General features: G+C 68.9%; 68 protein-coding genes (1 of these 68 running past the window's edge). 26 read left to right on the top strand and 42 right to left on the bottom strand.

Annotated features, from left to right (window positions below; all coding sequences use genetic code 11):
• Window positions 1-162: 162 nt before the first annotated feature.
• The 8 genes from IBX18_RS00630 to IBX18_RS00595 form a co-directional block, all read right to left on the bottom strand.
• A complete protein-coding gene (locus IBX18_RS00630) occupies window positions 163-1,407 on the bottom strand; it encodes a TetR/AcrR family transcriptional regulator (protein WP_194831880.1) in 1,245 nt (414 codons plus the stop codon).
• 209 nt (window positions 1,408-1,616) lie between these two features.
• Window positions 1,617-2,957 carry a cytochrome P450 gene (locus tag IBX18_RS00625; protein ID WP_194831879.1) on the bottom strand — a complete coding sequence of 447 codons (1,341 nt, stop codon included), beginning with the start codon at window positions 2,955-2,957 and terminating at the stop codon, window positions 1,617-1,619.
• A 123-nt stretch (window positions 2,958-3,080) separates the two neighbouring features.
• Window positions 3,081-5,030, bottom strand: a complete 1,950-nt coding sequence (locus IBX18_RS00620) for an acetoacetate--CoA ligase (protein ID WP_194831878.1) — start codon at window positions 5,028-5,030, stop codon at window positions 3,081-3,083.
• A gap of 29 nt (window positions 5,031-5,059) precedes the next feature.
• Entirely contained in the window at window positions 5,060-5,872 is an 813-nt protein-coding gene (locus IBX18_RS00615; RefSeq protein WP_194831877.1) for a CoA ester lyase, read from the bottom strand.
• Window positions 5,869-6,327 carry a MaoC family dehydratase gene (locus IBX18_RS00610; protein ID WP_228540343.1) on the bottom strand — a complete coding sequence of 153 codons (459 nt, stop codon included), beginning with the start codon at window positions 6,325-6,327 and terminating at the stop codon, window positions 5,869-5,871. Before IBX18_RS00610 ends, IBX18_RS00615 begins: the two co-directional genes overlap by 4 nt.
• A 41-nt stretch (window positions 6,328-6,368) precedes the next feature.
• Window positions 6,369-7,529: an acyl-CoA dehydrogenase family protein gene (locus tag IBX18_RS00605; protein ID WP_194831875.1), complete on the bottom strand. Its 1,161-nt coding sequence runs from the start codon at window positions 7,527-7,529 to the stop codon at window positions 6,369-6,371.
• The gene (locus IBX18_RS00600) at window positions 7,526-9,613 is read right to left on the bottom strand and encodes an acetyl/propionyl/methylcrotonyl-CoA carboxylase subunit alpha (protein WP_194831874.1); all 2,088 of its coding nucleotides are present in this window, start codon (window positions 9,611-9,613) and stop codon (window positions 7,526-7,528) included. Before IBX18_RS00600 ends, IBX18_RS00605 begins: the two co-directional genes overlap by 4 nt.
• 5 nt (window positions 9,614-9,618) lie before the next feature.
• A complete protein-coding gene (locus IBX18_RS00595) occupies window positions 9,619-11,217 on the bottom strand; it encodes a carboxyl transferase domain-containing protein (RefSeq protein WP_194831873.1) in 1,599 nt (532 codons plus the stop codon).
• A 143-nt stretch (window positions 11,218-11,360) separates the two neighbouring features.
• Between IBX18_RS00595 and IBX18_RS00590 the strand changes: the two genes are divergently transcribed.
• The gene (locus IBX18_RS00590) at window positions 11,361-11,954 is read left to right on the top strand and encodes a TetR/AcrR family transcriptional regulator (RefSeq protein WP_194831872.1); all 594 of its coding nucleotides are present in this window, start codon (window positions 11,361-11,363) and stop codon (window positions 11,952-11,954) included.
• Between the two features lie 8 nt (window positions 11,955-11,962).
• On the opposite strand, the gene IBX18_RS00585 is transcribed toward IBX18_RS00590, so the two are convergent.
• Both IBX18_RS00585 and IBX18_RS00580 read right to left on the bottom strand, forming a co-directional pair.
• Window positions 11,963-12,709, bottom strand: coding sequence for a 3-hydroxybutyrate dehydrogenase (locus IBX18_RS00585; protein ID WP_194831871.1), 747 nt, complete (start codon window positions 12,707-12,709; stop codon window positions 11,963-11,965).
• A complete protein-coding gene (locus tag IBX18_RS00580) occupies window positions 12,706-14,094 on the bottom strand; it encodes an MFS transporter (RefSeq protein WP_228540239.1) in 1,389 nt (462 codons plus the stop codon). The genes IBX18_RS00585 and IBX18_RS00580 overlap by 4 nt, the downstream gene beginning before the upstream one ends.
• Before the next feature lie 140 nt (window positions 14,095-14,234).
• Here IBX18_RS00580 and IBX18_RS00575 point away from each other — a divergent pair, with 140 nt between their 5' ends.
• Window positions 14,235-15,161 (top strand): LysR family transcriptional regulator, encoded by a 927-nt coding sequence (locus tag IBX18_RS00575; RefSeq protein WP_194831870.1) that lies wholly within the window; start codon window positions 14,235-14,237, stop codon window positions 15,159-15,161.
• On the opposite strand, the gene IBX18_RS00570 is transcribed toward IBX18_RS00575, so the two are convergent.
• The 3 genes from IBX18_RS00570 to IBX18_RS00560 all read right to left on the bottom strand — a co-directional run bounded on the left by IBX18_RS00570 (window position 15,141) and on the right by IBX18_RS00560 (window position 17,480).
• Window positions 15,141-15,539 (bottom strand): hypothetical protein, encoded by a 399-nt coding sequence (locus IBX18_RS00570; protein WP_194831869.1) that lies wholly within the window; start codon window positions 15,537-15,539, stop codon window positions 15,141-15,143. The two genes, IBX18_RS00575 and IBX18_RS00570, sit on opposite strands and share 21 nt — an antisense overlap.
• A gap of 107 nt (window positions 15,540-15,646) precedes the next feature.
• A complete protein-coding gene (locus IBX18_RS00565; RefSeq protein ID WP_194831868.1) occupies window positions 15,647-16,390 on the bottom strand; it encodes an ABC transporter ATP-binding protein in 744 nt (247 codons plus the stop codon).
• A gap of 31 nt (window positions 16,391-16,421) precedes the next feature.
• The gene (locus IBX18_RS00560) at window positions 16,422-17,480 is read right to left on the bottom strand and encodes an ABC transporter permease (RefSeq protein ID WP_194831867.1); all 1,059 of its coding nucleotides are present in this window, start codon (window positions 17,478-17,480) and stop codon (window positions 16,422-16,424) included.
• Between the two features lie 130 nt (window positions 17,481-17,610).
• Here IBX18_RS00560 and IBX18_RS00555 point away from each other — a divergent pair, with 130 nt between their 5' ends.
• The 6 genes from IBX18_RS00555 (at window position 17,611) to IBX18_RS00530 (ending at window position 65,509) form a co-directional block, all read left to right on the top strand.
• Window positions 17,611-18,807 carry a sensor histidine kinase gene (locus IBX18_RS00555; RefSeq protein ID WP_194831866.1) on the top strand — a complete coding sequence of 399 codons (1,197 nt, stop codon included), beginning with the start codon at window positions 17,611-17,613 and terminating at the stop codon, window positions 18,805-18,807.
• A complete protein-coding gene (locus IBX18_RS00550) occupies window positions 18,804-19,421 on the top strand; it encodes a response regulator (protein ID WP_194831865.1) in 618 nt (205 codons plus the stop codon). The genes IBX18_RS00555 and IBX18_RS00550 overlap by 4 nt, the downstream gene beginning before the upstream one ends.
• Window positions 19,422-19,482: 61 nt before the next feature.
• A complete protein-coding gene (locus tag IBX18_RS00545; RefSeq protein ID WP_194831864.1) occupies window positions 19,483-19,908 on the top strand; it encodes a PPOX class F420-dependent oxidoreductase in 426 nt (141 codons plus the stop codon).
• A gap of 29 nt (window positions 19,909-19,937) precedes the next feature.
• Complete coding sequence (gene cobM, locus IBX18_RS00540; protein ID WP_194831863.1) at window positions 19,938-20,687, top strand: precorrin-4 C(11)-methyltransferase; 750 nt, start codon at window positions 19,938-19,940, stop codon at window positions 20,685-20,687.
• 377 nt (window positions 20,688-21,064) lie between these two features.
• A complete protein-coding gene (locus IBX18_RS00535; RefSeq protein ID WP_194831862.1) occupies window positions 21,065-64,795 on the top strand; it encodes a non-ribosomal peptide synthase/polyketide synthase in 43,731 nt (14,576 codons plus the stop codon).
• A gap of 150 nt (window positions 64,796-64,945) precedes the next feature.
• The gene (locus IBX18_RS00530; protein WP_228540238.1) at window positions 64,946-65,509 is read left to right on the top strand and encodes a Uma2 family endonuclease; all 564 of its coding nucleotides are present in this window, start codon (window positions 64,946-64,948) and stop codon (window positions 65,507-65,509) included.
• Between the two features lie 16 nt (window positions 65,510-65,525).
• On the opposite strand, the gene IBX18_RS00525 is transcribed toward IBX18_RS00530, so the two are convergent.
• Genes IBX18_RS00525 through IBX18_RS00515 form a run of 3 tightly spaced genes read right to left on the bottom strand, consistent with a single transcriptional unit; the run spans window position 65,526 to window position 67,182 of the window.
• On the bottom strand, window positions 65,526-66,146 hold the full coding sequence (locus IBX18_RS00525) for a YHS domain-containing protein (RefSeq protein ID WP_194831860.1): 621 nt from the start codon (window positions 66,144-66,146) through the stop codon (window positions 65,526-65,528).
• Window positions 66,143-66,625 carry an anthrone oxygenase family protein gene (locus tag IBX18_RS00520; protein ID WP_228540237.1) on the bottom strand — a complete coding sequence of 161 codons (483 nt, stop codon included), beginning with the start codon at window positions 66,623-66,625 and terminating at the stop codon, window positions 66,143-66,145. Before IBX18_RS00520 ends, IBX18_RS00525 begins: the two co-directional genes overlap by 4 nt.
• Window positions 66,622-67,182, bottom strand: a complete 561-nt coding sequence (locus tag IBX18_RS00515) for a peroxiredoxin-like family protein (protein ID WP_194831858.1) — start codon at window positions 67,180-67,182, stop codon at window positions 66,622-66,624. The genes IBX18_RS00520 and IBX18_RS00515 overlap by 4 nt, the downstream gene beginning before the upstream one ends.
• A gap of 72 nt (window positions 67,183-67,254) precedes the next feature.
• On the opposite strand from IBX18_RS00515, the gene IBX18_RS00510 reads away from it, so the two are divergent.
• Window positions 67,255-67,878, top strand: a complete 624-nt coding sequence (locus IBX18_RS00510) for a TetR/AcrR family transcriptional regulator (RefSeq protein ID WP_194831857.1) — start codon at window positions 67,255-67,257, stop codon at window positions 67,876-67,878.
• Here IBX18_RS00510 and asnB read toward each other — a convergent pair.
• Window positions 67,875-69,713, bottom strand: coding sequence for an asparagine synthase (glutamine-hydrolyzing) (asnB, locus tag IBX18_RS00505; RefSeq protein WP_194831856.1), 1,839 nt, complete (start codon window positions 69,711-69,713; stop codon window positions 67,875-67,877). The two genes, IBX18_RS00510 and asnB, sit on opposite strands and share 4 nt — an antisense overlap.
• A gap of 71 nt (window positions 69,714-69,784) precedes the next feature.
• Between asnB and IBX18_RS00500 the strand changes: the two genes are divergently transcribed.
• Entirely contained in the window at window positions 69,785-70,393 is a 609-nt protein-coding gene (locus tag IBX18_RS00500; RefSeq protein ID WP_194831855.1) for a TetR/AcrR family transcriptional regulator, read from the top strand.
• A 40-nt stretch (window positions 70,394-70,433) separates the two neighbouring features.
• Here the strand turns inward: IBX18_RS00500 and IBX18_RS00495 are convergent, their stop codons facing one another.
• Window positions 70,434-71,573 (bottom strand): GDSL-type esterase/lipase family protein, encoded by a 1,140-nt coding sequence (locus IBX18_RS00495; protein WP_194831854.1) that lies wholly within the window; start codon window positions 71,571-71,573, stop codon window positions 70,434-70,436.
• A 110-nt stretch (window positions 71,574-71,683) separates the two neighbouring features.
• Between IBX18_RS00495 and IBX18_RS00490 the strand changes: the two genes are divergently transcribed.
• Window positions 71,684-72,160, top strand: coding sequence for a MarR family winged helix-turn-helix transcriptional regulator (locus IBX18_RS00490; protein WP_194831853.1), 477 nt, complete (start codon window positions 71,684-71,686; stop codon window positions 72,158-72,160).
• Window positions 72,161-72,163: 3 nt separating this feature from the next.
• On the opposite strand, the gene IBX18_RS00485 is transcribed toward IBX18_RS00490, so the two are convergent.
• Entirely contained in the window at window positions 72,164-72,835 is a 672-nt protein-coding gene (locus tag IBX18_RS00485) for a TetR/AcrR family transcriptional regulator C-terminal domain-containing protein (protein WP_194831852.1), read from the bottom strand.
• 91 nt (window positions 72,836-72,926) lie between these two features.
• Between IBX18_RS00485 and IBX18_RS00480 the strand changes: the two genes are divergently transcribed.
• Window positions 72,927-73,943, top strand: a complete 1,017-nt coding sequence (locus tag IBX18_RS00480) for an NAD(P)-dependent alcohol dehydrogenase (protein WP_228540236.1) — start codon at window positions 72,927-72,929, stop codon at window positions 73,941-73,943.
• 65 nt (window positions 73,944-74,008) lie between these two features.
• Here IBX18_RS00480 and IBX18_RS00475 read toward each other — a convergent pair whose 3' ends face one another.
• Window positions 74,009-74,959, bottom strand: a complete 951-nt coding sequence (locus tag IBX18_RS00475; RefSeq protein WP_194831851.1) for a YafY family protein — start codon at window positions 74,957-74,959, stop codon at window positions 74,009-74,011.
• A gap of 63 nt (window positions 74,960-75,022) precedes the next feature.
• Here IBX18_RS00475 and IBX18_RS00470 point away from each other — a divergent pair, with 63 nt between their 5' ends.
• Window positions 75,023-76,177, top strand: a complete 1,155-nt coding sequence (locus IBX18_RS00470; RefSeq protein ID WP_194831850.1) for an epoxide hydrolase family protein — start codon at window positions 75,023-75,025, stop codon at window positions 76,175-76,177.
• 85 nt (window positions 76,178-76,262) lie between these two features.
• Complete coding sequence (locus tag IBX18_RS00465) at window positions 76,263-76,415, top strand: hypothetical protein (protein ID WP_186818849.1); 153 nt, start codon at window positions 76,263-76,265, stop codon at window positions 76,413-76,415.
• Window positions 76,416-76,421: 6 nt separating this feature from the next.
• Here IBX18_RS00465 and IBX18_RS00460 read toward each other — a convergent pair whose 3' ends face one another.
• From IBX18_RS00460 to IBX18_RS00445, 4 genes are all read right to left on the bottom strand, one after another.
• A complete protein-coding gene (locus IBX18_RS00460) occupies window positions 76,422-78,428 on the bottom strand; it encodes a 5-oxoprolinase/urea amidolyase family protein (protein WP_306796160.1) in 2,007 nt (668 codons plus the stop codon).
• Window positions 78,429-78,499: 71 nt separating this feature from the next.
• Window positions 78,500-79,108: an urea amidolyase associated protein UAAP2 gene (locus IBX18_RS00455; protein WP_194831848.1), complete on the bottom strand. Its 609-nt coding sequence runs from the start codon at window positions 79,106-79,108 to the stop codon at window positions 78,500-78,502.
• Window positions 79,105-79,857 carry a DUF1989 domain-containing protein gene (locus IBX18_RS00450; protein ID WP_194831847.1) on the bottom strand — a complete coding sequence of 251 codons (753 nt, stop codon included), beginning with the start codon at window positions 79,855-79,857 and terminating at the stop codon, window positions 79,105-79,107. The genes IBX18_RS00455 and IBX18_RS00450 overlap by 4 nt, the downstream gene beginning before the upstream one ends.
• Window positions 79,858-80,009: 152 nt before the next feature.
• Window positions 80,010-81,548, bottom strand: a complete 1,539-nt coding sequence (locus IBX18_RS00445) for an amino acid permease (protein WP_194831846.1) — start codon at window positions 81,546-81,548, stop codon at window positions 80,010-80,012.
• A gap of 209 nt (window positions 81,549-81,757) precedes the next feature.
• Between IBX18_RS00445 and IBX18_RS00440 the strand changes: the two genes are divergently transcribed.
• Window positions 81,758-82,426 carry a helix-turn-helix domain-containing protein gene (locus IBX18_RS00440; RefSeq protein ID WP_306796075.1) on the top strand — a complete coding sequence of 223 codons (669 nt, stop codon included), beginning with the start codon at window positions 81,758-81,760 and terminating at the stop codon, window positions 82,424-82,426.
• Between the two features lie 3 nt (window positions 82,427-82,429).
• On the opposite strand, the gene IBX18_RS00435 is transcribed toward IBX18_RS00440, so the two are convergent.
• The 7 genes from IBX18_RS00435 to IBX18_RS00405 all read right to left on the bottom strand — a co-directional run bounded on the left by IBX18_RS00435 (window position 82,430) and on the right by IBX18_RS00405 (window position 88,309).
• Window positions 82,430-83,818, bottom strand: a complete 1,389-nt coding sequence (locus tag IBX18_RS00435) for a TerD family protein (RefSeq protein ID WP_194831844.1) — start codon at window positions 83,816-83,818, stop codon at window positions 82,430-82,432.
• A 40-nt stretch (window positions 83,819-83,858) separates the two neighbouring features.
• Window positions 83,859-84,383 carry a hypothetical protein gene (locus tag IBX18_RS00430; protein ID WP_228540235.1) on the bottom strand — a complete coding sequence of 175 codons (525 nt, stop codon included), beginning with the start codon at window positions 84,381-84,383 and terminating at the stop codon, window positions 83,859-83,861.
• Window positions 84,384-84,459: 76 nt separating this feature from the next.
• On the bottom strand, window positions 84,460-85,260 hold the full coding sequence (locus tag IBX18_RS00425) for a family 1 encapsulin nanocompartment shell protein (protein ID WP_147144152.1): 801 nt from the start codon (window positions 85,258-85,260) through the stop codon (window positions 84,460-84,462).
• On the bottom strand, window positions 85,257-86,276 hold the full coding sequence (locus tag IBX18_RS00420; protein ID WP_194831842.1) for a Dyp-type peroxidase: 1,020 nt from the start codon (window positions 86,274-86,276) through the stop codon (window positions 85,257-85,259). The genes IBX18_RS00425 and IBX18_RS00420 overlap by 4 nt, the downstream gene beginning before the upstream one ends.
• Window positions 86,277-86,413: 137 nt before the next feature.
• Window positions 86,414-86,740 (bottom strand): cupin domain-containing protein, encoded by a 327-nt coding sequence (locus IBX18_RS00415; RefSeq protein WP_107659390.1) that lies wholly within the window; start codon window positions 86,738-86,740, stop codon window positions 86,414-86,416.
• Between the two features lie 201 nt (window positions 86,741-86,941).
• Window positions 86,942-87,442, bottom strand: coding sequence for a dihydrofolate reductase (locus IBX18_RS00410; RefSeq protein WP_194831841.1), 501 nt, complete (start codon window positions 87,440-87,442; stop codon window positions 86,942-86,944).
• Window positions 87,443-87,508: 66 nt separating this feature from the next.
• Window positions 87,509-88,309, bottom strand: a complete 801-nt coding sequence (locus IBX18_RS00405; protein WP_306796073.1) for a thymidylate synthase — start codon at window positions 88,307-88,309, stop codon at window positions 87,509-87,511.
• 43 nt (window positions 88,310-88,352) lie between these two features.
• On the opposite strand from IBX18_RS00405, the gene cobF reads away from it, so the two are divergent.
• Complete coding sequence (gene cobF / locus IBX18_RS00400) at window positions 88,353-89,090, top strand: precorrin-6A synthase (deacetylating) (RefSeq protein ID WP_194831839.1); 738 nt, start codon at window positions 88,353-88,355, stop codon at window positions 89,088-89,090.
• Between the two features lie 40 nt (window positions 89,091-89,130).
• Window positions 89,131-90,000 (top strand): Fpg/Nei family DNA glycosylase, encoded by an 870-nt coding sequence (locus tag IBX18_RS00395; RefSeq protein WP_194831838.1) that lies wholly within the window; start codon window positions 89,131-89,133, stop codon window positions 89,998-90,000.
• 4 nt (window positions 90,001-90,004) lie between these two features.
• Here IBX18_RS00395 and IBX18_RS00390 read toward each other — a convergent pair whose 3' ends face one another.
• From IBX18_RS00390 to IBX18_RS00375, 4 genes are read right to left on the bottom strand one after another with little or no spacing between them, the layout of a single operon-like run.
• Complete coding sequence (locus tag IBX18_RS00390; protein WP_194831837.1) at window positions 90,005-91,510, bottom strand: carboxylesterase/lipase family protein; 1,506 nt, start codon at window positions 91,508-91,510, stop codon at window positions 90,005-90,007.
• Window positions 91,511-91,523: 13 nt separating this feature from the next.
• Entirely contained in the window at window positions 91,524-92,960 is a 1,437-nt protein-coding gene (locus tag IBX18_RS00385) for an NAD(P)/FAD-dependent oxidoreductase (RefSeq protein ID WP_194831836.1), read from the bottom strand.
• Window positions 92,961-92,962: 2 nt separating this feature from the next.
• Window positions 92,963-93,208: a DUF2630 family protein gene (locus IBX18_RS00380; RefSeq protein WP_107660959.1), complete on the bottom strand. Its 246-nt coding sequence runs from the start codon at window positions 93,206-93,208 to the stop codon at window positions 92,963-92,965.
• Window positions 93,209-93,218: 10 nt separating this feature from the next.
• Window positions 93,219-94,589 carry a PLP-dependent aminotransferase family protein gene (locus IBX18_RS00375; protein WP_194831835.1) on the bottom strand — a complete coding sequence of 457 codons (1,371 nt, stop codon included), beginning with the start codon at window positions 94,587-94,589 and terminating at the stop codon, window positions 93,219-93,221.
• Window positions 94,590-94,669: 80 nt separating this feature from the next.
• Between IBX18_RS00375 and IBX18_RS00370 the strand changes: the two genes are divergently transcribed.
• Window positions 94,670-95,362, top strand: coding sequence for a pyridoxamine 5'-phosphate oxidase family protein (locus IBX18_RS00370; protein ID WP_194831834.1), 693 nt, complete (start codon window positions 94,670-94,672; stop codon window positions 95,360-95,362).
• 18 nt (window positions 95,363-95,380) lie between these two features.
• Here the strand turns inward: IBX18_RS00370 and IBX18_RS00365 are convergent, their stop codons facing one another.
• Window positions 95,381-96,775, bottom strand: a complete 1,395-nt coding sequence (locus IBX18_RS00365; RefSeq protein ID WP_194831833.1) for a lipase family protein — start codon at window positions 96,773-96,775, stop codon at window positions 95,381-95,383.
• A gap of 195 nt (window positions 96,776-96,970) precedes the next feature.
• Between IBX18_RS00365 and IBX18_RS00360 the strand changes: the two genes are divergently transcribed.
• The gene (locus IBX18_RS00360; RefSeq protein WP_194831832.1) at window positions 96,971-98,167 is read left to right on the top strand and encodes a CdaR family transcriptional regulator; all 1,197 of its coding nucleotides are present in this window, start codon (window positions 96,971-96,973) and stop codon (window positions 98,165-98,167) included.
• 6 nt (window positions 98,168-98,173) lie between these two features.
• Here IBX18_RS00360 and IBX18_RS00355 read toward each other — a convergent pair whose 3' ends face one another.
• Both IBX18_RS00355 and IBX18_RS00350 read right to left on the bottom strand, forming a co-directional pair.
• Entirely contained in the window at window positions 98,174-99,409 is a 1,236-nt protein-coding gene (locus tag IBX18_RS00355; protein WP_194831831.1) for a hypothetical protein, read from the bottom strand.
• Between the two features lie 42 nt (window positions 99,410-99,451).
• Window positions 99,452-100,213 (bottom strand): crotonase/enoyl-CoA hydratase family protein, encoded by a 762-nt coding sequence (locus IBX18_RS00350; protein WP_194831830.1) that lies wholly within the window; start codon window positions 100,211-100,213, stop codon window positions 99,452-99,454.
• A 102-nt stretch (window positions 100,214-100,315) separates the two neighbouring features.
• Here IBX18_RS00350 and IBX18_RS00345 point away from each other — a divergent pair, with 102 nt between their 5' ends.
• The 4 genes from IBX18_RS00345 (at window position 100,316) to IBX18_RS00330 (ending at window position 105,421) form a co-directional block, all read left to right on the top strand.
• Entirely contained in the window at window positions 100,316-100,966 is a 651-nt protein-coding gene (locus IBX18_RS00345; protein ID WP_194831829.1) for a TetR/AcrR family transcriptional regulator, read from the top strand.
• A complete protein-coding gene (locus tag IBX18_RS00340; RefSeq protein WP_194831828.1) occupies window positions 100,953-102,572 on the top strand; it encodes an acyl-CoA dehydrogenase family protein in 1,620 nt (539 codons plus the stop codon). The genes IBX18_RS00345 and IBX18_RS00340 overlap by 14 nt, the downstream gene beginning before the upstream one ends.
• 438 nt (window positions 102,573-103,010) lie before the next feature.
• The gene (locus IBX18_RS00335) at window positions 103,011-104,627 is read left to right on the top strand and encodes a M4 family metallopeptidase (protein ID WP_194831827.1); all 1,617 of its coding nucleotides are present in this window, start codon (window positions 103,011-103,013) and stop codon (window positions 104,625-104,627) included.
• 113 nt (window positions 104,628-104,740) lie between these two features.
• The gene (locus IBX18_RS00330; RefSeq protein WP_306796071.1) at window positions 104,741-105,421 is read left to right on the top strand and encodes a nucleoside/nucleotide kinase family protein; all 681 of its coding nucleotides are present in this window, start codon (window positions 104,741-104,743) and stop codon (window positions 105,419-105,421) included.
• A gap of 8 nt (window positions 105,422-105,429) precedes the next feature.
• Here the strand turns inward: IBX18_RS00330 and pgi are convergent, their stop codons facing one another.
• Window positions 105,430-107,067, bottom strand: coding sequence for a glucose-6-phosphate isomerase (gene pgi / locus IBX18_RS00325; RefSeq protein WP_194831825.1), 1,638 nt, complete (start codon window positions 107,065-107,067; stop codon window positions 105,430-105,432).
• Window positions 107,068-107,161: 94 nt separating this feature from the next.
• On the opposite strand from pgi, the gene IBX18_RS00320 reads away from it, so the two are divergent.
• Window positions 107,162-108,616 carry an NAD-dependent succinate-semialdehyde dehydrogenase gene (locus IBX18_RS00320; RefSeq protein WP_107659375.1) on the top strand — a complete coding sequence of 485 codons (1,455 nt, stop codon included), beginning with the start codon at window positions 107,162-107,164 and terminating at the stop codon, window positions 108,614-108,616.
• 126 nt (window positions 108,617-108,742) lie between these two features.
• Here the strand turns inward: IBX18_RS00320 and IBX18_RS00315 are convergent, their stop codons facing one another.
• The gene (locus tag IBX18_RS00315) at window positions 108,743-109,036 is read right to left on the bottom strand and encodes a chorismate mutase (RefSeq protein WP_014988338.1); all 294 of its coding nucleotides are present in this window, start codon (window positions 109,034-109,036) and stop codon (window positions 108,743-108,745) included.
• A gap of 385 nt (window positions 109,037-109,421) precedes the next feature.
• Here IBX18_RS00315 and pcrA point away from each other — a divergent pair, with 385 nt between their 5' ends.
• Together pcrA and IBX18_RS00305 are read left to right on the top strand one after the other, a co-directional pair.
• The gene (gene pcrA, locus IBX18_RS00310; protein WP_194831824.1) at window positions 109,422-112,043 is read left to right on the top strand and encodes a DNA helicase PcrA; all 2,622 of its coding nucleotides are present in this window, start codon (window positions 109,422-109,424) and stop codon (window positions 112,041-112,043) included.
• Window positions 112,044-112,106: 63 nt separating this feature from the next.
• Complete coding sequence (locus tag IBX18_RS00305; RefSeq protein ID WP_194831823.1) at window positions 112,107-112,532, top strand: hypothetical protein; 426 nt, start codon at window positions 112,107-112,109, stop codon at window positions 112,530-112,532.
• A gap of 6 nt (window positions 112,533-112,538) precedes the next feature.
• On the opposite strand, the gene IBX18_RS00300 is transcribed toward IBX18_RS00305, so the two are convergent.
• Window positions 112,539-113,918, bottom strand: coding sequence for a DUF1731 domain-containing protein (locus IBX18_RS00300; RefSeq protein ID WP_194831822.1), 1,380 nt, complete (start codon window positions 113,916-113,918; stop codon window positions 112,539-112,541).
• Window positions 113,919-114,685: 767 nt separating this feature from the next.
• Window positions 114,686-115,343: the 3' portion of a peptidoglycan DD-metalloendopeptidase family protein gene (locus IBX18_RS00295; RefSeq protein WP_228540234.1), read on the bottom strand. Its footprint extends 467 nt past the window's final position; 658 of the gene's 1,125 nt are visible here — the last part of the coding sequence; its start codon lies beyond the right edge, outside the window; it ends in the stop codon at window positions 114,686-114,688.

Genomic DNA, 115,343 nt, shown 5'->3' with positions numbered 1-115,343 from the left:
CGGACGCTCGGTACAGGGGCCTTTGCACGCCCGAACTCAAACTGAATGGTAGATCACAAGAGAAGCCAGATAGGGGAACCTACCTGTAACTCTTCGACCGCACGTATCTGGAATGTCGCGTAACATAAGCGACCGGTTGGTACCTCCGGCGAGCCGGTCTGCTCAGGCCGCGGCGGGACGCCCGAAAAGGACCAGTTGCATCAGCAATCGCACTCGTCCCTGCGCCGCCATCGGCTGATTGTCGAACGCGCGGCCGAGGTCGACCACCAGCGCGAACGCGGCGTGGATGAGGAACCGTGCCTCGGCAGGCGAGAGTTCCGGGCGCACCTCGCGCAGCAGTCGTGCCCACTCTTCGACGCTGAGCCGCTGGATGTTTCGCAGCACCGCGCGTTCCTCCGCCGGAACATGCTGGAACTCGGTGAAATACACGTAGGTCAGCGCGCGCTCGGCAAACGACCCCGCGACATACTGGTCGATCAGCGTCGTCAGGGCGCCCTCCGGGCTCGCCGCACTCGCCACCGCCGGGCCGACCGCGCCCGAAACCCGTTCCGCGGCACGGCGAAAGGCCGCAGCGAGCAGGTCGCTCTTGCCGCGATAGAACCGGTACACCGCCGAGGCCGCGGAAAGCCCGGCGGCGGTGGCGATGTCCTCCACGCTGACATTCGGATAACCGCGCTCATGGAACAGCTCCACCGCTTTACGCAGCAGCAGTTCATGTTTGAACGAATCCGGGATCTCGACCACCTGCAACGGCTCGGCCGGTTGCTCTGCGGGCAACTGTGCGCCGACGATCGGCTGGCATGCCGAACCGAGCAGCCGCGCAAGGGATTTCGCAGGCAGCGTGGCGTGGTGGTCGGCGATGCTGGTGATCGTACTCAGCAAGGCCATCCGCAGTACCCGGGTGTCGTCCTCGGTCAGTTCCGGGCTCAGCTCGGCGAGCTGGCTGCCGAGCGCACCGAGCACGGTGAGCTGCTGGTCGTCCAGCGTCGTCACATCGTCGGGCTCGAGGTAACGGCCCTCCCAGCGCACCAGGGTGATGGTCGGCCGATTCTCGATGGTGACGGTGATGAGCGCGTCGAGCACGTGCCGTAACCGCTGGTCGGGCGACCACGCCGCGGCTTCGGCGGGCAGCTCGACCGCCTCGGTCATCGCCCGGCCCACCCGCAGCAATTCCTCGCGGAACAGCGCGTACTTGCTCGGATAATGCCGATACAGCGCGGCGGAGCTGATGCCGAGGCCGGAGGCGATGTCCTCCATGCTCACGCCGTGATAGCCGAGCGCGCCGAACGCGGCGGCCGAGGCCGCGGCGATCTGGGCCCGTCGATTCTTCGGCCTGCGCCGGACCTCGCGGGGTGCCGAGTCGCCGGTGCTCGCCTTCCGCGCCGTACGGCGATTGTCGACACTCATGCGGACATCGTACTGATCAGGGCTGGTGAGACGGGCTACGGCTCGGCGCGGGCGCCCGCCGAACCGCCCGGGTGCCCCAGGTCACGCCGAATAAGCGCACTACCTGCCGGAAAGCGGCGCGAGTCCGCGCGACCTGTAGGCGTGAGTCGTCAATGTGATCGCTGCCACAACTGTTCAGCAACCATGCAGTGTCGAGTGCGCAGATCCCCTCAGGCCCGTGGCGTGATGACCAGGCGCGCCTTGCCGCGCGGGACCGTGGTGATGTTGCGGGTCTTCCCGCGTTCGGGTTCCGTGCCCTCGGGCAGCGAAAGCGAATGCCGCACAAGGATTTCCCGCAGCACCGCGGTGCTCTCCATCAGCGAGAAACCCGCACCGATGCAGCGCCGGACCCCGCCACCGAACGGGAACCAGGTGTTCGGCGCCACCTCACCGGCGAGGAAACGCTCCGGCCGGAAGACGGCGAGGTCGGGGTAGCTGTCGGGATTGCGGTGGGCGAGCAGGATCGAGGTGTTCACCACCGTGCCCGCGGGCAGTCGCCTGCCGCCGATCGTCATATCCCTGGTCAGTTTTCGGTTGGTTCCGTTGATGACGACGTGCAGCCGCATCGCCTCCTTCATGACGGCTTCCAGATATTTGTCGTCGTCGTTGCGCGCGGCGGTGTAAGCCAACTCTTGGATGTCCGGACGGGTCGCGAGCTCGTACAGCGCCCAGGACAGCGCCGACGCGGTCGTCTCGTGCCCGGCCAGCAGCAGGGTGATGAGCTGATCGCGCAGTTCGGCGTCGGTGAGCGGCGGGTCGTGGTCGTCGCCGGTGCCCGCCTGCAGCAGCCGGGACAGCACATCGGTGCGCTCGGCCAGATCCGGTGCGCGCCGCCGGGCCGCGATCTCGGCGTAGAGCAGGGCGTCGACCGCGCGCAGGTTGTCGGCGAACCGCTTCCACGGTCCGAGCCGGGCGAGCAGGTTCGCCTTGAAGCCGAGGAACACCAGCGGATTCAGGTTCACGATCTGCTTCAGTCGCGGCCCGAGTTCGGCGCGGGTGTGTTCATCGGTGACCCCGAAAACCACCTGCACGATCACCTCGAGGGTGAGCGCGTTCATTCGGTCGAGCGTGATCAGCGTGGCACCCGGTGTCCAGCGGGCGATCTCGGCGACGGCGATGTCGGCGACCAGGTCGCGGTAGGCGCGCAGCGCCGAGCCGTTGAAGGCGGGCATCAGCAGCCGCCTGGCGCGCGCGTGTTCGTCCTCGTCGGTGAGCAGCAGGGAGTGGCTGCCCATCACGTGGCCGAGGATCTGGTTGCCCTCGCCCGCGTGCAGGTCGTGCGGGTTGCCCGCGAAGATCTCCTTGATGTGCTCCGGGCGGGAGAACACCACGGCATGGTCGGCGAACGGCGGGATCCGCAGCGTGAAGACGTCACCGTACCGGCGCGCCAAGGCGGGCACGAACCGCTGCCGATCGACCTGGAACAGGATGCTCTGCACGATGCCGGGCAGTCGCGACCCCGGTGGATAGGCGGCGATCTCGTCGCGCGCTCGGACGTCCTGTGCGGCCACAATGCCACCTCCGCCGGGGTAAGGGACGAGCCTGTCCTGCACCACGCTAGGAGATGCGCGGGCAGGGGTCTATGAAACAGTTCGTATTCACCCGTAACGGCACGGAATACACGTGGCCCGGCGCTAGCTTCCGGCGTTCGGGCGGACCGCCGCGTACCAATCCAGCAGGTCCGGGTTGTCGACGGCACTGCGTTCGACGACGCGGGTGGCGTCGGCACCTTGGAAGAGCTTCTTGATCGGCACCTCGAGCTTCTTGCCGGTCCGGGTGTGCGGAATGCCGGGGGCGACCAGGATTTCGTCGGGCACGTGGCGCGGGGAGACCTCGGTGCGGATGGTGGTGTTGATGCGGGTCTTCAGGTCGTCGGTGAGTTCGGCGCCGGGCGCGAGCACGACGAACAGCGGCATCCAGTAGCCGCCGTCCGGCTGTTCGGCGCCGATGACCAGCGCCTCGGCGATCTCGGGGAGGCGCTCGACGGACTGGTAGATGTCGGCGCTGCCCATCCGGATGCCGTGGCGGTTGAGGGTGGAGTCGGAGCGGCCGTGCACGACGATGGAGTTGCGGTCGGTGATGGTGATCCAGTCGCCGTGCCGCCACACGCCGGGGTACATGTCGAAATAGGCGTCGTGGTAACGCTTTCCGTCGGCGTCGTGCCAGAACCGCACCGGCATGGACGGCATCGGCTTAGTGATGACCAGCTCGCCGACCTCGCCGCGGACCGGCTGGCCGGTGCCGTCGAAGGCCTCGATCGCGGCGCCGAGGAAGCGCGCGGAGAGCTCGCCGGGCCAGGCAGGCACCGTGCGCACGCCACCGAGGAAGGCCGACACCACGTCGGTGCCGCCGCTGATCGAGTTGACCTGGACGTGGTCACCGGTGTTCTCGCCCAGCCAGAGTGCCGAGGAGGTGGGCAGCGACGCGCCGGTGATGCCGACCGCGCGCAGTGCGGACAGGTCGTGCTGGGTGCGCGGTACGGCGCCCGCCTTGATGCAGGCGAGCACGTAGCCGGGGCTGGTGCCGAGCATGGTCGTGCGGGTCTCGGCGGCGATGCGCCACAACGCATCCGGCGCCGGATAGGTGGGGCTGCCGTCGTAACAGACGACCGTCGCGCCGACCAGCAGGCCGGAGATCTGGAAGTTCCACATCATCCAGCTCGGGCTGGTGTACCAGAAGAAGGTGTCGTCCTGGCCGATATCGGTTTGCAGGGCAACGGCTTTGAGATGCTCCAGCAGTACTCCGCCGTGCCCGTGCACGATGCCCTTCGGCAGCCCGGTGGTGCCGGAGGAGAACACGATCCACAGTGGATGGTCGAAATCGACCGTCTCCGTCTGGATCACGGCGGGCGCGGCCTCGTCGCTGGCGATCGCGTCTCGCCACGGCGTCGCATCCGCAACGTCGAGCCCCAGCTGAGACACGGCGATCGTGCCGCGCAGGGTGCCGAGACCGGCTTGCAGCGCGGCGATGTCGGCGCGCTTGTCGTGGGCCTTGCCGCCGAACCGGTAGCCGTCCACGGTGATCAGCACGCTGGGTTCGAGCTGGCCGAGCCGATCCAGCGCGGCCTTGGGCGAGTAGTCCTGGCCGCAGGCGGTCCACACCGCGCCGATGCTCGCGGTCGCCAGGAAAGCGATGACGGTCTCCGGGATATTGGGCAGGTAGCCCGCCACCCGATCGCCCGGTTGCACCCCCAGGTCCCGCAGGGTCCGGGCCAAGGCCGCCGTGTGGTCGATCAACTCGACCCAGGACACCTCGCGCCGTTCCGCGTCCTCACCGATGGCGACGATCGCGGGACGGTCGGTGCGGAACTGGCGAACCACCTGATCGACGTAGTTCAGCCGCGTGCCGGGAAACCATTGCGCACCCGGCATTTCCGCGTCGGCCAGCACCTCGCCGGCGATATCGCCGAGCTCGAAGTAGTCCCACACCGCGTGCCAGAATTCGGCGATCTCCTCGACGGACCACTGCCACAGTGCGTGGTAGTCGGGCACGGCGCGGCCGGTGCGTGCCGTGACGAACCGAGCGAAGTCGGTAATCCTGGCGTCGGCGATATCCTGCTCGGTCGGCACCCACTGTGGTTGCACCGCAATCCTCCTGGCTTTCGAACTCGGGTTCAGGCGCGCTCGGCGCGCCGCACGATCTGCTCGGCGTGGCGTAAGACGGGGGCGTCGACCATGCGCCCTTCGAAGGCGAACACCCCACGGTGCTTCGGTACCTCGTCGAGTACCCTTCTGGCCCAGTCCAATTCGGCTGCCGCCGGGGCATATGCGGCGCGAATGACCGCCACCTGGCTGGGATGGATGGCGACCTTCGCGTCGAATCCGACGGCGACCGCGTCCAGCGCCTCGGCGCGCAGGCCATCGAGGTCGCGGATGTCGAGATATACCGAGTCGAGCGCGAACTTGCCGTACGCCTTGGCCGCGAGCAGCGCGGTGGACCGAACATGGCGCGCCACATCGCGATAGCTGCCGTCGGCGTGCCTGCTGGCGTTGCCGCCGAGCCCGGCGACGAGGTCCTCGGCGCCCCACATCACGCCGATCGCATTGGGTACCGCCATCGCTCGGTCGACCGTCAATGCGCCGAGCGGCGATTCGATCAACGCGATCACGTCGTACTCGGCCAGGGTCGAGACCTGTTCGGCGGATTCACATTTCGGCAGCATGATGCGCCGATAGCCGGTGTCGGCCAGCGCGGCCAGATCGAGCGAGTACTCGTCGGTGCCCGCCGCGTTGACCCGGACCAGGGTGGTCTCGGGATCCAGCGGTGTCTCGACGAGGGCCTTGCGCGCCGCCGCCTTGTCCGCGGCGGCGACGCCGTCTTCCAGGTCCAGGATCACCACATCCGCTGCAGCGGCTGCCTTTTCGTAGCGGTCCGGTCGATCCGCAGGGCAGAACAGCCAGGCAGGCCCTGGCAGCTGCCACGTCACGGCTGTCCGCCTTCTGGACGCAAGCGGATCATCGCGTTGCGTACCGCCACCGCCACGATGGTGCCGTGCTGGTTGCGTGCGGTGTGGCGGAAGGTGACGATGCCCTCGCCCGGCCTGCTCTTGGAGACCCGCTTGTCCAGCACGACGGTCTCGGCGTAGACGGTGTCGCCGTGGAACAGCGGGGCCGGGAACTTCACCTCGGTGAAGCCGAGATTGGCGACGGTGGTGCCCTGGGTCAGGTGCGCCACCGAGAGGCCGACCATGGTGCCGAGGGTGAACAGCGAATTGACCAGGCGCTGATGGAACGGCTCCTGGGCGTCGCTGTAGGCCGCATCGATGTGCAGCCCTTGCGGATTCATGGTCAGCGTGCTGAACAGCACGTTGTCGGTCTCGGTCATGGTGCGGCCCGGCCGGTGCTCGTACAGCACGTCGGTCTCGAGCTCCTCGAACCACATGCCGGTCTGTACTACCCGGCGCAAGCCGTCAGTCACATCACTCACAGCCCGAGCTCCCGTCCGATCAGCATCAACTGCACCTCCGTTGTGCCCTCACCGATTTCGAGGATCTTGCTGTCCCGGTAGTGCCGGGCCACCGGGTATTCGTTCATGAAGCCGTAGCCGCCGAAGATCTGGGTAGCGTCCCGGGAATTGTCCATCGCCGCCTCGCTGGCCACCAGTTTGGCGATGGAGGCCTGCTTCTTGAACGGCTTGCCCGCCAGCATCAGTGCCGCGGCGTCATAGTAGGCGGTGCGCGCCGTATGGGCCCGCGCTTCCATTCTGCCGATCTTGAAGGCGATGGCCTGGTTACGGCCGATGGCCTGGCCGAACGCCTCGCGTTCCTTCGCGTAGCGCACGCTCTCGTCGACGCAGCCCTGCGCGGCGCCGACCGCGAGCGCCGCGATCGCGATCCGGCCCTCGTCGAGGATGCGCAGGAAGTTCGCGTAGCCGCGGCCGCGCTCGCCGAGCAGGTTGTCCTGCGGCACCCGGACGTCGGTGAAACTCAGCGGGTGGGTGTCCGAGGCGTTCCAGCCGACCTTGTTGTAGGCGGGTTCGGCGACGAACCCGGGGGTGTCGGTCGGCACCAGGATGGTGGAGATCTCCTTCTTGCCGCCGACCTCGCCGGTCACCGCCGTCACCGTGACCAGCCTGGTGATGTCGGTGCCGGAGTTGGTGATGAACTGCTTGCTGCCGTTGATGACCCACTCGCCGCTGTCGGCGATGGCGGTGGTCCTGGTGCCGCCCGCGTCACTGCCCGCGCCGGGCTCGGTGAGCCCGAACGCGGCGAGGGCCCGGCCACTGGTCAGCTGCGGCAACCACTCCAGCTTCTGCTTGTCGTTGCCGTAGCGGAAGATCGGCATCGCGCCGAGCGAGACGCCGGCCTCCAGGGTGATGGCCACGCTCTGGTCGACCTTGCCGAGCTCCTCCAGGGCCAGGCACAGCGCGAAGTAGTCGCCGCCCATGCCGCCGTACTCCTCGGGGAACGGCAGGCCGAACAGGCCCATCTCGGCCATACCCGCGACCACCTCGTACGGGAAGGTGTGGTTCGCGTCGTGCTCGGCGGCCACCGGGGCGACCACCGTTCGCGCGAAATCGCGCACCGTCATGGCCAGATCGCGGTACTCCTGCGGCAGTGCGCCGGTGGACAGGAAGTCGGTCATGCTTGGTTTCCTTCTGGCTCGGCGGTATTCGAGTCTTCCCCGGCCTTCCGGTCTACGCCGGAATCGGGTGGCGACGACGGCTCTTCGGCGGCGGGCGTCGCGATGATGCGGGCGAGTACCTGGTCCAGTCGCACCTGTGTGCCTGGTGCGACCAGGATTTCGACGGTGCCGGCGATCGGTGCGGTGAGCGAATGCTCCATCTTCATCGCCTCCACGATGACGATGGGGGCGCCGGCCGCGACGGTGGCACCGTTGTCCACCTGCAGCGCGATCACCGAACCCGGCATGGGGCTGGTGATCTCGGCGTCGCCGACATGCTCGGTCGTGCCGCGCACGCTGGCCTCGGCCACTTCGCGCAGCATGGCGATGCCGGTGGGCCCAGCCAGCCACAGGTGCCCGTCGTGTTCGGCGACCCGGTATTCCTGCCGGATGCCGTCCAGGGTCAGCGTCAGGATGTTCTCGGCGAAAGCCGCTGTGAGGGAGAGGGATTGGCCGTCGTCGATACGAGCAGTCGCGTCGGCGGGGGAGCCGGTGAGGTACACGTGCTCGATGCGATCACCGCCGGCCAGCCGGATCGGGGTCGGTGCGGCGTCGCCGATGCGCCAGCCGGACGGAACCTGCCAGGGATCGTCCGGGGTGGTCGGCCAGCGTCGCAGCCACCGGTAGGCGGCCGCGGCCAGGAACATCTCGTCATCGACCGGGGCCGGGTGGAAGTCGGCGACCCGGCGATCCAGCAGACCGGTATCCAGCTGCCCCGCAGCGACATTCGGGTCGGCGAGCAGGAAGCGCAGGAATTCGATATTGGTGGTCACCCCGAGTAGCACCGTATCGCCCAGTGCCCGATCGAGTTTCGCGATCGCGGAGGTCCGGTCGGCGCCGTGCGTGATGACCTTCGCCAGCATCGGGTCGTAGTCGCTGCCGACCACGGTGCCGGTGCGCAGGCCCGAATCCACCCGTACCCCGGTGCCTTCCGGCTCGGACAGGTCGAGCACCGTGCCGCCGGTCGGCAGAAACCCGCGACCGGGATCCTCGGCGTACACCCTGGCCTCGATGGCGTGCCCGATCATCCGGATCTCGTCCTGCTCCACCGCGAGCTTCTGCCCGGCCGCGACCCGGACCTGGCACTCCACCAGGTCGACGCCGGTGACGAGCTCGGTGACCGGATGTTCCACCTGCAGGCGGGTATTCATCTCCATGAAGAAGAACTCGTCCGGCCGGCCGGCGGAGACGATGAACTCGACCGTGCCCGCGCCGACATAGTCGACGCTGCGCGCGGTATTGCAGGCGGCCGCGCCGATCCTGGCCCTGGTCGCCGCGTCGAGCAGCGGGGACGGCGCCTCCTCGATCACCTTCTGGTGCCTGCGTTGCAGGCTGCACTCGCGCTCGCCCAGGTGCAGCACGTTGCCGAACTGGTCGGCCAGCACCTGCACCTCGATGTGCCGCGGCCGGGTGACGAAACGCTCCAGGAACAGGGTGTCGTCACCGAACGCGGCGGCGGCCTCGCGGCGCGCGCTGAGCAGCGCCTCCGGCAGCCGCGCGGGATCCTCGACCAGCCGCATGCCCTTGCCGCCACCACCGGCGGAGGGCTTCACCAGCACCGGATAGCCCACCTCGTGAGCCGCCTCGATCAGGTCGGCGTCGGTCAGGCCTGGCCTGGCGATGCCCGGCACCACCGGCACGTTGAACGCGGAGACGGTGTTCTTCGCGGCGATCTTGTCGCCCATCACCTCGATCGCCCGGGCGGGCGGGCCGAGGAAGACGATGCCCGCGTCCGCGAGCGCGGCGGCGAAAGCGGCGTTCTCGGAGAGGAATCCGTACCCCGGGTGCACCGCCTGTGTGCCGGTGCGCACGGCGGCGGCCACCACCTTGTCGATCGCGAGATAGCTGTCGCGGGCGGCGGCCGGACCGAGTCGCACCGCGGTATCGGCCTCGTGCACGTGCCTGGCGTCGGCGTCGGCGTCGCTGTAGACCGCGACCGAGCGAATTCCCAAGGCGCGCAAGGTACGAATGACGCGCACCGCGATCTCGCCGCGGTTGGCCACGAGCACGGTGTCGAAGCCGACGGGATGAGATTTGTTCAGCATCAGAGTCACATCCGGAAGACGCCGTAGGAAACGGGTTCGAGCGGCGCCTGGGCGCAGACCGAAAGGGCAAGCCCGAGAACAGTTCTGGTGTCCGCAGGGTCGATCACGCCGTCATCCCAGAGCCGGGCCGTCGAATAGTAGGGATTGCCTTGGCTTTCGTACTGGTCGCGGATCGGCGCCTTGAAGGCCTCCTCGTCCGCGGCCGACCACGGCTGCCCCGAGCTGTCGAGCTGATCGCCGCGCACCGTCGCCAGGACGGAGGCGGCCTGCTCGCCGCCCATCACCGAGATCCTGGCGTTGGGCCACATCCACAGGAAGCGCGGCGAATACGCGCGCCCGCACATCGAATAGTTGCCCGCGCCGTACGAACCGCCGATCACCACGGTCAGCTTCGGCACCCGCGCGCAGGCCACCGCGGTGACCATCTTGGCGCCGTGCTTGGCGATGCCACCGGCCTCGTAGTCGCGGCCGACCATGAATCCGGTGATGTTCTGCAGGAACAGCAGTGGAATCTTGCGCTTGTCGCACAGCTCGATGAAATGCGCGCCCTTCATGGCGGATTCGCTGAACAGCACGCCGTTGTTGGCCACGATGCCGACCGGATGGCCGTGGATGCGCGCGAAGCCGGTGACGAGCGTCTTGCCGTATTCGGCCTTGAACTCGTGGAAGGCGCTGTCCCCGTGCGGGTCTCCGTCGACGAGGCGGGCGATCACCTCGCGGACGTCGTATGGCGTGCGCAGATCCACCGGCACCACGTCGTACAACTCCGACTCCGGTGCGGCGGGCGCGACCGTCGGCAGCACCTCCCACGGGCTCGCCGGACGCGGGCCGAGGGTCGCGACGATGCGGCGCACGATGCGCAAGGCGTCCCGGTCGTCCTCGGCCAGGTGGTCGGTGACACCTGAAGTGCGTGAATGCAATTCGCCGCCGCCGAGCTCCTCCGCAGTGACCACCTCGCCGGTCGCCGCTTTCACCAGCGGCGGGCCGCCGAGGAAGATCGTGCCCTGATTGCGCACGATCACCGCCTCGTCGCTCATCGCGGGCACGTACGCGCCGCCCGCGGTGCAGGAACCGAGCACCGCGGCGATCTGCGGAATCCCCTTGGCGCTCATGGTCGCCTGGTTGTAGAAGATGCGCCCGAAGTGCTCGCGGTCCGGGAACACCTCGTCCTGCTCGGGCAGGTATGCGCCGCCGGAGTCGACCAGATACAGGCAGGGCAGCTGGTTCTGCAGCGCGATCTCCTGGGCGCGCAGATGCTTCTTCACCGTCATCGGGTAGTAGGTGCCGCCCTTGACGGTGGCGTCGTTGGCCACGATCACGCACTCGCGGCCGGACACCCGGCCGATCCCGGTGATGATGCCGGCGCCGGGGGATTCGTCGCCGTACATCCCGGTCGCGGCCAGGGGGGAGAGCTCGAGGAACGGGCTGCCGGGGTCGAGCAGCTGGTCCACCCGCTGGCGCGGCAGCAGTTTGCCGCGCGCCACATGGCGGTCCCTGGCCTTCACGGGCCCGCCGAGCGCGGCGGCGGCGAGCCGGGCGCTCAGGTCGTCCACCAGCGCCTTGTGGGCGACTCGGTTGTCGACGGCCTCTTCGGTAACGGTCATGACGTGATCCTCTGGGTCATCGTCGCGGAGCGACTCTATGAGGGTGGTGGTCTGGCTACGGGTGCGCCAGTTAGTCGCCGATAACTGGAATCCAGGTTAATCTTGGTTAACCGAGATGTCCAGGTAGGGCGAAAGGAGCGCGTGTGACCAGCACTGACCCCGTCACGCTCACCCGCCGCGAACAGCTGAAGGCGCAGCGACGGCAGCAGCTCCTCGATGCAGGCGCGCGCCTAATCGCGGACCGCGGCTTCCTCGGTGTGCGCCTGGACGACCTCGGTGCCGCCGTCGGGATCAGCGGGCCCGCCGTCTACCGCCACTTCCCCAACAAGGAAGCGCTGCTGGTGGAGCTGCTCGTCGGCGTCAGCCAGCGGCTGCTCGACGGTGGCAAGGCGGTGGTCGCGCGCACCGCCGGTCCGGCCGAGGCGCTGGACGGTCTCGTCGACTTCCACCTGGACTTCGCGCTCGGCGATCCCGAGCTGATCCGTATCCAGGACCGCGACCTCGAGAACGTGCCCGCCGCCGCCCGCCGGGAGCTGCGCCGCACCCAGCGCCAGTACGTGGAAATCTGGGTCACGGTGCTGCGCGACCTGCACCCCGGGCTACCCGAGGAGACGGCGCGGGTGCAGGCCCACGCCGCCTTCGGACTGATCAACTCCACGCCACACAGCGCAACCACGGCGACCGCCGCCCGCGCCAGGCCCATCCTGCGCCGGATGGCGCTGTCCGCCCTGGGGTGAACGCTCGATCATCGAGCGCTCCACCCGCCGTCCATGGTGTAACTCGCGCCGGTCACCATGCCCGCGTCCGCCGACGCGAGCCAACCCACCAGTGCGGCAACCTCTTCCGGTTCGACCAGCCGTTTGATCGCGCTCTCGGTGAGCAGGATCTTCTCCAGCACTTCCTGCTCAGGGATGTCGTGCGCCTTGGCCTGGTCGGCGATCTGCTTGTCCACCAACGGGGTTCGGACATAGCCCGGACTGACGCAGTTGCTGGTGACGCCGTGCCTGCCACCCTCCAGCGCGGTGACCTTGGACAGGCCCTCCAGGCCGTGCTTGGCGGTCACGTAGGCGGACTTGTACTCCGAAGCCCGGATCCCGTGCACCGACGAGATATTGATGATCCGGCCGAAGCCCTGCCGGTACATGTGCGGCAGGGCCGCCCGGATGAGCAGGAACGGCGCCTCGACCATCAGGGTGAGCAGGTTCCGGAACTGCTGGGGGGCGAAGTCCTCGATCGGGCTGATGCTCTGCACCCCGGCGTTGTTCACCAGGATGTCCACCTCGAGGTCGAGCGTTTCCAGGGCCTCGACATCGAGAAGGTCTACCGCCCAAGGCTTTCCGCCGAGCTCGCGGGCCAGCGCCTTGGCGCCCACATCGTCGATATCGGCGATGGTGACCAGTGCGCCACGGGCGGACAGCTCCCGTGCGCAGGCGGCGCCGATGCCACTGGCGCCACCCGTGATCAGCGCGGAACGGCCGGTCAGGTCGCTCATTTGGCGGCCACCGGGGCGGGCTGCGCGGCTAGGTACTCGGCATCGGCGAGGTCGATGCTTTCCAAGGTCACACCTTTCGTTTCCCGGGCGAACAGCACCGCGACCGCGGTGATCGCCGCGGCGATGGCCAGGTAGATCGCGATGGGTACCGCGGACTTGTAGGTGTTGAGCAGCCGGACGGCGATGATCGGCGCGAGCGAGCCGGCCACGATCGAGGTGACCTGATAACCAAGGGACACACCGGAATAGCGCATCCGGGTCGGGAACATCTCCGCCATGATCGCGGGCTGCCCGGCGTACATCATCGCGTGGAACACCAGGCCGATGATGATGGCGAACATGATGAGCCCGTAGTGCCCGCTGTCCATCATCGGGAAGGCGAAAAAGCCCCAGGTGCCCGCAGTGAGCGCGCCGACCAGATACACCGGTCGCCTGCCGAACCGGTCGGAGAACCAGCCGGCCACCGGGACCGCCAGGAAATGCACGGCGTGTGCGGCGAGCAGCCACCAGAGGATGACCGTGGTGTCGACGTGCACCTGCACCTTGAGATAGGTGATGGTGAACGTGACCACCAGGTAGTACAGGATGTTCTCCCCGAAACGCAGCCCCATGGCGGTGAGCACGCCGCGCGGGTACCGCTTGACCACCTCGACGACGCTGAGCGAGGTCGCCTTGATCTTCTCCACTTCCTGTTGCGCGGCAACGAAAATGGGGGCGTCGGTGACCTTGGTGCGGATGTAGTAGCCGACCAGCACCACCACCGCGGACAGCCAGAACGCCACGCGCCAGCCCCAGCTGAGGAAGGCGGCGTCGGAGAGCCAGGTGGTCAGGATCAGCAGCACCGCCGTCGCGAGCAGGTTGCCCATCGGCACGCCCGCTTGCGGCCAGCTCGCCCAGAAACCGCGGCTGCGGCTCGGACTGTGTTCGGCTACCAGCAGCACCGCGCCGCCCCATTCACCGCCGACCGCGAAGCCTTGGATGAAGCGCAGGGTGACCAGCAGTGCGGGCGCCCAGTAACCGATCTGGCCGAACGTCGGCAGACAGCCCATCAGAAAGGTGGAGGCGCCCACCAGGATCAGGCTGAATTGCAGCAGCTTCTTGCGGCCGTACTTGTCGCCGAAATGCCCGAAGACGATGCCGCCCAACGGGCGTGCGGCGAAGCCGACCGCGTAGGTGACGAACGCGGCGAGGATCGCGTCCAGATCGCTGGTGCCCTTGGCGAAGAACACCTTGCTGAACACCAGTGTCGCGGCGGTGCCGTAGAGGAAGAACTCATACCATTCGACGACCGTGCCCGCCATCGACGCGGCTACCACCCGTCTCAAGCCGGTCGGCACCCCGCCGGGCTCGCCGCCCGTCGGCCCCAATGCACTGCGCACGCTCATCGAACTCTCCTTCATGCCGGGGGTCACATCGCGATAGAGATGTGATGGCCCCCACAAATCTCGGCTGCAACGAAGTATTAGTGCAGATGGGTGTGACCGCAATGACTAGTTGTGCAGTAGCTATCTGCGATGATGCAGATATGAGGGATGTGTCAACGGGGTCGGCCCGGCGGCCGAGCGCGGATGACCTCCTTGTTCTGCTGGCCGTCGGCCGGTCCGGGCGCTTCGTGTCCGCCGCCGAAGAACTCGGCATCAACCACACGACCATCTCCCGGCGCATCGCCGCACTCGAGCACACCCTCGGCGGCCGAGTGCTGACCCGGGCGGCCGGCGGCTGGGAACTCACCGAACTCGGCCGGGAAGCCTTGGCCGCAGCCGAGGTTGTCGAGTCGGCCGTCAAGTCACTCGCCGCCGACGCCGACGGCAGCCGGGTTCTCGAAGGCGTGGTGCGCATTTCGGCGACCGACGGTTTCAGCGCCTACCTCGCGGCCCCCGCGGCCGCCGAGGTGCAACGCCAACACCCGAAGATCACGGTCGAGATCGTGGCCACCACAAGACGAGCGTCCACCCAGCGCTCCGGTCTCGACCTAGAGGTAGTCGTCGGCGAACCCCAAGTCCACCGCGCCACCGCCACCCGCCTAGCCGACTACTGCCTCGGCCTCTACGCCGCCCGGGACTATCTGCACGAACACGGCTCCCCAGCCCGCGTCGAAGACCTCATCCACCACCCCCTCGTCTACTTCATCGACTCCATGCTCCAAGTCGACGACCTCGACCTCGCCTCCAGCTTCGCCCCCACCATGCGCGAATCAGTAACCTCCACAAACGTTTTCGTCCACGTAGAAGCAACCCGAGCCGCCGCAGGCATCGGCCTACTCCCCTGCTTCATGGCCGACCGCCACCCCGACCTGACCCGAGTCCTCCCCGAAGCCGTCTCCGTAAAACTCGCTTACTGGCTCGTCGCCCGCTCCGAAACCCTCAGACGCCCCGAAGTAGCCGCCTTCGTAGACGCTCTCCGCGCCAAGGTCCACCGCGAGCGAAGCGCCCTACTCGGCGTCGGCAAATAGCTCCTGATCAGGTAGGTGGCCAGCGAAAACCTCTTCTACGGAAGCGGCGCTGGCAGCACGGCGGAGGAACATATCGAGATAGTCGATGTCGAGATGGCAGAGGGATGCGCAGGCCTTTGCCAGCGCCCGACTTTCGGACGAGACCAGTAGGCCTCTCGATTCGAGGATGACCAGTAGCGCATCGGTTTGTCCCCAGGCATAGAAAAAGCGCGAGAAGGGAGCATAGAACTTGTGGACTCGGTTCCGCATGGGGCCCTCCAAGCAAGTGTTGGCTGGTTGGGGTACTTCGTTGTCCAGCACGGTCGTTAGTAGCTCGGCGGCCAGCTGCGGGCGTTGCCGGAACAGGTCGATGAATAGCTCGAGAAATGGGCTGGGCATGGAAGGAAACTAGCAGTATCCAGCGACAGGGAAATGAGCGGTCATTGCGCTATGTGCGGAACGAATCACATTGGAACGTTGCACTTTTGGTGATTCGCGTCTGGAAGCTATGAGGTTGCAGTGTCGGTGCGGGTGAGGTGGCCGTCGACCATTCGGTAGACGGCGTTCATACGGTGGAGGTGGGTTTGGTCGTGGGTTACGAGGAGGGTGGCGGTGCGGTGGTTGCGGGCTACGGTGAGGATGAGATCGATGATGGCGGCGCCTCTTTCGGTGTCTAGGGCGCTGGTTGGTTCGTCGACTACCAGTAGGGACGGGTTGTTCATCAGGGCTCGGGCTATGTTGACGCGTTGGCGTTGGCCGCCGGAGAGTTGGGCGGGGTGTTTGGATTGTTGGTCGGTCAAGCCGACTGAGTCGAGGAGTTCTGTTGCCTTGGAGCGGATTTCGTGGCGCTTCTTGGCGGGGGTATAGATGCGTTGGCCTAGGTGGGTCATTACCTCTAGTTGTTCTAGGGCGGTGAGGGCGGGGATGAGGTTTGGTTGTTGGAAGACGATGCCGATGGACGAGCGGCGGAGGGTGGCGGCCTCGCGGCGGGTGAGGGCGGCGAGATCGGTGGTGCCGGTGGGGGTTTGGAGGGTGATGTGGCCGGAGTCGGGGCGGATGAGGGTGGCGGCGGTGGCGAGGAGGCTGGATTTGCCGGAGCCGGAGGGGCCGGTGATGGCGGCTACGGAGCCGCCGGTGACGTGCAGGTTCACTCGGTCCAGGGCGGTGAGGCGGCTCGAGCCGTCGGGGTAGGTGAGGGTGACGTCGGTGATGTCGAGTGCGGTGGTGGTGCGGGTGGCGGTGGTTGTCATTCCGGAAACTCCAGTGGCTCAGTGCTTATGGTCAGCGGCCCGCGCCCAAAGCGGTCAGTGGGTCGGTGGTGAAGAGGAAGCGGAGGGCGAAGGCGGCGCCGAGTAGGCCGAGCACGATCAGGGCCAGCGCGGGCAGCAGGGTGGTTGCGGGGCTCAGTACGAAGGGGAGGGCGTCGCCCATGAAAGCGGCTGCTGCGACGGTGATTCCGAGCCCGGCGGCGCCGCCGGCGGTCAAGACGATCGCGGCTTGGGCTAGTGCGTCGCGGACCAGGGAGCCGGAGGTGGCGCCGAGTGCTTTGAGGGTGGCGATGTCGGGCATGCGCTGGACGGTCCACACGGTGAAGAATGCGCCGATTACCAGGGCTGAGATGGCGAAGAGCAGCACTGTCATCAGGGTCAGTGAGCCGTTCTCGGCTTCATAGGCGCTGAGGGCTGAGAGCGCGCCGGACGAGCTGGTGGTCTGGGTGTGTGCGGTGGCGTTCACCGCCGCCTGATCGGCTACGCCGGACACTGCGAGCACGGTGGCGGCGCCGGAGCGTGGGCTCATCGCCTGCCAGTCGGTCAGGGTCGTCCAAACGACCGGTGTGTGGCTGTACCAGTCGTCCCCGTGCACCCCGGCCACGGTGAAAGCGCGGCCGCCGATGGTGACGGAATCGCCCGTGCCCGCACCGAGATCCTTGGCCGCGCCGGTGCTGAGCACCACGGTGCCGTTCTCGGTTGCCGATCGGTTGCCGAAAGCCGTTCCCGTGGTACCGAAGTACGCGACCTGCACCGAAGCTCGGCCGCTCGGATCGACCTTGCCGTGGCTGATGCCGATCGGGTCGACGGTGCCGCTCGGACCCGCAGCGGCTTGCCAGGCGGCGACCTGCTCCGCGGTGAGCGTCGAGGCGTCGAAGGACGGCGCGGCGCCGGTGTCCGCGAAGACGACGGTATCGCCGGGCAGCGATTCGACGGCGGAGATGTTCTGGTGCGCGAGCCCCGCCGTGAGCCCGCTCAGGAAACTCACGAGCAGTGCCACCAGGGTGACGACCAGCGTGATGAGCAGGAAGCGGCCGCGGGCGGCGCGCAGGTCTCGGAGTGCTACGAACATGCCTTCACTGTTCCGCGCGGCGGGCCCGCGGCCATCGCGCGCGGGAAGGAAAGGTGCACCATCGAACGGTGGGTGGCGTTTTACACCTTTCGATGGATGCCCGCCCGGTTGCCGCGCATAAGCTGGCAAGGTGCACTCGTCACCGCTCACCCCCGTCTTCACCGCGCTGCGGCTCGGCCTGCATGTGCTGGTGACGGCGTTGGCGGTGGTGATCGCCGTGCGGGCGCTGCTGCCCGGTGCGCCGCATCCGATCCCGGTGGTGGCGTTGACGGCGGGCTTCCTGCTGACGTACTTCGCAGGCCACCTACTGAGCACACGCCGCGGTGGGATCGCAATCTGGCTGATCGCCCTGACCGGGTGGTGGCTCGGCCTGGTCCTGCTCGCTCCCGACGCTGGCTACCTGGCGTTCGGGCTGTTCTTCCTCTATCTGCATCTACTCCCGCGTCCATGGAGTCTGCTCGCGGTGGCGGCGGCCACAGCCATCGCGGTGGTGGGTTTCGGCACGCACCGGGGCTGGTCGGTGGCGGGCGCGATCGGCCCGATCCTCGGCGCGGCGGTCGCCGTCGGCATCGGCCTCGGCTACCAGGCGCTGTTCCGCGAGTCCGCCGAACGGCAACGCCTGATCGATGAATTGCTCAGTACCCGAGCGATACTCGCGGATCAGGAACGGACGGCAGGCAAGCTGTCCGAGCGTGAACGACTGGCCAAGGAGATCCACGACACCGTGGCCCAGGGGTTGAGCAGCATTCAACTGCTGCTGCACGCCGCCGAGCAATCGGCGCCGGATCATCCAGCGCTGCAACGGATCCAGTTGGCCAGGGAGACCGCTGCGGAGAACCTCGCCGAAACCCGCAGGCTCATCGCGGAATTGGCCCCGGCCGCGCTGGACGGCCAGTCGCTGGCCCAGGCGCTGGAACGAATCTGCCTGCGCGCCAACACTTCCACCCTCGCCACCCAACTGGTGGTCGAAGGCACACCCGAGCGACTGCCGATGCCGGTAGAGGCGGCGCTGGTGCGCATCGCGCAGGGCGCCGTCTCGAATGTGGTGCAGCACGCCGACGCCGCCCGCATGCGATTGACGCTGACCTACGCCGACGCCGAGGTCCTGCTCGACGTGGTGGACGACGGAGTCGGTATCCCACCCGACGTCCTCGCACACCCACCGTCCGGCTCGTTCGGTCTGGCCGCCATGCGGTCGCGCGTCGAGCAGCAGGGCGGCACCATGGCGGTGGAGTCGGAACCGGGCCACACCGCGGTCACCGTCTCCTTCCCCCTCGAACCCGCCGCACCCGAACCGGATTCGGCCCGACCGGGAGAGCACGCATGATCCGCCTGCTGCTGGCCGACGACCACACCATCGTCCGCGCGGGCCTGCGCGCACTGCTCGACGGCGGCGACGACATCACCGTCGTCGGTGACGCGCCCACCGGCGAGGCGGCCGTCGCGTTCTGTGCGACCACCCCGGTGGATCTGGTGCTGATGGATCTGAGCTTCGGCCCGGGCCGCTCCGGCGCGGACGCCACCGCCGAGTTGCGCGCGCTCCCGCAGCCGCCGAATGTCCTGGTGGTCACCAACTACGACACCGACGCCGACATCCTCGGCGCGATCGAAGCGGGCGCCTGCGGCTACATCCTGAAGGACACCCCGCCGACCGAACTGCTCGCCGCCGTCCGCGCGGCGGCCGCGGGGGAGAGCGTGCTGTCGCCCGCGGTCGCCTCGAAACTGATGACCCGGGTGCGCCGTGCCGACACCACCCTGAGCGCCCGCGAAATCGAGGTGCTCCGGTTGGTCGCCGACGGCAGGGCCAACCGGGAGATCGCCAAGGAACTGTTCCTCAGCGAAACCACCGTCAAGTCCCACCTGGTGCACATCTACGCGAAACTCGGTGTCCGCTCCCGCACCTCGGCCGTCGCCCGCGCCCGCGAGCAGGGCGCGATCTGAGATCGCGACATGCGCCCGCCGGTGCGCCGTCCAACCCTCGGCCTGCCCCTAGGGTGAGGCAATGGCCTCCCTCTCGGATCCCCAGGTGCGCGAGTTCCTCTCCGCAGGCACGCGGACGGGCAAGGTGGCGTTCGTCGCCGCCGACGGCCGCCCGATGGTGACGCCCGTCTGGTTCGTGCTCGACGGCGACGAGCTGGTGTTCAACACCGGCAAGGACACCGCCAAGGGCAAGGCGTTCGCGCGCGACGGCCGCATCGCGGTGATCGTCGATGTCGAGGCGATGCCGTACCCCTCGGTGCAGGTGCAGGGCACCGTGACGCTGTCCGAGGATCCCGAAGAACTGCTGCGCACCGCCACCGAGATCGGCGGCCGCTACATGGGCGCCGACCGCGCCGAGGAATTCGGCAAGCGCAACGGCGTGCCCGGCGAACTCGTCGTCCGCCTGCGGCCGACCAAGGTGATCGCGCACTTCGACACGACGGCCTGACGCATCCCGCGCTGAATACACTCACCCGCATGACCGTGCACTTCATCGGGGCCGGGCCGGGTGCGGCCGATCTGCTGACCCTGCGCGCGGTCGCTCTGCTCCACAAGTCGCCGGTGTGCCTGTACGCGGGCACCTACCTCGACCCCGAGGTGCTCGGGCACTGCGCCCCCGACGCCGAACTGATCGATACCCAGCACCTCGACCTCGACCAGATCACCGAACACCTGGTGCGCGCCACCGAATCCGGCAAGGACGTGGCCCGGCTGTGCTCGGGTGACCCGTCGCTCTACTCCGCGCTCACCGAGCAGACCCGCAGGCTGGACGCGCACGGCATCGCCTGGGACGTCACCCCCGGCGTGCCCGCCTACGCCGCCGCGGCCGCACTGCTCGGCACCGAACTCACCGTCCCCGAGGTGGTGCAGTCGGTCGTGCTGACCCGCACCCGGGCCCGCTCGACCGCGATGCCGGACACCGAGGCGCTGGCGAATTTCGCGGCGACCGGCGCCACCCTCGTGCTGCACCTGGCGATCACCCGCGTCCGCACGCTGGCCGCCGAGCTCGTCGCCGACTACGGCACGGACTGTCCGGTCGCCGTCGTCTACCGCGCCAGCCAGCCCGACCAGCTGATCCTGCGCGGCACCCTCGCCGACATCGCCGATCAGGTCGAGGCCGCCGGGCTGCGCCAGGCCGCGATCATCCTGGTCGGCCGGGCGCTGGCAGACCCGGTGTCGTGTGCGCAATCCCACCTCTACGACCCGGCGCGCGTGCGCCATCGGTGACCCGCCGCATCTCCCGGGTAGCGCGTCGCGCAGGATGTGAGGTCTGCAACATGAGGACCGCAAAGTGCCGACACCTCAACTGCCTGTGATGATGTCCGTCGGCTATCGAGGTTGGTTGGTTCGGTGCCGCCGACGACGGTAGATTGGTTCGGTGATCTGTAGCGAGGTTCCCGGCATTGCCGGTCGGCGGGTAGAGGGCGCGGTCGCGCCTATGTAACAAGGTCACCCTGGCGGACAGATAGTGCCAATGAGCTTTTTTGCCTGATTGATTATGAGAATTGAACCCCGAGACGCGGGCGCCACGCTGGGATAGGTGAGCGTCCTGTCCGGGTGTCGTCGGGGAGCGCTTGCGTGGTGTTCCGGAAGCGAGGTTACGGTTGGACCGGCTGGATTTCGGCGGAAACGGCGAAGCTGGTAGCGAACGGGCGCACGCTGGTTCGGACTACTTCCCGCTGTCTCCTGCACAGCTGGGCATCTGGTACGCGCAGCATGTCGACCCGCAGGTGCCGGTCAACATCGCGCAGTACGTGGACCTGCACGGCGTGCTGGATGTCGAGATCCTGAAACAGGCGAGCATCGACACCTCGCACGAGCTCGGTTCGGGCTTCCTGCGCATCATCGAACGCGACGGCGAGCCGTTGCAGTTCATCGATCACGGCATCGCCGACTACGACGATGTCACCTATGTAGACCTGCGCGACGAGGCCGATCCGGCCGCGGCCGCGATGGCGTGGATGCGGGCCGAGTACAGCCGCCCGATGGACCTGACCACCGACCGGCTGATCATGATCGCGGCGCTGCAACTGGCCGACGACCACTGGTACTGGTACTCGCGGGCGCACCACATCGCGCTCGACGGCTTCGGCGCCATGACCAACCTGAACCGGATCGCCGAGCTCTACACCGCCGCCGTCAACGGCACCGAGCCCGCCGCGTCCAAGGCGACCGATTTGCACACGCTCTATGAGCAGGAGATCGCCTACCGCGAGAGCAAGCGCTTCGGCACCGACAAGGAGTACTGGGCCGAGCGGGTCGCCGGGCTGGAGGAGGGCACCAGCCTGACCGGCCGGTCCGCCCCGCCCGCCGCGATCAACGGCATCGCCAGCGCCGCGCTGTCCGACGACCAGAACGCGCTGCTCGATGCGGCTGTGCAGCGCCATGATTCGTCGCCGGCCGGGCTGCTGCTCGCCGCGTTCGCCGGTTATCTGGCGCAGTGGAACGGCGTCGAGGACGTCATCCTGAGCCTGCCGGTGACCGCGCGCACCACCGCGGCGATGCGCCGCTCCGGCGGTGTCTCGTCGAACATCGTGCCGCTGCGGCTGCACGTCGGCCACGGCACGACCGTCAGGGAACTGCTTCAGCAGGTGACGGTGGCGGTGTCCGGTGCGCTGCGGCATCAGCGCTACCGGCACGAGGACATCCGCCGGGACGCGGCCGGTGACGGCGTGGTGACCACCGAGTTCTTCGGCCCGTGGGTCAACATCATGCTGTTCCACGACGAGCTGGTGATGGGCCCGATGGTCGGCCAGCTGCACGTGCTGTCCACCGGCAGCATCGAGGACCTCGGCGTCAACTTCTACCAGTCGGTCGCGGGCACCCGCTCGCACATCGACTTCGAGACCAACCCGAACCTCTACACCGAAGACGAAGCGCGACGGCATCATTCGCGCTTCCTCGAGTTCTTCGACCGGTTCCTCGCCGCCGACCAGGACGCCGCGATCTGGGCGCTGGACCTCACCACCGCGGCCGAGCGGGAGCGTTCGCTGCTGGAGTGGAACGACTCCGCCGAGGACGTGCCGGTCACCACGCTGTCCGCGCTGCTCGATGCGCAGATGCCGTTGGCGCCGAACAACATCGCTCTCGACTTCGAGGGCGCGACGCTGGCCCACCCGTCGCCCGGCCACCACCCCTCATCGAGTCGCTCCGCGACGCTGACGTACGCCGAGTTCGACGCCCGCGTCAACCGGCTGGCCCGGTACCTGATCGCCGACGGTGTCGGCCCGGAATCGCTGGTCGCGCTGGGCATGCGGCGGTCGTTGGAGCTGGTCGTCGGCATGCACGCGGTGCTGAAGGCCGGTGGCGCGTATGTGCCGATCGATCCGGATCATCCGGCCGATCGCACCGCCTACATCCTCGACAGCGCGGCACCGGTCTGTGTGCTGACGCTCTCCGCGGACGAGCTGGAACTGCCGGAGTCGGTGCGGCAGGTGCAGATCGACACCTTGGACGTGTCGGGGTACTCCGCCGAGCCGGTGACCGATGCGGATCGGCTCGCGCCGCTGCGCCCGGACAACACCGCCTACGTCATCTACACCTCGGGTTCGACCGGTCGCCCCAAGGGCGTTGCGGTCACCCATCACGCGATCGTCAATCAGCAGCTGTGGATGCTCGACGAGTACCGGCTGACCGCCGACGACGTGTACCTGCAGAAGACCGCTACCACGTTCGACGTGTCGCTGTGGGGCTACTTCCTGCCGTTGCTGGTCGGCGCGAAGCTGGTCATCGCCGCGCCCGACGGCCATCGCGATCCGCTCTACGTCGCGGACATGATCGAGCGGCACGGGGTCACCGTGACCGACTTCGTGCCGTCGATGCTGACGGTGTTCGTCGCGCACGCGACCCCGGCGCAATGTGCCACGCTGCGTGCTGTTTTCGTGATCGGCGAGGCGCTGCCGCCGGAGACCGCAGCGGGTTTCCGCGCGATCACCTCGGCCGGACTGCACAACCTGTACGGCCCCACCGAGGCCGCGGTCTCGGTGACCTACTGGGAGGCGACCGCCGCCGACACGGTCACCGTGCCGATCGGCATCCCGGAGTGGAATGTCTCGGTCTACGTGCTGGATTCGCGGCTGCGCCCGGCCGCCATCGGCGCACCGGGTGAGCTGTACCTGGGTGGCCGTCAGCTGGCCCGCGGGTATCGCGGCCGCCCGGATCTGAGCGCGGACCGCTTCGTCGCGAACCCGTTGTCCGCCAACGGCGAACGCATGTATCGCACCGGTGACCTGGTGCGCTGGAACGACGCGGGCACGCTGGAATACATCGGCCGCACCGACTTCCAGGTGAAGTTCCGTGGTCAGCGCATCGAGCTCGGTGAGATCGAGACCGATCTGCTGGCCCATCCGGCGGTCAGCCAGGCCGTGGTGCTGGTGATGGACACCGCCACCGGGCAGCAGCTGGTGGCGTATGTGGTTCCCGCGCCGGGGCATTCGGTCGATCCGACGGAGCTGACCAGGTTCGCGGCCGAGAAGCTGCCGAGCTACATGGTGCCCGCGTCGGTCATGGTGCTGGACGCCTTCCCGCTCAACACCTCCGGCAAGCTGGACCGTAAAGCGCTGCCGGAGCCGGTGTTCAGCGTGGACGAGACCAGCTTCCGCGCGCCGCGTACCCAGGCCGAGCAGATCGTGGCGGGCATCTTCGCCGACGTGCTGAGCCAGGACCGCATCGGCATCGACGACAACTTCTTCGACCTCGGCGGCAACTCGCTGGTCGCGACCCAGGTGGTCTCGCGGATCGGCGTGGCGTTCGGTACCCAGATCGGGGTGCGGGCGCTGTTCGAGTCGCCGACCGTGGCCGGGATCGCCGCCCGCGCCGAAAACGCCACCGCCACCGAGGGTGCCAGGCCGCCGCTGGTGGCCCAGCGGCTGCCCGAGCGGGTGCCGCTGTCGCTGTCGCAGCAGCGGATGTGGTTCATCAACCAGTTCGACTCGACGGTGCCCGCCTACAACCTGCCGTTCGTGGTGCGGTTGCGCGGCCAGGTCGATCTGGACGCGTTGCAGGCCGCGCTGACCGACGTGGTCGCGCGCCAGGAATCGCTGCGCACGATCTTCCCCGAGTCCGGTGACGGCGGCTACCAGCAGGTGCTGCCGATGGACCAGGTGGATCTGGGCATCACGGTCGAGCCGATCGCCGAAGCCGAACTGCAGGGTGTACTCACCGCGTTCGCGTCCACCGGGTTCGACGTCTCCCGCGAGCTGCCGATCCGGGTGCGGGTCTACGCGGTGACCGGCGGCCGGGACAACGGTGTCGCCGACTACGCGGTCGCGTTCGTGGTGCATCACATTGCCGCGGACGGCTTCTCGTTCGGGCCGCTGGCCCGCGATGTGGCCGCCGCCTACCTCGCGCGCGCCGCGGGGCAGGCGCCGAGCTGGGCGTCGCTGCCGGTGCAGTACCAGGACTTCAGCGTCTGGCAGCGCGAGCTGCTCGGCGCCGAGTCCGATCCCGGTTCGATGGCGGCCCGCGAAATCGCTTACTGGCGCAGGTCATTGGCCGGGCTGCCCGATCAGCTCGACCTGCCGACCGACCGCCCGCGCCCGCCGGTGCAGAGCTTCAGCGGCGGCCGGGTCAGCTTCGACATCGATGCCGAACTGCACCAGCGGCTTTCGGGCTTGGCCCGCGCCCAGGGCGTCAGCCTGTTCATGGTCATGCACGCCTCCCTGGCCGTGCTGCTGGCTCGCCTGTCCGGCACCGACGACATCGCCATCGGCACCCCCGTTGCCGGGCGTGGCGAGCAGGCCCTCGACGACCTGATCGGCATGTTCGTCAACACGCTGGTGCTGCGCTCGGAGGTGGACGGCAGCGAGCCGTTCACCGAATTCCTCGCGCGCACCAGGGAAACCGACCTCGCCGCGTTCGCGTTCGCCGATGTGCCGTTCGAGCGCCTGGTCGAGGTGCTGAACCCGACCCGCTCGCAGGCCAGGCATCCGCTGTTCCAGGTGATGCTCTCGTTCCAGGAAATGTCGCACGCGGCACTGGAATTGCCCGGGCTCTCGGTCACCGCCGACGAACTCGACGTCGACATCGCCAAGTTCGACCTGCAGTGGACCGTCACCGAAGAGCGTGGCGCCCAAGGCGAACCGGCGGGCATGGCCACGGTGGTCTCCTTCGCCACCGACCTGTTCGACGCCGCCACCGTCGCCGAATTCGGCCGCCGCTACCTGCGCGTGCTCGAAGCCGCCGTCAGCACACCGCAGGTTGCGGTGCGCGACATCGACATCCTCGACGACGCCGAGCGCACCACGGTGCTCACCGGCTGGAACCAGACCGCGCACGAACTGCCCGCGGCGACCGTCCTCGACCTGTTCCAGGAACAGGTCCGGCAACGGCCCGACGACATCGCCGTGCTGTTCGACGGCGGCACCCGCAGCGCAGGCGAGTTCGGCCCGCAGGCACAGCTGAGCTATGCCGAGTTCTCGGCTCGGGTGAATCGCTTGGCGCGCAAGCTGATCGCCGAGGGCGTCGGCCCGGAAACCTTGGTGGCCGTCGGAATCCGCCGCTCGGTGGACATGCTGATCGCCATCTACGCCACCATGACCGCGGGCGGCGGCTACGTGCCGATCGACCCCGATCACCCGGCCGAGCGCACCGAGTACGTGCTGGCCAACTCCACGCCGGTGTGCGTGCTGACCACCCTGTCCGATGACGTCAAGTCGGCGGACTGCCCGGTACTCGCCCTCGACACCCTGGATTTGAGCGAGTTCGGCGACGAGCCGGTCACCGACGCGGAGCGGCGCGGGCCGCTGCGCCCCGCGAACACCGCCTACGTGCTCTACACCTCCGGCTCCACCGGTCGGCCCAAGGGTGTGGCGGTCAGCCACGCCAGCGTGCTCAACCAGATCGCCTGGATCACCGGCGAATACCGCATCGGCCCGGCCGATGTGATCCTGCAGAAGACGCCGGTCACCTTCGACGTGTCGGTGTGGGAACTGTTCGGCACCTTGGCCGTCGGCGCCCGCATGCTCATCGCCGCGCCCGACGGGCACCGCGACCCGATGTACCTGTCGGAGATCATCGGCCGCCACCACGTCACCATGACCTCGTTCGTGCCGTCGATGCTCTCGGTATTCGCCGGTGCCGCGTCGACCGCCGAATGTGCCTCGCTGCGTGCGGTTCTGGTCGCCGGTGAGGCGCTGCCGCCCGCCACCGTCACGGCGTTCCGGCAGTTCTCCACCGCCGCGATGCACAACCTGTACGGCCCGACCGAGTTCACCGTGCACGCCACCGCCTGGCACCTCAACGAGGTGGCCCCCAGCTCGGTGCCGATCGGCCGTCCCGTGTGGAACGCGCAGACCTACGTGCTCGACGCGGGCCTGGCCCCGGTGCCGGTCGGCGTGCCCGGCGAGCTGTACCTGGGCGGCGTGCAGACCGCCCGCGGCTACCACGGCCGCCCCGACCTGAGCGCGGAACGCTTCGTCGCCGACCCGTTCGGCGCGCCCGGCGCGCGGCTCTACCGCACCGGTGACCTGGTGCGCTGGGTCGAGCCGCGCGACCCCGAGGTCGGCGCCGCGGGCGTGCTGGAATACATCGGCCGCACCGACTTCCAGGTGAAGTTCCGCGGCCAGCGCATCGAGCTCGGCGAGATCGAGGCCGCGCTGCTCGACCACCCGGCCGTCACCCAGGCGGTCGTGCTCGTCATGGACACCGTCGCGGGCGATCAGCTCGTCGCCTACGTCGTCACCCCGGCCGGCCCGGTCGACATCGACAACATCAAGAACGCGCTGCACCGCACGCTGCCCGCCTACATGGTGCCGTCGGCGATCGTGGTGCTGGAGGCGTTCCCGCTCAACCCGAGCGGCAAGCTGGACCGCAAGGCGCTGCCCGCGCCGGTGTTCGAGGTGCGCGAATTCCGTGCGCCGACAACGCCGATCGAGGAGATCGTCGCGCAGATCTTCGGCGAGGTGCTCGGCATCAACCGGGTCGGCGTCGACGACGACTTCTTCGAGCTCGGCGGCAACTCGCTGATCGCAACGCAGGTCGCCTCGCGCCTCGGTATCGCGCTGGACACCCGGGTGCCGGTGCGCATGCTGTTCGAGGCGTCCACCGTGGCCGCGCTCGCGGCCCGGGTGGAGTCGCACGCTGGCGACGGCGCGCGCAAGGCGCTGGTGGCCCGCAACCGCCCGGAGGAGGTGCCGCTGTCGCTCGCCCAGCAGCGCATGTGGTTCCTCAACCGGTTCGACACCGCCTCGGCGGTCAACAACATCCCGGTCGCCATCCGGCTCTCCGGCGATCTCGACGTGGCCGCGCTGCAGGTCGCGGTCATCGACGTGATCGACCGGCACGAGTCGCTGCGCACCGTGTTCCCGGAGACCAAGACCGGGCCGGTGCAGGTGGTGCTGGACGCGGCGCAGATCGTGCCCGACCTGACGCCGGTGCCGGTGACCGAGCACAACCTGATCGACCACCTGGTCCAGCTGGCCTCGATGGCGTTCGACGTGACCAACGAAGTGCCGTTGCACGCAAGGCTTTTCGAGATCAGCGAGACCGAGTACGTGCTCGGCATGGTGGTGCACCACATCTCCGCCGACGGCTGGTCGATGGGCCCGCTGGCCCGCGACGTGATGGTGGCCTACGCCGCGCGCACCTCGTGGGAGGCGCCGGCCTGGTCGGCGTTGCCCGTCCAGTACGCGGACTACGCGCTGTGGCAGCGCGAGGTCCTCGGCTCCGAGGACGACCCGAGTTCGCTGATCTCCAACCAGATTCGGTACTGGGCCCGCGAACTCGCCGATCTGCCCGACGAATTGGTGCTGCCCTCGGATCGCCCGCGGCCCGCCGCGGCGTCCTATCGCGGCGGCACCTACCCGTTCGTCATCTCCGGGGAAACCCAGCGCGCGCTGGTCGATCTCGGCCGCAGGCACAACGCCTCGCTGTTCATGGTGATGCACAGCGCGCTGGCCGTGCTGCTGGCCCGCGCCAGCGGCACCGCCGACATCGCCATCGGCACGCCGGTGGCCGGGCGCGGTGAGGCCGCGCTGGACGACCTGATCGGCATGTTCGTCAACACGCTCGTGCTGCGCACCGACGTCGACGGCGCGGCCAGCTTCGCGGACCTGCTCGCGCAGGCCAGGGAGAAGGATCTGCACGCCTTCGCGCACGCGGACGTGCCGTTCGAGCGGCTGGTCGAGGTGCTCAACCCGGCGCGCTCGCAGGCGCGGCATCCGCTGTTCCAGGTGATGCTGACCTTCCAGAACACCAGGCAGGCCAGCCTGGAACTGCCGGGCCTGTCGGTCAACGGCATCGACTACGACGCGCGCCTGGCCAAGTTCGACTTGCAGCTGACCCTGCAGGAGACCCAGGACGAGCTGGGCGACGCGGCCGGCATGTCGGCCGAATTCTCTTACGCCGAAGACCTTTTCGACCCGGACACGGTGGCCGCGTTCGCGCGGCGACTGGACCGCGTGCTCGCTGCGGTCACCGCCGACCCGACAGTGCCGATCGGCGACATCGATCTGCTCGCGCCCGAAGAGCAGGCGCAGGTGCTGGTCGACTGGAACGACACCGCGCACCAGGTGCCCGCCGAGACGCTGGTCTCGCTGTTCGACGCGCAGGCCGCGGCGACGCCGGACGCGGTGGCGCTGGTCTTCGACGAGGAACGGCTCACCTACCGGGAACTGCAGGTGCGGGCCAACCGCATCGCCAGGCAGCTGATCAAGGCCGGTGTCGGCCCGGAATCGCTTGTCGCACTGTCGATCCGCCGCTCCAACGAGCTGGTCATCGCCATGTACGCGGTGCTGCAGACGGGTGCGGCTTACGTGCCGCTGGACCCGGATCAGCCCGCCGACCGGATCAACCACATCGTGGACACCGCCCGCCCGCGGATGATCCTGTACCGGTCCGCCGACGGGTTCGGCATCGACCTGCAGCGCGAGGTCTCGGTCATCGCGATCGAGGGCATCGAGGGCGTGCCGGGCATGGCCGCCTCCAGCGGTGCGCCGATCACCGATGCCGAACGCACCCGGCCGCTGCGGCCGGACAACACCGCCTACGTCATCTTCACCTCGGGTTCGACCGGGCGCCCGAAGGGTGTGGCGGTCAGCCATGCCGCGATCGTCAACCGGTTGCTGTGGATGCAGCACGAGTACCCGATCGGCCCCGCCGACGCCGTGCTGCAGAAGACGCCCGCCACCTTCGACGTGTCGGTGTGGGAGTTCTTCTGGCCCTTGCAGACCGGAGCCCGCCTGGTCGTCGCGAAGCCGGACGGCCATCGCGACCCGGTGTATCTCGCGCAGCTCATCGCCGAGCAGGGCATCACCACGGCGCACTTCGTGCCGTCGATGCTGTCGGTGTTCGTCTCCACCCTCGGCACCGAGTCCGGCGACGCGGACGGCTATCCGTCGTCGCGGCTGCGGCAGGTGTTCGCCTCCGGTGAGGCGCTGCCCGCGCAGACCGCGCAGCGGCTGCGCGAGCTGACCGGCGCCAGGCTGCACAACCTGTACGGCCCGACCGAGGCCGCCGTCGACGTCACGTATCACGAAGCGACGGATGCGGATACGGTCTCGGTGCCGATCGGCAGGCCGGTGTGGAACACCCGCGTCTTCGTGCTCGATGCCAGGTTGCACCCCGTCGCACCGGGTGTCGCGGGTGAGCTCTATCTCGCGGGCGATCAGCTCGCCGTCGGCTACCTCGGTCGCGCGGACCTGACCTCGGATCGCTTCGTCGCCAATCCGTACGGCGCCCCCGGCGCGCGGATGTACCGGACCGGTGACCTCGTTACCTGGACCGCGGACGGCGAGCTGGAGTACCTGGGCCGCACCGACTTCCAGGTGAAGCTGCGCGGTCTGCGGATCGAGCTCGGCGAGATCGAGGCCGCGCTGCTCGCGCAGCCCGGTGTCGCGCAGTCGGTCGTCGTGGTGCGGACCGACCCGCACGCCGGCGATCAGCTGGTGGGTTACGTTGTCGCCGAATCGGATTCGGTGATCGACCCGGACGCGGTCAAGGCCGCCTTGGCCGAAACGCTGCCCGGCTACATGATTCCGGCCGCGCTGGTCGTGCTCGACTCCTTCCCGGTCAACGCCAGCGGCAAGCTCGATCGCAAGGCGCTGCCCGCTCCGGTGTTCGAGGCCAAGCGTTTCCGTGCGCCCGCCACCCCGATCGAGGAGATCGTCGCGGAGGTCTTCGCCGAGCTGCTCGGGCTGCCGCGCGTCGGCGTGGACGACGACTTCTTCGAGCTCGGCGGCAACTCCCTGGTCGCCACCCAGGTGGTGGCGCGGCTGAGCGCGGCGCTGGACACCGAGGTCGGTGTGCGGGCGCTGTTCGAGGCGCCTACGGTGGCCGCGCTGGCCGCCCGGGTCGAGTCGCGGGCGGGAACCGGTGCGCGCCAGGCGCTGACGGCACAGGTGCGTCCCGAGCACCCGCCGCTCTCGCTCGCGCAGCAGCGGATGTGGTTCCTCAACCGCTTCGACGCCGACTCCGCCGCCAACAACATTCCGGCCGCGGTGCGGCTGGAGGGCGCGCTGGATCTGGACGCGCTGCGTGGCGCGGTCGCCGACGTGGTCGCGCGGCACGAATCACTGCGCACCGTCTACCCGTCCCAGGACGGCCTCGCCTATCAGCGGGTGCTGCCCGCCACCAGGGCGATCCCCGACCTGGAGGTCTTCCCGGTCGCCGAGGGCCAGTTGCTCGGCGCCATGTACGAATTCGTCGAGCGTGGCTTCGACGTGACGGCCGAGCCGCCGGTGCGGCTGCGCGCCTACCAGCTCGGCGACCAGGATTACGTCCTGGTGGTCGTGGTGCACCACATCGCGGCGGACGGCTTCTCGATGCGCCCGCTGGTTCGCGACCTGATGACCGCCTACGTGGCGCGCACCTCGGCGTCCGAGCCGGGCTGGCCGCCGCTCGCGGTCCAGTACGTGGATTTCGCGCTGTGGCAGCGGCAGACGCTCGGTGCCGAGGACGATCCGACCTCGCTGATCTCCGAGCAGCTGGACTACTGGCGCACCGCGCTCGCCGGCCTGCCCGACGAGCTGCGCCTGGCCGGGCGTCCCCGGCCCGCCGTCGCGTCGTATCAGGCTGGGACACACCGCTTCCGGGTGCCCGGCGAGCTGATCGACGAGCTGAACCGGGTCGCGCACGCGCACGGCACCACGCTGTTCATGGTGGTGCACAGCGCCTTCGCGGCACTGCTCGCCCGGCTCAGCGGCTCCGACGACATCGCCATCGGCATCCCGGTGGCGGGTCGTGGCGAGCAGGCCCTGGACGACCTGGTCGGCATGTTCGTCAACACCCTGGTGCTGCGCGCCCAGGTCGACACCGACGCGTCGTTCGCCGACCTGCTTGCGCAGGTCCGCGAGCGGGATCTGCAGGCCTTCGCGCACGCCGACGTGCCGTTCGAGCGGCTGGTCGAGGTGCTCAACCCAGCCCGTTCGCAGGCGCGGCATCCGCTGTTCCAGGTGATGCTGTCGTTCCAGAACCTGGGCCGCGCATCGCTCGAGCTGCCGGGCCTGACGGTGTCCGAGCTCGGCATCGACCAGCCGACCGCGAAGTTCGACCTGCAACTCACGCTGAGCGAGGTGCAGGGCACCGAAGCGGCGATGGACGCCGAACTTCTCTACGCCACTGACCTTTTCGACGTCGCCTTCGCGAACACCTTCGCCGAGCGCTTCCTTCGCGTGCTCGGCGGTGTCGCCGCCGCACCGACGGCGGCCGTGGGCGATATCGAGCTGCTGGACCCGGCCGAGCGCGCGCTGGTCGTCGAGCAGTGGAACGACACCGAATTCCCGGTGGACGCGGCCCTGACCTCGCCGGTCGGCGACGCCGCGGCGACCCTGGTTTCGCTGTTCGAAGCACAGGTCGCACGCACGCCCGACGCACACGCGGTGACCTTCGAGGGGACAAGTCTGTCCTACGCCGAGTTCGCCGGCCGGGTGCACCGCCTGGCGCGCTGGCTCAAGCAGAACGGCGTCGGCCCGGAATCGTATGTGGCGCTGGGCATGCGGCGCTCGATCGATCTGGTCGTGGGCATGTACGCGGTGAACGCGGCGGGCGGCGCCTACGTGCCGCTCGACCCGGATCACCCGGCCGAGCGCACCGACTACATCCTGGAGACCGCGCGCCCGGTGTGCGTGCTGACCTCCGGCTCCGACCTGGAGTCGACGGGCTCGCGCCAGGTGCGCATCGATCAGCTCGACCTGTCCGAGTTCTCCGACGCGCCGCTGACCGACGCGGACCGGCACAAGCCGCTGCGCCCGGCCAACACCGCCTACGTGATCTTCACCTCGGGCTCGACCGGTCGCCCGAAGGGTGTCGCGGTCTCGCACGCGGCCATCGTCAACCGCCTGGTCTGGATGCACGCCGAGTACGGCCTCGCGGCCTACGACGTGGTGCTGCAGAAGACGCCTGCCACCTTCGACGTGTCGGTGTGGGAGTTCTTCTGGCCCTTGCAGGTCGGCGCCCGCCTGGTGGTCGCCAAGCCGGACGGCCACCGCGACCCCGCCTACCTGGCGCGCCTGATCATCGAGGAGCGCGTCACCACGGTGCACTTCGTGCCGTCCATGCTCTCGGTGTTCGTCGCCGAGGAGCGGGCGGCCGAATGCGGCAGTCTGCGTAACGTTTTCGCCTCCGGTGAGGCGCTGCCCGCGGTCACCGCGCAGCGGTTGCGCGCGCTGACCGGCGCCCGGCTGCACAACCTGTACGGCCCCACCGAGGCCGCCGTCGACGTCACCTTCCACGAGGTGACCGAGGCGGACACCAGCTCGGTGCCGATCGGCGCCCCGGTGTTCAACACCCAGGTGTACGTGCTGGATTCGCGGCTGCGGCCGGTCCCGGTCGGCGTGCCCGGCGAGTTGTATCTGGCCGGCGCGCAGCTGGCCCACGGCTACGTGGCCCGCCCTGACCTCACCACCGAGCGGTTCATCGCGAACCCGTTCGGCGACGCCGAGCGCATGTACCGCACCGGTGACCTGGTCTCCTGGACCGCGGACGGTGAACTGGAGTACTTGGGCCGCACCGACTTCCAGGTGAAGCTGCGCGGTCTGCGGATCGAGCTCGGCGAGATCGAGAACGCGCTCACCGCACTGGAATCGGTGGCGCAGGCGGTGGTGCTGGTGCGCACCGACGAGCGGACCGGCGATCAGCTCGTGGCCTACGTGGTCGGTAACCCGGACCGCGCGTTGGACGTCGAGTCGGTCAAGGCCGCGCTCGGCGTGCAGCTGCCCGCGTACATGGTGCCCTCGGCCTACGTGGAGCTCGACGAGTTCCCGCTGAACCCCTCCGGCAAGCTGGACCGCAAGGCGCTGCCGGAACCGACGTTCGCGGCCAAGACCTTCCGCGCGCCGAGCACACCGGTGCAGGAGATCGTCGCCGACACCTTCGCCGCCGTGCTCGGTGTCGAGCGGGTCGGCCTGGACGACGACTTCTTCGAGCTGGGTGGCAACTCGCTGGTGGCCACCCAGGTGGCCGCGCGACTCGGCGAGGCGCTGGACACCCAGGTTCCGGTGCGCGTGCTGTTCGAGGCGTCGACCGTCGCCGCGCTCGCCGCCCGGGTGGAAACCGCTGCGGGACAGGGCGGCCGGGCGCCGCTGGTGCCGCAGGAGCGCACCGATCTGGTGCCGCTGTCGCTCGCCCAGCAGCGGATGTGGTTCCTCAACCGGTTCGACAACCGCACGGCGGTCAACAACATCCCGGTCGCCATCCGGCTCACCGGCGAACTCGATGTCGACGCGCTCAACGCCGCGATCGGCGACGTGCTGGCCCGCCACGAGGCGCTGCGCACCGTCTACCCCGAGCTGGAAGGCACCGGCTACCAGCACATCCTGCCCGTATCCGAGGTGTCGTTCACGGTCACCGCCGAGCCGGTCACCGTTGCCGAGCTGCCCGGGCGCATCGTCGAGCTGGCGAGCCACCACTTCGACGTCACCCGCGAGATCGCCTTCCGCGCAAGCCTGCTCAGCCTTGATGAGCGCAATCACGTTGTGGTGCTGGTCATGCACCACATCAGCGCCGACGGCTTCTCGCTGCGGCCGCTGCTGCGTGACGTGGTCGTCGCCTACAGCGAGCGCACCCGCGGCGAAACACCCGCCTGGGCGCCCCTGGACGTGCAGTACGCCGACTACGCGCTGTGGCAGCGCGACGTGCTCGGCGTCGAGCACGATCCGGAATCGGTGGCCGCCCAGCAGATCGCCTACTGGGTCGAGCAGCTGCGCGATCTGCCCGATCAGCTCGAGCTGCCCGCCGACCGCCCTCGCCCGGAGATCGCCACCAATGCTGGTGGCACGCACGGCTTCTCCGTCGATGCCGAACTGCACGCCGCACTGGCCGAGCTGGCCCGCCGCCGCGGCGTCACGCTGTTCATGGTCGTGCACGCCGCGCTGGCCGCGTGGGCGGGCAGGCTGTCCAACAGCACCGATATCGCCATCGGCACGCCGATCGCCGGACGTGGCGAACGGGCGCTCGACGACCTGGTCGGCATGTTCGTCAACACCCTGGTGCTGCGCAGCGAGGTCGACCCGGCCGCGCGGTTCAGCGACCTGCTCGAGCAGGTGCGCCGGACCGACCTGGCCGCCTTCGGCAACGCCGACGTGCCGTTCGAGCGACTGGTCGATGTGATCAGCCCGGCCCGCTCGCAGGCGCATCACCCGCTGTTCCAGGTCGCGCTGACCTTCGAGGCGGCCTCGGCCGCCGAGATGGGCACCGTGCAGTTGCCCGGTCTCGACCTCGACGTCGTCGAATTCGACCCGGGCACCGCCAAGTTCGACGTGCAGCTGACCGTGGGCGAGACCGCGGACGGCGCGCTGGCCATGTCCTGGAACTACGCCACCGAACTGTTCGATCCGGAGACGGTGGCCTCGTTCGCCGACCGCCTGGTGCGCGTGCTGCAGACCATCGCCGAGGATCCCGAGATCGCCGTCGGCGATATCGATCTGCTCGGCGAGGCCGAGCGCCTCGATGTCTCCCAGCGCTGGGTGTCGTCCGGAATGGACGGCGGCGCAGGTCTTTTCGGGGAGCCCGCGACCACGCTGGTGACCGTGTTCGACGCGGCCGTTGCCGCGCACCCGAACCGCATCGCGGCCCGCTTCGGCGTCGAGACGCTGACCTACAGCGAGCTGGACCGGCGCGCGAATGTGCTGGCGCGCAGGCTGATTGCGGACGGTGCCGGGCCGGAGTCGCTGGTCGCGGTGATCCTGCCGCGCTCGCTCGACCTGGTGGTCGCGCTGGTCGCGGTGGTGAAGACGGGCGCGGGCTATGTGCCGGTCGACCCGACCTACCCGGCCGAGCGCATCGCCTACGTGCTCGCCGATTCCCAGCCGACCAGCGTGATCCTGGACTCGACGGTCCAGGTGACGGTGCCGGTGCAGCTGCCGAGCGTGGTGCTGGACGGCTTCGCCGTGGAGACCGGCAATATCGAGGACGCCGACGACGCGCCGATCACCGACGCCGACCGGAACGCGGCGCTCTCGCCCGACCATGTCGCGTACGTGATCTACACCTCCGGCTCGACCGGCCGCCCGAAGGGTGTCGCGGTCGCGCACCGGAATGTGGTGCGGCTGTTCGCGAATACCGATCGGGACTTCGGTTTCGGCCCCGACGACGTGTGGACGCTCTTCCACTCCTACGCCTTCGACTTCTCGGTGTGGGAGCTGTGGGGCCCGCTGCTGTTCGGCGGCACCCTCGTGGTGGTCGACTACTACACCTCGCGCTCGCCCGAGCAGTTCCTGGAACTGCTGCGCGCCGAACGGGTCACGGTGCTCAACCAGACCCCGTCCGCGTTCTACCAACTGGCCGAAGCGGATCGCAATGCCGCGCCGGACGCCGCACCGCTGGCCCTGCGCTACGTGGTGTTCGGCGGCGAGGCCCTCGAACTGCGCAGGCTCTCGGATTGGGTTGCCCGCCACGGTGATTCGGCTCCCTTGCTGGTCAACATGTACGGCATCACCGAGACCACGGTGCACGTGTCCTACCGCGCGCTGGACGCCGCGACCATCGCGGCCGCCTCCGGCAGCGTGGTCGGCCGGGCCATCGCCGGTCTGCGGGTGTACGTGCTCGACAACCGGCTGCGGCCGGTCCCGGTCGGTGTCGCGGGCGAAATGTATGTCGCGGGACCGCAATTGGCGCGTGGCTACCTCGGCCGCCCCGATCTGTCGGCCACCCGGTTCGTCGCCAACCCGCTCGGCGGCTCGGACGCGGCGGGCTCCCGCCTGTACCGCTCCGGTGACCTCGCGCGCTGGAACCGCTTCGGCGAGCTCGAATACCTGGGCCGCGCCGACGATCAGGTGAAGGTGCGCGGCTTCCGCATCGAGCTCGGCGAGATCGAGTCCGCGATCCTGGCCCAGCCGGGCATCGCCCAGGCGGCGGTCATCGTGCGCGAGGACCAGCCGGGCGATCAGCGGATCGTGGCCTACGTGGTCGCCGAGCCCGATGTGGTCCCGGTGCTCGACCAGGTCCGCGACGGCGCCGCCGAGCGGCTGCCGTCGTACATGGTGCCCTCGGCACTGGTGCGGCTCGAGTGGATTCCGTTGACGGTCAACGGAAAGCTCGATCGGCGCGCGCTGCCCGCGCCCGCCGTGCAGGCCCGCGCCTTCCGCGCGCCCGTCACCCCGGTGCAGGAGACCGTGGCCGCGGTGTTCGCCGAGGTGCTCGACCTGCCGCGGGTCGGCGTCGACGACGACTTCTTCGAGCTCGGCGGCAACTCGCTCATCGCCACCAGGGTCGTCTCCCGCATCGGCGCCGCGCTCGGCACCACGGTCGCGGTGCGCGCGCTGTTCGAGGCGCCCACCGTGGCGGCGCTGGCCGCCAGGGTGGAGTCGCACGCCGACGGTGCCGCCCGGGCCCGCCTCGTCGCCCGGCCCCGGCCGGCCGACGCGCTGGTGCCGCTGTCGTTCGCGCAGCAGCGCATGTGGTTCCTGAACAAGTACGACACCTCCTCGGCCGCCTACAACCTGCCGATCGCGATCCGGCTGACCGGCGCCCTCGATGTGGCCGCGCTGCGGCTCGCGGTGGCCGACGTGGTGCGCAGGCACGAATCGCTGCGCACCCGCTACCCGGAGCACGGCGGCACCCCGGTCCAGGTGATCGTGCCCGCCGAGAACATCGCGCTCGACTTGCACCCGGTGCAGGTGGATCCGGCCGACCTGACCGCCGTGGTGACCGACTTCGTCACCACCGGATTCGATGTGGCCGAACAGGTTCCGCTGCGCACCCGGCTCTACAGCGCGGGCCCGGACGAGCACGTGCTCGTCGTCGTGGTGCACCACATCGCGGCCGACGGTTTCTCCATGGGACCGCTGACCCGCGACGTGATGCTCGCCTACTCGGCCCGCACCCAGGACAGCGCGCCCGGCTGGGCGCCGCTGACCGTGCAGTACGCCGACTTCGCGGTCTGGCAGCGGGAGGTCCTCGGCACCGAGGACGATCCGGACTCGCTGATGGCGCGCCAGGTGGCGCACTGGCAGCGCGTGCTCGACGGTGTCCCGGACGAGCTGACCCTGCCCGCGGACCGGCCGCGCCCGGCGATCGCCTCGCTGCGCGGCGCGACGCTGCACCGCGAGCTGCCCGCCGAGCTGATCGCCGCGCTGGAAGACATTGCACGCCAGCGCGGTGCGTCGCTGTTCATGGTCATGCACGGCGCGCTCACCGTGCTGCTGTCGCGGCTGTCCGGCGCGGACGACATCGCGGTCGGCACGCCGATCGCGGGCCGCGGCGAGCAGGCGCTCGACGACCTGGTCGGCATGTTCGTCAACACTTTGGTGCTGCGCACCGGGATCGACGCCGGTGAATCGTTCACCGAGCTGGTCGATCGGGTGCGGCGCACCGACCTCGATGCCTACGGCAACGCCGACGTGCCCTTCGAACGACTGGTGGAGCTGCTCGCACCGGAACGCTCGCAGGCGCGCAACCCGCTGTTCCAGGTGATGCTGGCCTTCCAGAACCTGGATCGCACCACCCTCGAACTGCCGGGTCTGTCGGTGTCGGCGCTGGATCTCGAAGAGAACGTGGCGCGCTTCGACCTGCAGTTCACGCTGTCGGAGCAGGGCGAACCCGGCACGGCGGGCATGGCTTTGGCGCTCACCTACGCCACCGACCTGTTCGACGAGTCGACCGCCGCCGAGATCGCGCAGCGCTGGCAGCGGGTGCTCGAGGCGATCGCCGCCAACCCGGCCGTCCCGGTCGGTCGGATCGACGTGCTCGACGCCGCCGAGCGGGCCGACCTGACCGCGCGCACCGGCGCGCAGGCCACGCCGCCGCGCACGCTGCCGGAGCTGCTGGCCGAGGCCGCCGCCATCGACCCGGCGGCCCCCGCCGTCGTGTTCCAGGGCAGGACCACGTCCTACGCCGAGCTCGACGAACGCTCGAACCGGTTGGCCCGCTTGCTGATCGAGCGTGGTCTCGGTACCGAGGACCTGGTCGCGGTCGCGGTACCGCGCTCGGACGACTCGTACTTCGCCGAATGGTCGGTCGCCAAGTCCGGTGCGGCCTTCGTGCCGATCGACCCGACCTACCCGGCCGACCGCATCGCGCACATGGTCACCGATTCGGGCTCCCCGGTCGGCCTGACCGTCACCTCGGTGCGCGCCGACCTGCCGGACTCGGTCGAGTGGCTGGTGCTGGACGAGCTGGAGCTGTCCGGCTTCGACGCGGCCGCGATCACCGATGCCGATCGGGTGCGGCCGGTCAGCCCGGTGCACCCCGCCTATGTCATCTACACCTCCGGTTCCACCGGTGTGCCCAAGGGCGTCGTGGTCACCCACGCCGGTCTCGCCAACTTCCGGGACGAGCAGAACGCGCGCTACGACGTCGACTCGTCTACGCGCGCACTGCATTTCGCGTCGCCGAGTTTCGACGCCTCGATCCTCGAGTTCCTGCTGGCGATCGGCCGCGGCGGCACCCTGGTGGTCTGCCCGCCCGGTGTGTACGGCGGCGACGAACTGGCCGAGCTGATCCGCGCCGAGCGCGTCACGCACGCGTTCATCACGCCGTCGGTGCTCGCCTCGCTCGATCCGGCCGCGCTGGCCGACATGCGGGTGATCGTGGCCGGTGGTGAGGCGGTGCCCGCCGATCTGGTCACCAAGTGGGGTGGCGCGCCGGACGGTTCGGGTCGGCGCTTCCACAACGGCTACGGCCCGACCGAGACCACCATCATGACCAACATCAGCGACGCGCTGACGCCGGGCGATCTGGTCACCATCGGTGGCCCGACCCGGGGCATGCAGTCGCTGATCCTGGACGCCCAGCTCCGGCCCGTTCCGGTGGGTGTCGCGGGTGAGCTCTATCTGTCGGGCATCCAGCTGGCCCGCGGTTACCACGCGCGTCCCGGCCTGACCGCCGACCGTTTCGTGGCGAATCCGGCGGTCCCCGGCGCGCGGATGTACCGCACTGGTGACGTGGTCAGATGGGTGCCTGCATCGCGAAGCGATTCGATGGGGGGTGGTGGCCGGGCGACGGGTGGGCCCCGCACCGGCGAGGTCGAATACGTCGGCCGGTCCGACTTCCAGGTGAAGGTGCGTGGTTTCCGCATCGAGCTCGGCGAGATCGACGCGGCCCTGGCCGCGCACGAGAACGTCGACTTCGCGGTCACCGTCGGCCACAAGGGCGCGGCCGGTGCCACCTCGCTGGTGTCGTATGTCGTTGCGGCACCGGGTCGTTCGATCGACGTCGCCGCGCTGACCGGCTTCGTCGAGGACCGGCTGCCCGCGTACATGGTGCCGTCCTCGATCATGGTGATCGATCGGGTACCGCTCACCCCCGTCGGCAAGCTGGACCGAAAGGCGTTGCCGGAGCCGGTGTTCGCGACCGAGGTCGTGTTCCGGGCGCCGCGCACGCCGGTCGAGCAGGCCATCGCCGAGGTGTTCGCCGAGGTGCTCGGGGTGGAGCGGGTCGGCGTCGACGACTCGTTCTTCGCACTGGGCGGCGACAGCATCGTCTCCATCCAGCTGGTCTCGCGGGCCAAGGCGCGCGGCGTGGTCTTCAGCCCACGCCACGTCTTCGAGCAGCGCACCGTGGCCGGGCTGGCCGCGGTGGCCGAGACTGCGGACGCCGCGGCGGCTTCGGCCGTGGTGCTCGCCGAACTGCCCGGTGGTGGCGTCGGCCCGATGCCGCTGACCCCGGTGGTGCGGTTCATGGCGGAGCGGCGCGGCTCGTTCCACCGGTTCAACCAGACCCTCGCGCTGGAACTGCCGGTCGGCATCGACCGGGCAGGCATCGTCGCGACCGTCGGCGCGGTGATCGACCGGCACGACATGCTGCGGGCGAGCCTGCGGCAGGTCGAGGGGGAGTGGATCCTCGAAACCGCCGCTGCCGGCACTGTGGACGTCGACGCACTGGTCGACCACGTCACCTTCGACGCGGCCGCCGACGATGCCGAGCTGATCGAGATCGCCTCCGCCGCACTGGATTCCTCGCTGGATCGGCTGGATCCCGCTGCGGGCGTGGTCATTCGGTTCGTCTGGCTGGAGCCCTCCAACGGCGAGCGCGCCGGACGGCTGATCGTCGTCGGCCACCACCTGGTGGTCGACGGCGTCTCCTGGCGCATCCTGGTGCCCGACTTCGTCGCGGCCTGGGGGCAGCGCACCGCGGGCCAGCAGCCCGAGCTGGTCGCACCGGCCACCTCGATGCGGGCCTGGGCGCACGCGCTCGAACGCGAGGCGCGCAGTGCCGAGCGGGTCGCCGAACTCGACCACTGGCGTTCGGTGGTCGACGCGGCCGATCCGCTGCTGACCGAGCGTCCGATGGACCCGGCGCTCGACACCTCGGGTGTCATCGAGAAGCTGCAGGTCGAGGTGTCCGCCGAGGTCACCAAGGCCTTGCTGACCACGGTGCCCGCCCTGTTCCACGGCGGCGTGAACGACGGTCTGCTCACCGCGCTGGCCCTGGCGACCGCCAAGTGGCGGGCGCGCCGGGCCGGTACCCGCGGCGACGAGTCGCTGCTGATCCGCCTGGAGGGCCACGGCCGCGAAGAGGACATCGTGCCCGGCGCGGACCTCTCGCGCACGGTCGGCTGGTTCACCGCGATCTTCCCGGTCCGCTTCGAGCTGTCCGGCATCGACATCGATGCCGCGCTGGCCGGTGGACCCGCACTGGGCCAGGCCGTCAAGGCGATCAAGGAGCAGCTGCTCGCGGTGCCGGACAAGGGTGTCGGGTACGGCCTGCTGCGCTACCTGAACCCGGAGACCGCCGCCGAACTGCCCGTCGAGCTGCCCGGCCAGGTGAGCTTCAACTACCTCGGCCGCGTTGCCGAGGGCGATGTGCCCGAGTCGCTGCGCGGCTTCGGCTGGATCCCGGCCGCCGAGCTCGGCGCGCTGGGCGGGGCCTACGACGCGGATATGCCCGCGATGGCGCCGCTGGACATCAACGCGATCGTGGTCGGCGACAAGCTGACCGCGAACATCGGCTACCCGTCGACGCTGCTCGACGCCGCCGCCGTGCGCGAATTCGGTGAACTGTGGACGACCGCGCTGGAAGCGGTTGCCCGGCATGCCAATTCGACCGGCGCGGGCGGGCACACCCCGTCGGACTTTGCCCTGGTGCGCAGCACACAGGGCGACATCGACGGCTGGGAGCGGCGCTTCCCGAACCTGGCCGATATCTGGCCGCTGTCCGCGCTGCAAGCCGGTCTGCTGTTCCACGCCAGGCTCGCCGCCACCTCGGTGGACGTGTACACCGCGCAGGCGGTGCTCACCCTCACCGGCCGGGTGGACGCGGCCCGGTTGCGTTCGGCCGCGCAGGCTCTGGTGGACCGCTACGAGAACCTGCGCACCGCGTTCGTCACCGATCGGGACGGCAGTCCGGTGCAGGTGGTGCTGGACAGCGTCCGGGTCGCCTGGTCCGAGCACGACCGGATCGAGCAGGGCAACGGCGACGACCTCATCGCCGCCGACCGGACGCAGCGCTTCGATCTGACCGAGCCGCCGCTGATCCGCTTCACCCTGATCCAGGTGGCGCGCGACCGCTGGCAGTTCGTGGTGGCCAACCACCACATCCTGCTCGACGGCTGGTCCATGCCGCTGCTCATGCAGGACCTGCTGGTGCTGTACGCGGCACACGCGGACACCAGCGTGCTGCCCGCCGTGCGGTCCTACCGGCACTTCTTGGAATGGACCGCGCAGCAGGATCATTCGGCCTCGGTGGCCGCGTGGACCGACGCGCTGCGCGGTGTCACCGAGCCGACGCTGCTGGCTCGCCCGGATGCCGGGCGCGAGATCACCTCGCTGTCCGGCGAGTACTTCTTCGAGCTCGACCAGGCGGCCACCGCGCGGCTCACCGCGCTGGCCGGCTCGCTCGGCGTCACGCCGAACACCGTGCTGCAGACCGCATGGGGCATCCTCATCGGCCGGATGACCGGCCGGGACGACGTGCTGTTCGGCACCACGGTGTCCGGGCGCCCCGCGGACCTGTCCGGCGTGGAGTCGATGGTCGGCCTGTTCATCAACACCGTGCCGGTGCGGGTGCGCTTCGACCCGGCGGAGTCCGCGCAGCAGCTGCTGGCCCGGACCCAGGGCGAGCAGGCGGATCTGCTCGATCACCACTACGTCGGCCTCGCGGACATCCAGTCCGCCGCGGGCATCGGTGGACTGTTCGACACGCTGGTGGTGTTCGAGTCCTACCCGGTGGATGCCGCGGGACTCCAGGAACAGGCGTCGGACATCGACGGTATGGCGGTGGTCGGCCTCGACGCGGCCGATGCCACGCACTACCCGTTGACGCTGATCGCCCAGCTGGATTCGCGACTGCGGATCCGCGCGGGTTACCTGCGTGACCTGTTCGACGAGCAGACCGTGCGGCGCATCGCCGATCGCTTGATCCGTGTGCTGACCGCGATCACCACCGAACCGACTGTGCCGGTGGGCGATATCGAGTTGCTCGATACCGCGGAGCGCGAGCTCGTGGTGTCCGGCTGGAACGACACCGCGCACGAGGTGGATGCGGCCGCGACGCTCGTCTCGAAGTTCTACGAGCAGGCCGGACGCACGCCCGAAGCAACCGCGCTGAGCTTCGAGGGGACACATCTGTCCTACGACGAGTTCGCCGGGAAGGTCAACCAGCTGGCCCGCTGGCTCATCGCTCGCGGTGTCGGCGCGGAATCTTATGTGGCGCTGGGTATGCGGCGCTCGATCGATCTCGTCGTCGGCATGTACGCGGTCGCGGTGGCCGGTGGCGCCTACGTGCCGCTGGACCCGGATCACCCGGCCGAGCGCACGGAATACATTCTGGCCACGGCCGATCCGGTGTGCGTGCTGACCTCCGGCACCGATCTCGACATCGATACCGCGCAGGTGCGCATCGACCTGCTCGATCTGAGCGGGCTGTCCGAAGCGGCGATCACCGACGCGGATCGCCGGGCGCCGTTGCGGCCGACCAACACCGCGTACGTGATCTTCACGTCCGGCTCCACCGGCCGCCCCAAGGGCGTCGGTGTTTCGCACGCGGCGATCGTGAACCGCCTGGTGTGGATGCAGTCCGCCTACGGGTTGGAGACCACCGACGCGGTGTTGCAGAAGACGCCCGCCACCTTCGACGTGTCGGTGTGGGAGTTCTTCTGGCCCTTGCAGATCGGCGCGCGACTGGTCGTCGCGAAGCCGGACGGGCACCGCGATCCGGCCTACCTGGCCGAGGTGATCAGCACCGAGCGGATCACCGTCACCCACTTCGTGCCGTCGATGCTCGCGGTGTTCGTCGCCGATGCCGCTGCGGCGCAGTGTGATTCGCTGCGGCTGGTGTTCGCCTCCGGTGAGGCGCTGCCGCCCAAGCCCGCGCATCGACTGCGTGAGCTGACCGGTGCGGCGCTGCACAACCTGTACGGCCCGACCGAGGCCGCGGTCGACGTCACCTTCCACGAGGTCGTCGACACCGACACCGACACCGTCCCGATCGGCGCGCCGGTCTACAACACCCAGGTGTACGTGCTGGATGCGCGGCTGCGCCCGGTGCCGGTCGGCGTCGCGGGTGAGCTGTATCTCGCGGGCACCCAGCTGGCCCGCGGGTACGTCGCGCGGCCGGATCTGACCAGCGACCGCTTCGTGGCCAACCCCTACGGTGCCGCCGGTGAGCGCATGTACCGCACCGGTGACCTGGTCGCCTGGACGTCCTCGGGCGAGCTGGAGTACTTGGGCCGCACCGACTTCCAGGTGAAGCTGCGCGGTCTGCGGATCGAGCTCGGCGAGATCGAGACCGCGCTCACCGCGCTGGACGAGGTCGCCCAGTCGGTCGTGGTGGTCCGCGGTGACCAGCACACCGGCGACCAGCTCGTCGCCTACGTCATTCCCGCGCCGAACGTGCGGGTGGACACCGAGCTGCTGCGCGAGGACCTGGCGGAGCGGTTGCCCGCGTACATGGTGCCGTCGGTGGTGCTCGTGCTCGACGAGTTCCCGCTCAACGCCTCCGGCAAGCTGGACCGCAAGGCGCTGCCCGCGCCGGTGTTCGAGGCCGCGGTGTTCCGCGCGCCGACGACGCCGGTGGAGGAGATCGTCGCGGCCACCTTCGCCGAGGTGCTCGGCGTGGAACGGGTCGGCCTGGACGACGACTTCTTCGCGCTCGGCGGTAACTCGCTGTCCGCCACCCAGGTCGCCGCGCGACTGTCCGCCGCGCTGGACACCGATCTGGGCGTCCGTGAACTGTTCGAGGCGTCTACCGTGGTCGCGCTCGCGGCCCGCGCGGAGACGCACGCAGGCGCCGGTGCCAGGGCGGCCCTGGTGCCGCAGCAGCGGCCCGCGCTGGTGCCGCTGTCACTGGCCCAGCAGCGCATGTGGTTCTTGAACCGCTTCGACCCGGACTCGGCCGTGGACAACATCCCGGCCGCGGTGCGGCTGTCCGGTCTGCTCGACCGGCAGGCGCTGCAGATCGCCGTCGCCGACGTGCTGGCCCGCCACGAGTCGCTGCGCACCTTCTACCCGGAGGTGGACGGCACCGCGCATCAGCAGACCGTGCCCACCGGCAAGGTGATCCCCGACCTCGCACCCTTCGAGGTCACCGAGGCCGAACTGCCGCAACGGCTTTCCGAGCTGGTGCTGACCGCCTTCGACGTGACCACCGAGGTGCCGTTCCGGGCCAGGCTGTTCGAGGTGAGCCCCACCGAGCACGTGCTCGCCCTGGTGGTGCACCACATCTCGGCCGACGGTTTCTCCATGGGCCCGCTGACCCGAGACGTGATGACCGCCTACGGCGCCCGCGTCGAAGGCGGTGAACCCGCCTGGCGGCCGCTGGAAGTCCAGTACGCCGACTTCGCGCTGTGGCAGCGCGCCGTGCTCGGCGACGAGGACGATCCGGAATCGGTGATCGCCCAGCAGATCGCGTACTGGTCGACCTCGCTGGCCGGGCTGCCCGATCAGCTCGACCTGCCCACCGACCGGCCGCGCCCCGCGGTCGCCTCCGGCCGCGGCGCGACGCACACCTTCGAGATCGACGCCGAAACCCACGGCAGGCTCACCGAACTCGCCCGCACCAGGGGCGCGACGCTGTTCATGGTCGCGCACACCGCGCTGGCCGTGCTGCTCGCGAGGCTGTCCGGCGAGCGCGACATAGCGATCGGCACCCCGGTCGCGGGTCGTGGCGAGCGGGCGCTCGACGACCTGATCGGCATGTTCGTCAACACCCTGGTGCTGCGGACCCCGATCGATAGCGCCGCGACGTTCACCGATCTGCTGCGCACGGTGCGCGCCACCGATATCGCCGCGTTCGGGCACGCGGACCTGCCGTTCGAGCGGCTGGTCGAGATCCTGAACCCGGCGCGCTCGCAGGCGCGGCACCCGTTGTTCCAGGTGCTGCTCTCGTTCCAGAACCTGGGCCAGAACAGCCTCGAGCTGCCGGGTCTGACGGTCAGCGGTGTCGAGCTGCCGATCGATACGGCGAAGTTCGACCTGCAGCTGACGCTGTCGGAGAAGAACGCCACCCAGCCGGTAAATGGCGTGGGTGCTGCGGCGGCGGGTATCAGTGCCGAATTCATCTACGCCACCGATCTTTTCGACGCGGAAACGATGGCGGAGCTCGGGCAGCGGTTCCACCGGCTGCTCAAAGCTCTTGCCGCCGAACCGGATCGGCCGATCGGCGATATCTCCTTGCTGGACGAGCAGGAGACCGAGCAGGCGTTGCGCGGCTGGAACGCCACCGAGCACGACCTCGGCGCACCGACCACCCTGGTCGCCGAGTTCGCCGCGCAGGCGCAGGCCACGCCGGATTCGGTCGCGGTGGTCGATCCCGCCACCGGCACCTCGCTGACGTACGCCGAATTCGGTGCCCGCGTGCACCGTTTGGCGCGCAAACTGATCGAGGCCGGCGTCGGCCCGGAGACCCTGGTCGCCCTGGGTCTGCGGCGCTCGGTGGACCTGGTCGTCGCCGCGTACGCGGTGCAGGAGGCCGGTGGCGGCTACGTGCCGCTCGATCTCGACCAGCCCGCCGAACGGGTGAATTATGTGCTCGACTCGGCCGACCCGGTGCGCGTGCTGACCACCTCGCGCGACGCGTTCGACGCCGAGGGCCGCACCACCCTGTCGATCGATGAGCTCGACCTGTCCGGTTACTCGGACGAGCCGGTCACCGACGCCGAACGCCGCGCGCCGCTGCGGCCGGAACACCCGGCGTACGTGATCTTCACGTCCGGCTCGACCGGTCGCCCGAAGGGCGTCGCGGTGCCGCACGCCGCCGTGGTGAACCAGATTCGCTGGATCACCGGCGAATACGGCATCGGCGCCGACGACATCGTGCTGTTCAAGACGCCCGCCACCTTCGACGTGTCGGTGTGGGAGCTGTTCGGCCCGATGACCACCGGCGGCCGCATCGTGGTGGCCAGTGCGGACGGTCACCGCGATCCGCAGTACCTCGCGGACGTGATCGCCGCCGAGCGCGTCACCATGACCTCGTTCGTGCCGTCGATGCTGACGGTCTTCGCCGGAAACGTCGACGCGACCGGCGCCGGTGCGTCCCTCGCGTCGCTGCGGACACTGTTCGTCGCCGGTGAGGCCTTCACCGCCGAAGCGGTCGACGCCATCCGCCGGGTCAGCTCGGCCGAGCTGTACAACCTTTACGGCCCAACGGAATTCACCGTGCACGCCACGCACGGCCCGGTCGCCGACGACGTGACCGGCGCGGTGCCCATCGGCCTGCCGGTGTGGAACGCCCAGGCGTACGTGCTGGATTCGCGCCTGCAGCCGGTGCCGTCGGGTGTCGCTGGTGAGCTGTACCTCGCCGGTGCTCAGCTGGCGCGCGGCTACTTCGGCCGCACCGATCTGACCGCGGATCGCTTCGTGGCCAACCCGTTCGGCGCCGCGGGCGCCCGGATGTACCGCACCGGTGACCTCGTCACCCGCGACGACACGGGCGCCATCGAGTACATCGGCCGCACCGACTTCCAGGTGAAGCTGCGCGGCTTGCGGATCGAGCTCGGCGAGATCGAAACCGCGCTCGCCGCACACGATTCGGTGGCCCAGTCCGTCGCCATGGTGCGCTCGGACGCGCACACCGGCGATCAGCTGGTCGGCTACGTGGTCCCGGTCGGCGACACCACCGTCGACGTCGACGACCTCAGGACACACCTGTCCACCCGACTGCCGTCGTACATGGTGCCCGCCGCGATCGTGGTGCTCGACGCCATGCCGCTCAACCCGAACGGCAAGCTGGACCGGCGCGCACTGCCCGCACCGGCCTTCGAGGCGCGGGAATTCCGCGCACCGTCCACCCCGATCGAAGAGATCGTGGCCAACACCTTCGCCGAGGTGCTCGGGCTCACCAGCACCGACGGCGAACGCGCCGTCGGCCTCGACGACGACTTCTTCGACCTCGGCGGCAACTCGCTCATCGCCACCCAGGTGGTCGCCCGCCTGGGCGCCGCACTGGACACCCGTGTCCCGGTGCGGATGCTGTTCGAGGCGCCGACCGTCGCCGCGCTGGCCGCGCGGATGGAGGCCCACCAGGGCACCGGCCGCCGCCGCGAACTCGTGGCAGGCCGGCGCCCGGCCCGCATCCCGTTGTCGCTCGCGCAGCAGCGGATGTGGTTCCTCAACCGGTTCGACAACCAGACCGCGGTCAACAACATCCCGCTCGCGGTCCGGCTCACCGGCTCGCTCGACACCGACGCGCTGCGCCAAGCCGTCGCCGACGTGGTCGACCGGCACGAGGTGCTGCGCACCGTCTACCCGGAAACCGCCGACGGTCAAGGCGTTCAGGTCGTGCTGCCCGCCGGGCAGGAGACCATCGAGCTGACCCCGATCGAGGTGTCGGAGACCGAAATCCAGGAGCGGGTCAGCGAATTGGTGCTGACCGGCTTCGACGTCACCACCGAGGTGCCGGTGCGGGCCCAGCTGTTCCGCGTCGCAGGCTCGATGGACGGCTCCCAGCCCGACACCCACGTGCTGGTCTTCGTGGTGCACCACATCTCCGGCGACGGCTGGTCGGTGCGCCCGCTGGCCCGCGACGTGATGATCGCCTACGCGGCCCGCTCGCGCGGCGAGGCGCCCGCCTGGTCGCCGCTGCCGGTGCAGTACGCCGACTTCGCGCTGTGGCAGCGCGAAACCCTCGGCTCCGAAGACGATCCGGCCTCGCTGATCGCCCAGCAGGTCGCCTACTGGTCCGACAGCCTGGCCGGGTTGCCCGACCAGCTGGATCTGCCCGCGGACCGCTCGCGGCCCGCCGTCGCGTCCAATCGCGGTGGCGTGTACGAGTTCTCGCTCGACCCGCAGCTGGTGCGGGAGCTGAACGCGCTCGCCAGGGCGCACGGCGCCAGCCTGTTCATGGTGGTGCACGCCGCGTTCGCCGCGCTGCTCGCCCGGTTGTCCGGCAGCGACGACATCGCCATCGGCACCGCGGTGGCCGGTCGTGGTGAGGCCGTGCTCGACGACGCCATCGGCATGTTCGTCAACACGCTCGTGCTGCGCAGCGCGGTCGACCCGGCGGACTCGTTCGCTGAGCTGGTCGCGCGCACCAAGGACCGCGACCTCGCCGCCTTCGGGCACGCGGACCTGCCGTTCGAGCGGCTGGTCGAGATCCTCAACCCGGCCCGCTCGCAGGCGCGGCACCCGCTGTTCCAGGTGATGCTGTCGTTCCAGAACACCGGGGAGGCCTCGTTCGAGCTGCCCGGTCTGGAGGTCGCGGGTGTGCCGCTGGACGTGGTGACCGCCAAGTTCGATCTGCACCTGAGCCTGTCCGACCGGTTCGATGCCGAAGGCGCCGCCGACGGCATGACCGCCGAATTCGCCTATGCGACGGACATGTTCGACGCGGGCACCATCGCGGGCGTCGCGGACCGGCTCGTCCGGCTGCTGACCGCCGTCGTCGCGGACCCGTCCGTGGCGATCGGCGATGTCGAGCTGCTGGACTCGGCCGAGCACGCCCAGGTGGTCGCGCGCTGGAACGACACCGCGCATGCGGTGGACGACACGGCGACGCTGGTGTCGATGTTCGAGGCGCAGGTCGCCCGGACCCCCGATGCCGCGGCATTGACGTTCGAGGGGACGACTCTGTCCTACGCCGAGTTCGCGGCGCAGGTGAATCGTCTTGCCCGGCACCTGATCTCGCTGGGTGTCGGCCCGGATTCGATGGTCGCGCTGGGTATGCGCCGGTCCATCGAGCTGGTCGTCGGCATGTACGCGGTGAGTGTCGCCGGTGGCGCGTATGTGCCGCTGGATCCGGATCATCCGGCCGAGCGCACCCACTACGTGCTCGACACCGCGCAGCCGGTGTGTGTCCTGACCACCGCGCGGGACGAGTTCGACGCCGGGCAGACCCCGGCCGTGCACATCGACAGCCTGGCGCTGTCGGACTACTCCGACGCACCGGTGACCGACGCGGATCGTCGTGCGCCGCTGCGCCCGTCGAACACCGCGTACGTCATCTTCACCTCCGGTTCCACCGGTCGCCCGAAGGGTGTGGCGGTCAGCCACGGGGCGATCGTCAACCGCCTGGTGTGGATGCAGGCCGAGTACCGCCTGGAAACCACCGATGTGGTGTTGCAGAAGACGCCCGCCACCTTCGACGTGTCGGTGTGGGAGTTCTTCTGGCCCTTGCAGATCGGTGCCCGCCTGGTCGTCGCTAAGCCGGACGGTCATCGCGATCCCGGCTACCTGATCCAGGCGATCACCGCCGAAGAGGTCACCACCGCGCACTTCGTGCCGTCCATGCTCTCGGTGTTCGTCGCCGAGCAGCGGGCGGACGAATGCACCAGCCTGGTCAACGTTTTCGCGTCCGGTGAGGCGCTGCCCGCCGCCACCGCGCAGCGGATGCAGGAACTCACCGGTGCGCGCCTGCACAACCTGTACGGCCCGACCGAGGCCGCCGTCGACGTCACCTTCCACGAGGTGGACGAGGCCGACGCGGTGTCCGTGCCGATCGGCGCCCCGGTGTTCAACACCCAGGTGTACGTGCTGGATTCGCGGCTGCACCCGGTGCCGGTCGGCGTCGCGGGTGAGCTGTACCTCGCCGGTGTGCAACTGGCCCGCGGCTACGTCGCGCGTCCGGAGCTCACCGCGGATCGGTTCGTGGCCAACCCGTTCGGCGCGGACGGCGAGCGGATGTACCGCACCGGTGACCTCGTCACCTGGACCCCGCGCGGTGAGCTGGAGTACCTGGGCCGCACCGACTTCCAGGTGAAGCTGCGCGGTCTGCGGATCGAGCTCGGCGAGATCGAATCCGCGCTCACCACACTGGATTCCATCGCGCAGGCCGTGGTGGTCGTGCGCTCGGACGATCGACTGGGCGATCAGCTGGTCGGCTACGTCGTGCCGACGGCGGGTCATGTGGTCGACATCGACGGTGTGCGCACCGAACTCGGCGGCGAGCTGCCCGCGTACATGGTGCCCTCGGCCTTCGTGGTGCTGGACGAGTTCCCGCTCAACGCCTCCGGCAAGCTGGACCGCAAGGCGCTGCCCGCGCCGGTGTTCGAGGCCAAGGTGTTCCGGGCCCCGTCCACGCCGATCGAGGAGATCGTCGCGGGCACCTTCGGCGACGTGCTCGGCGTCGTCAGGGTCGGCCTGGACGACGACTTCTTCGAGCTCGGCGGCAACTCGCTGCTGGCCACCCAGGTGACCGCGCGGCTCGGCGCCGCGCTGGACACCCAGCTGGCGGTCCGCGACCTGTTCGAGGCGTCCACGGTGTTCGCGCTGGCCACCCGGGTCGAGCGCAACGCGGGCTCCGGCAGGCACCGGCCCAAGCTGGAGACCGGGGAGCGTCCGGACCGGATTCCGCTCTCGCCGGCGCAGCAGCGCTACTGGTTCCTCAACCAGTTCGACACGGCCACTTCGGCGGTCGACAACATCCCGCTCGCGGTGCGGTTGTCGGGCACCCTCGACGTCGCCGCGCTGGAGCAGGCGATCGGCGACGTGTTCGCCCGCCACGAGGTATTGCGCACCACCTACCCGCGCTCCGCGGAGGGGCCGCACCAGGTGATCCGCCCGGCGGCCGAGTCGGCTGCCGCGCTCACCCCGGTCGACGTCACCGAGGAGGAACTGCTCGGCGCGGTGATCGCGTTCGCGATGACCACCTTCGACGTCACCGTCGAGGTGCCGCTGGCGGTGGCGCTGTTCCGGATCGCGCCGGGCGAGCACGTGCTCGCGTTCACCGTGCACCACGTGGCGGCGGACGGTTCGTCGATGGGACCGCTGGCCCGCGACGTGATGGCCGCGTACGTGGCCCGCGCGCAAGGCGAAGTGCCGCAGTGGCTTCCGCTGCCCGTGCAGTACGCCGACTACGCGCTCTGGCAGCGCTCGGTGCTTGGTTCGGAGGACGATCCGGCATCCCTGGCCGCCCAGCAGGTCGGCTACTGGCAGACCGCACTTGCCGGGCTGCCCGACCAGCTGGAGCTGCCCGCCGACCGGCCGCGCCCGCCCGCGCAGTCGTTCCACGGCAAGGCGATTCGCTTCGAGATCTCCCCGGAGCGGCACGCCCGCCTGCACGAGCTGGCCCGCGCCAACAACGCATCGCTGTTCATGGTGGTGCACGCCGCGCTGGCCGTGCTGCTCTCGCGCCTGTCCGGCACCGACGACATCGCGGTCGGCACCCCGATCGCGGGCCGCGGTGAACGCGAACTCGACGACCTGATCGGCATGTTCGTCAACACCCTGGTGTTCCGCACCCGGGTGCAGCCGGGCGACCGGTTCGCCGATCTGCTCGCCGACGTCAAGGAACGCGACCTCGAGGCGTTCGCCAACGCGGACGTGCCGTTCGAGCGGCTCGTCGAGGTGCTCAACCCGGTGCGCTCCACCGCGCGCAATCCGCTGTTCCAGGTGGGTCTTTCGTTCCAGAACCTGGCCGAGACCACCTTCGAACTGCCCGGCCTCTCGGTGAGCGCGGTCAACTTCGACTCGCAGCTGGCCAAGACCGACTTGCACGTCACGCTCTACGACCGGTACGCCGAGGACGGCACGCCCGCCGAGATCATCACCGAATTCGGTTACGCCATCGACCTGTTCGACGAGGACACGGTCCAGGGCTTCGCGGACCGCTTCGTGCGGGTGCTCGACGCGGTGGTCGCCGACGCCACCCTGCCGGTCGGCGAGATCGACCTGCTCGCGGCCGACGAGCACACCCGCATCCTGGGCACCTGGAACGACACCGCGCACGAGGTCGATCCGACCGCGACGCTGGTGTCGCTGCTGGACGCCTCGGTCGCGGCGGCACCGGACGCGGTCGCGCTCGTCGCCGACGACCCGACCGGCCAGCAGGAAGTTACCTACGCCGAGCTGGATCGCCGGGTGAATCGCCTGGCCCGCTACCTGATCCAGCGCGGCATCGGCCCGGAGGACCGGGTGGCGCTGGCCATCCGCCGGTCCACCGACCTGGTCGTCGCCATGTACGCGGTCGCGAAATCCGGTGCGGCGTATGTGCCCATCGATCCGGACCAGCCCGCCGAGCGGACCGACTACATCCTCGCCACCGCGGCACCGGTCTGCGTGCTGACCACCGGTCGCGACGGATTCCGTACCGCCACCACCGAAGTCGTCCAGCTCGACGCGCTCGACCTGAGCACGTTCGCGGCCGGTCCGGTGACCGGCGACGAGCGCCGCGCCGCGCTGACCCCGGCACACACCGCGTACGTGATCTTCACGTCCGGCTCGACCGGCCAGCCCAAGGGCGTCGCGGTTCCGCACGCGGCGATCGTCAACCAGTTGCAGTGGGAGATCACGACCTTCGGCCTCGGCGCGGACGACGCGATCCTGCTGAAGACCGCGGCGACGTTCGACCTGTCGGTGTGGGAATTCTGGACCGCCGCCGCGTCGGGCGGCCGCCTGGTCATCTCGGCGGCCGACGGTCACCGCGATCCGGCCTACCTCAACGAGCTGATGCGCGGCACCGGCGTCACCACCCTGCATGTGGTGCCGTCGATGCTCGACTCGCTGCTCACCGAGGCCGCGGGCCGCCTGACGCCGTCGCTGCGCCGGGTGCTCGCCATCGGTGAGGCGCTGCCCGCGGCGACCGCACAGCGGTTCCGTCGCGACAACGCCGCCGAGCTCTTCAACCTGTACGGGCCTACCGAGGCCGCGGTGTCGATCACCAGCCACCTGGTCACCGACGCCGATCAGGTCTCGGTGTCGATCGGCGCCCCGGAATGGAACAGCCGCGTCTATGTGCTCGACACCAGGCTGCGTCCGGTCCCGGCCGGCGTCTCCGGCGAGCTGTACCTGGCCGGTGCGCAATTGGCGCGCGGCTACTTCGGCAAGCCCGAGCTGACCGCCGACCGGTTCGTCGCCGACCCGTTCGGCGCACCCGGCGAGCGGATGTACCGCACCGGCGACCTGGTGGCGTGGAACGCCTCCGGTGAGCTGGACTACCGCGGCCGCACCGACTTCCAGGTGAAGATCCGCGGCTTCCGCATCGAGCTCGGTGAGATCGAGGCCGCGCTGCTGCGTCAGCCCGCGATCACCGCGGCCGCCGTGCTCGCGCACACCGATCCGAACATCGGTGACCGGCTCGTCGCCTACGTCGTGCCGCGGGCGGGTCAGCTCGACAAGCGCGGGCTGCAGTCCGCGCTCGCCGCGGAGCTGCCGTCCTACATGGTGCCGTCGGTGCTTGTCGAGCTGCCCGCGCTGCCGCTGAACGCCAACGGCAAGCTGGACCGGAAGGCGTTGCCCGCGCCCGCCTTCGAGAAGGCGGTGTTCCGCGCGCCGGTGACGCCGATCGAGCAGATCGTGGCGAACACCTTCGCCGACGTGCTGCGTCTCTCGGATCGGGAAGGGGCGGAGTCCAAGCGGCTCGGCCTGGACGACGACTTCTTCGCCTGGGGCGGTAACTCGCTGCTGGCGACGCAGGTCGCCGCCCGCCTCGGCGAGGCGCTGAACACGCGGGTGCCGGTCCGGTTGATGTTCGAGGCGTCGACCGTCGCCGCGTTGGCGGTCCGGGTCGAGCAGCATGCCGACGCCGGTGGCCGCAAGGCGCTGACGGCAGGCCCACGCCCGGAACACATTCCGCTGTCGCTCGCGCAGCAGCGCATGTGGTTCCTGAACCGGTTCGACACCCAGTCGGCGGCGTACAACGTGCCGATCGCGGTGCGGCTCACCGGCGCGCTCGATGTCGCCGCGCTGCGGGCCGCGATCGCGGACCTGGTGAGCAGGCACGAGATCCTGCGCACCATCTACCCGCAGACCGACAGCGGTCCGGTGCAGGTGATCCTGCCACCCGCGCAGGCCGTGCCGCGGCTGGAAGTGCGCGTGGTCGCTCCCGCGCAGATCGAATCCGCCGTGGTGGCACTGACTTCGACGATGTTCGACGTCACCACCGAGGTGCCGATGAAGGTCGCGCTGTTCCAGATCGCCGGGGAATCGAAGGAATCCGCGGCCGAGCCGTCGGGTCGCTCCGCAGGCTCCGCTCCCGCCCCGGACGTGGAATACGTCCTGGCCATGGTCGTGCACCACATCTCCGGTGACGGTTCGTCGGTCGGCCCGCTGACCCGCGACCTGATGATCGCCTACGCCGCGCGGTCGGCGGGCGAGGCCCCGAACTGGGCGCCGCTCGAGGTGCAGTACGCCGACTACAGCATCTGGCAGCGTGAGCTGCTCGGCAGCGAGGACGACCAGGAGTCGCTGGCGGCCAAGCAGGTCGCCTACTGGCGCCAGGCGCTGGCGGACCTGCCGGATCAGCTGGATCTGCCGTCGGATCGCCCGCGCCCCGCGGTGCAGTCCTTCGCCGGTGGCAAGGTCGAGCTGCACGTCGACGCCGCGACGCATCAGGCGCTGATCGAGCTGGCCCGGACCGAGGGCGCGACGCTGTTCATGGTTGTGCACACCGCGCTCGCGGTGCTGCTGGCCCGCCTGTCCGGCACCGACGACATCGCCATCGGCACGCCGATGGCGGGCCGTGGCGAGGCCGTCCTGGACGACCTGATCGGCATGTTCGTCAATACGCTGGTGTTCCGCACCAGGGTCGACGCCGGGGAGCCGTTCACCGAACTGCTTGCCAGGCAGCGCGAGATCGACATCCAGGCCTTCGCCAATGCCGATGTGCCGTTCGAGCGCCTCGTCGAGGTGCTCAACCCGGTTCGCTCCACCGCGCGACATCCGCTGTTCCAGGTGGGTCTGTCGTTCCAGAACCTGGCGCAGGCCGGGCTGGAACTGCCGGGCCTCACGGTGTCCGGGCTCGACATCGACACCGCGCTGTCCCAGTTCGATCTGCACCTGATCGCGACCGACCGCTACGGCGACTCGGGCGATCCCGAGGGAATCACCGGCTTCTTCACCTACGCGACCGACATGTTCGATCGGGATACGGTGCAGGGCTTCGTCGATCGGTTCGCGCGCCTGCTCGGGGAGATCATCGCCGCGCCGCGCACCGCGGTGGGCGACATCGAACTGCTCGAGGCCGCGGAGCGCAGCCAGCTGGTGAGCGGCCGCAACGCGACCGACTACGCGGTGGATTCGGCGGCGACGCTGGTGTCCCTGCTCGATGCCTCGGTGGCCGCCGGTCCGAAGGAAGTCGCGCTGGTCACCGCGGACGGTGCGTCGATCACCTACGCCGACCTCGATGCTCGGGTGAATCGCCTTGCGCGGCATCTGATCTCGATCGGTGTCGGTCCGGAGTCGCGGGTCGCGCTGGCGTTCCGGCGCTCGGTCGACTTGATCGTGGCGATGTACGCCGTGGCGAAGTCCGGTGGCGCGTATGTGCCGGTGGATCCCGCGCAGGCCGCGGAGCGCACGAGCTACATCCTGGAGACGGCGGCACCGGTCTGTGTGCTGACCAACGCTGAGGCCGAGTTCGCCACCGATGTAGCGCCTTTGGTGCGGATCGATGAGCTGGATCTGGCCGAGGTGGACAATGCGCCGATCACCGATGCCGATCGGGTTGCGCCGTTGCGTCCGGCGAATACCGCGTATGTGATCTTTACGTCGGGTTCGACGGGTCGGCCTAAGGGTGTGGCGGTTTCGCATGCGGCTATTGCGAATCAGTTGCAGTGGAAGGTCACTGAGTTCGGTCTGGATGCGGCGGATGCGATTCTGCTGAAGACGGCTGCGACGTTCGATCTTTCGGTGTGGGAGTTCTGGTCCGCAGCGGTATGTGGTGGCCGTCTGGTCATCGCGGCACCTGATGGTCATCAGGATCCGGCGTACCTGAACGAGTTGATGGCCCGTGAGTGGGTCACCACGCTCCACGTCGTGCCGTCCATGCTCGACGCGCTCACCGCAGGCGATTTCCCGAACTCGCTCTGGCGAGTGCTGGCGATCGGTGAGGCACTGCCGGGTGCGCTGGCGCAGCGGTTCGTGCGGGAGCACTCCCGCACCGAACTGTTCAACCTGTACGGCCCGACGGAGGCCGCAGTGTCGATCACCAGCCATCGGGTGACCAGGGCGGACGAGACCTCGGTGTCCATCGGCCTGCCCGAGTGGAACAGCCAGGTCTACGTGCTGGATTCGCGACTGCGGCCGGTGCCGGACGGTGTCGCGGGTGAGCTGTACCTCGCTGGTGCGCAGCTCGCGCGTGGTTACTTCGGCCGGGCGGATCTGACGTCGGATCGGTTCGTGGCCAACCCGTTCCAGACCGGTGAGCGGATGTATCGCACCGGTGACTTGGTGGCGTGGAATGGCTCCGGTGAGCTGGAGTACCGGGGCCGCACGGACTTCCAGGTGAAGATCCGTGGTTTCCGGATCGAGTTGGGCGAGATCGAGGCGGCGCTGCTGGCGTTGCCGGAGATCGCGCAGACCGCGGTGGTCGCCAAGTCCGATCCCAAGACCGGTGATCGTCTGGTTGCCTACTTGGTGCCGTCCGACGGTGATGTCGATGTGGCGCAGGTGAAGTCGGCGCTCATCGATGGTTTGCCGTCGTACATGGTGCCGTCGGCGTTCGTCGTGCTGGATGCGTTGCCGCTCAACGTGAACGGCAAGCTGGATCGGAAGGCGTTGCCGGAGCCGGAGTTCGAGGCTCAGGTGTTCCGTGCTCCGTCTACACCGATCGAAGAGATCGTGGCCTCGGTGTATGCCGAGGTGCTCGGTGTCGAGCGGGTGGGTGCCGACGATGACTTCTTCGGCCTCGGCGGTAACTCGTTGCTGGCGACCCAGGTCGCCGCACGCATCGGTGCCGCGCTCGACGCTCGGGTGCCGGTGCGCGCGCTGTTCGAGGCGTCCACCGTGTCCGGTCTGGCCGTCAAGGTCGAACAGCACGCCGGTGCCGGTGGTCGCCGCGCCCTCGTGGCGGGCCAGCGTCCGGAGCAGATTCCGCTGTCGCTGGCACAGCAGCGCATGTGGTTCCTGAACCAGTTCGACACCGCCTCCGCGGTCAACAACATCCCGGTGGCGGTGCGGCTCACCGGCGAGCTCGACGTCGCCGCGCTGCAAGCGGCCGTCGGGGATGTCATCGCCAGGCACGAGACGCTGCGCACGGTGTACCCGGAGCAGGGTCGCGCGGCCAGCCAGGTGATCATGCCCGCCGAACAGTCGGTGCCGGATTTGACGCCGGAAAACGTTGCCGTCGAAGACATTCAGCAGCGGATCATCGACGTCATCACGGCCGGATTCGATGTCACCGCGGAAATTCCGTTGCGGGCCAAGCTGTTCCGTATCCACGACGGTGACTACGTGCTGGTGTTCGTCGTGCACCACATCAGCGCCGACGGCTGGTCGATGGGCCCGCTGACCCGCGACGTGATGCTGGCCTACGCGGCCCGCTCGGCCGGCGTGCCGCCGGGCTGGGCGCCGCTGCCGGTGCAGTACGCCGACTTCAGCCTCTGGCAGCGCGATGTGCTCGGCTCGGAGACCGATCCGGAAAGCCTGATCTCGCAGCAGGCCGAGTACTGGCGCAGCACGCTGGCCGGGCTGCCCGACGAGCTCAACCTGCCCGCCGACCGGTCCAGGCCGACGACCCAGTCGTTCGCCGGTGGCCGGGTGGTGTTCCCGATCGACGGCGAGCTGCACCGCCGGCTCACCGAGGTGGCCCGCGAGCAGAACGCGACGATGTTCATGCTGGTGCACGCCGCGCTCGCGCTGTTCCTGGCGCGGATGTCGGGCACCGACGACATCGCCATCGGCACGCCGGTGGCCGGTCGTGGCGAGGCCGAACTGGACGACGTGATCGGCATGTTCGTCAACACGCTGGTGCTGCGTTCGCATGTGGAGGGCGACCTCACCTTCGGGCAGTTGCTCGCCAGGACGAAGGACGCGGACCTGCAGGCGTTCGCGCATGCCGACCTGCCGTTCGAGCGGCTGGTCGAGCTGCTCAGCCCGGAGCGCTCGACCGCGCGGCACCCGCTGTTCCAGGTGGCGCTGTCGTTCGAGAACCTGCCGGAGACCAGCTTCGAACTGCCCGGATTGCATGTGGGCGCGGTCGATTTCGACGTCGAGACGGCGAAGTTCGATCTGTCGCTGACGATCCGGGAGGCCCCGGCCGCCGACAGCGCGGGCATGTACGCCGAGTTCTCCTTCGCCCGTGACCTGTTCGACGACGCGACCGTGGAGGTCTTCGCGCAGCGCTTCACCAGGCTGCTCGACGCGATCGCCGGCGACCGCGAGACGCCGGTCGGTGATCTGCCGCTGCTCGACGCGGCCGAGTACGACCTGCTGACGCACGTGCACGGCGAAGACGTGATGGCCACTGGGCTGCTGCCGGATCTGCTGCAGCGCGGTGCGCAGCTGAACCCGGACCAGATCGCGGTCCGCTACCTGGGTCGTTCGATCACCTACCGCGAGCTCGACGAGTACTCGTCGCGGCTGGCACGGGTGCTGATCGACCGCGGTGTCGGTCCGGAACGCATTGTGGCGCTGTCGTTCCCGCGTTCCTACGAGATGGTCGCGGCGTTCTGGGCGGTGGCGAAGGCCGGCGGCGCGCACGTGCCGGTCGACCCGACCTACCCCGAAGACCGCATGCGGCACATGATCAACGACTCCGGCGCGGTCATCGGTATCACCGCGAGCGAGTACGTGGATCGGCTGCCGCGCGACGTCGAATGGCTGCGGCTCGACGACGCCGCGCTGGACGAGCAGATCGAGGCGAAGTCGCCGGAGTCGGTGACCGACGCGGACCGGATCTCCTCGCTGGCGATGCGGCACCCCGTGTACGTCATCTACACGTCGGGTTCGACGGGTATGCCCAAGGGCGTCACGGTGACCCACGCCGGCATGGGTGGCCTGGTCGGTGTCGCCACCGATCTGTACCAGCTCGAGGCGCACCACCGCTTCCTGCACATCTGCTCGCCGAGCTTCGACCCGTCGGTGCTCGAGTGGCTGTGTGCCGCGTACACCGGCGCCACGCTGGTGGTCGTGCCGTCGACCATCATCGGCGGCCCGGATCTGGCGGAGCTGCTGCGCACCGAGCGGGTGACGCACACGATCATCACCCCCGCCGTGCTCGGCACGGTGGACCCGGCGGACCTGGACGCGCTCGAGGTCGTCTCCGTCGGTGGCGATGTCACCACGCCGGAGCTGCTGGCCAAGTGGTACCCGGGCCGGAAGTACTTCAACGCCTACGGCCCGACCGAGACGACGATCATCTCGTCCTACGCCAGCCTGACCCCGGGACGGCATGTCACCATCGGTCTGCCGGTGCGCGGCATGTCCGCGCTGGTGCTCGACGCACGCCTGAACCCGGTGCCGCCGGGTGTCGCCGGCGAGCTCTACCTCGCCGGTGGCGCGGTGGCGCGTGGCTACCACAACCGCCCCGACCTGACCGCGGAACGGTTCGTCGCCAACCCGTGGAGCAACGAGGGCGCGCGGATGTACCGCACCGGTGACGTGGTGCGCTGGTTCGCCGAGCCGGGCGAGCGCGCGGGTAACGCCGCGGTGCCCAAGGTGCGCTGGGAGCTGGACTACGTGGGCCGCTCGGACTTCCAGGTGAAGATCCGCGGCTTCCGCATCGAGCTCGGCGAGATCGACACCGTGCTGGCCGCGCACGAGGACGTCGAGTTCTCGATCACGCTGGGCAAGCAGACCGCGGCGGGCGCCACGATTCTGGTGTCCTATGTGCTCGCGGTGCCCGGCCACGAGATCGACACGGCCAGGCTCAGCGAGCACGCCGCGCGGAGTCTGCCGCCGCACATGGTGCCCTCGGCGATCATGGTGCTCGACGAGATCCCGCTGACCCCGGTCGGCAAGCTCGATCGCAAGGCGCTGCCCGAGCCGGTGCTCGCGCCGCGCGAGTTCCGGGCACCGGCCAGCGAGGTCGAGGCGGTCATCGCCGAGGTGTTCGCCGAGGTGCTCGGGGTCGAGCAGATCGGCCTGGACGACTCGTTCTTCGCGCTCGGCGGCGACAGCATCCTGTCCATCCAGCTGGTCTCGCGGGCCAAGGCGCGCGGCGTGGTGTTCTCCCCGCGCGACGTGTTCGAGCGGCGCAGTGTGGCCTCGCTCGCCGAAATCGCCACCCTCGGTGCGGGTTCGGAGCAGGTGAAGCTGGAGGAGCTGCCCGGCGGCGGTGTCGGCGAGATCCCGCTGACGCCGATCATGACGCAGATCCTGGCGAGTGGCTCGTCCTACGAACGCTTCTCGCAGACGATGGCGCTGCGCCTGCCGGACGGCATCGACCGGACGACGCTCGTCGGGACCATCGCCGCGGTGTTCGACCACCACGACGTGCTGCGGACCCGGTTGCGCCGCACCGACGATCAGTGGGCGTTCGAGGCGCTGGCGCCCGGCGCGGTCGAAGTGGCTGCCATGGTGCATCGGGTCGATCTCGCCGCCGACGTCGACGACGCGGAGCTGAAGCGGGTCGGCAGCGCGGCGTTCGATGCCGCGCTCGGCCGGTTGGATCCGGCGAATGCCGTGATGGCGCAGTTCATCTGGTTCGCCTTCGAGGGCGAGCGGCGCGACGTGCTGCTCATCGTCGCGCACCACTTCGTGGTCGACGGCGTGTCCTGGCGCATCCTGATTCCGGACTTCGCGGTCGCGTGGTCGCAGCTGGCCGCCGGTCAGCAGGTCGCGCTGCCCGCCAACGGCACCTCGATGCGGCGCTGGGCGCACAGCCTGGTGGAGGCCGCGTCCTCGCCGGCACGGGTCGCGGAACTGCCCTTCTGGCAGCAGGTTTCGACAACACCGGATCCGCTGATCGGCGCGCGGCCGTTCGACCCCGCGGTCGATACGTTCGCCACGGTCGAGCGGGTCGAGGTCACGCTGCCCGCCGAGGTCACCGACGCGGTGCTCACCGCGATCCCCGGCCTCTACCGCGGCGGCGTGAACGACGGGCTGCTGTCCGCGCTGGCCATGGCGGTCGCGCGCTGGCGCGGCGCCGGCTCGGCGGCCCTGGTCAAGCTCGAGGGTCACGGTCGCGAAGAGGAAGTCGTTCCGGGCGCGGATCTTTCGCGCACCGTCGGCTGGTTCACCACGGCCTACCCGGTCCGGCTCGACCTCGGCGACGCCGTCCTGTCCGACGCCTTCGCCGGTGGCGCCGCGCTCGGCGAGATCGTGAAGTCGATCAAGGAGCAGCTGCTCGGGGTGCCGGACAAGGGCCTCGGCTACGGCCTGCTGCGCTACCTGAACCAGGCGACCGGTCAGCGGCTCGGTGCCGCAGGGCAGATCAGCTTCAACTATCTGGGCCGGATGTCGGCCGGGGAGATCCCGGAGCAGCTCGCCGAGATCGGCTGGGTGCCGGTGTCGGACCTCGGTCAGCTCGACGGCGACATGGATCTCGACATGCCCGCCAACGCGACGATCGACATCAACGCGATCGTCACCGACGGCGCGGACGGTCCGGAACTCGGTGCCGCGTTCGCCTTCCCGACCGGGTTGCTGACCAGGGAAGAGGTGCAGGAGTTCGCCGACCACTGGGTCGCCGCGCTCACCGCGCTGGCCACGCACGCGCGCAGGCCGGACGCGGGTGGCCTCACCCCGTCCGACATGTCGCTGGTGCGGGTCGGCCAGACCGATATCGAACTGTGGGAACGGAACTACCCGGCGCTGGCCGAGGTGTGGCCGCTCTCGCCGCTGCAGTCCGGTCTGCTGTTCCACGCGATGATGACCCAGGCGACGGTCGACGTGTACACCATGCAGGCCGTGGTCGACCTCGGCGGCGCGCTGGACGTCGAGCGGTTGCACGCGGCGGCGCAGGGCATCATCGACCGCTACCCGAACCTGCGCACCGCGTTCGTCACCGACTCCGATGGGCAGGCCGTGCAGGTCGTGCTGGACCGGATCGAAGCGCCGTGGCGCGAGGTGGATCTCACCGACCTGCCCGCCGAGCAGCGGACCGCGGAACTGCGCAGGCAGGTCGCGGCCGATCAGGCGACGCACTTCGACATGGCGGTGCCGCCGCTGCTGCGGTTCACCTTGTTCCGCAGTGCGGAGAGCCAGTGGCACTTGGCGATCACCACGCACCACATCCTGTTGGATGGCTGGTCGATGCCGTTGCTGATGCGGGATCTGCTGGTGCTCTACGCGGTTCGCGGTGACTCTTCCGCGCTGCCTCGGGTGGCCTCGTACCGCAACTTCCTCGGCTGGCTGGCCGGGCGCGACCGCGAAGCCTCGCTGCGGGCGTGGGCGACCGCGCTCGACGGCGTGTCCGAGCCGACATTGCTTGCGCCGCAACCACGTTCGGCCGAGCAGTACGAGATCGGCAAGCAGATCACCGAACTCGACGCCGACCGGACGCGCAGGCTCACCAAGCACGCCGCCGAATTGGGCGTCACGGTGAACACGCTGGTGCAGGCGGCCTGGGGCATCCTGCTCGGACGGCTCACCGGCCGCGGCGATGTGGTGTTCGGCGCCACCGTCTCCGGGCGGCCCGCCGAACTGCCCGGTGTCGAGTCGATGGTCGGTCTGTTCATCAACACGCTGCCGGTGCGGCTGCGCATCGACGACCGCCAGACCATCGGCAAGCTGCTGGAGCGGTTGCAGCACGATCAAGCGGACCTGCTCGAGCACCACTACGTGGGGCTCACCGACATCCAGCGGGTGGCGGGCACCGGATCGCTGTTCGACACGCTGCTGGTGTTCGAGTCGTATCCGATGGACAAGGAGGCCATCTCGGCCGCCAGCTCCATCGACGGCATGTCGGTGACCGGTGTCGGCGTCAACGATGCCACCCACTACCCGCTGACGCTGCTGGTGACCGCCGAGTCGACGATCGAGCTGACGCTGAAGTACCTGGGCAGCCGGTTCAGCGCCGACGAGGTGGAGATCATGTCGGCGCGGTTGGTCCGCGTGCTGGAGGCGCTGCTCGGCGATCCGGACGGGCTGGTCGGTGACATCGACATCCTCGATGCCGGTGAGCGGGCCCGCCTGCTCGCCGAATCCGGCATCACGGCAACAGCTGCCACGCCGGAACCGGTGGGCCGGGTCGGCGCGCACACGGTCGCCAAGGTGCTCGCCGAGGTGGTCGAGGAGGATCCGGAGGCGCCCGCGCTGCTCGCCGACGGCGACGAAATCGCTTACCACGTACTGGATCGACGCTCCTCGCAGTTGGCGCGGGTGCTCATCGATCGCGGTGCGGGGCCGGGCGACATCGTCGCGGTGGCGCTGCCGCGTTCGCTGGACGCGGTGATCGCGGCCTGGGCGGTGCAGAAGGCCGGTGCGGCACTGCTGTTCGCCGGCGATCTGTCCGCCGACGAGATGGCCACCGCCGGCGCCACCTTCGGCATCACGCCGAACCCGGTGCCGGACAGCCCGATCCAGTGGCTGGTCCCGTCCGAGCCGCGGATGCAGGCCGACCTGGTCGCGGCGCCGTCGCACCCGGTCTCCTACGCGGACCGGGTCCGCCCACTCGGCGAGGACCACCCGGCCTTCGTCGTCCCGACCGGGGACGGCGTGCTCGCGGTCACCCAGACCGAGGCGCTGGCCCAGGCCGAACACGTCGGCGAGGAGTACGGCATCGACTACGAGTCGACCACGTACACCACGGCCCCCTCCGGCCGCGCGGCCATGCTGGAGTTCCTGGCCTCGGCCACCGCGGGCGCCCTCTCGGTCCTGCCGACCGGCGACATCCCCGCCGATCTCGCCGACAGCGAGGTCAGCCACTGGTTCGTCACCCCGGGTGACGCGACCGACGCGGCGGACGCCGAGATCAAGATCGTGATCGCGGAGTAGGGACCAATATGCGGCAATCCGCCTGTGAAGAGCACAAACTTGCTCTTCACAGGCGGATTGGCCAGCACGTTCAGCTAGCCTCGGGCGGAATCCAGCAGGACTTCAGTTGCCCCCGTTCGACAACGTTGGAGGTGCCGTATAGCGATGCCGATGCCCCACGCTGACCATTGGACGGCTGCTGACCTCGACAACATTCCCGAAGACGGACTGCGTTACGAGGTGTTGAACGGCCAGCTCGTCGTGAACGCCGCACCCAAGCCGCGGCATCAACTGCTGATCAAGGGTTTGGAACGCGCGCTCGACGCAGTCGTGCCGTCCGGTCACATCGTTGTAGAGGGCCTCGGAGTGCTGATCGGTGACGACGAGCCGATCCCGGATCTCATGGTGGTGACCGTCCCCTTCGATCTGGATGACCGCGGGATCCCGGTGGAGCAGGTGAAGCTGGCGGTCGAGGTGGTCTCCAAATCGACAACCCTGCAGGACCGGATGGCGAAGCCGGTTCTCTACGGCGAGGCAGGAATTCCGAACTACTGGCGATTCGAGATCAACCCGTTCAGAGGCCAGTTGTCCGGCGAGTCCCTGCCGGTTCTCTTCGCCCATGAGCTCGGTGACGACAAGACTTACGAGCTGACGCACAGGGTGGCGGCCGGCGACACCGTCACCCTGCGTAGCCCATTCGAATTCACGATTGACCCCGCAACACTGCTGCCCTGAGCGGCAGCTGCTCGGGTCAGTGTTCGACGCTGATCATGTGTTCCTCGGCGAATACCTTGCGGCACACCGGGGCACAGAAGGCGTAGTCGGTGCCGTTGTGGGTCAGGGTGATCCGGGCGGTGGCCAGTTCGACCGGCATGCCGCAGACGGGGTCGATGACGTGGCCTTCGGGGGCATCGACCGGGGTGGCGGTGGCTCGGTAGTCGTCGGTCATCAGCTTGGTGATGTCGGAGATGGTGGTTTTTCGGCCGAGGGTGCCGATGTTGTGTTCGCGGAGGCCGATGATCTGGACCAGGCAGTGCGGGTCTCGGGTGAGGCGGGTCGGGTCGGGTTCGGTCTCGGCGATGGCGCGGGTGATCAGCGGGATGACGTGGTCGCCGAATTCGCTGGTGTTGCTCCAGGCGCCGGGGACCGTGAGGCGCACCAGGTAGCGGGGTGCGTCGGCGATGCTCGGACCGCCGGTCACCCAGGTGTCCGGCGTGCGTACGAGTACGTGGGTGAGTTCGCGCGCCTTCGCCATCACCGAGTCCGGTGCTGCCGGTTCGGTGGTCAGGTCCCGCAGGATCCGTTCGGCGAGTTCGTGTTTCCGGTCGCTGGTCAGCTGTTCGTCGGCGACGAACAGTTCGACGGTCATCATGGCAGTGCTCTTTTCGCTGGGGCGAGGGTGAGGGTGACGATCAGGAGGAAGGCCAGCAGCGCACAGGTGGTGCGGGCGAAGTGGAAGGCCTCCCAGCGGGCGAGGATCGCGGCGTAGTCGGCCGGCGGTGAGCTCACCGCCCACACCTTGATGTGCTGGTTGATCGGTATGTTGCCCAGCCGGGTGATCAGGAACGAGGAAACGGCCAGTGCCGCAGCGGTTCCGGCGAGCAGGCGGTCGCGGCCGGTGGTCCGGAATGCCAGCACCAGGCAGCTGAGGATGGTGAGGCCCATGAGTGACTGCATGACCAGGCCGTTCACCGACATCAGGGCGGTGTGGAAGGTGAAGCGGACGTCGAGCGGGACCTTGCGGAACGCGTAGAGGACATTCACGGCGCCGTACCCGAACGCGCCGGCCAGCAGGCCGCCGAAGGCCAGCGCGGATGCTCGTGCCAGAGCGGGCTTTTGGACGATGGTCAACGGCGGTGCTCCGACACAGGTGCCAGCGCGAGCAGTTCGTCGACCGACCATTGATCATCGACGTGTACGCCGTGTTTGGCCGCGAGGACGCGACCATCCGGCGCGATGAGGAAGTCGGCGGGGAGGCCGAGGTTGCCACCCTCCGGCTTGGTCGGGGGAGCGGGTTGCTTTTTGCGGAGCGTGGCGAGCGCGGCGTGCGCTACACCGCGCAGGATCGTGGGCCAACCGCGCGGGTCGAGCAGCGCGCGCGGTGACGATTCGACGCCGAACTCGCGGTACAGCTCGCGGGTGGGATCGGCGATCAGGTCTAGCGGGATGTCCTCGGTGTACTTACGTAATTCTGCTGCGCTGGAATGGAATACGACCACTTCGCGAATGTTGGCGGCTGTGATCTCGGCCCGGCGCGCGACGATCGAACGCAGGTGCAGATTGCAGACGGGGCAACCGGCGAATCTGCGGAATTGCAGGTGTATCAGGCGATCTGGATCGGGGACGGGCACGGGTGTGTCGGAGATGGTGGTCAGTACCCGGTGGGAGACAGAGGTCGGTAAAGACATGAGCGCTTCCTTTCGTAGGCGTACCTTGTACGCCTACGTCCAGTATGCGCGCAGCTTGTACGCTGTCAACCCATGCCACGTCCTCGTTCGCTGACGAAGTCCGATCTCGGCGTCGCCGCGCTCGCGGTCATCGACCGCGACGGGCTGTCCGCACTCACCATGCGGGCCGTGGCGAAGGAACTGCGGATGGCCACCATGGCGCTGTACCGCTACGTGTCCGACCGGGAGGAACTGGAAATCCTGGTCGTCGACGAGGTGCTCGCCGGGATCGACGTCTCGACCCCGGCCGATTCGCACTGGCGCGACCGCCTCACCACCTTGCTCGAGCGGATGCGGGCGGCCATCTCCGCGCACCCCGCGACGGTGCCGCTGGTGCCGCGGCACCGGAAGAACTCGACCGCCACCCTGCGCTGGATGGAGGCCATGCTCGCGGTGCTCACCGAAGGCGGGTTCGCGGGGGCCGATCGAGTAATCGCGCAGCGCACGCTGGTCGCGTTCCTGCTCGGGTCCTTGGAGAACGAGCACTACGCGTCGATCAATGCCCCCGCGACCACGGCCATCGCGCGGCTGTCGCCCGAGGAGTACCCGACGCTGACCGCGACCGCCGCGCAGGCCCGAACGATGTCGGTGGACGACGAGTTCCGCGGCGGCCTCGCCATTGTGTTGCGCGGGTTGGCGGCCGGGCGACCCGGCTAGGTGAACGACGGTGTGTAACGGTCCAGCCAGATCGCGAAGTCGAGCAGCTGCTCGAGATCGAAGCGATCGGGCTCGTTGAGCTGGTCGGCCGGGCGGTCGACGGCCTTGGTGACGGCGTCGTAGTCGTACAGCTGGAAGACCGGATGTTGCTGCGTGGCAAGCAGATCGCTCGCCTGTGCGCGCACCGACTCGGTGTAGGCCACATCCTTGGTGATCGGATAGTGGCTCTTGACGCGCTCGACGACCGAGCGCGGCAGGATATCGGCGGCGGCCGCACGCAGCAGGCTCTTCTCCCGTCCGTCGAAGGATTTCAGCGACCACGGCGCGTTGTAGACGTACTCGACCAGGCGGTGGTCGCAGTAGGGCACGCGGACTTCGAGGCCGACCGCCATGCTCATCCGGTCCTTGCGGTCGAGCATGGTGCGCAGGAAACGGGTGAGGTGCAGGTACGAGGCCTGCCGCATCCGGAACTCCAGCTCGCCCTCGCCGTCCAGCCCGGTGACCTCGGCGGCAGCGTCCGCGAAGCTGTCGGCGAGATAGGTGTCGAGATCGAGCGCGGCGGTCAGGTCGGGATCCAGCAGCCTGGTGCGCTGCACGAACGCCTGCGGTAGCACCGACAGCCACGGGAACGTCGTCATCCCGTGCGCCTCGGCCTCGGCGAACCAGCGATAACCGCCGAAGAGCTCATCGGCGGACTCGCCGGACAGTGCGACGGTCGAGTGTTCGCGAATCGCCTTGAACAACAGGTAGAGCGACGTCTCGCTGTCGCCGAAGCCCGTGGGTATGTCGCGGGCCGTGACCACGGCGGCCCGGACCGCCGGATCGGACAGGGCGGCGCCGTCGAGCACGATGTCGCGATGTTCGGAGTCGACATGCTGGGCGACGGCGCGGGCGAAGGGCGCGTCCAGGGTGACCCGCCACTCGTCGGGCACGAAATCCCGCTGCTGGTTCTGGAATTCGACACTGAAGCTGCGCAGCCGCTCGCCGGAGTCGCGCAGGTGTCGCGCGGCGAGGGCGGTGAGCGCGGACGAGTCCAGTCCGCCGGACAGCAGGACGCACCGCGGGACGTCCGAAATCAGCTGCCGGGCAACGGTATCCTCCAGCAGCTCGCGGACGGTCCGCACTGTTGTCGCGCGATCGTCGCGGTGCTCCATGGTGCGCAGCGACCAGTAGGTGGTGCTGCGGATGCCGTCGCGGCCGACGGTCAGCACCGTGCCCGGCGGCACCTGCCGCATTCCTGTCCAGAACGCCTGCTCCGGGCGGACGATCGTGGTGAACAACTCGCGCAGGCCGTCCAGCCCGATCCGCTTGTCGGCCAATGGATTTGCCAGGATCGCCTTGGGCTCGGAGCCGAAGAGCAGGCCGTCGTCGGTGGGGTAGTAGTAGAAGGGTTTGATGCCCAGCCGATCGCGCACCATGACCAGCTGCTCGGTGCGTGCGTCCCAGATGGCGAACGCGTACATGCCGTTCAGTCGCTCGGCGAAGGCCGGGCCCCATTCCAGGTATGCCCGGAGCACGACCTCGGTGTCGGACTCGGTGGTGCACCGGTGGCCGCGGGCGCGCAGTTCGGACCGCAATTCGCGGAAGTTGTAGGTCTCGCCCGAATAGACCATGGCGACAACGCCTTCCGGCGTGTCGATGGTCATCGGCTGGGTGCCGCCCGCCAAGTCGATGACGGCCAGTCTGCGGTGGCCGAGGGCGGCGTGCGGCGCGATCCAGACGCCGCTGTCGTCGGGTCCGCGGCACGCCATGGTGGCCGTCATCGCGTCGAGGGTTTCGGTGGTTGCTGTCGAGAAGTCTCGCTGAAAGGAGACCCATCCGGTGATTCCGCACATGCCACAATGCTAGAGCGACTCTAAAAATAGAGCAACTGTAAGTTTGAGGTTGATATAGTAAGCTGCTGCCCATGGGTGAACCGGGGTTGCGCGAGCGCAAGAAGCAGCGCACCAGAGTGGCCATTGCCGAAGCGGCGTACCGCCTGTTCGAGACGAAGGGCTACGACGAGACGACGGTGACCGAAATCGCTGCGGCCGCGGATGTTTCGCCCGCCACGTTCTTCAACCACTTCCCGACCAAGGAGGCGGTGCTGTTCGCCGAGGGCGGCGCCCTGCTCGACGTAGGGCTCGCGACGATCGAGCAGCGGGACGCCGCCGCGAGCGTCGGCGAGGTGCTGGCCGATGCCATGCGGGCGATCCTCGCGGAGATGGTGGGCGGGCCGCGCGATCCGAGCGGCGAACTGGAGGCTGCGCGCCTGCGGCTGCTGATGTCGGTCCCCGCGCTGCGCGGGGCCACGTTGCAGCGCCTGTTCGAGGTGGAGGACCGGCTGGCTCGGGCATTGTGTGCGGCATTTCCCGGACAGCTGGACCCGGTACGGGCGGCGACACTGGTGGGTGGGTTGTGCGGCGCGATGTTCGCCGGCGGTCGCGCCGCGCTGCGCGAGGGTCGCGTGTTCCAGGCTGCGGTCGACGGCGCGATCGACCAGACAATCAGGGCCGCAACGGATCTGGCCCGCTGAAGACGAGTCGCCGCACTACGCGACGACTCGCCTCGGTGGTTCAGTGGAACAATGCCGCGACGTCGACGGTCTCCGCCATGGCGCGGTGGCCCGCGTCGTTGAGGTGCATGCCGTCACCGCTGTCGTATGCCGGGAGGATGAAGTCCGGGCGTTGCGGGTCCTGCACCGCGCGGGCCACGTCGAAGACGGTGTCGAAAACGTCGGTGCTGCGCAACCATTCGTTGACCTCGCGCCGGGTCGGCAGGGTCTGCTCGATCGGCATCCCAGGGTAGACGCAGCCCGCGTAGGGGCCGATGGTGGCGGCGTGCATGGTCAGGCCGGCGTCGTGGGCGCGGCGGGCGATCTCGATGAAACCGGCGATCAGTTCTTCGGTGGTGGCGGGTGCTTCGCCCGACATGCCGCCCAGGATGAGGTCGTTGATGCCGAAGTTGATCAGCACGCTGCTGACGCCCGGGGTGCTGAGGACGTCCCGGTCGAACCTGTCCAGGCCGGGCACGCCGATCTCGTTGGTCAGCAGTCGATTTCCGCCGATGCCCTGGTTGACGACCCAGCCGCGGTCGAGTCGGTCGTTGAGGGCGTCCACCGAGCGGCGGTTCGCGCTCATGGTCGAGCCGACGCCTTCGAACCACGAATCGCCGAGCGCGACGGCGACGGGGGTGTTCACAGGAGCGAGTACGTCGACACCGGTGACGTAGAAGCGCGCGGGAACCTCCTCGGCAGCACCGAGATCCGGTTGCGCTGCGACGTTTCCGTCTGCGACATAGGCGATTTCACTGGGCTCGTGCGAACGGGTCGCGAGTCCGGTCTGCTCGGGCAGGTACAGGCTCAGCGTCAGATCGGTGCCCGCGGCGACGGTCAGCTCGACCGGATCGCTGATCGCCGCACCGCCCGCCGGGATGGTGACCTGGTCCGCGCCGTCGAACCGCAGGACGGTGTCGGTCTCGGCGATGATCTCGTTGCCGGTCTTGCGCAGCGCGACGTGCGCGGCGCCGATCACCAGTGGATCCCGCCCGTACAGGTTGGTGAGCCGGACGCGGAGTTGCTCGCCGCCGCCGGCCAAATGCAGCACCTGACGCACGGTCTGGTCGGCGAAGGTCCGTGATTCGCTGAGCTTGACCTGCTCGTAAGGGCTGATGACCGCGGAACGGAAACCGGCGACCCAGGCGGTGGTGTCAGACATCGAATGCTCCAGTAGTTGTTGTGAGGAATAATGCGTATGCATATTTCTAGTACGAAGTATTCCTCATGTCAACTATCCGCGAAGCAATCAGTACGGGGTAGGTTGGTGGCATGGATGCGGACCTGTTCGACGACCCACGGCTGACCACCATGGGCCTGCTGTTCGAGGCGCACGAAGGGCTGGTCACCAAGTTGACGCCGGTGTATAAAGCGCACGGTCTGTCCGGACTGGATATGAATGCGCTGATGCGCCTGAGTCGTTCGCCCGATCGGCGGCTGCGCATGACGGATCTGGCCGCCCAGACGGCGCTCTCCACCAGCGGCGTCACCCGCCTGGTCGATCGGCTGGCCCGGCACGGGCTGGTCGAGCGTGCGCTCGACCCCGGCGATCGGCGCGGTGCGTACGCGGTGCTGACCGAATCCGGCGCGCAGCGGCTCGCGCAGGTGCTGCCGGACTATGTCGCCGCGGTCGAGCGCTGGTTCACCGGACTGCTGACGCCCGCGCAACTCGACGGGCTGATCGGTGCGCTCCGTGTTGTTCGCGACACCACCAATCCCGAGGCGACGCTGGGGGCCGAGGGGCAGTGATGCTCAGTCGGCGGATTCGCCGAGGAGTCGTTCGAGTCCGTCCAGGATGAGGTTCAGGCCGAAGGTGAAATCCGCTGTGCCCGAGTGTTTTCCGTCGATGACCAACTGTGACAACGCGTTCATGTACGGAAACTGATCCGCCGGTATCCGTGGCAGGAACTGTGCTGCGGCGGAGGCGTACTCGTCCGGTTGCAGCGGAAAGTTCACCTCCTGCAAGGTGAATCCGTAGATGTGGCTGTCCATCGCGTTCCACGCTCGGTCGGCCTGCTGGTAGGAGAAGCCGGCCGAGCGGAGACAGCCGACGGTCGCGTCCACGTAGCGCAGCATGGCGGGGCCGACATTGAGCCGCGAGCCGATCAAGCCGGTCGCCCACGGATGTCGCAGCAGCACCTCGTGCGCCGACATGGCCCGTGCGCGCATGGCCGCTTTCCAGTCGCCGCCGATCTCGGGGGTGCCCATCTCGGCGACCACCAGATCGGCGATGCCGTCGAGCAGGTCGTCCTTGTTGGTCACGTGGTTGTACAGCGACATCGCCTCGACGCCGAGCGTCTGGGCCAGTTTGCGCATGGACAATGCCGCGAGGCCATGCTCGTCGGCGAGTCGAACGGCGGTGTGCAGCACCTTCTCCCGGCTGAGCGGTGCGCGCGAGGTGCCGTGGGCGGCGGTCTTGGGCATGGACGCCTCTCTTGACGGACTTACGGTGTAAGCGTACCGTCCGGGGCGAGGGACTTACGCTGTAAGTAACCGTTTCACGCGAGGAAATCCCATGTCCGAGGCGCACAGCCCGCAATCCACAGTCGATGTCCGCACGATGACGGCGATCGTCGCGCCGCGCTACGGTACCGGCGCGGTGCTCCGGACCGAGGTAGTCGATCGGCCGAATCCACGCGCCGACGAGGTTCTGGTCCGGGTGCGGGCCGCGTCGGTGAGCCAGGGCGATATCCACCTGCTCACCGGCACGCCCTATCTGCTGCGGCTGGGCTTCGGCCTGCGGCGGCCCAAGGATGCGATCATCGGGCACGACCTGGCCGGCGAGGTGGTCGCGGTCGGCGGCGAGGTGACCGGATTCCGGCCCGGTGACAGGGTATTCGGTGCGGCGGATTCGGGAGCCTTCGCGGAGTACGTGTGCGTCCCGGAACAGCGGCTCGCCCACGTTCCCGACGGGCTCGCCATCGAAGCGGCTGCGGCGCTGCCCGATTCGGGCATGACGGCGCTGCAAGGGTTGCGCGATGCCGGTCGGCTTCAGGCCGGGCAGACGGTGCTCGTCAACGGGGCCTCGGGTGGGGTCGGCAGTTTCGCGATCCAGCTCGCCAAGGCGTTCGGCGCCGAGGTCACCGCCGTGTGCAGCACCCGGCACATCGAGGTGCTGCGCTCGTTGGGTGCCGACCACGTAATCGACTACACCACCGATGATTTCACCGTCGGCGAGCAACGGTATGACGTGCTGCTCGACCTGGTCGGCAACCGATCGCTGCGGGACTGCCGCCGAGTACTGGCCCCGAAGGGTGTCTTCGTCTCCTCGGCGGGCGCACCCGGCGGGGACTGGGCGGGGCCGGTGCTGTGGATGGGAAAGGTGCTGCTGGCCAACCTCTTCGCGAGTCAGCGGATCGCGCTACTGCTGATGCGCCCACGCCGTGCGGACCTGGAGTTCTTGGCGGAGTCGGCGGCCGACGGCACCCTCCGGCCGCTGATCGAGCAGAGCTTCCCCTTGGCGAAAACAGCTGAGGCTGTGCAGCACGTGCTCACCGGGCACGCCCAGGGCAAGACGGTGATCGTCGTCTGAGCTAGGGCCTGTCGCAAAGTCCCATCCAGCCCCCGGATGCATCCGGCCGGACTTTGCGACAGGCCCTAGCCGACCGATTCCGCGAGCCGGGCGCTGAGCTCGCGGATATGGGTGACCAGCTCCGGGGGCTCGTGCACGCGGAACGGAAACCCGAACGTGGCGACGTAGATGGCCAACTCGTCGAGCGAATTGGATCCTGTTCGGAGCAAGCAGGTTTCGGCGTCCACCGCCTCGATCACGCCGACGGTGGGCGCGATACGGTCGGCGGCGACCTCGGCGGGCACGCCGAGGGTGATGCTTGCGGAGTAGCGGTACGGCGCACTCGACACGCCACGGGAAACATACCCGGACAGGTCGACGTCGGGTGCCGCGCGCGGGGTGAAGCGCGGCCCGGTCGGGATGCGGGGATGCAGCCGGTCCGCACGGTAGGTGCGCCAGTCGGCCCGGTCGACGTCCCAGCCGATGAGGTACCAGCGGCGGCCGGTGTGCGCCAGGCGATGTGGTTCGGTGGTGCGTAATGAGGTTGTGCCGTCATGGCTTCGGTAGTCGAAGCGCAGGCGATGACTGTCGCGGATGGCGCCCGCGATCGCGGTGAGCGTGTCCGGGTCGACGGTCGGACCACCGGCCGACACCGTGACGGTGACCGATTGCAGCAGGCTGACGCGGTGGCGCAGCCGAGACGGCAGCACCTGTTCGAGCTTGGTGAGCGCGCGCAGCGAGCTGTCCTCGATACCGGTGATGGTGCCGCCCGCGGCGGTGCGCAGACCGATGGCGACCGCCACCGCCTCGTCGTCGTCCAGCAGCAGCGGCGGTAGCTTGGCCCCCGCACCGAGCCGGTAGCCCGCGACGCCGGGGGTGGCGTCCACCGGGTAGCCGAGGTTGCGCAGCTTGTCGATGTCGCGGCGCACCGTGCGCACGTCGACCTGGAGGCGTTCGGCCAGGTCGGTGCCGGTCCAGTCGCGGGGCGTCTGCAAGAGCGACAGCAGCCGGAGCAGTCGCGCGGAGGTTTCCAACATGAATTTGAGTCTGCCGGAAAGCTAGGGCGAAAGCTGTCCTAGGGGGGTCATATCGTTCTATTCATGAGTGACGAGATCCACGAATTCCGCATCGACATCCCGCAGCAGCAGCTCGATGACCTGCGCACTCGGCTCGACGGCGCGCGCTGGCCCGCCCCGCTGCCCGGCGACGGCTGGGACACCGGCGTGCCGACCACCTGGCTGCGCGAGCTGGTCGACTACTGGCGTGGCGAATACGACTGGCGGGCGGTGGAGGCGCAGCTGAACGCCTACGCGCAGTTCACCACCGAGATCGACGGGCAGCGCATCCATTTCCTGCACGTCCGCTCGCCCGAGGCGGACGCGCTGCCGCTGCTGATGACGCACGGCTGGCCGGGTTCGGTGGTCGAGTTCCTCGACGTGATCGGGCCGCTGTCGGATCCGCGGGCGCACGGTGGCGACCCGAAAGACGCGTTCCACCTGGTGATTCCGGCACTGCCGGGCTTCGGCTTCTCGGGGCCGGTCACCGAGGCGGGCTGGACCGTCGAGAAGATCGCGCGGGCGTGGGCCGAGCTCATGCGCAGGCTCGGCTACGAGCGCTACGGCGTGCAGGGCGGTGACATCGGTGCCGACGTGAGCCCCGAGGTCGGCCGGACCGCACCGGACCACGTGGCGGGCGTGCACGTCAACGGCGGTCCGGGTCCGTTCCCGTCGCTGCCGCTGTCGGAGGCGGAACTGGCGAGTCTGACCGAGCTGGAACAGGATCGGATCCGCCGGATCGAGGCCTTTATGCAGGAGGAGTACGGCTACATCGCCGTGCAGTCCACCCGTCCGCAGACGCTGGCATACGGGCTGGTGGATTCGCCGGTCGCACAGCTCGCCTGGACGATGGACAAGTTCCGCGAGTGGACGCATCCGCGAAATGTCGACCCGGACAAGATCATTGATCGCGACCGGCTGCTGACCAATGTGATGCTGTACTGGCTCAACGGCACGGCAGGCTCGTCGGCGTACGTCGGTTACGCGCAGGAAGCGCCCTGGGGCGCGACGAAGGCGAACTCGGGCGTACCCACGGCCGCACTGGTTTTCGCGCACGACGTCGGCATTCGCCGGTACGCGGAGACCGAGAACACCATCACGCGCTGGCACGATGTCGACTGCGGCGGCCACTTCGCGGCGATGGAGGAGCCCGAGCTGCTCACCACGGATGTCCGCGAGTTCTTCCGCGAGCTGCGCTGAAACCCGAAGTCGTTGGGCCTGTTCCGGCATGTCGGCGCTGGAGCAGGCCCACAATTGGGGCAGGACCGTTGGCGAGGTGCAGCCCATGGACAAACCACGACCATTCACCCAGGAACACCGGGAAGATTTCTGGCGCCGCTGCGGGTGGTCGCCCGAACTCCCGATAGCCGAGCGCGACGCGATCGAACGCGCCTGGGACGACGATTCGATCGACATGGCCGAGCTGTTCGGCTGGTGAACATCGCTAGCCCGCGGTGAGCTCCCCGGCCTGCCGCCACGAGTGGCGTTCAGCGGCAAAGGCTGTCGCCTGCACGGCACGGAAGTCGCTGATGGACTCGTGGTTGGCGGCGAGGAATTCGCGGTAGTCCGCGAGGCGGAATTCGCCGTCCTCTGCGGGTACCCGGACGTTGCCGGAGGCGAAATCGGCACGCAGGTCGAGCAATTCGTCGGCCTCGACCGGGTACCAGCGGATCCGATCGAAATAGCGCAGTAGCCACGGTGTTTCCGCGCCGGTGGGATGCCGGTCCGCGCCGGGGTGGCCGGCGAGTGGGCCCGCGTGGTGGTTCCAGACCTGGGTAGTCCGACCGACGAACTGGTAGCCGCCAGGACCTTCCATGCCATAGATGCACAGGTAAGCGCCGCCGATGCCGACCGCGTTCTGCGGCGTCCATGTCCGCGCGGGGTTGTACTTGGTAGTGACCAGGCGGTGGCGCGGGTCGATCGGCGTGGCGACGGGTGCGCCCAGGTACACATCGCCGAGGCCGAGGACGAGGTACTCGGCGCCGAAGACGGTGTCGTAAACGTCGGCCACCGCGGCCAATCCGTTCATGCGGCGGATGAACTCGATGTTCCACGGGCACCACGGGGCGTCGGCGCGGACACCGTGCATGTAGCGGGTGATGGCCTCACGGGTGGCCGGGTCGTCCCAGGACAACGGCAGGTGCACGGTGCGGCTCGGCACCACGAGCCGGTCGGCGGCGGGCAGGTGCTGTTCGGCTTCGGCCAGCAGATCGAGCAGCGTCGGTACCGGCAGGATGTGCGGGTCCACCCGGATCTGCAACGAGCGGATGCCGGGGGTCAGCTCGGTCACGCCGGGTACCCGCGCGGCGAGTAGGTGCTGATGCAGGGCGTGCACCCGGGCGCGCAGGCCGAGATCCAGTGTCATGGTGCCGTATTCGACGAGCACGGCGTCGTCGCCCGCGCGGCGATAGGTCACGCCGGTCTCGTCGTCGACCTCGGTGCGCCGCAGTATTCCGTCGTCGCCGTCACCGCCCGCGGACAGCACGGTCGGCCAGCAGGCGCGGCGCCCGACGCCGAGGTCGCGCACCGAGGCGGCGCGATCGCTGCGGATCGGCACGAAACGCACCGCGTCGCCGGGGGTCAGCTGCCCGAGCTTCCAGCGATCGGCGGCCACCACGGTGACCGGGCAGACGAAACCGCCGAGGCTTGGGCCGTCGGGGCCGAGCAGGATCGGGGTATCGCCGGTGAAGTCCAGTGCGCCAACCGAATACGGGGTGTCGTGGATGTTCGACGGATGCAGGCCCGCTTCGCCGCCGTCGCTGCGGGCCCAGTCCGGTTTCGGGCCGATCAGCCGGACGCCGGTGCGGTCGGAGTTGAAGTGCACCGTGTAGTCGGTGCCGATGATGGTGTCGAAGTCGGCGCGGGTGAAGAATTCCGGTGCGCCGTGCGGGCCTTCGGTCACCGCCAGCTCCCAGCGCCTGGCGAGCACCGGCTGGTCGTCCATCGGGACGGCGGTCGCGAGCGGATCGTGTGGCGGTCCGAGTGTCAATACTTCGTCGGCTCGCAGCGCGTTGCCTGCGCTTCCACCGAACCGGCCTAGAGTGAACGTTGCTGTGCTGCCGAGATATTCGGGCAGCTGGATACCGCCCGCGAGCAACACGTAACAGCGCATCCCGGGTCCGCGCACGGCACCGACATCGAGTACGCCCCCGGCGGGAATCTGCAGGGTGCGCCACTGCTCCAGTCGAACACCGTTCAGCGTCACCTCGGTCGGTGCGCCGGTGACGCATACCCAGGTGGCCGCCGAAAACCGCAGTGCCGGACCGCCGAGCGTGCACTCCAGTCCGGCCGTGCCCTCGGCATTGCCGAGCACCCGGTTGCCGAGCCGGAACGACAGATCGTCCATCGGCCCCGACGGTGGGACGCCGACGTGCCAGTATCCGGTTCGCCCCGGCCAATCCTGCACCGTGGTGAGCATGCCGGGGCGAAGGACCTCGACGGACGTGGGCACTGGTGCGGTGGCCGCCGCCGCGCAATCGGCTGGAGCCGCAGGCGCAGCGGCGCCGGATAGGTCGGTGACGGTCATTTCGACACCACCATCCGCACCGGGGTGGGGTCGAAACCGTTGCACGGGTTGTTGATCTGCGGGCAGTTCGACACGAGGACCAGCGTGTCGATCTCGGCCCGGAGCGTCACTTTCTTTCCGGGAGCGGACAATCCGTCGACGATGCCGAGGGTGCCGTCGGGTTCCACCGGCACGTTCATGAACCAGTTGATGTTGGACACCAGGTCCCGCTTACCGAGACCCCATTGCAGCGCGGCGGTGAGGAAGTTCTCCACGCAGGCATGCTGGTGGCGAGTGTGGTGGCCGTAGCGGAGGGTGTTGGACTCCTGCGAGCAGGCGCCCGCGATGGTGTCGTGGTTGCCCACCTCGTCGGCGACGACCGTCATCAGGGCGGTGCCCACGTCGGTCCGCAACACGCTGCCGGTGGTGAGGAAGATATTGCGCTGCGCGGCGATGGTGGCCTGCGCGCTGTAGCGGTCGGTGTGGTCGGCCGCCGAGTACAGCAGGCAGTCCACCGCCTGGTTGCCGTGCAGATCGATGATCTCCAGTTGCTCGCCCGCTTCGACGATCGCAGACCAGGGGGCGCGGGCGGGGACGGTCTCGTCGAGCACGATTTGCCTGTTCATTTCCCGACCTCCAGCGTGCGGGCGGCCACCCAGGCTGTTTCCGTGTTCTGCACGGCCCGTTGGTATTCCGGGTCGCTGTTGTGCGTGACGGTGAGTTCTTCCGGCGCGGTCCACGCGACGACATCGAGATCCGTTGCGGTCCGGTCGTCCAAGGGATGCGCGGCATTGGCGACGAGCAGGATCACCGGCAGATGCACGAGCAGGTCGACCGAGGCACCCGCCGCTGCGCTGCCGGTGCCGGTCAGTGCGCCGTCGGTGGCCACTCGTACACCACGGAAGAACGACACCGTCGGCCCGATATCGCGCGGCTCCAGACCATGTTTGGCGCCGGCCAGGCGGAGCAGCTGTCGCGCCTCGGCGGCCGGCCCGCACAGGGCGTCGTGCTGGCCGGAAGTATCGGCGAGCACGGTGGCCAGGATGCGGCCCTGATCGGACAGCAGCGGATGGCCGTTGCCCAGGTAGGCCTGCCACGGAACCTTGACCGTATCAGCGACATTCAGCCGTTCCCAGGGGGCATCGGCCCGCACCAGCAGCAGGTGCGCGCACGCGGCTCCGGCCGGATCGGACAGCCGGACCCGAGTACCTCGCCCCAGCACGATATTCGCGTATCCGGCTCCCGGAATGCGCTGGGCAAAAGTGATTCTCGCGGCCTCGACACCGTCGGGTAGGCCAGGTTCCATGGTGGCCGCCGCGGCGGCCTGCGAGCGCGCATGCGCCCGGGCACCCGTGGTGGATGCGGTGTTCGTCATCGTCAGCTCCTTCGCAGGATGCGGGTCGAGCGCTCGCAGCACTCGCCTCGCGCTCGCACCGATTTCGGACTTCGCCTTCGCAAGCGCTCCCTTGCACTGCTCGACGGGAAACGCGTGCGCGGTGGTGGCCGGCAGCACCACCGCGCGTTCGATCAGGCGGACTCTGTTGCAGGCTCGGGACTTTCGGCAGTGCCCGGCGTGCGTGCGACGAACCAGTGCACGACCACCCCGACGGCGACCACCAGCAGCACGAACAGCGGTGCGGCCCAGAGCATCCACCAACCGCCACCGTCCGGCGTGTACACCTCGGGCCGCGGCCAAGCCAGGTTCACCGCCATCGCGATACCCCACAGCACGGCGAGCGCGTTGATCGGAACCCCGAAGCGGCCCAGGCTGAACAGGCCGGGCTCGCTCGCTTCGTCGGCGGGCATACCCTTGACCCGCCGCACCAGCAGTGGCGCCGTGACCAGTAGATACGCCAGGTACAGCGTCACGATGCACACGCTGGCCAGGGTCGCGAAGATCGCGGCATTGCCGAGATTGAGCACCAGCAACCCGATGCCGAGCAGCCCGATGACCACCGCCGGCAGCACCGGGGTACCGAACCGCGGGTGCACCGCGGCAAGGCGCCGGGCGAACGGCAACTTCCCGTCCCTGGCCATCGAGAACATCAACCGCGACCCGGCCGTCTGAATGGCCAAGGTGCACACCGTGATCGCGACCGCGACACAGCCGAGCAGCACCGTGCCAGCCGGGCTGTCCAGCTTCGCGGTGAGCACATAGGCCAGACCGTCGGTGGCCAGCGCACCGTCGGACAGGCTCGGCGCGGCCATCAGCGCGCCGAGCAGCAGCAGCCCGCCGCCGAGCGCGGACACCGACAGCGCGGCCAGGATGGTGCGTGGCGCGACCCGGCGCGGATTCTTGGTCTCCTCGGAAAGCTCACCGGCGGAGTCGAAGCCGACCATCACGTAGGCGGCCATCAGCCCCGACACCAGGAATGCCGCCCAGTACGAGCCGGGCACGGCCTGATCGGTCTGCCAGACCACGCCGGGCCCGCGCTCGGTATGGGTGAAGAACAGCGCGATGATCGCGAGCACACCGACGATCTCGACGGTGACGCCGATCGAGTTGATCCGCGACATCAGGTCGATGCCGAGCACATTGATGGCCGTGGTGATCGTCAGCAGGATGCTGCCGAGCAGCACCGCGTTCGTCGCACCGGACGACGAGGTCAGCGCGGTGTCTTCGCCGATGACCTGGAACCCGCTCCAGATCGACGGCAGCACCACCTGCAGCGCGATCGCCGCCGCGGCGGCGGTGACGATCTGGGCGATCACCATCATCCAGCCCGCGAACCAGCCGACCAGTTCGCCGCCGAGCCGGCGCGACCACTGGTAGATGCAGCCCGAAATCGGGTAGCGCGCAGCCAATTCGGCGAAGTTCAGCGCGACGAGGAACTGTCCGGCGAACACCATCGGCCAGGTCCAGAAGAACGCGGCGCCGCCGAACGAATAGCCGAAGCCGAAGAACTGGAAGATGGTGGTGAGGATGGAGACGAACGAGAAGCCCGCGGCGAACGAGGCGTAGCGGCCGAGTTTGCGCCGCAGCACGGGTTGATAGCCGAATCGGGCCAGATCGGCGCCGTCGCGGCTGGTGTCGGGCGGAGGGGCGGGGGCGAACGTTGTGGCCATGAGGGTCCTTCGGCGAGCGGCCAATACCTATCAGATGACAGTTTTGCGGTGGCGATCGCGCTTTCGGTGACCCGCGTGTATCGCTTGCGGTAACCCCGGTTACTTCTGCGTTGCCGAGATTTCTATCAAGTGACAGAAACATCGCCGCGGCCTACCGGGGGACCGACCGTCGCGGATCGGTGCAGCGGATACCTGCCAGAATGGGCCTTGTGACAAACCTCGGCCCCGGCCGTCCTCGTGTGGAGCAGCGACGCCGTCGCGGCCAGACGCCGCGCGCCGAGATTTTGGACGCTGCCGGGGAGCTGTTCACCACCAATGGCTACGCGAACACCTCCACCCGTGTGGTCGCCGACGCGGTCGGCATCCGTCAGGCATCGCTCTATCATCACTTCGCCGCCAAGGATGACATCCTCGATGCGCTGCTTGCCGAAACCATAGCTGCCCCACTGGAACTCGCCGAACGACTGGGGAGCGTGTCGGCGACGGCGCCTGCCCGCCTTTACGCGCTGGCCTGGTTCGACGTCGGCCAGCTCTGCGCCGCGCGCTGGAATCTCGGTGCGCTGTACCTGCTTCCGGAGCTGCGCACCGAGCGGTTCGCCACGTTCCGGTTGCGGCGCGACGAACTGCGCGGGCACTACGAGGTTTTGGCGGCCGAGGTACTGGCCGAGGCCGGCGGGGCGGGCATCGCGGGCGCCGAGGCGCTGCCGTTCCGGCTGGTCGAGATGGTGATCAGCATCCGCTCGGACGAGGGCGCGGCACCGGCCGCCGCGGCGCGCACCATCCCCGAGGCGGCGCTGCGGGTGCTGGGCTGGCCCGGTGATCTGGACGCGCTGCGCGACGAGGCGCAGCGGCTGCTCGAACAGCTCGAAACAGCCTGACGCCTACTTCCCCGCGCTGCGTCCCCACTCGAGACCCCAGCGGTAGGCCTTGTCGACCTCCATCTTTCCCCACAGCGGGCGCCGCGCGGGCGGCCGGACGAACACGCCCTGACGCTGAACCACGAACTCTCCGTTGATGTTCTCGATCAGCGCGAGCACCATCTCCCGTGAGTTGTCGGTGCATCCGCTCACCGACATCTCGATCGGCGGCGAGCCGACCGGGTAGAGCGTGGCGGTCGCCTCGACACCGCGGAAATCATCGGTCCCCTCGTACAGCGAGGCGAACACCAGGATCCGGCGGAACTTCGCGGTGTGGTCGAGATTGATGTCGAGGTTCTCGCCCGCCGCGACCGCACCGGTCCGATCGTCCTTGTCGAGCAGGATGTAGGGCGCCTGGTGCAGCGAGCCGAAGCCGTCGAGCGGGCCGATGGAGCCCTTCGTTCCGTCGGTCAGCTCCCAGAAGCAGCACAGGTCCAGGTCGAGGCCGGCCTTGCGCTTGCCGAAGCCGCGCCGCGGGGCCGCGTTGCCGGACCAGTTCAGGTTGATCCGCATCACGCCGCCGGTCGCGCCTTGCTTGGTCAGCGAGATCGAGGGGGAGTCCTTGGTCAACGAGATCTTGCTGAGGTTGACCGCGGCGGCGGACGGTTGCTGCGGAACCTGCGGTGGCGCACCGGCATTCGGTGGCATGCCGCCCTGTGGAGGTGCGCCATAGGGGTTGGGCTGCGGCGGTGGCGTGAACTGCGGTTGCGGCGGCGCGTACTGCGGCGCGGGCGCGGGCGGTGGTGGCGGCGCGGTGAACTGGTGCGGCGGTGCGGCGGGCGGTGGCGGCGGCGTGAACTGGTGCGGCGGCGCGGCAGGCGGGGTCGCCGGGGCGTCGTCCACCGAGATCCCGAAATCCGTGGCCAGACCGGCCAATCCGGCGGCGTACCCCTGCCCGACCGCACGGAACTTCCACCCGCCCTGCCGCCGGTACAGCTCGCCCAGCACGAACGCGGTCTCGGTGGTCGCGCCGGTGCTGTCGAACCGCGCCACCTCCGCGCCGCTGGCCGGATCCACCAGCCGGACGTAGAGGCCGTGGAATTGACCGAAGGTGCCGCCATCGGCCGAGGCCGCGATCACGATGGTGTCGATCTGCGCTTCGACCCGGCCCAGGTCGGCCGACAGCACGTCGAGCACAGTCGGCCCCTGCTGCTTGCCCTCGTGCCGGACCGCGCCGGACGGATGCGCGGGCTGGTTGTAGAAGACGAAGTCGTTGTCGTTGCGCACTTTTCCGGCGGCCAGCAGCAGCGCCGAGGCGTCGGCGTCGGGCACCCCGGGACCGCTCTGCCAGCCGAGCTCGATCCGGACGGCGGCCATGGGCACCGGGACGTTCGAGCCCTTCGTCATCGACATAGGTGCCAACGTATCCGAAACGGGCGGCAGGCGTGCCTGGTCAGCGGGTAGGCGGCGCGATCTGCCAGTGCTCTTGCAACGCGCCCGCGATCTCCGGCAGCACCGTCACCGGTATCTGCTTGCGCCGCAGCAACGCCCGGATCTCGTTCACCTGCTCGCGTTTGCGGAGGTCGTAGGCGCCGGACACCGGGCGCAGCACCGGCGGAATGGACAGCAGCACCAGCTCGCCGTGCTGTTCGTCGCCGCCGATCAGGTCGAGCGCCAGCGACCAGCGGGACCGCTCGTCCAGCGTGAAGCGCCCGGCGACCACGCGATCCCAGTCGATGCTGGATTCGGTCCACGGGGTGCGCCGGTAGATCACCCGCTCGGTGAGAACCACGGCGTCCCTGGCGAACAGCGCCGCCACCACGGCGATACCCGCGACGGCACCGGCCAGTAAACCGGTGAATACGCGATTCACCCCGAACAGACCGATCACGGCCGTGCACAGTACGACGGTCACCAGCATCCCGAGGGAACTGTAGAGCGCCGCACGCTGCGTGGGCACCACACCAGCCCGCACCATCGTCATCTCACCTACCCACTTCCGGCGTGCTGCGGCACACGCTACCGCTCGTGGTGCCGCAGCACACGCGCAAGTCTCAGGCTTCGAGGGCGACCGCGGCCTCGGCGGTGTACACCAGGAACGTCAGGCTCTGCTGGAAGTACAGCTGCACCGACTCGGTGTCGTGCGCGAGGTAGCCGATCGACAGGTCCTGGCCGATCCGCAGGTCGTAGTCGCCGCCGCGGGTGGTCAGCACGAACGCGCCGTCGATGGCGGGCGCCCAGATGATCTCGCCGTCCGGGATGAGCCGCTCGATGTGCGTGCGGATCGGGTGCCCGTGATCGGAGGTCTCGCTCACCGCCGTGAACAGATCCGCGCTCAGCAGCACCGAGTACGGCCCGTCGACACCGGCCAGCCGCAGCGCGGTGAGCGCCTGGGTGACCGACTCCGGCACCAGCCGGGGATCACTCGGCAGCGCGATCGCCTGATTGGTCGAACTCGCCCGGATACCGGTGATATTCGCGGCCGGATAGCCCTCGAAGATCGCCCGGTCCTCGGCGAACGCAATCTTCTTCGCGGCGTCCTTCACCGGATCGAGATCGGTGTCCATCGCGCCGCGTTCGACGTTGTCGAGCTCCTCGCGGGACAGCCGGAACGGCACCCGCAGCTCGACCAGCGGCGCGACCACCCGCTGCCTGGCCTGCACGCCCTCGTCGGGCGCGCTGATCGGGGTGGTGTGGCCGGTGCCGACCGCGGCGTAGTCGAGGCCGTGCGGTCCGGACAGGTCGACGACGCGGCGCCCGGCGATGTGCCGCTTGAAGGTGCGCGTCGCCTCTTCCTCGATCGCCGACCATGCCTCGGCGGTGATCGGCGCGAGTTCGCGATAGAGGTTGTTCATGCTTGCCTGCTCCTTTTCAACGTGCCGATACCGAGTGAGCCCGAGCCGATGTCGTTGGGCTGCACGTTTTCCGCCGTCACGGCGTCCGCCGGTGGCGGGGGAAGCTCATCGAAGAAGTCGAGCGACGGTGCAAAGAACGAGGTGCCGGTGACCGCGATGGAGAAATCGAGCAGGCGGTCGTAGGCCGCCTCCTCGGTGCCGACGAACATCCGGGTGAGCATCAACTCGGTGACGCTCGGGGTGGCCGCGTAAGCGACGTAGTACGTACCGAATTCGCCGTCCTTGACGCTGCCGAACGGCATGTTGGCGCGCAGGATCTCGCGCTCGGTGCCGTCGGCGTCCACGATGGTGTTCACCGCGACGTGCGAGTCGGCGGGCTTGTCGGCGTCGGACAGCTCGAAATCGTCGAGCTTGGTGCGCCCGATCACCTTCTCCTGCTCCTCGATCGACAGCGCCCGCCACTCCGCCAGCGGATGCAGGTACTTCTGCACGATCACGTAACTGCCGTCCCGGAATTCGGGGTCCTCGTCACCGACCAGCGCGGCCGCGTAGGCGGACTTGCCCTCCGGATTCTCGGTGCCGTCGACGAAGCCGAGCAGGTCGCGCTGCTCGAAGTAGCGGAACCCGACGGTCTCGTCCACGATCGTGGCCGCGCCGGCCAGCCGGTCGCCGATGGTCATGGCCAGCTCGAAGCAGGCGTCCTGATTCTCCGCCCGAATGTGGAACAGCAGATCGCCCGGCGTCGCCGGGGCGCGATGGTGCTTGCCCACGTAACCGGGGAATTCGTGCAGTTCGGCGGGCCGTGGTCCGGCGAAGAGCCGGTCCCATGCCGCCGAGCCGATCGCGGCCACACAGGTGAGGCCCGCACCGGGGATCCGGAACCCGACCGAGCGGCGCAGACCCTGCACGTCGGCGAGGGTATCGCGGACCACAGCCTCGCCGCCCGCGTCGATGGTGGCGACCAGGAAGATCGCAGCCGGGGTGAGCGGATCGAGGATCGGCTGCGGCTCACTCATGCCGCCGCCTCGCCGGCGCTCACCGCCGGCACGCGCGAGGCACGCTGTGACATGACTCGCTCGCTGCGCTCACTCATGATCATCAGCCTAGTGCCCGAGCGACTACCGCCGACCGGGTGGCACGGCCACCGCCGCTGCTACTTCGCGACCGTCATCAGGAAGGCCACGTCGTCCACGGCCATCACGCTGTGCCTGGCCTTGGGCACCACGAGCAGGTCGCCCGCCGAGCCCTTCCATTCGTTGCTGCCGCTGATCAGGGTCAGCGTGCCGCTGAGCACCAGGAGGGTGGCCTCGCCGGCGTTGTCGTGCTCGGCAAGGCTCTGACCCGCGCTCAGGCCGACCACCGTCTGGCGCAGCGAATTCGCGTGACCACCGTAGATCGTTTGCGAACTACGCCCGCTGCTGGCGGTGCTCGCAATCTTGAGTTGTTGTCGAGCAACCGCAGTCAGCGATTTCTTGTCCATGGACCGCCTTTCGCAAATGACAACAGCCGGTGCGGGGGCTGTTCGCACCGGCTCGGGGGCTCGGACGGACGAAGGCCCGGCCCCGCTTATTCAGGAGTATGCCCGACCGGCTGTGGCCTCGAGACCTGTTTGCACGGGCCGGGGGTTCTGTGATCGAACGGTGTTGTGCGGCCACGACGATCGATGCGGAGAGTTTGCCGACTAGTCGGATTCGCGGCGGGTGTAGCGGCGGATCCGGTAGCGCAGACCGGAGGTCGAGTCGTGCCACGGTTCGGTGTCGTCGGTGGTCCACTCGGGTCCGATCGCGGGGGCGTACGCATCGCCTTCGACGGTGGTGTCCACCTCGGTGACGAGCAGGTCGGTCGCGAAATCCATAGCGATGCGGTAGATCTCACCACCCCCGGCGATCCACACGGTGCCCGGCCCGCTCAACGTGAGCGCCTCGGCCACCGATCCGGCCCGCTCGGCGCCCTCGGCCGCCCAGTCCGCCTGCCTGGTCACCACGATGTTGCGGCGCCCGGACAGCGGGCGGAATTTCGGCGGCAGCGAATCCCAGGTGCGCCTGCCCATCACCACGGGATGTCCCATGGTGACCGCCTTGAAATTCGCCATGTCCTCGGGCACGCGCCAGGGAATGGTGTTCTGGAAACCGATCACGCCGTCGGGGGTTTGTGCCCAGATCAGCCCGATGGTGCGCGTCACGCGGTGTCCGATGCGGTGTTCACTGTTCCTCCGTTACCCCGAACTGCTTCCGTCGAGCCAGGCCGCTCACACCGCAACGGGTGCCTTGATGGCCGGATGATGCTGGTAGCCGACGACTTCCACGTCCTCGTAGGCGTAGTCGAACAGTGTCGGTGCGGGTCGCAGGTGCAGGGTGGGGAACGGGAACGGCTCGCGGGTCAGCTGCTCGCGGACCTGGTCGAGGTGGTTGTCATAGATGTGGCAGTCGCCGCCGGTCCAGATGAACTCGCCGAGCTCCAGCTCGGTCTGCTGCGCGACCATCTGGGTGAGCAGGGCGTAGCTGGCGATATTGAACGGCACGCCGAGGAACAGGTCGGCGCTGCGCTGATACAGCTGGCAGGACAGCCTGCCGTCGGCCACATAGAACTGGAAGAACGCGTGGCACGGGGCGAGCACCATCTTGTCCAGCTCGGAGACGTTCCAGGCGGAGACGAGCATGCGCCGGGAATCGGGGTTGGTGCGCAGGGTGTGCAGCACCTCGGAGATCTGGTCGATGTGCACGCCGTCCGGCGTCGGCCAGGACCGCCACTGCACGCCGTAGACCGGGCCCAGTTCGCCGTTGGCGTCGGCCCATTCGTCCCAGATGGAGACGCCGTGCTCCTGCAGCCATTTCACGTTGGATTCGCCGCGCAGGAACCAGAGCAACTCGTAGACGATCGACTTCAGATGCACCTTTTTGGTGGTGATCAGCGGGAAGCCGGTCGAGAGGTCGTAGCGCAGCTGATGGCCGAAAATGCTGCGCGTGCCGGTGCCGGTGCGGTCCGCCTTTTTCGTGCCGGACTCCAGCACCAGCCGGAGCAGATCCTCGTACTGGGTATCGGTCGCCACGGCTGCCAACTCTAGTAGAAACGCCGCCTGGCAAGCTCGGCGCATGCGCAAGCTCTACGTGATCGGCATCGGCGCGGGCGATCCCGACCAGGTGACGGTGCAGGCCATCAAGGCCATGCGGCAGGTCGAGGTGTTCTTCGTCATCGGCAAGGGCGCGGAGAAGCGCGAGCTGGTCGAGGTGCGGACCGCGATCCTGGCCGAGCACGTCGATCGGCCGTACCGGATCGTGGAGATCGCGGACCCGCCGCGAGACCGGGCACCGGCGGACTATCAGGGCGTCGTCGAGGACTGGCACGAGCGGCGCTCCGCCGTGCTGGAAGACGCGTTCGCGCAGGTCGACGGGGTCGGCGGCATTCTGGTGTGGGGTGATCCGTCGCTGTACGACAGCACCCTGCGAATGATCGAGCGGGTGCTCGCGCGCGGGACGGTGCGCTTCGATTACTCGGTGATCCCGGGTGTCACCAGCGTGCAGGCCCTGGCCGCGCGGCATCGGATGGTGCTGCACGGTATCGGCGAGCCGGTGCACATCACCACCGGCCGGCGGCTGCGCGAGGAGGGGCTCGCCGACGCGGCGGTGGTGATGCTGGACGGCGACTGCTCGTTCACCGAGGTGCCCGGCGCGGATGTGCACATCTGGTGGGGCGCCTACCTCGGCATGCCGGACGAAACGCTGATCGAGGGCCCACTGCGTGAGGTGGAGCAGGAGATCGTGGACCGCCGCGCCGGGCTGCGGGCCGAGAAGGGCTGGATCATGGACATCTACCTGCTCCGTCGGACCTGACTGCCCTGCTCTTGTCGGTGCGGGCCGGTAGCCTGGGCGTGTGCCCGAACTACCTGAAGTGGAGGCGCTGGCGCAGTTTCTGCGGGAGCATGCGGTCGGCGCCGTGGTGGGGCGTGTGGATGTCGCGGCGTTGAGTGCGGTGAAGACGTTCGACCCGCCGGTGACCGCGCTCTCCGGCCGGGACGTGACCGGCGCGGGGCGCTGGGGCAAGTTTCTCGGGATGGACTGCGACGGGTTGTGGCTGATCACCCACCTGTCCCGCGGTGGCTGGCTGCGGTGGATCGACGAACCGAGTCAGACGCCGCCGAAGCCGGGCGGTAAGAGTCCGCTGGCGCTGCGGGTGCACTTCTTCACCCCCGAGGGCGCGACGCCCGCCATCGATCTCACCGAGGCGGGGACCAAGAAACGGCTCGCGGTCTACATCGTAGACAACCCGAAGTCGGTGCCCGGTATCGCACGACTCGGGCCCGACGCGCTCGAGGTGACCGAGGAACAGTTCACCGAGATCCTGCGCGGCACCTCGCAGCGGATCAAGACCGCGATCGTCGATCAGACCCTGCTAGCGGGCGTCGGCAACGCCTACTCCGACGAAATCCTGCACACCGCACGGATCTCGCCGTTCGCCAACACCAAAACCCTTGCGGCGGACAAGGTCGGCGAGCTGTACGCGGCCATGCGCGCGGTGCTGACCGACGCCGTGCAGCGCTCGGTGGGTCAGGATGCCGCCCGCCTCAAGGGCGAGAAGCGTTCCGGCATGCAGGTACACGCGCGTACGGGTATGCCGTGCCCGGTCTGCGGCGACACGGTGCGCGAGGTGTCCTACGCCGAGCGCTCGTTCCAGTACTGCCCGACCTGTCAGACCGGCGGCAAGATCCTCGCCGACCGGCGCATGTCGCGGCTGCTCAAGTAACCGCTCAGGTCAGCGTCGGTACCCGGACGCCTTCCCAGGCAAGACGTTTGGCCTTGTCCGGGTCGTGCTCCAGGCGGGTGGGCGAGTCGATGATCAACGTGGTGCGACGGGCTTCGGTGTAGGGCGGCCACGAGGGCAGTGGTGCGCCGGTGCGGGCGAAGGCGAGCCAGTTGTCCTGGAATTGGTCGGTGACGGACTGGAGGCCACGGCGCCCGCCCGCCGCGGTGATGGCGCGACCGAAGGGCGTATCGCCGCCGCCGAAGACCGGGATCAGGTCGGAGGCGTGGGTGGCGCCGAGGCCCGCCAGTTGTAGGGAGCGCGGGGCGAAGTCGTAGCGGTAGGCGTAGGTGGGGGCGTGGTGGCTGTGGCCCGCCATGACCGTGACCGAGGGGCGCCAGAAGACGAAGTCGCCGCCCGCGCGTACCGCCGCCTTGGCGTTGGGGTAGCCGGGATAGGCGGCGGCGATTCGGGATTCGGCGGCCTCGTCGCCCAGTGCGGCGCGCAGCCGGTCGGGGGTGGTCGGCAGCGAATCGGCGAACTTCGCGAACAGGGTGCCTTCGTCCCGGTTCGTGCCGATGATCAGCGGGACGCGATGGGCGTTGCCGTCGGTGATCGCATCGATCGGGGATTGCGGGAGAAAGACCCCGTCGACCGTCGGGGCGACGGGGAACAGGCCGCGGCGTTCGCGCAGGACCCGGTTGCTGGTGCGGTCGACCGCGCGCCGAATGTCGTTGGCACTGGCGGTGCGTAGCGCCTCGGCGGCCCGGTCCGGTGTCGCCCCCAGCGCTTCGACACAGCGGCGGGCGAAGCGGCGGGCGTCGTCGGCGGTCATCGCCCAGTCGGCCGGCGGGCTCTGCGAAATCGCCTGGTGGAAAAGGCCTTTCGCGGCAGGTGCGGCGAGCAGGCTGAGTACGGCATGGGCTCCGGCGGATTCGCCGAAGATGGTCACGTTGCCGGGATCGCCGCCGAACGCGGCGATATTGGTGTGCACCCACTCCAGCGCGGCGACCTGATCGCGCAAACCCAGGTTCGACTCGAAAGGATGCTCCGGCGTGGCGAATTCACCGAAATCGACGTAGCCGAACGCGCCGAGCCGGTAGTTCAGCGAGACCAGCACGGCGTCGCCGCGCACCGCGAGCCGCCCGCCGGAGTACAAACCGAGCGCCGAGGTGCCGGTCAGGTAGCCGCCGCCGTGGATGAACACCAGCACCGGGCGCGGCCGCTCCGACGGTGTCGCGGGCACACTGACATTCAGTGTCAGCGAGTCCTCGTGGGTCGGCTGGAACCGGCGCGGCCCGATCCGCGCGCCCGCCCGATGCTGCATCGCGGCGAAGCCGAACTCGGTGCACTCGCGCACCCCGGTCCACGGCGTGACCGGCTGCGGTGCCCGAAACCGCAAGTCGCCCACCGGCGCGGCCGCGTAGGGGAGGGACCGCCAGCGCAGCACGCGGCGGCCACGACGACCGCGCACGACTCCGTCGGCGGTCTGGATATCTGTCGATGCCACCATCCGCCAATGGTACTTACGGCCGTCGTGTCTCCAACAGGCGTAGCCAGAACTCGCTCACCGCGGGGAAGGCGGGCACCGCGTGCCACAGGGTGGCCAACGGCACCCTGCCGACCACCGCGATGGTGGCCGCGTGCAGCTGTTCGCCCACCTCCGGGCCGACGAAGGTGGCGCCGAGCAACGTCTCGGTGCCGGTGTCGATGACCAGTTTGGCGTGACCGGCGAAGTCGTTGCGCGCCAACGCCGATCCGGCCACCGAGATATCGAGCTCGACGGTCTCGACGGCATAGCCGGCCTTGCGGGCCGCCGCCTCGGTCAGTCCGACGGACGCGACCTCCGGCGCGGTGTACACCACCTGCGGGACCTGCTCGTGGTCGGCGCTCGCTGTGAACCTCGCACCATCGAGCGGCCTGCCCTCGGCGCGGGCCGCGATCACATCGCCGCAGACTCTGGCCTGGTACTTGCCCATGTGCGTCAGGGCGGCACGGTGATTCAGATCGCCGACGCAGTACAGCCAGTCACCGTCCACCGCGGTCGCGGTCAGCTGATCGTCGACCTGCACATAGCCGTCCTTCAGCCCGACGGAGTCCAGGCCGAGGCCTTCGGTCGCCGGTGTGCGCCCGGCGGCGACGATGATCTCGTCGGCCTCGAGTTCGGTATCGCCCGCTTCGCTGTGCAGCTGCACGGTGACCGGGCCGCCGTGGATCCGGCCTTCGCCGGTGTCCTTCGCGTCGGGCCGTTGCACGCTCGTCGGTTCAGTACCCAGCAGGACGCGCACACCGCGCTCGCGCAACGCCGCGATCACGCGCTCGCCGGCGAACGGTTCGGCCGACGCGAGCACCGTGGAGCCGCGCACGACCATGCTGACCTGCGCGCCGAGCGCGGCCAGCCAGGTCGCGGCCTCGCAGGCGACCACGCCGCCGCCGATGATCACCACGCGGCCGGGGACCTCGTGCAAGTTGGTGGCGTCGCGGGAGATCCACGGCAGCGCGTCGCGCAGGCCGGGCACGTCCGGGATGCTCGCCCGGGTGCCGGTGGCCAGCACCACCGCGTGCCTGGCGCGCAGCACCTGCCCGTCGACCTCGACCTGCCGCACGCCGGCCAGCCGACCGGTGCCGCGGATGACCTCGATGCGGTGGTCGCGGGCCCAGTCGACCTGCGAGGTGTCGTCGAGGCCGCTGACGAAGGAGTCGCGCCGCCGCAGCACCGCCTCGACATCGAGGCCGGACGCGGTGATGCCGTCCATGGCCTGCGCGGCCGCGAGCTGATGGCCGGGCCGCAGCAGGGCCTTGCTCGGAATGCAGGCCCAGTAGGAACATTCGCCGCCGACGAGTTCGCGTTCCACGATCGCGGCGGTGCGGTCGCTCCCGGCGATGGCGTAGGCGGCGGCGTTCTCACCGGCCGGGCCACCACCGATCACGATGACGTCGTATTCGGCAGGTGTGCTCGGCATGGTTATTGCAGGTAACCCTCGACCTGGGCGGCGGAACTCTGTTCGGCGCCGTCGGGCGACTCGCCCTGGTCGATCCGCGCCCTGCGGTGCCGCAGCAGGTCCCACGCCTGATCCAGCATCACCTCGAGCTCGGCGAGTTGCCTGCGTTCGGCCTGGGGGTCCAATTCGCCCTTGGCGGCCTGCGCGCGCAGTTCGTGCTCCTGGTCGACCAGTGCCTTGATCCGGGCCAACACGTCCTGTTCGGTCATGCCGACCATGCTACGACTGTGCCAGACACGCGGCGGCGATCGGCACAGCCCTGGCCAGGTCGGACCAGGACAGCGCGGTGTAACCGAGAGTGATGCCGAAGTGGTGACGCTGTGCGCTCAGGTGATAGCGCGACAGGGGATCGAGCGCGACACCCCGCGCCCGTGCGGCGGCCACGGCCTGCTGCTCCGCCTCGGCCGAGGCGAGCGGCACCACCACGTGCGAGCCCGCGTCGTCGCCGAGCACGTCGAGCCCGTGGCGGCGCAGCTCGGTGACCATCAGCGCCCGGCGTGGCGGCAGTGCGCGGCGCAGGCGACGCAGATGTCTGGCCAGGTCGCCGTGGGCGGCGAGCGCGACGAACACCTGCTGGCCCGCCGGACTCGGACTGGTTCCGGTGCGATGCCGATGCGCGACAACGGCATCGGCGATCCGTGGCGTGGCGACCAGCCAGCCGACGCCGAGGCTCGGCGAGAGGATCTTGCTCGTGGTGCCGAGATGCACCACCACGTCCGGCGCCATCGCCGCCAGCAACGGCAACGGGGCGGTGTCGTAACGAAGTTCGCCGTCGTAGTCGTCCTCGATGATCAGCAGCCCGTGGCGGCGGGCGTGCTCGACCAGCTCGACCCGGCGCGCGGCCGGTAGCCGGGCGCCGAGCGGAAACTGGTGCGCTGGAGTGCAATACACGGCCTTGATGTTCGGTGGCAGCAGGTCGACGCGCAGGCCGTGCGCATCCACGGGGACGGGCAGGACGCGGACCCCGGCCGCCGCGAAAGCGCCTGCTGCCCGGCTGTATCCGGGGTTTTCCATCGCGACGGCGTCGCCCGGCGACAGCAGGGCGGCGGCGAGTTCGCCTACCGCGGAGCTGGTTCCGGCCGTCGCGAGCACCGCCGTGTCGCTGCCCGCGCCGAGCCCGCGATGGCGCAGCAGGTGTTCGACGATCGTCGCGCGGAAATCCGGCTCGCCCGCACGGTCTTTGCGCACCAGCGGGGAGAGGTCGGCGGCGGCCCGCCAGGCGCGGCGCCAGGCCGGGCGGTCGATGGCGTCGGAGCACGGTGCGCCGGGTTGCAGATCGAGCAGCGCCGGATCGTCACCCGCGCCGTCGGCGGGCAGCGCGCGCCGGGGTGCGGCGGGCGGCGCGGTGGTCAGGTAGGTGCCCGAACCGCGTTTGCCGCTGATCCAGCCTTCGGCGTGCAGCTGGTCGAAGGCGGCGGCCACCACGGTGCGGCTCACGCCGAGCCGTTCGGCCAGCGACCGGGACGACGGCAACCGGTCGCCGCCACGCAGCAGGCCGTTGCTCGCCGCAGCCCGTAATCCGTCGGCGACCTGCACCGACAGCGGTTCCGGCAGCGCGCGGTCGAGCTGCAGGGGAAGTTCGTCGAGCACCGATCACCTTCCGATTGGACTGTGCGAATTTCGCTGAATTGGCACTTTGATAATGCCACTTGGACGCCGATGCTGGTCATATGACGCGATCAGCCGACTCACGGACCCCGCTCTCGCCGACGCCGCGCAGCACGCTCACCCGCTCGAAGGAACGGGCACGCAGCGAACGCGCGGACCTGGACGCGGTCCTCGACGCGGGTCTGGTCTGCCATCTCGGCGTGCTGCTCGGTGCCGCGCCGGTCGTGCTCCCCACCATCTACGGACGCGACGGTGACACCCTTTATCTGCACGGTTCGACGGGTGCGGGCAATCTGCGCGCGGCCCTCGCCGGGGACATCTCGGTCGCAGTCACTCTGGTCGACGGCATCGTCTATGCCCGTTCGGCCATGCACTTCTCGATGAACTTCCGCTCGGCGGTGGTGCACGGCCGCGCAGTGGAGCTCACCGACCCGGCCGAGCGGCTGCACGCGCTCCAGGTGATCACCGAACATGCCGCGCCGGGCGCCTGGTCTCGGGTGCGCTCGCCGAGCAAGAAGGAGCTCGCCGCCACCATGGTGCTCGCGATGGACCTCACCGAAGCCTCGGTCAAGATCCGGGCTGGTGGCCCCAACGACGACCCGGGGGATATCGAGAACGGTGGTGTCTGGGCGGGTGTGCTGCCGGTTCGCCAGGTGTGGGGCGGCCCGATCGACTCGGCCGACCTCGAGCCGGGTCTCCCGGTTCCCGCCGATGTCCTCGACCGCACCGAACCGAGCCTCGTGCCGGTGCGGTGAGCACGGCACCGGCGGGCGCTACCCGCCGGTGCCGATGGCCTGGCCGAGCAGGGCCTGCACCGCGGTGGGCAGCAGTTCCATCGCCGCCTGGGCGAACTCGGGATCGGTCACGATGGTGGTCGGGCTGCTGATGGCGCAACCCGGTTGGGCGGGAACGCCGTTCAGCCGATCGCGCAGCCAGTGGAAGGCGCCGGGGAGATGGGTGGCCACGCCGGACATGTGCTCTGCCAAAAGTTCTCGCACATAGGTCACGCTCGGTGCGCCCTCGGCGCAGTATTTCTGCACCAAGCGGTCCACCCCCGAGCTGGGCAGGATCTCGTCGTACTGCGCGTGATAGATGTACACCGGCACCGACGGAGTCCGTTGGCCCAGCGCGTTTTCCGCGATGATGCGCTGCACGACGGGGTGCCCGAGCGGGTCACCGCCGTGGAAGGCACCGAAGAAGTTGTAGAACGGCACGATTGCCGCACCCATGGAATGGCAGAGGACGAGCTTCGAGCCGATCAGGAGCTGTCCGATCGGATCGACGCGTTCCCGGATGAGTTGCCGGAACTCCGGATACTCGTTCGCGAAGCCGGCGAGCACGCCCGTGAGTAGACCGGTGAAGGCGCCGTTGTTGTTGTGCCGCAGTGCCTCCGGGAAATCGGCCGCGGCGACACCGCCCGCCGCGATGCCGACGATGTTCAGCTCCGGCGCGTAATGCTGCTTCAGCTCCGCGGCGAACGAGCTGGGTATGGTGCCGCCGGAGTAGCCCCACAGCGCCGTCGGGGTCTGCACGCCGGACAGTTGCGCGGGCGCGAAACTCTGCACCGCACGGATGCCGTCCAAGGTGGTCTGCGCACTCAGCAGCGACGCTCCGTAGGCGGAATTGGGCCCTTCGTAGTCGGGCAGTGCCACCGTCCAGCCCTGTCCGATGCCTGCCGCGATCGGGATCAGTATCTCGGCGGCGTTGATGTAATCGGCAGGGATGGAACCGGATTGGACGACATAGGACGGCGCGCAGTACTGCGCGGCGCTGTCCTCGGCGATCTGATACGACAGCAGCTTGCGGCCGCCGTCGGGGGCCGGGCCGCGCGGCTTCAGCACGGTGGTGACCGTGGCGATGGCCTCGCCGAAGCTGTTGGTGCTGCGGTACAGCAGTTGCCAGGCATCGATATTCAGTGGGGCGAAGCCGAAATACGCGGGCGCGATGGTGCGAGCCCGTAGCACCTGTCCCGGCTCGGCGGCCGCGACGATGCTCGCGGCGGGCCGGTAGAACTCGTCGAGTTCGGGCGGCAGGGTGAGCGTGGGGGTCGGTTCGATGCGGACTGCGGTGCCGTCCAGTGGTTCGGCCGCCACGTGGGTAGCCGGCGACAGCAGCAGGCCGACCACCGTCGCGGTGGTGATGACACGGTGCCACGGACGTTGTCCCATCGGCCCTCCTGCGGTGCGCGGTGCTGGTCGATACACCGTCGCAGGTGGATGTGGCCTGCGTCACCGTGTGGACGCCACGGAATGGGGGCCACGCTTTGTGCATCGGACGGGATCCGACCTTGGCTCCGTGCACTGAAGCTGTTGTCCGGAACTGCCTATTGTGCGGACCGGTTTGTCTGTGCAAACAATGTGCGGATGACCGCTGCCCCTGATTCTGCTGCGCTGGACGACTTATCCGGCCAGGTGAGCGACGTGCTGCCCGAAGTCGCCCGGGATGTGCTCGCCGGGGTGCTCGGCGAGGTGCCCTCGTATCGGGAGTTGTCCGCCGAGATGATCGGGCGGGATCTGCCGCGCGCCGCCGAGGCGAATCTGCGGCTGTTCCTGCGCTCGCTGGCCGAACGGCGGGCACCGCGCGCGGACGAACTATCGGAGCTGATCGCTATCGCGGTGCGCCGCGCCAGGGACGGGATCCCGCTCGACACAGTGCTTTCGGTGTATCACCACGGTGCGGTCGCCGCGTGGAACTCGGTGGCCGCTACGGCGACGACGCCGGAGCAGCGCGAACAACTACTGGCCGCGGTGCCCTATGTGCTCGGCTACCTCGGCGCCGTGACACCCGGGGTCGCGGGCGCCTATCTGCGGGAGCGGCAGGATCTGCACTGGGAGCAGCGCGAGGCCAAACGTGCTGTGGCGCAAGCATTGGTGCACGGCACCCCCGCCGATCTGCTGGCCGAGCGGTTCGGTATCTCGCTGGACGGCGGGTTCCAGGTGCTGGTGTTCCGGGTGGCCGAACCGGTGACGGGCGCGAACCGGCCGGTGCTGCGCATTGTGCAGAGCGAGATCGATGCGGTGTCCGGTCGCGTGCTGAGCACCGTCGAGCGCGGCGGCGGCGTGCTGCTGGTACCGGTTGCCGAGGGCGAATCAGCCAACGCGCTGGACACTTTCGTCACCCGCGTCGCGCAGGGCACCGGTGCGCGGGCGGTCGCCGGACTCGCGCTCGCCGCGAGCGTCGACGGGATCCCTGCCGCAGTGGAGGAGGCGGGCGAGATAGCCAGGCTCGCATTCCAACTCGGCCGTCCCGCCGCGGTGTACCGGATGGCCGATCTGGCGTTGCAGTATCAACTCGCCCGTCCGGGCCCGGCCCGCACCTGGCTGCTCACCCTGCTCGATCCGCTCCGTGACCAGCCACACTTGCTGGACGCACTGCGTGCGCTGCTCGCCAATGACTACAACCGGCAGCAGGCCGCGGCCGCGCTTGTCGTGCACCGCAATACGCTCAACTATCGCCTCAACCGGATCGCCACGGTCACCGGTTACGACCCCAATCGTCCCGATCACGCACAGCTGTTCGCCGCCGCGCTCACGGCCTGCGACCTCGACGCGACGGAGTGAAACCACTCACCACCGGTGTGCGGACAGCCCGAACGAGGACAGGGTCTGCTGCCCCAGATCAGCCAGCGCAGTAGCAGATTCGATATGTACCGGGTCGAGGCCGACCAGCGAGAGAACGTAGTCGTCGGCGATCCGGCAGAGATAGCCGGACAGGCGCGTCCTCGGCCATTGCGCGGCGGTCAGGCCGGGGTGGATGGCGCGGGCGGCGACGCCGACGCAATGGTGCTCGCCGAGCATGCGCAGGCTGGTGGGCAGCGTGCCGATGTTGGAGCACAGGATGTCCCGCTCGCCGGCACCCTTGGACAGGGCGTACGCCCACGGGTCGGGGATCACCTGCAGTAGTTCTTCCGGCATACCGCCGGGGCTGGTCATGCGGCGCTCGTAGGCGGCGCGGGACTTCTCGCGAATCGTTGCCGGGGTATCGGCGCGGTCGATGGTGATGTCGGTCATCGCGAGGTCGTTGTCGACGCGTGGTTCGTCGCGGGTGTCGACCGGGAGGCTCGCGTCGATCGTCTCGCGCGGAAAGCCGCTGGCCCACAGCATATTCGCGACCACCGCGATGAACAGGCTGTTGGCGGTGCCGTCCCGTGCGGTGGCCGCCCGCTCCCAGTCCGATACGGCGCACTGAAATACCGCGCCGGGTGTCTGCGTGCCCGGCGGGATGCTGGTTTCGCCGACAGGGGCGTGACGCGGGCGTTCCGGAATTCCTTTGCGCAACGCCCGTCCCGTGCCGCGCAGCACGATCGACCACTGACGGCGGGCATCGGCCCACTCCGACTCGGCTGCGGCGGAGGCGGGCAAGGCGGTACCACCGAGCGCATCGTCCACCGCGTGTACGAGCGCTCGACCGTCGGCGAGTGCATGCGAACAAGTCAGGGAGACAAGGGAACCGCCGTCGTCCAGCGCGACGGCGGACAGTCGCCAGCCGGGTCCGTATTCCGGATCGAGATCGGCGCCCTGTGCGTCGGCCCACTCCAGTAGAGCGGCCACGGCCAGCGGTTGTTCGGTGAGTACCAACGGATGCGCGCGCGTATTCGGCTGCCAGCCGCGGCGGGCACCGGGCACCCGCGGCCGAATCACCCGCCGTCCCAACGGCCCGGTGCGCAGCGCCGCGTGCACCCCGCGCAGCAACCCGGGGTCGATGCGGTCGGCCGTGCGCCACAAGCCTTGCAGCGCAATGGGAGTGCCGAGGCCGCGATGAGTACGCAGGAAGATCTCGTCGACGACGCTCAACCGGCCCATCGGGCGCACCGCAACACCTCGCTCTCGCTCGTGCCGGGAAACCTACGCCTGCGCGCCGTGGCGCCCCGCACCGGCGGCGAAGCGCTGTGCCCCTTCGAGCGCGCCGTTGGCCAATGCGGTCATGCCGTGCCGGAACTCGTTGCGCAGTGCGGTCTCCTCGTCCATCCCGTCCTGCTCGAGCAACGACATCCGGTCCGAGCGCAGGCAGGCCTGCGGCAGTGCGGCGAGCTCGGCGGCGAGCTGCTCTGCGGCGCTGCGGGCCTCGCCCGTCGGGACCACGCGGTTCGCCAGGCCGATCCGCAGTGCCTCCGCCGCGTCGACGGGACGGCCGGTGAGCACCATGTCCATGGCGGGCCCGGTGCCGATGATCCGCGGCAGGCGCAGGGTGCCGCCGTCGATGAGCGGCACACCCCAGCGGCGGCAGAACACGCCGAAGATACTGTCCTGCTCGGCAACTCGCAGATCACACCACAGTGCGAGCTCCAGTCCGCCCGCGACGGCGTAACCGGAGACGGCGGCGATCACCGGCTTGGACAGCCGCATCCTGGTGGGCCCCATCGGTCCGTCGCCGTCCTCGGTGGCCACGTTGGACCGTTCGGTGCCGAGCCCCTTGAGGTCGGCGCCCGCGCAGAAGGTGCCGCCGTCGCCCCAGAGCACCGCCACCGAGGCGTCGGGATCGGCGTCGAACTCGCGGAAGGCGGCGGCCAGCGCCGCGGCGGTCGGCCCGTCGACCGCGTTGCGCGCTTCGGGACGGTGCAGGATCACGGTGGTCACCGGACCCTTGCGCTCGATTCGTACAGTCACGACGCCACCTCGTTGTTTCGTTCGTTCCGCTCGATCACGATCCGACCATACGCCGTAAAACCCCTCTTGTGGCAAGAAATGAATCCATGGTTCACTTCTTGTGTGGCCTACCGCAGAACCCCCGCCGTGCAGGCCCGCCTGGACGCGCAGGCGGGGCTGATCGTGCAGGCCGCGACCAAGGTGCTGGCCGAGGCGGGTTACGCCGGCATGTCCATGGCCGCGGTCGCGGCGGAGGCGGGCGTGGCCACCGGCACCGTGTACAAGAACTTCGCGGGCAAGGCCGATCTGGTCACCGCGGTATTCCGCAAGGTGGTGGCCGGAGAGGTGGCCGCCGTGGTCGCGGCCAGTGCCACCGGCACCGCCGTGGAGCGGGTGAGCGCCGCGGTGGAGACGTTTGCCGGGCGTGCGCTGAAGAATCCGAAACTCGCCTACGTGCTGCTCGTCGAACCCGTCGATACCGTGGTCGACACCGAGCGGCTGCACTTCCGCCGCGCCTTTGCCGAGGCGTTCGAATCGGCTGTCGCGGACGGTGTTTCGCGCGGCGAGCTGCCCGCGCAGGACGCCAGGACCAGTGCGGCCGCGCTGGTCGGCGCGATCGGCGAGGTGCTGGTCGGCCCGCTCGCGGCCGCACCACACGGGGAATCCGTTGTCCCCGAACTCATTACCTTCGCACTACGCGCACTCGGCGTGCGCGCGGCGCCGAGCGGTTCGCTCGTTCGGCAGGAATCAGGAGTGTCCGATGCAGACGCATGAAGTCTTCAACCAGGTGCCCGACATCTCGCCGTTCGATGTCTCGCGGAATCCCGCGCTGCTCGAGGGCCTGCACCGCGAGGGCGCGGGCTGGGCCGAGGCCGAGGTGCGCGAACTCGGCGTGCTCGCAGGCGGTGTCGAGGCGCAGGAGTGGGGGCGGCTGGCCAACGAGTACCCGCCGGTGCTGCACACGCACGACCGCTACGGCCACCGGGTCGACGAGGTGGAGTTCCACCCGCACTGGCACGACCTGATGAATGTCGCTGTGTCGCATGGGCTGCACGGCGCGCCGTGGCTGGATGAGCGACCCGGTGCACACGTCGCCCGGGCAGCGAAGTTCTACACCTGGGGTGCCGCCGACGCCGGGCACATGTGCCCCATCTCGATGACCTACGCCGTGGTGCCCGCGCTGCGGCACAACAAGGAACTGTCGGCGAAATACGAACCGCTGCTCGGATCCCGGGTCTACGACTTCGGTCTGCGCGAGCCGTCGTCGAAAGCCGGTCTCATCGCGGGCATGTCGATGACCGAGAAGCAGGGCGGTTCGGACGTGCGCGCCAACACCACCACGGCGACACCGCAACCCGACGGCTCGTACCGGATCGTCGGGCACAAGTGGTTCACCTCGGCCCCGATGTCGGACATGTTCCTCACGCTGGCCCAGGCGCCCGGTGGCCTGTCCTGTTTCCTGCTGACCAGGGTGTTGCCGGACGGCACGCGCAATCCCCTTCGCATCCAACGGCTCAAGGACAAGCTCGGCAACAAGTCCAACGCGTCCTCGGAGATCGAATACGAGAACGCCACCGGCTGGCTGGTCGGCGCGGAGGGCGCCGGGGTCAAGACCATCATCGAGATGGTGAACATGACCAGGCTGGACTGCGTGATCGGTTCGGCGACCGGCATGCGGACCGGGGTGGTGTTCGCCGCGCACCACGCCAGGCATCGAGAAGCGTTCGGCGCCAAGCTGATCGATCAGCCGGCCATGCGCAATGTGCTGGCGGACTTGGTGATCGAGTCCGACGCCGCGACCACGGTGATGATGCGACTCGCCGGAGCCACCGACCGGGCAACCAGCGACCCGGCCGAGGCGGCGCTGCGCCGAATCGCGTTGGCGGTCACCAAATATTGGGTATGCAAGCGCGCACCCTCGCACGCGGCCGAGGCGCTGGAGTGCTTCGGCGGCAACGGTTATGCCGAGGAGTCGGGGATGCCGCGGCTCTACCGCGAGGCGCCGCTGATGTCCATCTGGGAAGGCTCCGGCAATGTCGCGGCGCTGGATGCGTTGCGCGCCATGGGTCGTCAGCCGGAGACCGTCGAGGCCTACTTCGCCGAGGTCTCGCTGGCGCGCGGTGCGCACCCGCGGCTCGACGACGCCATCGCCCGGGTCGGCAAGGAGCTCGCCGATCTGAGCGACATCGAATATCGCGCTCGCCGCGTGGTCGAGCTCATGGCTCTGGTATTGCAAGGCGCGCAGTTGGTGCGGCACGGACATCCGGCCGTCGCGGATGCCTTCTGTGCCAGCCGGCTCGGCGACGATTGGGGCATTGCCTTCGGTACGCTGCCGACCGGCGTGGACACCGGGGCCATTCTGGAGCGCGCATTGGTCTGAGTCGGTTCGAGTACCTCGGGACATCCGAAAAGATTGGGCACCAGTAGTTCTGGCGAACCGACACGAGATGTTGTTGATCTATATCCGGGGTACCGATTCGTACCCGCACTAGGGGGGTGTGATGAAACCTGTTCTCGCTGAGTGCTTTAGGTTTCGGTCTGGTACCTCGGGTTATCGGCTCGGTCAATTGGCCGATCCGGTAGGGCGCCGCGGAATGGTGATACACCGTCCAATATCAATAGCCGTCAAAGATATTCGCGCATAACAATTGGCGGCGCTCGCCCGTCGATAGCCCGAAGATTCCCAGCCCAGCTATCGTTTTCCCCAGTCTCGTCTCCAGTCGAGTTGACCGCCGGTATGTGGTTCTACTTGGTCATGAAACCCACACATATACGGGCGGGACGAAATTCCGCCCTCGCGTTAATTGCTGTTGCGGCAATGATGTTCGCGCCAGGCCCGGCCGGTGGCGCGCCGCCGGTGAGTCCATCCGCGCCGGCGGGTTCCGATCTGTCCGCGGTCCCGAAAGAAGTAACGACCGATTCCGAAGGTGCCGTCCAGCAGGTGGTGCCCAAGGATCTGGTTCCGGCGCCGTCGGGCACGCCTGCCGAAGCGCCCGCCGCCGCACAGGCGCACGCGCCCGGTGTGCACAAGGCGCTCAGCGGAAATGGCGAAACCGCTGGCGACCTGGTGGTCGAGTCCGTGTTCCAGGTTGGTGAGGGGTCCACGGTCCGGCTGCGTCAGGAGATCGACAAGGTGCAGGTGTTCGGCGCATCGGCGGCGCAGTCGCTGACCGCCGACGGTGCCCTCATCTCGGTGACCGGCGCGCTGGCGAAGAAGTCGAAGGGCAAGTTCACGACGACGACCCCGACCGCGCAGATCCAGGCCACCGCGCTGAAGAAGGTTGCCGAGCAGAGCAAGACGGCGCCGGACAAGCTGGCCGTGGACGACACGAAGGCCTTCTGGTACGACGCCAAGCTGGCCGCCAAGGGCGAGGCGCAGGGTGTCGCGGTCCCGGCGTTCAAGGTCGAGATCAACGGCGCCAGCGACGACAAGAAGGGCGAGCCCGCGAAGTGGATCGTCTTCGTCGACGCCAACAGCACCAACAAGGTGCTCGACAGCTGGAGTGAGACCAAGCACCTCAACCGAGTGGTGTGCGACAACGCGAACCGGCGCATCGACCCCAACCGGGCAGGCTGCGGCACCGGAACGCTGCGCTCCACCAGGTCCGAGGGCCAGGCACCGGTCGGTATCAAGGATGTCGACGACATCTACACCTACCTGGGCAACACCGAGGCCTTCTACGCCAAGTACACCAAGCTGGCGAACCTGACCAACCTGATCGGCTCCGACACCGGGGACGGCAAGGGTAAGGCGCTGCGCGCCACGGTCCGGCTCTGCACCACCACCGCGTGCCCGTACCAGAACGCCTTCTGGTCCGGCAGCTACATGGCCTACGGCTCGGGTCTCACCACCGAGGACATCACCGGCCATGAACTCACCCACGGCGTGACCCAGCACACCAACGGCCTCGTCTACCGCAACGAGCCCGGTGCGATCAACGAGTCCATGTCCGACATCTTCGGCGAGCTCACCTTCCTGGTGAACACCAGCAACCCGTGCAACACCGCCGCCAACCGGTGGAAGCTCGGCGCCTGCAGCTCGATCGGCGTGATCCGCGACATGAAGAACCCGAACGCCTACCAGGATCCCGACACGTACCGGGGTCGCTACTGGTACACCGGCACCGGTGACAGCGGCGGCGTGCACATCAACAGCGGCGTCGGCAACAAGACCGCGCAGCTGATGGTCGACGGCGGCAGCCTCAACAGCGTCAACGTCACCGCGATCGGCCTGGAGAAGACCGCGGCGCTGTACTGGACCACCCAGACACTGCTCACGTCGAGTTCCAACTACGCGGCATTGTCCACCGCACTGAAGAACGCGTGCAATACCAATGTCCGCAACGGAACTGCCGGCACCACGGCTGCTGATTGTGTCCAGGTGGCAAATGCCACCAAGGCCACCAAGCTGCCGCAACAGCAGGCCCGTACCTAGGAACAACTCCCGGTAGAAATCGGACATCTCACCGGGCCCGGCAAGGGCTCGGTGAGATGTCCTTTTGCTTTGCTCGGGCCGGACTACGGAATTCACTCGGTAGGGTGACTGTGGTGGACAGGGCGTATGCCGAAACATCGTTGAGCGCGCTCGTACAGCGGGTGCGCGAGCACGCGGATGGCCGCGGTAGCCGGTATCTGCTCGGCATTGTCGGGCCGCCGGGAGCGGGCAAGTCCACCCTGTCGGTCCGGCTGCGCAAGGCGTTGAATGTCGATGCGCCGGTGGCGGAAATCGCGCCGATGGACGGTTATCACCTGACCGACGAGGTACTGCGGGCCGCGGGAAACCTTGCCCGCAAAGGCGAACCGGACACTTTCGATACCGCGGCTTTCGTGGCGAATCTGCGCAGGCTCCGCGATGCCTCGGTCGGCGAGCCGGTGCCGTGGCCGGTCTTCGATCGCACGGTGGGTGATCCGACCCCGGCGGGCATCGTCTTCGAGCGGCAGACGATCGTGCTCACCGAGGGGAATTACCTGTTGCTCGACGATGTCGGGGACCGGGAATGGTCGGCGGTGCGCAAGCTGCTCGACGAATGCTGGTACCTCGACGCACCGCGGGCGCTGCTCGAGCAACGGTTGCTGCGCCGCCACATTCGCGGCGGCCGCACCGCCGCGGCCGCCGAAGTCAAGGTGCACGACAGCGACCTGCGCAACGCCGACCTGATCGACACCACCAAGTTCCGCGCCGACCTGGTGCTGCGCCAACGCGGCGGACGCTACGAGGTGTGGGGCTGAGCGTCGGCCTACTTCTTGGCGCGATACCAGCGGATGAGCGCGTCGGTGGACGAATCTCCTTGCGGCTCGGGCTCTTCCGGGGACGTCAGCAACGGTGCCAGCGCCAGCGCCTGCTGCTTGCCGAGTTCGACGCCCCACTGGTCGAAGCTGTCGACGCCCCAGATGGTGCCTTCGACGAACACCTGGTGCTCGTAGAGGGCGATCAACTGGCCGACGACCGACGGGGTGAGCTGCGGCGCGAGGATGGTGGTGCTCGGCCGGTTGCCCGGCATCACCTTGTGCGGCACCACCTTCGGGTCGGTGCCCTCGGCGGCGATCTCCTCGGCGGTCTTGCCGAACGCGAGCACCTTGGTCTGCGCGAACAGGTTGCTCATCAGCAGGTCGTGCATGCTGCCGGTGCCGTCGCGGGTGGGCAGATCGTCGGTGGGGCGGGCGAATCCGATGAAGTCCGCCGGGATCAGCCGCGTACCTTGGTGCAGCAGTTGATAAAACGCGTGCTGGCCGTTGGTTCCCGGTTCGCCCCAGAAGATTTCGCCGGTCGAGGTGCTCACCGGGCTGCCGTCGGCGCGCACCGATTTGCCGTTCGACTCCATCGTCAGCTGCTGCAGATAGGCCGGGAAACGGGCCAGATCGTTCGAATAAGGCAGCACCGCACGGGATTCCGCGCCGAAGAAGTTCGAGTACCAGACGCCGAGCAGGCCGAGCAGCACCGGCGCGTTCGCCTCCAGCGGCGCGTTCGCGAAATGCTCGTCCACCGCGTGCATGCCCGCCAGGAACTCGGCGAAGCGCTCCTTGCCGATGGTCGCCATCACCGCGAGGCCGATCGCGGAATCCACCGAGTAGCGCCCGCCCACCCAGTCCCAGAAGCCGAACATGTTCGCGGTGTCGATGCCGAACTCGGCCACCTTCTCGGCATTGGTCGAGACGGCGACGAAATGCTTGGCGACGGCGTCCTCGCCGAGCGCGTCGACCAGCCAGCGCCGGGCGGCGGTCGCGTTGGTCAGCGTCTCCAGGGTGGAGAAAGTTTTCGAGGCGACGATGAACAGCGTTGTCGCAGGGTCGAGTCCGTCGAGTTTCGCCACCAGATCGGCCGGATCGACATTGGAGACGAACCGGGCGCCGAGGCCCGCGTCTGCGTAGTGCCGCAGCGCCTGGCACACCATCACCGGCCCGAGATCGGAACCGCCGATGCCGATGTTCACCACGGTGCTGATGCGCTCGCCGGTGGCCCCGCGCCAGTCGCCGGAGCGCAGCGCGTCGGTGAACTCGCCCATCCGCCGCAGCACCTCGTGCACCTCGGCGCCCGCGTCGGCGCCGTCGACGATCAGCGACGCGCCCGCGGGCAGGCGCAGCGCGATGTGCGCGACCGCGCGATCCTCCGAGGTGTTGATGTGCTCGCCGCGGTACATCGCGTCCCTGCGTTCGGGCACCCCGGCCGCGCGCGCCAATTCGACGAGCAGGTGCAGGGTTTCCCGATTGACGCGGTGCTTGCTGAAGTCGATGTGCAGGTCCGCCACGTCGATTGTCATGGCACGGCCACGGGAAGGATCGTCGGCGAAGAGCTCCCTGAGATGGCGCCCCGCGATCCCGTCGAAGTGCTCGTGCAGTTTCCGCCAGGCCGCCGTCGCGGTGATGTCGCTGCTCACGTCCGCCGAGGTTACTCACCGCCCCACCGGCGCGCACGGCAAACACCCCGGGAGACTCGGTGAGAACCGCCGCGGCTCGGCCTACGCTGGCCTCATGGTGTCCGAACGCGAAGTTCTCGAATCCGTCCCGACGCAGCTGTGGATCGGCGGGCCGGTGCCTGCCACCGGCGGCGGCACCTTCCCGGTGCACAATCCGGCCACGGGGGAGGTGCTGACCCAGGTCGCCGACGCGACCCCCGAGGACGCGGTGCGCGCGCTGGACGCGGCCGTCGCGGTGCAGGCCGAGTGGGCCGCGCGGCCCTCGCGTGAGCGCGGCGAGATCCTGCGCACGGTCTTCGAGCAGATCACCGCGCGGGCGGAGGAATTCGCGCTGCTGATGACCCTGGAAATGGGCAAGGCGCTGCCGGAGAGCCGCAACGAGGTCAAGTACGGCGCGGAGTTCTTCCGCTGGTTCAGCGAGGAAGCTGTCCGGGTGCACGGGCGCTACCTGCACGCGCCGTCGGGCACCGGCCGGATCATGGTGCACAAGCAGCCGGTCGGGCCGTGCCTGGCCATCACGCCGTGGAACTTTCCGCTCGCCATGGGCACCCGCAAGATCGGCCCCGCACTGGCCGCGGGCTGCACGATGATCGTCAAACCCGCCTCCGCGACGCCGCTGACCATGCTGCTGCTCGCCAAGCTGTGCAGCGAGGCCGGGCTGCCGGACGGGGTGCTTTCGGTGATCACGTCGAGCCGTTCCGGCGCGGTGACCCAGCCGCTGCTCGACGACCCCCGGCTGCGCAAGCTCACCTTCACCGGATCCACCGAGGTGGGCAAGAAGCTGGTGGAGAAGTCGGCGAACGGGCTGCTGCGTACCTCGATGGAGCTCGGCGGCAACGCGCCGTTCGTGGTGTTCGACGACGCCGATATCGACGCGGCCGTGCAGGGCGCCATGCTGGCCAAGCTGCGCAACGGTGGTGAGGCGTGCACCGCGGCCAACCGCTTCCACGTGCAGAACGGCGTGCTCGAGGAGTTCACCAGCAAGTTCGTCGAGGCGATGGCCGAAGGCGTGACCCTCGGCCCCGGCACCGACCCGAACACCACCCTCGGCCCGCTGATCAACGAGGAGCAACTCGACACGGTCAGCGAACTGGTCGAAGACGCCGTCGCGGTCGGCGCGAAGCTCCGGCTCGGCGGCAAAGCCCCCGGCGGTCCCGGCTGGTTCTACCCCGCCACCATCCTCAGCGAGGTGCCGCCGCAGGCCAGGATCCTGCGCGAGGAGGTGTTCGGGCCGGTCGCCCCGATCGTCGGTTTCGCCACCGAGGAGGAGGGCATCGCCGCGGCCAACGACACCGAGTTCGGGCTGGTCAGCTACGTCTACACCCGAGATCTAGACCGCGCGTTGCGCGTCGCCGAGGGCCTGGAATCCGGCATGGTCGGCGTGAATCGCGGCGTGATCTCCGATCCCGCAGCACCTTTCGGCGGCGTCAAGGCGTCCGGTTTCGGCCGCGAGGGCGGCACCGAGGGCATCGAGGAATACCTCTCCACCAAGTACATCGCCCTCAGCTGAGCGGGGGCAGAGACGAAACGACCGCCCCGGGGTGATGAACACCCGGGGCGGCCTGGGGGAATGCGGTTGTCTAGCTTTTTGCCGCATGGGTCTATGGCCGCGTCGAGCGGCCTGAGGAAAAAGGGGTCAGTGACCGAGCCGGCCGCGGCCGAGGCGCAGCAGGAGCATCGCGAGGGTGTGGCCTTCCTGGCCGAGCTCGCTGAAGCGCTCCAGCACCTTCATTTCGCGGTTGTGCACGAGGCGGGGCCCGCCGGAGGCCATTCTGGTCCGGCCGATGATCCGGGAGATCTCCGTGCGACGCTTGATGGCCGCGAGGATCTCGGCATCGAGACGATCGATCTCCTTACGGAGCTTGTCGATCTCCGCGTCGCTCTGCGGCAGCGCCGAATCGGACCCGGTCGTCGTGGCGGGGGTACTCATCATTCATCTCCTCGTGTCAGAACATGGATCGGCGGGTGAGCCCGGCTCGTTACCGATCGGTTCTTTCACCGTGAAACAGACCTGGTAGGGCCTTCGAATTGGCTACCAAGGACGGTGCGCTCAGATACAGGTGCCGCGATGACGATATCCGGTCGGTAACCGAAACGGATGTATCGCGTGGGCACTCATCATGTCGCCAGTCTGCCACGGGTGGGTAGGTATGCAAAACGTTTGGTTTTGTGAATCTGCTGAGAAGGCGGCTACGGATTCGTCGCGGCGCCTGCCTGGGGAGTTCATCCGCCGTTCGCCGACGCGGTACCGATCCGTCATAGAGACGGCCCGGGGCTTCATCTCTGTCGGTGTCCGCCGGTAGCGTGGATGGGCGATGGACATCACGGTGGCTCCCAAGACGCAGGCCGGTCGCGCCCTGCAGCCGGATTCGACCCACAAACCGCAGTTCACCGGTGGTAACACCGAAGAAGCGGTCAGGCATGGCGAGGAGGTAGGTGCGGTGCGGGAAACGCAGCGGGCCGCTGTCCCCGAGCCGCCGCCGTCGGCCACCGAATTGGAGCAACGGCGTGTCGAGCGGGAGCGTCGGCGCGCCGAAGAAGCCGTGCACCTGCTCGACGGCCTCAACCCGCAGCAGCGGGCCGCCGTGGTGCACAGTGGCGCGCCGCTGCTCATCGTGGCCGGCGCGGGTTCCGGCAAGACCGCCGTGCTCACCCGGCGCATCGCCTACCTGCTCGCCGCCCGCGGCGTGACCCCGGGCCAGGTGCTCGCGATCACCTTCACCAACAAGGCTGCCGCGGAGATGCGCGAGCGAGTAATAGGACTGGTCGGTCCGCGCGCGAACAACATGTGGGTTTCCACGTTCCACTCCAGTTGTGTCCGAATTCTGCGGATGCAAGCCGCCCTGCTGCCCGGCTTGAATTCGAATTTCTCCATCTACGATGCCGACGATTCGCGGCGACTGCTCACCATGATCAGCCGCGACTTCGACATCGATACCAAGAAATACACCGCCCGGTTGCTGTCGACCGCGATCTCGAATCTGAAGAACGAGCTGATCGGGCCGCAGCAGGCGAGCGCCGACGCCGAGTCGGACGAGACCGAACTTCCCGCCCTGGTCGCCCGCGTCTACGCCGAATATCAACGACGGTTGCGCGCGGCGAACGCACTGGATTTCGACGACCTGATCGGCGAGACGGTGGCGCTGCTCCAGCACCATCCGCAGGTCGCCGAGTATTACCGGCGCCGGTTCCGGCACGTGCTCGTCGACGAGTACCAGGACACCAACCACGCGCAGTACATCCTGGTGCGTGAGCTGGTCGGTCACCACCGGGAAGACCGCAGCGAGGACGAGGCGCCGCCCAGCGAGCTGTGTGTGGTCGGTGACGCGGATCAGTCCATCTACGCATTCCGCGGCGCGACCATCCGCAATATCGAGGAGTTCGAGCGCGACTTCCCGGATGCGGAAACCATTCTGCTGGAACAGAACTATCGCTCCACCCAGCACATCCTGTCCGCCGCCAACGCGGTGATCTCGCGCAACGAGAACCGCCGCGACAAGAAGCTGTGGACCGACTCCGGCGAGGGTGATCTGATCACCGGTTACGTCGCCGACAACGAGCACGACGAGGCGTCGTTCGTGGCGCGCGAGATCGACAAGCTCGTCGATCAGGGCGAGGCCAACTACGGCGACGTCGCGGTGTTCTACCGCACCAACAACAACTCCCGTGCGCTGGAAGAGATCTTCATCCGGATGGGCCTGCCGTACAAGGTGGTCGGCGGCGTCCGGTTCTACGAGCGCAAAGAGGTCCGCGACATCGTCGCCTACCTGCGCGTGCTGGAGAACCCCGAGGACGCGGTCAGCGTCCGCCGGATCCTGAACACCCCGCGCCGCGGCATCGGCGACCGGGCCGAGGCCTGTGTGGCGGTGCACGCCGACCAGCGGGGCATCGGTTTCGCCGCCGCGCTGCGCGATGCGGCCGACGGCAAGGTCGCGCTGCTCAACACCCGAGCCCAGCGCGCGATCGCCGGCTTCCTCGATCTGCTGGAGGAGATCAGGGCGGCTGGCGTGCAGGAGAACCTCGACTTCCCCGACGTCGGCAATGTCGTCGACGCGGTGCTGGAACGCACCGGTTATCGGGCCGAACTGGAAGCGTCCGACGATCCGCAGGACGGCGCCCGGCTCGACAACCTCAACGAATTGGTCAGCGTCGCACGGGAATTCAGCTCAGAGGCGTACAACAATGCGGAGGCGGCCCGGCAGGAGGGGCTGTTGCCGGAGGTGGCCGAGGGCGAACCGGATCCAGGGTCGCTCGCGGCGTTCCTGGAGCGGGTCTCGCTGGTGGCCGACACCGACCAGATTCCGGACGAGGGCACCGGCGTGGTCACGATGATGACCTTGCACACCGCCAAGGGGCTGGAGTTCCCGGTGGTTTTCGTGACCGGCTGGGAGGACGGTCAGTTCCCGCACATGCGGGCGCTGGGTGATCCCACCGAGCTGGCCGAGGAACGCAGGCTCGCCTACGTCGGTATCACTCGAGCCCGGAAGCGGCTGTATCTGACCCGTGCGGTGGTGCGTTCAGGCTGGGGGCAGCCCGTCTCCAATCCGGAATCTCGTTTCCTGCAGGAGATTCCGGATCATCTGATCGACTGGCGTCGGTTGGAGCCGACCGGTTCCGCGGCGACCCGTGGAATTCGTCGCCGCGGTGACGACGATCGGATGGAACGCGACTGGACCCGCGGTGACGGGTGGTCCGAGCAGCGGCCCGGTGTTCGCGGTGATCGTGGGCCGCGTCGTCCGGCGCCCGGTGGTGCTACCCGCAACAACACCAATCTCGTTCTCGCTGTTGGTGATCGAGTGAGTGATGACAAGTACGGGCTCGGGAAGGTGATCGCCGCGGAAGGTTTCGGGCCGCTGGCCACGGTCACCATCGACTTCGGCACGGCGGGCAAGATTCGGCTCATTCCGCAGTACAGCAGGACTCTGGTGAAGTTGTGAGCGTCGCCGCTGCCGGTCGGCGGAGGCCTTCGGTTCGGCTGCGCGCCTAGGTAAGGTTCGCCCATGGACACGGTCGCGCAGCACGTCCTCTGGTTGCTTCCGATGCTCTGGCTCGGCATGGTGCTGGCCATCTCGTTCCTCGAGGCACCGCTGAAGTTCCGTGCGCCCGGGGTCACCCTCGCGCTCGGTCTCGGCATCGGGCGGCTGGTGTTCCGGGCCCTGAACGTCGTCGAGGCGGTGCTGGCCGTGGCGCTGGTACTGGCGACGCTGGTGGTCGCGCCCGGTCCGGGTATCTGGGCGTGGCTGGCCGTCGCCGTGGTCCTGCTCGCCGCGCAGATCCTCGTTGTGCGCCCGCCGTTGAGCCGGCGAGCCGATCGGGTACTGGCCGGGGAGGAGTTGCCGCGATCGCACGCACACTTCTGGTACATCGGGCTGGAAGTAGCCAAAGTTCTTGCGCTGCTGGGGTTAGCGATCGCGGCGGCTCCGTAGCCGCGTTCAGCGCGGCAGCAGGTCGGTCAGGGCTTCGTCCAGGGTGGGGTAGCGGAAGGTGAAGCCTTGCTGGCGTAAGACTTCCGAGGTGGCGTGGCGTCCGGTGAGGCCGAGGGCCGCGTCGCTGCGCAGTAGTACCGCGCCGAGCTTCAGTAGTGCAACCGGGGTGGGTGGTGCGGGTGGGCGGCGCAGGTGCCTGCGCAGCGCGGCCATCAACTCCCGGTTGCGGACCGGGAAGTCGGTGGCGGCCACCAGGATTCCGTTCGGCAGCGTGACCTGTGGGTCGAGGCCGAGGGCGGCGCGCACGATGCCCAGCCAGTCCTCGACGTGAATCCAGCTGAACCACTGATCGCCCGGGCCGACGCGCCCACCGAGACCCGCCTTGGTCAGCTGGCTCAGGCGTTTCAGTGCGGGGGCTTGCGGGTCCAGCACGATCGAGGTGCGCAGGATGGTCGAGTGGGTGGCGTTGGCGCCGTCGAACGCTCGCTCCCACGGTTCCGCCACACCCGTCATCTGTGGCAGGCCTACCGGCAGTGGAGTTGTTTCCGTACAACGGGTTTCGCCCGCATCCGACCAGATCGCGGTGGTGCTGGCCTGCACCCAGTAGTCGATGGGCGCGTCGAGTGTGGCGGCCGCGTCGACCAGTGCGCGCGTGGAATCCACTCGGCTGCGGCACAATTCATCGATATTGCGGGTGCTCGGTCGGACGTCGACCAGCTTGCCCGCCAGATTGATGATCGCGGTCGGTCCCGGATTGCGCAGTGCCGCAACCCAATCGCCCACCGTGCGGCCGTCCCACTCCACTTGCGTGAACGGCAACGCCGGGTCGCGTCGCCTGGTGAGTATAGTGACTCGCTGTCCGCGGCAGGTGAGGTCGGCTGCGACATGTTTGCCCAATGCGCCAGTGCCACCGGCGATTACTACTGTCAGTGCTGTCGCCGCGGGCTTGACCCCCGCCAGTTGCGCCAGTCGCGCGAAGGTCACTCGCGTATCGGATTCCAGCAACGGACTCACCACCATCCGCGCGACCGGCGCCGACGGTCCGCTGAAGGTGAGTTGCCGCGTGATCTCGGTGCCGCCGTCGCGCGGCGTCAACGTCCACGTCAGCCGCATCCGCCCAGCCGGCTCCGGCTGCTCGATGCTCAGCTCTCGCCCAGGAATCAGCGTGCTGATGACGAACGGAGGAGCAGTCCGCCCATGCAATGTCCCGACAATCCGCCCCCGAGGCAGGTAATCACCCGTGGTGCCCACCGCGACCGGACCGTGCAGCCGAACCGAGGTGACACCCGGATTCCACTCCGGCCACCGCGTCGGATCCGCCACCACCGCCCACACGAGTTCCGTTGAAACCGCGATGAACTGGGTGTACGTCGTTGTACGTGCCATACCCCCGACGCTAGCCCCCACCCGCCCCGATCAGTACGTGCGCATCATCACGCACCCCAAAACCAAGATCAACGGTACATGGTTGCGGCGACACGCCGCATTCGCCCACCACCATGTCCCGTTGATCATGGAAAGCCGGTTGAAGGCGGCCGATTCGCGCCCTTGTTGGCCGCTTCGCGCACGTTCACAGACCGCTCAACCTGTTGGTGGGTGCGCGAGAAGGGGCGACCAGGATATTCAACCGTGCACCACGATGACGCCAAGCTCGGGAGGGTTGTTCCTGCGCGCGCTGACTAGCCCCGAGGACACCGCCAGGCGTCTACTCCCGCCCGCATCAACACATCCCAGCACGCCGACAGGCGTCTGCCTCGACATTCGCCGACGCATCCCGAGGACGCCGCCAGGCGTTCTGCCCCGCACGCACGAACGCACCCGAGGACGCCGTCAGGCGTCCCATCCCCATGCGCATAAGCTGACCCGCGCGGACGCGTAAAGCGTCCGCCGCGCACGCATCAAACATCGCAGGGGACGCCGTCAGGCGTCTACTCCCGCCCGCACCAACACATCCCAGCACGCCGACAGGCGTCTGCCTCGACATTCGCCGACGCATCCCGAGGACGCCGCCAGGCGTTCTACCCCGCACGCACCGACACACCCGAGGACGCCGTCAGGCGTCTACCCCGCACGCCCCAACACACCCGAGAACGCCACCAAACGTCCACCCGAGCTCTTCCCTAGCCAAACCTTCGGCCGGAACCCCGGAACCCTCAGTCCCGCTGAGGCCCCAAGCTGATCCCTCGCGTAGCCAACCACGGCACCGGATCAACCTTGTCCGACCCGTTCAACCACACCTCGAAGTGGCAGTGCGGCCCGGTCGAGAACCCACGGTTACCGATGGTGGCGATCTGATCGCCGGCCATCACCCGCTGCCCCTGCGACACCGTGGCGGTGTCGATGTGCCCGTAGACGGTGACGGTGCCGTCGTCGTGCAGCAACCGAACCCACATCCCGAACCCGGCCGCAGGCCCCGCTTCGATCACGGTGCCGTCGGCGACCGCGACGATCGGCGTGCCGATCGGCCCGGCGATGTCGATGCCGAGATGCTGTACACCCCAGCGGGCACCGTATCCGGAGGTGAAGTTACCCGCCGCGAACTTGGTGAACAGCGGACGCAGCTTCGCAGCTTCGGCCGCCGCCAAGTCTTCGGCGTACTTCTGACCCTTTTGCAGGATGTCGTTGAAATCGCCGAGATGCGTCGGTCCCGAGACATTGAGCAGCTGGGGCGATTCCGGCGAGGTGCTGGGGTCGGCCAAGCTGACGGACTGCGCGGCGATCTCGTGGATCTGCCCGGCTGCCTCGTAGTCGACGGACTGTGAGGGCTGGTCGGGCGAGGCGAGCGCGGCCTGTCCGGCGGCGACGACCGCA

This window comes from Nocardia sp. XZ_19_369, from assembly GCF_015355715.1.
In the GTDB taxonomy this organism is placed as follows: Bacteria; Actinomycetota; Actinomycetes; order Mycobacteriales; family Mycobacteriaceae; genus Nocardia.
Note: the sequence above shows the minus strand (reverse complement) of the source record. Positions and strands in the feature narration are given on the sequence as shown.

Excerpts from the sequence above, each read along its gene's own strand:
- IBX18_RS00370 (WP_194831834.1), top strand. The coding sequence starts at position 94,670 with ATGACGCGATCAGCCGACTCACGGACCCCGCTCTCGCCGACGCCGCGC.
- asnB (WP_194831856.1), bottom strand. The coding sequence starts at position 69,713 with ATGTGCGGAATCACCGGATGGGTCTCCTTTCAGCGAGACTTCTCGACA.
- IBX18_RS00560 (WP_194831867.1), bottom strand. The coding sequence starts at position 17,480 with ATGTTCGTAGCACTCCGAGACCTGCGCGCCGCCCGCGGCCGCTTCCTG.
- IBX18_RS00510 (WP_194831857.1), top strand. The coding sequence starts at position 67,255 with ATGCCACGTCCTCGTTCGCTGACGAAGTCCGATCTCGGCGTCGCCGCG.
- IBX18_RS00490 (WP_194831853.1), top strand. The coding sequence starts at position 71,684 with ATGGATGCGGACCTGTTCGACGACCCACGGCTGACCACCATGGGCCTG.
- IBX18_RS00545 (WP_194831864.1), top strand. The coding sequence starts at position 19,483 with ATGGCCTCCCTCTCGGATCCCCAGGTGCGCGAGTTCCTCTCCGCAGGC.
- IBX18_RS00380 (WP_107660959.1), bottom strand. The coding sequence starts at position 93,208 with ATGACCGAACAGGACGTGTTGGCCCGGATCAAGGCACTGGTCGACCAG.
- IBX18_RS00430 (WP_228540235.1), bottom strand. The coding sequence starts at position 84,383 with ATGGTGCGGGCTGGTGTGGTGCCCACGCAGCGTGCGGCGCTCTACAGT.
- IBX18_RS00360 (WP_194831832.1), top strand. The coding sequence starts at position 96,971 with ATGACCGCTGCCCCTGATTCTGCTGCGCTGGACGACTTATCCGGCCAG.
- IBX18_RS00415 (WP_107659390.1), bottom strand. The coding sequence starts at position 86,740 with ATGGACAAGAAATCGCTGACTGCGGTTGCTCGACAACAACTCAAGATT.
- IBX18_RS00565 (WP_194831868.1), bottom strand. The coding sequence starts at position 16,390 with ATGACAACCACCGCCACCCGCACCACCACCGCACTCGACATCACCGAC.
- IBX18_RS00300 (WP_194831822.1), bottom strand. The coding sequence starts at position 113,918 with ATGGCACGTACAACGACGTACACCCAGTTCATCGCGGTTTCAACGGAA.
- IBX18_RS00455 (WP_194831848.1), bottom strand. The coding sequence starts at position 79,108 with ATGAACAGGCAAATCGTGCTCGACGAGACCGTCCCCGCCCGCGCCCCC.
- IBX18_RS00525 (WP_194831860.1), bottom strand. The coding sequence starts at position 66,146 with ATGATGACCGTCGAACTGTTCGTCGCCGACGAACAGCTGACCAGCGAC.
- IBX18_RS00470 (WP_194831850.1), top strand. The coding sequence starts at position 75,023 with ATGAGTGACGAGATCCACGAATTCCGCATCGACATCCCGCAGCAGCAG.
- IBX18_RS00365 (WP_194831833.1), bottom strand. The coding sequence starts at position 96,775 with ATGGGACAACGTCCGTGGCACCGTGTCATCACCACCGCGACGGTGGTC.
- IBX18_RS00465 (WP_186818849.1), top strand. The coding sequence starts at position 76,263 with ATGGACAAACCACGACCATTCACCCAGGAACACCGGGAAGATTTCTGG.
- IBX18_RS00595 (WP_194831873.1), bottom strand. The coding sequence starts at position 11,217 with ATGACCGTTACCGAAGAGGCCGTCGACAACCGAGTCGCCCACAAGGCG.
- IBX18_RS00305 (WP_194831823.1), top strand. The coding sequence starts at position 112,107 with ATGGACACGGTCGCGCAGCACGTCCTCTGGTTGCTTCCGATGCTCTGG.
- IBX18_RS00335 (WP_194831827.1), top strand. The coding sequence starts at position 103,011 with ATGATGTTCGCGCCAGGCCCGGCCGGTGGCGCGCCGCCGGTGAGTCCA.
- IBX18_RS00550 (WP_194831865.1), top strand. The coding sequence starts at position 18,804 with ATGATCCGCCTGCTGCTGGCCGACGACCACACCATCGTCCGCGCGGGC.
- cobM (WP_194831863.1), top strand. The coding sequence starts at position 19,938 with ATGACCGTGCACTTCATCGGGGCCGGGCCGGGTGCGGCCGATCTGCTG.
- IBX18_RS00450 (WP_194831847.1), bottom strand. The coding sequence starts at position 79,857 with ATGACGAACACCGCATCCACCACGGGTGCCCGGGCGCATGCGCGCTCG.
- IBX18_RS00445 (WP_194831846.1), bottom strand. The coding sequence starts at position 81,548 with ATGGCCACAACGTTCGCCCCCGCCCCTCCGCCCGACACCAGCCGCGAC.
- IBX18_RS00385 (WP_194831836.1), bottom strand. The coding sequence starts at position 92,960 with ATGCCGAGCACACCTGCCGAATACGACGTCATCGTGATCGGTGGTGGC.
- pcrA (WP_194831824.1), top strand. The coding sequence starts at position 109,422 with ATGGACATCACGGTGGCTCCCAAGACGCAGGCCGGTCGCGCCCTGCAG.
- IBX18_RS00605 (WP_194831875.1), bottom strand. The coding sequence starts at position 7,529 with ATGACCGACTTCCTGTCCACCGGCGCACTGCCGCAGGAGTACCGCGAT.
- IBX18_RS00610 (WP_228540343.1), bottom strand. The coding sequence starts at position 6,327 with ATGTGGTTCGAGGAGCTCGAGACCGACGTGCTGTACGAGCACCGGCCG.
- IBX18_RS00425 (WP_147144152.1), bottom strand. The coding sequence starts at position 85,260 with ATGAACAACCTCTATCGCGAACTCGCGCCGATCACCGCCGAGGCATGG.
- IBX18_RS00480 (WP_228540236.1), top strand. The coding sequence starts at position 72,927 with ATGTCCGAGGCGCACAGCCCGCAATCCACAGTCGATGTCCGCACGATG.
- IBX18_RS00570 (WP_194831869.1), bottom strand. The coding sequence starts at position 15,539 with ATGCCCAGCCCATTTCTCGAGCTATTCATCGACCTGTTCCGGCAACGC.
- IBX18_RS00420 (WP_194831842.1), bottom strand. The coding sequence starts at position 86,276 with ATGAGTGAGCCGCAGCCGATCCTCGATCCGCTCACCCCGGCTGCGATC.
- IBX18_RS00585 (WP_194831871.1), bottom strand. The coding sequence starts at position 12,709 with ATGAGCGACCTGACCGGCCGTTCCGCGCTGATCACGGGTGGCGCCAGT.
- IBX18_RS00435 (WP_194831844.1), bottom strand. The coding sequence starts at position 83,818 with ATGTCGATGACGAAGGGCTCGAACGTCCCGGTGCCCATGGCCGCCGTC.
- IBX18_RS00320 (WP_107659375.1), top strand. The coding sequence starts at position 107,162 with ATGGTGTCCGAACGCGAAGTTCTCGAATCCGTCCCGACGCAGCTGTGG.
- IBX18_RS00355 (WP_194831831.1), bottom strand. The coding sequence starts at position 99,409 with ATGGGCCGGTTGAGCGTCGTCGACGAGATCTTCCTGCGTACTCATCGC.
- IBX18_RS00390 (WP_194831837.1), bottom strand. The coding sequence starts at position 91,510 with ATGGTGGCATCGACAGATATCCAGACCGCCGACGGAGTCGTGCGCGGT.
- IBX18_RS00630 (WP_194831880.1), bottom strand. The coding sequence starts at position 1,407 with ATGAGTGTCGACAATCGCCGTACGGCGCGGAAGGCGAGCACCGGCGAC.
- IBX18_RS00575 (WP_194831870.1), top strand. The coding sequence starts at position 14,235 with ATGAGGGATGTGTCAACGGGGTCGGCCCGGCGGCCGAGCGCGGATGAC.
- IBX18_RS00580 (WP_228540239.1), bottom strand. The coding sequence starts at position 14,094 with ATGAGCGTGCGCAGTGCATTGGGGCCGACGGGCGGCGAGCCCGGCGGG.
- IBX18_RS00340 (WP_194831828.1), top strand. The coding sequence starts at position 100,953 with ATGCAGACGCATGAAGTCTTCAACCAGGTGCCCGACATCTCGCCGTTC.
- IBX18_RS00495 (WP_194831854.1), bottom strand. The coding sequence starts at position 71,573 with ATGTCTGACACCACCGCCTGGGTCGCCGGTTTCCGTTCCGCGGTCATC.
- IBX18_RS00600 (WP_194831874.1), bottom strand. The coding sequence starts at position 9,613 with ATGCTGAACAAATCTCATCCCGTCGGCTTCGACACCGTGCTCGTGGCC.
- IBX18_RS00515 (WP_194831858.1), bottom strand. The coding sequence starts at position 67,182 with ATGTCTTTACCGACCTCTGTCTCCCACCGGGTACTGACCACCATCTCC.
- IBX18_RS00475 (WP_194831851.1), bottom strand. The coding sequence starts at position 74,959 with ATGTTGGAAACCTCCGCGCGACTGCTCCGGCTGCTGTCGCTCTTGCAG.
- IBX18_RS00530 (WP_228540238.1), top strand. The coding sequence starts at position 64,946 with ATGCCCCACGCTGACCATTGGACGGCTGCTGACCTCGACAACATTCCC.
- cobF (WP_194831839.1), top strand. The coding sequence starts at position 88,353 with ATGCGCAAGCTCTACGTGATCGGCATCGGCGCGGGCGATCCCGACCAG.
- IBX18_RS00485 (WP_194831852.1), bottom strand. The coding sequence starts at position 72,835 with ATGCCCAAGACCGCCGCCCACGGCACCTCGCGCGCACCGCTCAGCCGG.
- IBX18_RS00500 (WP_194831855.1), top strand. The coding sequence starts at position 69,785 with ATGGGTGAACCGGGGTTGCGCGAGCGCAAGAAGCAGCGCACCAGAGTG.
- IBX18_RS00315 (WP_014988338.1), bottom strand. The coding sequence starts at position 109,036 with ATGAGTACCCCCGCCACGACGACCGGGTCCGATTCGGCGCTGCCGCAG.